The 111,933-nt window shown below is 71.7% G+C and carries 102 protein-coding genes and 6 pseudogenes (1 of these 108 cut by a window edge); 53 read left to right on the forward strand and 55 right to left on the reverse strand.

The window, feature by feature from the left end:
• Positions 1-226: 226 nt before the first annotated feature.
• Complete coding sequence (locus tag E6R60_RS07350) at positions 227-2,449, reverse strand: VCBS repeat-containing protein (RefSeq protein ID WP_240802437.1); 2,223 nt, start codon at positions 2,447-2,449, stop codon at positions 227-229.
• A gap of 435 nt (positions 2,450-2,884) precedes the next feature.
• Between E6R60_RS07350 and panD the strand changes: the two genes are divergently transcribed.
• The 3 genes and pseudogenes from panD to E6R60_RS07365 all read left to right on the forward strand — a co-directional run bounded on the left by panD (position 2,885) and on the right by E6R60_RS07365 (position 4,345).
• Positions 2,885-3,310, forward strand: coding sequence for an aspartate 1-decarboxylase (panD, locus tag E6R60_RS07355; protein ID WP_136325623.1), 426 nt, complete (start codon positions 2,885-2,887; stop codon positions 3,308-3,310).
• Positions 3,307-3,656: pseudogene (locus E6R60_RS07360) on the forward strand (GNAT family N-acetyltransferase). The gene panD and the pseudogene E6R60_RS07360 overlap by 4 nt, the downstream one beginning before the upstream one ends.
• Positions 3,657-3,706: 50 nt before the next feature.
• A complete protein-coding gene (locus E6R60_RS07365; protein WP_136325624.1) occupies positions 3,707-4,345 on the forward strand; it encodes an aspartate/glutamate racemase family protein in 639 nt (212 codons plus the stop codon).
• Positions 4,346-4,787: 442 nt separating this feature from the next.
• On the opposite strand, the gene E6R60_RS07375 is transcribed toward E6R60_RS07365, so the two are convergent.
• The 6 genes from E6R60_RS07375 to E6R60_RS07400 all read right to left on the reverse strand — a co-directional run bounded on the left by E6R60_RS07375 (position 4,788) and on the right by E6R60_RS07400 (position 10,411).
• A complete protein-coding gene (locus tag E6R60_RS07375; RefSeq protein ID WP_136325626.1) occupies positions 4,788-5,231 on the reverse strand; it encodes a hypothetical protein in 444 nt (147 codons plus the stop codon).
• Positions 5,228-5,713, reverse strand: coding sequence for a MarR family transcriptional regulator (locus E6R60_RS07380; RefSeq protein ID WP_136325627.1), 486 nt, complete (start codon positions 5,711-5,713; stop codon positions 5,228-5,230). Before E6R60_RS07380 ends, E6R60_RS07375 begins: the two co-directional genes overlap by 4 nt.
• Positions 5,714-5,792: 79 nt before the next feature.
• Positions 5,793-7,154, reverse strand: a complete 1,362-nt coding sequence (locus E6R60_RS07385; RefSeq protein ID WP_136325628.1) for a diaminopimelate decarboxylase — start codon at positions 7,152-7,154, stop codon at positions 5,793-5,795.
• Between the two features lie 182 nt (positions 7,155-7,336).
• Positions 7,337-8,134, reverse strand: coding sequence for a family 1 encapsulin nanocompartment shell protein (locus E6R60_RS07390; RefSeq protein ID WP_136325629.1), 798 nt, complete (start codon positions 8,132-8,134; stop codon positions 7,337-7,339).
• The gene (locus tag E6R60_RS07395) at positions 8,134-9,204 is read right to left on the reverse strand and encodes a Dyp-type peroxidase (RefSeq protein WP_136325630.1); all 1,071 of its coding nucleotides are present in this window, start codon (positions 9,202-9,204) and stop codon (positions 8,134-8,136) included. The genes E6R60_RS07390 and E6R60_RS07395 overlap by 1 nt, the downstream gene beginning before the upstream one ends.
• 247 nt (positions 9,205-9,451) lie before the next feature.
• Positions 9,452-10,411, reverse strand: coding sequence for a LysR family transcriptional regulator (locus E6R60_RS07400; protein ID WP_136325631.1), 960 nt, complete (start codon positions 10,409-10,411; stop codon positions 9,452-9,454).
• A 140-nt stretch (positions 10,412-10,551) separates the two neighbouring features.
• Here E6R60_RS07400 and E6R60_RS07405 point away from each other — a divergent pair, with 140 nt between their 5' ends.
• Complete coding sequence (locus tag E6R60_RS07405) at positions 10,552-11,247, forward strand: type 1 glutamine amidotransferase domain-containing protein (protein WP_136325632.1); 696 nt, start codon at positions 10,552-10,554, stop codon at positions 11,245-11,247.
• Positions 11,248-11,547: 300 nt separating this feature from the next.
• Here the strand turns inward: E6R60_RS07405 and E6R60_RS07410 are convergent, their stop codons facing one another.
• Positions 11,548-13,377, reverse strand: coding sequence for an alkyl sulfatase dimerization domain-containing protein (locus E6R60_RS07410; protein WP_136325633.1), 1,830 nt, complete (start codon positions 13,375-13,377; stop codon positions 11,548-11,550).
• 307 nt (positions 13,378-13,684) lie between these two features.
• Positions 13,685-14,620, reverse strand: a complete 936-nt coding sequence (locus E6R60_RS07415; RefSeq protein WP_136325634.1) for a helix-turn-helix domain-containing protein — start codon at positions 14,618-14,620, stop codon at positions 13,685-13,687.
• A 481-nt stretch (positions 14,621-15,101) separates the two neighbouring features.
• Here E6R60_RS07415 and E6R60_RS07420 point away from each other — a divergent pair, with 481 nt between their 5' ends.
• Complete coding sequence (locus E6R60_RS07420) at positions 15,102-15,932, forward strand: alpha/beta hydrolase (RefSeq protein WP_136325635.1); 831 nt, start codon at positions 15,102-15,104, stop codon at positions 15,930-15,932.
• Positions 15,933-16,261: 329 nt separating this feature from the next.
• Here the strand turns inward: E6R60_RS07420 and E6R60_RS07425 are convergent, their stop codons facing one another.
• Positions 16,262-17,023, reverse strand: a complete 762-nt coding sequence (locus E6R60_RS07425; RefSeq protein ID WP_136325636.1) for a winged helix-turn-helix domain-containing protein — start codon at positions 17,021-17,023, stop codon at positions 16,262-16,264.
• A 64-nt stretch (positions 17,024-17,087) separates the two neighbouring features.
• On the opposite strand from E6R60_RS07425, the gene E6R60_RS07430 reads away from it, so the two are divergent.
• Both E6R60_RS07430 and E6R60_RS07435 read left to right on the forward strand, forming a co-directional pair.
• Positions 17,088-18,593: an MFS transporter gene (locus E6R60_RS07430; protein ID WP_136325637.1), complete on the forward strand. Its 1,506-nt coding sequence runs from the start codon at positions 17,088-17,090 to the stop codon at positions 18,591-18,593.
• A gap of 66 nt (positions 18,594-18,659) precedes the next feature.
• A complete protein-coding gene (locus E6R60_RS07435; RefSeq protein WP_206309337.1) occupies positions 18,660-19,541 on the forward strand; it encodes a PhzF family phenazine biosynthesis isomerase in 882 nt (293 codons plus the stop codon).
• Positions 19,542-19,806: 265 nt separating this feature from the next.
• Here the strand turns inward: E6R60_RS07435 and E6R60_RS07440 are convergent, their stop codons facing one another.
• Entirely contained in the window at positions 19,807-20,439 is a 633-nt protein-coding gene (locus tag E6R60_RS07440; RefSeq protein ID WP_240802438.1) for a DUF2461 family protein, read from the reverse strand.
• Between the two features lie 89 nt (positions 20,440-20,528).
• The gene (gene gndA / locus E6R60_RS07445; RefSeq protein ID WP_136325638.1) at positions 20,529-21,968 is read right to left on the reverse strand and encodes an NADP-dependent phosphogluconate dehydrogenase; all 1,440 of its coding nucleotides are present in this window, start codon (positions 21,966-21,968) and stop codon (positions 20,529-20,531) included.
• 268 nt (positions 21,969-22,236) lie between these two features.
• On the opposite strand from gndA, the gene E6R60_RS07450 reads away from it, so the two are divergent.
• Together E6R60_RS07450 and E6R60_RS07455 are read left to right on the forward strand one after the other, a co-directional pair.
• Positions 22,237-22,830 (forward strand): TetR-like C-terminal domain-containing protein, encoded by a 594-nt coding sequence (locus E6R60_RS07450; protein WP_136325639.1) that lies wholly within the window; start codon positions 22,237-22,239, stop codon positions 22,828-22,830.
• 162 nt (positions 22,831-22,992) lie between these two features.
• Complete coding sequence (locus tag E6R60_RS07455; protein WP_136325640.1) at positions 22,993-24,366, forward strand: transglycosylase family protein; 1,374 nt, start codon at positions 22,993-22,995, stop codon at positions 24,364-24,366.
• Here E6R60_RS07455 and E6R60_RS07460 read toward each other — a convergent pair.
• Entirely contained in the window at positions 24,336-25,688 is a 1,353-nt protein-coding gene (locus tag E6R60_RS07460; RefSeq protein WP_136325641.1) for a DMT family transporter, read from the reverse strand. The genes E6R60_RS07455 and E6R60_RS07460 overlap by 31 nt on opposite strands.
• Positions 25,689-25,912: 224 nt before the next feature.
• On the opposite strand from E6R60_RS07460, the gene E6R60_RS07465 reads away from it, so the two are divergent.
• The 4 genes from E6R60_RS07465 to E6R60_RS07480 all read left to right on the forward strand — a co-directional run bounded on the left by E6R60_RS07465 (position 25,913) and on the right by E6R60_RS07480 (position 32,822).
• Positions 25,913-26,626 (forward strand): (2Fe-2S)-binding protein, encoded by a 714-nt coding sequence (locus E6R60_RS07465; RefSeq protein ID WP_136325642.1) that lies wholly within the window; start codon positions 25,913-25,915, stop codon positions 26,624-26,626.
• Positions 26,627-26,860: 234 nt separating this feature from the next.
• On the forward strand, positions 26,861-27,508 hold the full coding sequence (locus E6R60_RS07470; protein WP_136325643.1) for a GAP family protein: 648 nt from the start codon (positions 26,861-26,863) through the stop codon (positions 27,506-27,508).
• A 226-nt stretch (positions 27,509-27,734) separates the two neighbouring features.
• Positions 27,735-30,341 (forward strand): PA14 domain-containing protein, encoded by a 2,607-nt coding sequence (locus tag E6R60_RS07475; RefSeq protein WP_168713558.1) that lies wholly within the window; start codon positions 27,735-27,737, stop codon positions 30,339-30,341.
• Positions 30,342-30,470: 129 nt separating this feature from the next.
• Complete coding sequence (locus E6R60_RS07480; RefSeq protein ID WP_136325645.1) at positions 30,471-32,822, forward strand: GH92 family glycosyl hydrolase; 2,352 nt, start codon at positions 30,471-30,473, stop codon at positions 32,820-32,822.
• A gap of 71 nt (positions 32,823-32,893) precedes the next feature.
• Here E6R60_RS07480 and E6R60_RS07485 read toward each other — a convergent pair whose 3' ends face one another.
• Both E6R60_RS07485 and E6R60_RS07490 read right to left on the reverse strand, forming a co-directional pair.
• Positions 32,894-33,226 (reverse strand): STAS domain-containing protein, encoded by a 333-nt coding sequence (locus tag E6R60_RS07485; RefSeq protein ID WP_136325646.1) that lies wholly within the window; start codon positions 33,224-33,226, stop codon positions 32,894-32,896.
• A gap of 257 nt (positions 33,227-33,483) precedes the next feature.
• Positions 33,484-33,996 (reverse strand): MarR family transcriptional regulator, encoded by a 513-nt coding sequence (locus E6R60_RS07490; RefSeq protein ID WP_136325647.1) that lies wholly within the window; start codon positions 33,994-33,996, stop codon positions 33,484-33,486.
• An 80-nt stretch (positions 33,997-34,076) separates the two neighbouring features.
• Between E6R60_RS07490 and E6R60_RS07495 the strand changes: the two genes are divergently transcribed.
• Positions 34,077-35,252: a PP2C family protein-serine/threonine phosphatase gene (locus E6R60_RS07495; protein ID WP_206309338.1), complete on the forward strand. Its 1,176-nt coding sequence runs from the start codon at positions 34,077-34,079 to the stop codon at positions 35,250-35,252.
• A 29-nt stretch (positions 35,253-35,281) separates the two neighbouring features.
• Here E6R60_RS07495 and E6R60_RS07500 read toward each other — a convergent pair whose 3' ends face one another.
• The 6 genes from E6R60_RS07500 to E6R60_RS07525 form a co-directional block, all read right to left on the reverse strand.
• Positions 35,282-35,740, reverse strand: coding sequence for an ATP-binding protein (locus tag E6R60_RS07500; protein ID WP_136325648.1), 459 nt, complete (start codon positions 35,738-35,740; stop codon positions 35,282-35,284).
• A 103-nt stretch (positions 35,741-35,843) separates the two neighbouring features.
• Positions 35,844-36,287, reverse strand: a complete 444-nt coding sequence (locus E6R60_RS07505; protein ID WP_136325649.1) for a response regulator — start codon at positions 36,285-36,287, stop codon at positions 35,844-35,846.
• Complete coding sequence (locus E6R60_RS07510; RefSeq protein WP_136325650.1) at positions 36,284-37,906, reverse strand: sensor histidine kinase; 1,623 nt, start codon at positions 37,904-37,906, stop codon at positions 36,284-36,286. The genes E6R60_RS07505 and E6R60_RS07510 overlap by 4 nt, the downstream gene beginning before the upstream one ends.
• Positions 37,896-39,155, reverse strand: a complete 1,260-nt coding sequence (locus E6R60_RS07515; RefSeq protein ID WP_136326001.1) for a SpoIIE family protein phosphatase — start codon at positions 39,153-39,155, stop codon at positions 37,896-37,898. Before E6R60_RS07515 ends, E6R60_RS07510 begins: the two co-directional genes overlap by 11 nt.
• A gap of 132 nt (positions 39,156-39,287) precedes the next feature.
• Positions 39,288-39,494 carry a hypothetical protein gene (locus tag E6R60_RS07520; protein WP_136325651.1) on the reverse strand — a complete coding sequence of 69 codons (207 nt, stop codon included), beginning with the start codon at positions 39,492-39,494 and terminating at the stop codon, positions 39,288-39,290.
• A gap of 26 nt (positions 39,495-39,520) precedes the next feature.
• Positions 39,521-40,411, reverse strand: a complete 891-nt coding sequence (locus E6R60_RS07525; RefSeq protein ID WP_136325652.1) for an RNA polymerase sigma factor SigF — start codon at positions 40,409-40,411, stop codon at positions 39,521-39,523.
• Between the two features lie 325 nt (positions 40,412-40,736).
• Here E6R60_RS07525 and E6R60_RS07530 point away from each other — a divergent pair, with 325 nt between their 5' ends.
• Together E6R60_RS07530 and E6R60_RS36605 are read left to right on the forward strand one after the other, a co-directional pair.
• Positions 40,737-42,221 (forward strand): SDR family NAD(P)-dependent oxidoreductase, encoded by a 1,485-nt coding sequence (locus E6R60_RS07530; protein WP_136325653.1) that lies wholly within the window; start codon positions 40,737-40,739, stop codon positions 42,219-42,221.
• 369 nt (positions 42,222-42,590) lie between these two features.
• Positions 42,591-42,767 (forward strand): hypothetical protein, encoded by a 177-nt coding sequence (locus E6R60_RS36605; protein ID WP_168713559.1) that lies wholly within the window; start codon positions 42,591-42,593, stop codon positions 42,765-42,767.
• A 95-nt stretch (positions 42,768-42,862) separates the two neighbouring features.
• On the opposite strand, the gene E6R60_RS07535 is transcribed toward E6R60_RS36605, so the two are convergent.
• The 3 genes from E6R60_RS07535 to E6R60_RS07545 are packed head-to-tail and all read right to left on the reverse strand — an operon-like array spanning position 42,863 to position 45,717.
• Entirely contained in the window at positions 42,863-44,305 is a 1,443-nt protein-coding gene (locus E6R60_RS07535) for a lipase maturation factor family protein (RefSeq protein ID WP_136325654.1), read from the reverse strand.
• Between the two features lie 36 nt (positions 44,306-44,341).
• Positions 44,342-44,866, reverse strand: a complete 525-nt coding sequence (locus tag E6R60_RS07540) for a DUF1990 domain-containing protein (RefSeq protein ID WP_136325655.1) — start codon at positions 44,864-44,866, stop codon at positions 44,342-44,344.
• Positions 44,863-45,717: a YndJ family protein gene (locus E6R60_RS07545; RefSeq protein ID WP_136325656.1), complete on the reverse strand. Its 855-nt coding sequence runs from the start codon at positions 45,715-45,717 to the stop codon at positions 44,863-44,865. Before E6R60_RS07545 ends, E6R60_RS07540 begins: the two co-directional genes overlap by 4 nt.
• A 194-nt stretch (positions 45,718-45,911) precedes the next feature.
• Here E6R60_RS07545 and E6R60_RS07550 point away from each other — a divergent pair, with 194 nt between their 5' ends.
• On the forward strand, positions 45,912-47,126 hold the full coding sequence (locus tag E6R60_RS07550) for a DUF6777 domain-containing protein (protein ID WP_240802439.1): 1,215 nt from the start codon (positions 45,912-45,914) through the stop codon (positions 47,124-47,126).
• On the opposite strand, the gene E6R60_RS07555 is transcribed toward E6R60_RS07550, so the two are convergent.
• Positions 47,116-47,565, reverse strand: coding sequence for a VOC family protein (locus E6R60_RS07555; RefSeq protein ID WP_136325657.1), 450 nt, complete (start codon positions 47,563-47,565; stop codon positions 47,116-47,118). The genes E6R60_RS07550 and E6R60_RS07555 overlap by 11 nt on opposite strands.
• Before the next feature lie 119 nt (positions 47,566-47,684).
• Positions 47,685-48,617, reverse strand: a complete 933-nt coding sequence (sigJ, locus tag E6R60_RS07560; RefSeq protein WP_136325658.1) for an RNA polymerase sigma factor SigJ — start codon at positions 48,615-48,617, stop codon at positions 47,685-47,687.
• Between the two features lie 217 nt (positions 48,618-48,834).
• Between sigJ and E6R60_RS07565 the strand changes: the two genes are divergently transcribed.
• Together E6R60_RS07565 and E6R60_RS07570 are read left to right on the forward strand one after the other, a co-directional pair.
• Positions 48,835-49,413 carry an NAD(P)H-dependent oxidoreductase gene (locus E6R60_RS07565; protein WP_136325659.1) on the forward strand — a complete coding sequence of 193 codons (579 nt, stop codon included), beginning with the start codon at positions 48,835-48,837 and terminating at the stop codon, positions 49,411-49,413.
• Complete coding sequence (locus E6R60_RS07570) at positions 49,410-49,862, forward strand: nuclear transport factor 2 family protein (protein ID WP_136325660.1); 453 nt, start codon at positions 49,410-49,412, stop codon at positions 49,860-49,862. Before E6R60_RS07565 ends, E6R60_RS07570 begins: the two co-directional genes overlap by 4 nt.
• Before the next feature lie 2 nt (positions 49,863-49,864).
• On the opposite strand, the gene E6R60_RS07575 is transcribed toward E6R60_RS07570, so the two are convergent.
• Positions 49,865-51,298, reverse strand: coding sequence for a carotenoid oxygenase family protein (locus E6R60_RS07575; protein ID WP_136325661.1), 1,434 nt, complete (start codon positions 51,296-51,298; stop codon positions 49,865-49,867).
• 247 nt (positions 51,299-51,545) lie between these two features.
• Here E6R60_RS07575 and E6R60_RS07580 point away from each other — a divergent pair, with 247 nt between their 5' ends.
• A complete protein-coding gene (locus E6R60_RS07580) occupies positions 51,546-52,142 on the forward strand; it encodes a hypothetical protein (RefSeq protein ID WP_240802440.1) in 597 nt (198 codons plus the stop codon).
• A 61-nt stretch (positions 52,143-52,203) separates the two neighbouring features.
• Here E6R60_RS07580 and E6R60_RS07585 read toward each other — a convergent pair whose 3' ends face one another.
• A complete protein-coding gene (locus E6R60_RS07585) occupies positions 52,204-53,571 on the reverse strand; it encodes an FAD-dependent oxidoreductase (protein WP_136325663.1) in 1,368 nt (455 codons plus the stop codon).
• 285 nt (positions 53,572-53,856) lie between these two features.
• Between E6R60_RS07585 and E6R60_RS07590 the strand changes: the two genes are divergently transcribed.
• The 6 genes from E6R60_RS07590 to E6R60_RS07615 all read left to right on the forward strand — a co-directional run bounded on the left by E6R60_RS07590 (position 53,857) and on the right by E6R60_RS07615 (position 60,637).
• A complete protein-coding gene (locus E6R60_RS07590; protein ID WP_136325664.1) occupies positions 53,857-55,923 on the forward strand; it encodes a SpoIIE family protein phosphatase in 2,067 nt (688 codons plus the stop codon).
• 142 nt (positions 55,924-56,065) lie between these two features.
• Positions 56,066-57,457: a wax ester/triacylglycerol synthase family O-acyltransferase gene (locus E6R60_RS07595; RefSeq protein ID WP_136325665.1), complete on the forward strand. Its 1,392-nt coding sequence runs from the start codon at positions 56,066-56,068 to the stop codon at positions 57,455-57,457.
• A 130-nt stretch (positions 57,458-57,587) separates the two neighbouring features.
• On the forward strand, positions 57,588-58,571 hold the full coding sequence (locus E6R60_RS07600; RefSeq protein ID WP_136326002.1) for an aldo/keto reductase: 984 nt from the start codon (positions 57,588-57,590) through the stop codon (positions 58,569-58,571).
• 1 nt (position 58,572) lies between these two features.
• The gene (locus E6R60_RS07605) at positions 58,573-58,884 is read left to right on the forward strand and encodes an L-rhamnose mutarotase (RefSeq protein WP_136325666.1); all 312 of its coding nucleotides are present in this window, start codon (positions 58,573-58,575) and stop codon (positions 58,882-58,884) included.
• Position 58,885: 1 nt separating this feature from the next.
• Complete coding sequence (locus E6R60_RS07610) at positions 58,886-59,743, forward strand: amidohydrolase family protein (RefSeq protein ID WP_136325667.1); 858 nt, start codon at positions 58,886-58,888, stop codon at positions 59,741-59,743.
• A 33-nt stretch (positions 59,744-59,776) separates the two neighbouring features.
• Entirely contained in the window at positions 59,777-60,637 is an 861-nt protein-coding gene (locus E6R60_RS07615; RefSeq protein WP_136325668.1) for a DNA-formamidopyrimidine glycosylase family protein, read from the forward strand.
• Positions 60,638-60,669: 32 nt separating this feature from the next.
• Here the strand turns inward: E6R60_RS07615 and E6R60_RS07620 are convergent, their stop codons facing one another.
• The gene (locus E6R60_RS07620) at positions 60,670-61,350 is read right to left on the reverse strand and encodes a zf-HC2 domain-containing protein (RefSeq protein ID WP_240802441.1); all 681 of its coding nucleotides are present in this window, start codon (positions 61,348-61,350) and stop codon (positions 60,670-60,672) included.
• A 218-nt stretch (positions 61,351-61,568) separates the two neighbouring features.
• Between E6R60_RS07620 and E6R60_RS07625 the strand changes: the two genes are divergently transcribed.
• The 4 genes from E6R60_RS07625 to E6R60_RS07640 all read left to right on the forward strand — a co-directional run bounded on the left by E6R60_RS07625 (position 61,569) and on the right by E6R60_RS07640 (position 65,413).
• Positions 61,569-62,321: a LytTR family DNA-binding domain-containing protein gene (locus E6R60_RS07625; RefSeq protein WP_136325669.1), complete on the forward strand. Its 753-nt coding sequence runs from the start codon at positions 61,569-61,571 to the stop codon at positions 62,319-62,321.
• A 64-nt stretch (positions 62,322-62,385) separates the two neighbouring features.
• Positions 62,386-62,748: a hypothetical protein gene (locus E6R60_RS07630; RefSeq protein WP_136325670.1), complete on the forward strand. Its 363-nt coding sequence runs from the start codon at positions 62,386-62,388 to the stop codon at positions 62,746-62,748.
• Positions 62,745-64,226: a cation acetate symporter gene (locus E6R60_RS07635; RefSeq protein WP_136325671.1), complete on the forward strand. Its 1,482-nt coding sequence runs from the start codon at positions 62,745-62,747 to the stop codon at positions 64,224-64,226. Before E6R60_RS07630 ends, E6R60_RS07635 begins: the two co-directional genes overlap by 4 nt.
• On the forward strand, positions 64,223-65,413 hold the full coding sequence (locus E6R60_RS07640) for a histidine kinase (RefSeq protein WP_136325672.1): 1,191 nt from the start codon (positions 64,223-64,225) through the stop codon (positions 65,411-65,413). The genes E6R60_RS07635 and E6R60_RS07640 overlap by 4 nt, the downstream gene beginning before the upstream one ends.
• Positions 65,414-65,443: 30 nt before the next feature.
• Here E6R60_RS07640 and E6R60_RS07645 read toward each other — a convergent pair whose 3' ends face one another.
• Positions 65,444-65,974 (reverse strand): hypothetical protein, encoded by a 531-nt coding sequence (locus E6R60_RS07645; RefSeq protein ID WP_136325673.1) that lies wholly within the window; start codon positions 65,972-65,974, stop codon positions 65,444-65,446.
• A gap of 160 nt (positions 65,975-66,134) precedes the next feature.
• On the opposite strand from E6R60_RS07645, the gene E6R60_RS07650 reads away from it, so the two are divergent.
• The gene (locus tag E6R60_RS07650) at positions 66,135-66,332 is read left to right on the forward strand and encodes a zf-HC2 domain-containing protein (RefSeq protein WP_136325674.1); all 198 of its coding nucleotides are present in this window, start codon (positions 66,135-66,137) and stop codon (positions 66,330-66,332) included.
• On the opposite strand, the gene E6R60_RS07655 is transcribed toward E6R60_RS07650, so the two are convergent.
• Positions 66,266-66,835, reverse strand: coding sequence for a sigma-70 family RNA polymerase sigma factor (locus E6R60_RS07655; protein WP_136325675.1), 570 nt, complete (start codon positions 66,833-66,835; stop codon positions 66,266-66,268). The two genes, E6R60_RS07650 and E6R60_RS07655, sit on opposite strands and share 67 nt — an antisense overlap.
• A gap of 194 nt (positions 66,836-67,029) precedes the next feature.
• A complete protein-coding gene (locus tag E6R60_RS07660) occupies positions 67,030-67,491 on the reverse strand; it encodes a universal stress protein (RefSeq protein ID WP_136325676.1) in 462 nt (153 codons plus the stop codon).
• Between the two features lie 164 nt (positions 67,492-67,655).
• Here E6R60_RS07660 and E6R60_RS07665 point away from each other — a divergent pair, with 164 nt between their 5' ends.
• A complete protein-coding gene (locus tag E6R60_RS07665; RefSeq protein WP_136325677.1) occupies positions 67,656-68,501 on the forward strand; it encodes a polysaccharide deacetylase family protein in 846 nt (281 codons plus the stop codon).
• A gap of 86 nt (positions 68,502-68,587) precedes the next feature.
• Here E6R60_RS07665 and E6R60_RS07670 read toward each other — a convergent pair whose 3' ends face one another.
• On the reverse strand, positions 68,588-69,247 hold the full coding sequence (locus E6R60_RS07670; RefSeq protein ID WP_136325678.1) for a class F sortase: 660 nt from the start codon (positions 69,245-69,247) through the stop codon (positions 68,588-68,590).
• A 313-nt stretch (positions 69,248-69,560) separates the two neighbouring features.
• On the opposite strand from E6R60_RS07670, the gene E6R60_RS07675 reads away from it, so the two are divergent.
• Positions 69,561-70,277: a hypothetical protein gene (locus E6R60_RS07675; protein WP_136325679.1), complete on the forward strand. Its 717-nt coding sequence runs from the start codon at positions 69,561-69,563 to the stop codon at positions 70,275-70,277.
• Between the two features lie 94 nt (positions 70,278-70,371).
• Here the strand turns inward: E6R60_RS07675 and E6R60_RS07680 are convergent, their stop codons facing one another.
• Positions 70,372-70,926, reverse strand: coding sequence for a hypothetical protein (locus tag E6R60_RS07680; protein WP_136325680.1), 555 nt, complete (start codon positions 70,924-70,926; stop codon positions 70,372-70,374).
• Positions 70,927-71,099: 173 nt separating this feature from the next.
• Positions 71,100-71,867, reverse strand: coding sequence for a DUF4239 domain-containing protein (locus E6R60_RS07685; protein WP_136325681.1), 768 nt, complete (start codon positions 71,865-71,867; stop codon positions 71,100-71,102).
• Between the two features lie 170 nt (positions 71,868-72,037).
• On the opposite strand from E6R60_RS07685, the gene E6R60_RS36965 reads away from it, so the two are divergent.
• From E6R60_RS36965 to E6R60_RS07705, 4 genes and pseudogenes are all read left to right on the forward strand, one after another.
• Positions 72,038-72,325 (forward strand): hypothetical protein, encoded by a 288-nt coding sequence (locus tag E6R60_RS36965; protein WP_206309339.1) that lies wholly within the window; start codon positions 72,038-72,040, stop codon positions 72,323-72,325.
• Between the two features lie 339 nt (positions 72,326-72,664).
• Positions 72,665-73,621 carry an SCO0930 family lipoprotein gene (locus E6R60_RS07695; protein WP_136325682.1) on the forward strand — a complete coding sequence of 319 codons (957 nt, stop codon included), beginning with the start codon at positions 72,665-72,667 and terminating at the stop codon, positions 73,619-73,621.
• A 278-nt stretch (positions 73,622-73,899) separates the two neighbouring features.
• On the forward strand, positions 73,900-74,718 hold the full coding sequence (locus E6R60_RS07700; protein ID WP_136325683.1) for an SAM-dependent methyltransferase: 819 nt from the start codon (positions 73,900-73,902) through the stop codon (positions 74,716-74,718).
• Positions 74,715-76,877: pseudogene (locus E6R60_RS07705) on the forward strand (EAL domain-containing protein); the annotation flags it as partial. The gene E6R60_RS07700 and the pseudogene E6R60_RS07705, both read left to right, overlap by 4 nt.
• Here E6R60_RS07705 and E6R60_RS07710 read toward each other — a convergent pair.
• Complete coding sequence (locus E6R60_RS07710) at positions 76,829-77,749, reverse strand: LysR substrate-binding domain-containing protein (RefSeq protein ID WP_136326004.1); 921 nt, start codon at positions 77,747-77,749, stop codon at positions 76,829-76,831. The pseudogene E6R60_RS07705 and the gene E6R60_RS07710 sit on opposite strands and share 49 nt — an antisense overlap.
• Before the next feature lie 163 nt (positions 77,750-77,912).
• On the opposite strand from E6R60_RS07710, the pseudogene E6R60_RS07715 reads away from it, so the two are divergent.
• The 3 genes and pseudogenes from E6R60_RS07715 to E6R60_RS07725 form a co-directional block, all read left to right on the forward strand.
• Positions 77,913-78,551, forward strand: a pseudogene (locus E6R60_RS07715) (succinate dehydrogenase); the annotation flags it as partial.
• Position 78,552: 1 nt separating this feature from the next.
• Positions 78,553-80,502: a fumarate reductase/succinate dehydrogenase flavoprotein subunit gene (locus E6R60_RS07720; protein ID WP_136325684.1), complete on the forward strand. Its 1,950-nt coding sequence runs from the start codon at positions 78,553-78,555 to the stop codon at positions 80,500-80,502.
• Positions 80,499-81,245: a succinate dehydrogenase/fumarate reductase iron-sulfur subunit gene (locus E6R60_RS07725; RefSeq protein ID WP_136325685.1), complete on the forward strand. Its 747-nt coding sequence runs from the start codon at positions 80,499-80,501 to the stop codon at positions 81,243-81,245. Before E6R60_RS07720 ends, E6R60_RS07725 begins: the two co-directional genes overlap by 4 nt.
• A 67-nt stretch (positions 81,246-81,312) precedes the next feature.
• On the opposite strand, the gene E6R60_RS07730 is transcribed toward E6R60_RS07725, so the two are convergent.
• Both E6R60_RS07730 and E6R60_RS07735 read right to left on the reverse strand, forming a co-directional pair.
• A complete protein-coding gene (locus tag E6R60_RS07730; RefSeq protein WP_206309340.1) occupies positions 81,313-83,079 on the reverse strand; it encodes a glycosyl hydrolase family 18 protein in 1,767 nt (588 codons plus the stop codon).
• Between the two features lie 234 nt (positions 83,080-83,313).
• Complete coding sequence (locus tag E6R60_RS07735) at positions 83,314-85,728, reverse strand: excinuclease ABC subunit UvrA (RefSeq protein ID WP_136325686.1); 2,415 nt, start codon at positions 85,726-85,728, stop codon at positions 83,314-83,316.
• A 149-nt stretch (positions 85,729-85,877) separates the two neighbouring features.
• Between E6R60_RS07735 and E6R60_RS07740 the strand changes: the two genes are divergently transcribed.
• The gene (locus tag E6R60_RS07740) at positions 85,878-86,366 is read left to right on the forward strand and encodes a hypothetical protein (RefSeq protein ID WP_136325687.1); all 489 of its coding nucleotides are present in this window, start codon (positions 85,878-85,880) and stop codon (positions 86,364-86,366) included.
• 94 nt (positions 86,367-86,460) lie between these two features.
• Here the strand turns inward: E6R60_RS07740 and E6R60_RS07745 are convergent, their stop codons facing one another.
• On the reverse strand, positions 86,461-86,676 hold the full coding sequence (locus E6R60_RS07745) for a dodecin (protein WP_136325688.1): 216 nt from the start codon (positions 86,674-86,676) through the stop codon (positions 86,461-86,463).
• 201 nt (positions 86,677-86,877) lie between these two features.
• Here E6R60_RS07745 and E6R60_RS07750 point away from each other — a divergent pair, with 201 nt between their 5' ends.
• Positions 86,878-88,134: an extracellular solute-binding protein gene (locus E6R60_RS07750; RefSeq protein WP_136325689.1), complete on the forward strand. Its 1,257-nt coding sequence runs from the start codon at positions 86,878-86,880 to the stop codon at positions 88,132-88,134.
• A 57-nt stretch (positions 88,135-88,191) separates the two neighbouring features.
• Here E6R60_RS07750 and egtD read toward each other — a convergent pair whose 3' ends face one another.
• The 4 genes from egtD to egtA are packed head-to-tail and all read right to left on the reverse strand — an operon-like array spanning position 88,192 to position 92,565.
• On the reverse strand, positions 88,192-89,154 hold the full coding sequence (egtD, locus tag E6R60_RS07755; RefSeq protein ID WP_136325690.1) for an L-histidine N(alpha)-methyltransferase: 963 nt from the start codon (positions 89,152-89,154) through the stop codon (positions 88,192-88,194).
• Positions 89,151-89,906 carry an ergothioneine biosynthesis protein EgtC gene (egtC, locus tag E6R60_RS07760; RefSeq protein WP_136325691.1) on the reverse strand — a complete coding sequence of 252 codons (756 nt, stop codon included), beginning with the start codon at positions 89,904-89,906 and terminating at the stop codon, positions 89,151-89,153. The genes egtD and egtC overlap by 4 nt, the downstream gene beginning before the upstream one ends.
• Entirely contained in the window at positions 89,906-91,252 is a 1,347-nt protein-coding gene (gene egtB, locus E6R60_RS07765) for an ergothioneine biosynthesis protein EgtB (protein WP_136325692.1), read from the reverse strand. Before egtB ends, egtC begins: the two co-directional genes overlap by 1 nt.
• Positions 91,249-92,565: an ergothioneine biosynthesis glutamate--cysteine ligase EgtA gene (gene egtA, locus E6R60_RS07770; RefSeq protein ID WP_136325693.1), complete on the reverse strand. Its 1,317-nt coding sequence runs from the start codon at positions 92,563-92,565 to the stop codon at positions 91,249-91,251. Before egtA ends, egtB begins: the two co-directional genes overlap by 4 nt.
• A 147-nt stretch (positions 92,566-92,712) precedes the next feature.
• Here egtA and E6R60_RS07775 point away from each other — a divergent pair, with 147 nt between their 5' ends.
• Positions 92,713-93,555 carry a TIGR02452 family protein gene (locus E6R60_RS07775; RefSeq protein ID WP_136325694.1) on the forward strand — a complete coding sequence of 281 codons (843 nt, stop codon included), beginning with the start codon at positions 92,713-92,715 and terminating at the stop codon, positions 93,553-93,555.
• A gap of 116 nt (positions 93,556-93,671) precedes the next feature.
• Here E6R60_RS07775 and E6R60_RS07780 read toward each other — a convergent pair whose 3' ends face one another.
• Entirely contained in the window at positions 93,672-94,139 is a 468-nt protein-coding gene (locus E6R60_RS07780; protein ID WP_136325695.1) for a type II toxin-antitoxin system PemK/MazF family toxin, read from the reverse strand.
• A 154-nt stretch (positions 94,140-94,293) separates the two neighbouring features.
• Here E6R60_RS07780 and E6R60_RS07785 point away from each other — a divergent pair, with 154 nt between their 5' ends.
• Together E6R60_RS07785 and E6R60_RS37220 are read left to right on the forward strand one after the other, a co-directional pair.
• Positions 94,294-95,313 carry a LacI family DNA-binding transcriptional regulator gene (locus tag E6R60_RS07785; protein ID WP_136325696.1) on the forward strand — a complete coding sequence of 340 codons (1,020 nt, stop codon included), beginning with the start codon at positions 94,294-94,296 and terminating at the stop codon, positions 95,311-95,313.
• A 559-nt stretch (positions 95,314-95,872) separates the two neighbouring features.
• A pseudogene (locus E6R60_RS37220) lies at positions 95,873-96,079 on the forward strand (hypothetical protein); the annotation flags it as partial.
• 115 nt (positions 96,080-96,194) lie between these two features.
• Here E6R60_RS37220 and trxA read toward each other — a convergent pair.
• Positions 96,195-96,566 carry a thioredoxin gene (trxA, locus tag E6R60_RS07795; RefSeq protein WP_136325698.1) on the reverse strand — a complete coding sequence of 124 codons (372 nt, stop codon included), beginning with the start codon at positions 96,564-96,566 and terminating at the stop codon, positions 96,195-96,197.
• Between the two features lie 115 nt (positions 96,567-96,681).
• Between trxA and E6R60_RS07800 the strand changes: the two genes are divergently transcribed.
• Entirely contained in the window at positions 96,682-98,124 is a 1,443-nt protein-coding gene (locus E6R60_RS07800) for an NAD(P)/FAD-dependent oxidoreductase (RefSeq protein WP_206309341.1), read from the forward strand.
• Positions 98,125-98,452: 328 nt separating this feature from the next.
• Here the strand turns inward: E6R60_RS07800 and E6R60_RS07805 are convergent, their stop codons facing one another.
• Complete coding sequence (locus E6R60_RS07805) at positions 98,453-99,037, reverse strand: histidine phosphatase family protein (RefSeq protein WP_136325699.1); 585 nt, start codon at positions 99,035-99,037, stop codon at positions 98,453-98,455.
• A gap of 263 nt (positions 99,038-99,300) precedes the next feature.
• Here E6R60_RS07805 and E6R60_RS07810 point away from each other — a divergent pair, with 263 nt between their 5' ends.
• Together E6R60_RS07810 and E6R60_RS07815 are read left to right on the forward strand one after the other, a co-directional pair.
• Positions 99,301-99,516 (forward strand): CbtB domain-containing protein, encoded by a 216-nt coding sequence (locus E6R60_RS07810; protein ID WP_136325700.1) that lies wholly within the window; start codon positions 99,301-99,303, stop codon positions 99,514-99,516.
• 29 nt (positions 99,517-99,545) lie between these two features.
• A complete protein-coding gene (locus E6R60_RS07815; protein WP_136325701.1) occupies positions 99,546-100,319 on the forward strand; it encodes a CbtA family protein in 774 nt (257 codons plus the stop codon).
• Between the two features lie 220 nt (positions 100,320-100,539).
• Here the strand turns inward: E6R60_RS07815 and E6R60_RS07820 are convergent, their stop codons facing one another.
• Positions 100,540-101,049: a GNAT family N-acetyltransferase gene (locus tag E6R60_RS07820; protein WP_136325702.1), complete on the reverse strand. Its 510-nt coding sequence runs from the start codon at positions 101,047-101,049 to the stop codon at positions 100,540-100,542.
• Positions 101,050-101,147: 98 nt separating this feature from the next.
• Positions 101,148-101,504 (reverse strand): tetratricopeptide repeat protein, encoded by a 357-nt coding sequence (locus E6R60_RS07825; protein WP_136325703.1) that lies wholly within the window; start codon positions 101,502-101,504, stop codon positions 101,148-101,150.
• A 141-nt stretch (positions 101,505-101,645) separates the two neighbouring features.
• Here E6R60_RS07825 and E6R60_RS07830 point away from each other — a divergent pair, with 141 nt between their 5' ends.
• On the forward strand, positions 101,646-102,611 hold the full coding sequence (locus E6R60_RS07830; protein ID WP_136325704.1) for a pirin family protein: 966 nt from the start codon (positions 101,646-101,648) through the stop codon (positions 102,609-102,611).
• 330 nt (positions 102,612-102,941) lie between these two features.
• Positions 102,942-103,631 (forward strand): annotated as a pseudogene (locus tag E6R60_RS37925) (Tn3 family transposase); the annotation flags it as partial.
• 32 nt (positions 103,632-103,663) lie between these two features.
• On the opposite strand, the gene E6R60_RS07840 reads toward E6R60_RS37925, so the two are convergent.
• Entirely contained in the window at positions 103,664-104,422 is a 759-nt protein-coding gene (locus E6R60_RS07840) for an SDR family oxidoreductase (RefSeq protein ID WP_136325705.1), read from the reverse strand.
• A gap of 146 nt (positions 104,423-104,568) precedes the next feature.
• Between E6R60_RS07840 and E6R60_RS07845 the strand changes: the two genes are divergently transcribed.
• On the forward strand, positions 104,569-105,204 hold the full coding sequence (locus tag E6R60_RS07845) for a TetR/AcrR family transcriptional regulator (RefSeq protein WP_136325706.1): 636 nt from the start codon (positions 104,569-104,571) through the stop codon (positions 105,202-105,204).
• A 14-nt stretch (positions 105,205-105,218) separates the two neighbouring features.
• Here E6R60_RS07845 and E6R60_RS07850 read toward each other — a convergent pair whose 3' ends face one another.
• Positions 105,219-105,818 carry a TetR/AcrR family transcriptional regulator gene (locus E6R60_RS07850; protein ID WP_136325707.1) on the reverse strand — a complete coding sequence of 200 codons (600 nt, stop codon included), beginning with the start codon at positions 105,816-105,818 and terminating at the stop codon, positions 105,219-105,221.
• Positions 105,819-106,108: 290 nt separating this feature from the next.
• On the opposite strand from E6R60_RS07850, the pseudogene E6R60_RS07860 reads away from it, so the two are divergent.
• Positions 106,109-106,279: pseudogene (locus E6R60_RS07860) on the forward strand (NADP oxidoreductase); the annotation flags it as partial.
• Between the two features lie 65 nt (positions 106,280-106,344).
• A complete protein-coding gene (locus E6R60_RS07865; RefSeq protein WP_136325708.1) occupies positions 106,345-107,460 on the forward strand; it encodes an alkene reductase in 1,116 nt (371 codons plus the stop codon).
• Positions 107,461-107,585: 125 nt separating this feature from the next.
• Here the strand turns inward: E6R60_RS07865 and E6R60_RS07870 are convergent, their stop codons facing one another.
• The 5 genes in view from E6R60_RS07870 to malQ are tightly spaced (each overlapping or abutting the next) and all read right to left on the reverse strand, a layout consistent with a single transcriptional unit that may run on beyond the window.
• Complete coding sequence (locus E6R60_RS07870) at positions 107,586-108,575, reverse strand: sugar nucleotide-binding protein (RefSeq protein WP_136325709.1); 990 nt, start codon at positions 108,573-108,575, stop codon at positions 107,586-107,588.
• Positions 108,575-109,648, reverse strand: a complete 1,074-nt coding sequence (locus E6R60_RS07875) for an ROK family protein (protein WP_136325710.1) — start codon at positions 109,646-109,648, stop codon at positions 108,575-108,577. Before E6R60_RS07875 ends, E6R60_RS07870 begins: the two co-directional genes overlap by 1 nt.
• Positions 109,629-110,033: a cupin domain-containing protein gene (locus tag E6R60_RS07880; protein WP_240802444.1), complete on the reverse strand. Its 405-nt coding sequence runs from the start codon at positions 110,031-110,033 to the stop codon at positions 109,629-109,631. Before E6R60_RS07880 ends, E6R60_RS07875 begins: the two co-directional genes overlap by 20 nt.
• Entirely contained in the window at positions 110,030-111,232 is a 1,203-nt protein-coding gene (locus tag E6R60_RS07885; protein WP_136325711.1) for a sedoheptulose 7-phosphate cyclase, read from the reverse strand. The genes E6R60_RS07880 and E6R60_RS07885 overlap by 4 nt, the downstream gene beginning before the upstream one ends.
• Positions 111,210-111,933, reverse strand: the final stretch of a protein-coding gene (gene malQ / locus E6R60_RS07890; protein WP_136325712.1) for a 4-alpha-glucanotransferase. 1,355 nt of this gene lie beyond the right edge of the window; only the last 724 of its 2,079 coding nucleotides appear in the window; its start codon lies beyond the right edge, outside the window — the gene reads right to left on this strand; its stop codon occupies positions 111,210-111,212. The genes E6R60_RS07885 and malQ overlap by 23 nt, the downstream gene beginning before the upstream one ends.

A 111,933-nucleotide genomic window follows, 5' to 3' on the forward strand; every position in this document is an offset into this window, starting at 1 on the left:
CTGATGACCAAGCGGCCCCTCGGTGTCGTACCAGCCGCACCGCAGCGCCCGAGGCCGGGGAGCCGGCGAGAGCTTCGACGATTGCCTCGAATCGTCCCGCGGACCTGTGATCCCTGCTAGCCCCTCACAAGGGGCTGGCTGGGGCGGTGACGGGTTCTTGCAGGGGTGCGTTGGCCGACGCCGGCTCCCGGCGCTTCACCCATCGCCGGCTGGGCATCACCGGGTCTCAGACCACGTTGTTGAACTTGGTGCTCTCGCCCGAGTACAGCGATGTCGTCTGACGGCTGAAGGGGGCGGTGGCGGAACCCGTCGAGCGGTAGACGTACGTGCCGCCCGACCCGTACGCGATCAGGTCCGGGCGTCCGTCGCTGTCAAGGTCACCGGCGCCGACGAGCTGGGAGAAGGCGCCCCAACCGCCGCCGATCTTCACTCGGGCGGTGAAGCCGCCGGTGCCGTTGCCCTGGTACAGCCAGAGGACCCCGTGGGTGTCGCGGGCGACCAGGTCCCCGGCGGCCGTACCGGCGATGTTGCCGACGGCCGTGAGTTGGTTGTAGATCTGCCAGCCGCCGCCGACCTTCACCCGGGGCGCGTACGGCTTCGCGTAGTTGCCGGTGCCCTTGTAGAACCACAGGACTCCGGCGCCGTCCGTGGCCACCAGGTCGGGATGGCCGTCGCCGTCGAGGTCAGATCCGCCGGCGAGCTTCTTGTAGATCTGCCAGCCGGCACCGACCTGCACGCGCGGTGCGAACGTGCCGTCGCCCTTGGCCAGGTAGAGCCACTGAACGCCAGAGCCGTCGACGGCGATCACATCGCCGGGGGTGGCACCGCCGACGTTGCCGACGGCCTCGATCTGCTTGTAGGTACCCCAGCCCGCGCCGATCTTGGTGCGCTGGACGGATTTGACCTGACCGTTGACCGGACGGTCCCGCAGGTCGTCGCGCCACAGCACGCCGGAGGCGTCCCGGGCGAGGACGTCGGTGGAGCCGTTGTTGGTGTAGTCGTGCGGGTTGGCCGTGCGGACAAGGTTCATCAGCCAGCCCTGGTAGGCGGGATCGCCGACGCCGTCGAGCAGCGCCGCCTCGGCCTCCACCCCGTACATGCCGTTCGGCGCGTCCACCCCGCCGATGACACCGTCCCAGTCGAAGGAGAACCGGGTGCCGGACGCGGGCGCGGTCAAGCGCTTCGTGAACTTCTTGCCGGTGACGGTGTGCGTGAGCGTGACGTCCAGGTAGGCGTCGGCCCGCGACAGCGTCCAGCCCAGGGGTACCTTGCCGCCGGTCTTGTCGAGGTCCACCGTGCCGGGGACGTGTACCTGCTGAATCTCCAGCGGGGGCATCACCTGGCCCGTCTCGGCGACCTTGGTGACCGTCGGCATGCCGTCCGGACCGGGCGCGACGCGGAACAGCCCGTCGCCGTCGGCGTCCCGGCTGCCTCTCAGCACCGCTCTGCCGTCGGCCGAGGACTCCGAATCCGACGCCGTTATGCCGAGGTCGCGAATCTCGCCGCTGGTCAGGGAGACGGCCTTGGCATGTGTCCAGTAGGCGCCGTACACCAGCCAGTCGCCCACCAGCTCGTAACACCAATCGTCGACGACGTGGCCCAGAAGGGTCTTCCTCTCCTCGCCCGTCTTGCGGTCGACGGACGTGACGTAGACCTCTTCGTTTTCCGGCTCGTCGAGCCAGGCCACGTGCGAAGCGGAGAACGTCAGGTGGCCGGAGTCGTGGTTGTACCCGGACTGGGCCGAGGAGTAGGTCTCAGTCACCGTTCCAGCCGCCACGTCGACCAGGGCCCGGTGGCCGGTGCGCCCGTCCGGCGGGCCCGCCGCGTACCTGACGAGAACGGAGCCCCCGAGGAGCGTCGAGCCGCTGAACTCGGTGGCATCCTTCGGCAGGCCCGTAATCTTGCGGGTGGTCGTCGTGGCGCCGTCCTTGGTCACGACGTGCAATTCGGCCTGGCCGGCCTCGTTCATCACCTGGGCGAGCACGCTCGTCGGACTCAGCGTGGCCACGTAGCTGCCGTTCAGCGCGCCGAGGTTGATGTCCACGCCTGGGGCTGCCGGGTCGGCCATGTTCCACAAGGTGATCGACTGCATGAACACGGGCCGGCTGTCATCGCCGACGACGGCCACGTCGGTGCCCGCCAGGGCGTAGCCGCCGTCCTTGGGATGCCGGAGCCGCTTGGAGGCTCCTCCGTTGTACGGCGTCCAGACCAGGTCCGTGATGCGGTCGACGTCGTCGTAGTCGTACGTGAAGAACCCGCTGGTGCCCGCGCCCGCGAGGTAGAAACCGTCGGGGTAGACGGGAAGAGTGGCGTCGGACTGCTCGGACGAAGCCGATGTCGTCGCGAACGCGGCCGGGGCGGTTGTCAGCGTGCCGGCGCCGAGGGCACTGACCGCGAGGACGGCCGTGACGGCGGTGGCGAGGCGGCTGCGGGCGGTGCGGAGTTGCAAGGTGAGGCCCCCAACGAGTCTGGGTCGGACACGGAAATGCCGTGCCCGACCCAGACTCGCGAGCGGCTCGAATGGTTGTGTGGAAAGCCCGCGGCTATGTTGCCGCGCCACTTCGATCCCTCGGATGCCTGTATGCAGCCGGATCCCGGCGACCGCCCTCGCCGCTTGCCTCCCAGACTGCAAGAGTGACGGTGATCACGGACACCCTTCGGAGGGCGCTGCGTAGGCTTGTGCAGTCGTCGCGGTGGGGTCCAGGAGGGCGGGCGAAGCTCTCCTGCAATCACCTGACGGCACGTCAGGAAAGTCGGCAAGTGGTCAGCATGAGTCCTGGAAAACCTGGGCAATGCTGCCCGAACATGCGACTCGTTGTAGGGTAGGAAACCGCCTTTGACCTGCAAAAACGCAGGCAGGGAGCCTATGTCCAGGAGTACCTCGATGATGCGTACCATGTTCAAGTCCAAGATCCACCGCGCTACCGTCACCCAGGCCGATCTGCACTACGTCGGCTCCGTCACGGTCGACGCCGCGCTGATGGAAGCCGCCGACCTGCTGCCCGGTGAGCTGGTGCACATCGTGGACATCGACAACGGCGCCCGGCTCGAGACCTACGTGATCGAGGGCGAGCGCGGCTCCGGTGTCATCGGGATCAACGGCGCCGCCGCCCACCTCGTGCACCCCGGTGACCTGGTCATTCTGATCAGCTATGCGCAGGTCGACGATGCCGAGGCGCGCGGGCTGATTCCGCGTATCGTCCATGTCGACGCGGACAACCGGATCGTCGAGCTCGGCGCCGACGCCTCCGCGCCCGTGCCGGGATCCGACACCGAGCGCAGCCCGCACGCCGTGCCCGCGGCGCACTGACGCGCTCACCGAGCGACATCCGCGACGACCGGGCGGCGGGCAAGCTGCTCGCATACGTGGGCGGCGAGGCCGCCGGGGTCATCGTGTACTTCGTGCTGGACGGGACGCCCCCGGCCCTCATCGCCGTGCACACCGTCGTCGAGCGGGGGCACGAGGGCAAGGGCATCGGAGTTCTCTGGTGGGGGAGTTCTACGCCCTCGCCGCCCGCGAGGGCGTCCCGGTCGTCCCGCTCTGCCCGTACGCCGCGACATGGGCGTCGCGCCACCCCGGCCAGGCCCCCGAGGCCCCGGCGGAGCTGGTGGAGCGGGCCATGAGGGAGCTTGCCTTCCGTCCCGGACTGTACTGATCATCGGGCGGCCATAGGGGGCGGTCCGGGGCCCCGGTAGCGTGTCGCGGATGAGCCTCGCACTCCTGCACACCTCCCCGGTCCACGTCCCCGTCTTCGACGCCCTGCGTGATGCCCACCATCCGGGGCTCGTCGTGCGCCACCTGGTGTACGAGGACCTGCTCGGCCGGGCGGGTGCGCTCGGGCCGGAGGCGGTGGCGGGCGATGTCGAGGCACTGGTGAACCGTGCCGTCGCCGACGGGGCCGCCGCCGTGCTCTGCACCTGTTCGACGATCGGCGGGGTCGCCGAGGCCGCCGGGGTGCGGCTCGGCGTGCCGGTCCTGCGCGTCGACCGGCCGATGGCGGCCGCGGCCGTGCGTGCGGGGCGGGTCGCCGTCCTGGCGGCGCACCCCGCCACGCTGGAGCCGACCCGCGCGCTGCTCGCGCAGGAGGCCGAGCGGGCGGGGGAGCGGGCCGTGGACGTGCGCACCGTTCTGGTCGAGGGCGCGTGGGAGCGCTTCGAGGCCGGTGATCAGGACGGGTACCTGGATCTCGTGGCGGCCGCGGTCGACGCCGTGACCGACGCCGACGTGATCGTGCTGGCCCAGGCGTCGATGGCGGGCGCGGTCACCCGTTCGCAGACCCTGACCCCGGTGCTGTCCAGCCCCCGGCCCGGCCTGGATGCCGCGGTGGCCGCGGCCGCGCGCTGACGGGCCCCCTGCGGCCGGCGGGACTGCCGCGAGGACGTGTGGGCCGGCTGGAGCATCCGCAGTCCGTACGTGTGGACTCGCCGGGCGCGGGCAGCCGCTCCGGGAGACGGTGGAAGAGATCCACCCCGACCGTTCGGAGGCCCGAGATGACCCACCCGTTCCCCGATCCGGTACCGCCGGCGCCCACCCCCGGGCCGCTGCCCGGGCCGCCTCAGCCGCTGCCGGAGCCGACACCGCCTTCGCCCGGCCCCGGGCCGACACCGCCCAATCCGACACCGCCGGGCCCGGCGCCCGACCCGATTCCGCAGCCCCCCGCGCCGAACCCCGAGCCGGTGCCGCCGCCCGAGCCGGAGCCCTCACCGGTCGGCTGACCGGAGCCGGCGGGTCCGAGTCCTCACCGGTGGGGCGACCGGAACCGGCCCGGGCCTGCGTCATCCTCGGCTCAGCCCTCGGCCAGCACGGCGTTGGCCCGGGCGGTGACCTCCGTCAGGACCCGGGCGGCCGTCGCCAGGTCCTCGGCCGGCAGGTCCGCGTACAGACGAGTGGTGATCTCGGCGATGCCGGCCCGGTGCCTACGGTGCAGTGCGTCGCCCGCGGCCGTCTGGGCCAGCCGTGCGGCGTCTCCCGGCTGTTCCTCCAGCAGTCCCTGCGTGATCAGGCCGGCGAGGACCGCCTCCACGGTCAGGGTGTCGGTCTTCAGCGTGGAGGTCATGCGCTCGACGAGCCGGTGGCGCTCGATGCTCCCGCCGTTGTCCGCCGTGGCGTTCAGGGCGACGGACTCGTGGAAGGTGGTGCCGTCGGCCGCCAGCAGTCCCTCCAGGACGGCGCGGGTGGCGTAGTGGGCCTGGCCGATGACCTGGCCGTTGACGGTCGGTGCTGCGGTCACGATGACTCCTTGGTCGAAGGCTCGGTGAGTACGGGAACCGGCACGTCGAGCAGTGCCGTCAGTGCGTGGGTGAACGCCTCGGTGCCCGGCCCCTCCAGGCCCCCCAGAGGCGCGAGGAGCCCGTCGACGATCCGGCGGACCACCTCGACCGCGCGGCCTGACACCGCGAGGCCCTCATCGGTCAGGGACAGGCGGACGGCCCGCGTGTCGGCGGGGTCGGGTGCCCGTTCGACGAGTCCGGCGGCCTCGAGGCCGCGCGCCAGTTTCGAGACGTAGAGCGCTTCGAGCCCCGTGTGGTCGGCGAGTGCGCGCTGACTCGGCCGCAGCCCGGACCTTTGCATCCCCCACAGGGAACCCAGGAGCGAGTACTGGGCGTGCGTCAGCCCGAGGGGCGCGAGGGCCCGGTCGATGGCCACCCGCCATTTCATCGACAGTCGCCAGACGAGGAAGCCGGGGGTCGCACTCTCGGTCGTGTTGCTCATGGCCGATACAATACATAGCTACTATATCCATGGCTACTAAATATCGAAGCGGTCGTCGGGGAACTCCCCGGGGCCGGGTTCAGGCGTCCAGCTCCAGCAGGGCATCAGCGTGCGCGAGGCCGCTCTCGGCGGCGATCGAGTCCAGCGACTGTGCGTCACGCACCGGGGCGAACCGGACCGCGGGGCCGTCGGGCCCCGCCCCCGTCACCGCGCGGAACCCGTACACCGCGGGCCGCGGCAGGCTGTTGTAGGCCCACGGCGTGGAGAAGCAGTACGCGCCGGTGTCGTACAGCACCACGAAGTCGCCCGCCCGCAGTTCGGGCAGCTCCCGGGCGTGTGCGACGACATCCCCCGCGAAGCAGCAGGGCCCCGCGATGTCCTGGACGAGCGCCGGTCCGGCTTTCGGCAGACCTTCGGCGTCGAACGCGCCCACCCGCAGCGGCCGGGTCTCCGGCATGAAGACGGTACGGGTGGCGGTCTGCGCGCCGGCGTGGGTCAGGGCGATCCGCCGGCCCCCGGCGTCCTTCGTGGACTCCACCAGCGCGCCGATGAAGCCGTGCTGCGCCATCAGCGACCGGCCGAACCCGGTGACGAGTTCGTACCGCCCGTCGAGCAGCCCCGGCACCGCCCGGCGCAGGGCGGCCACGTAGCCGGCGAACGGGGGACCAGCCGTCTCGCCGGCGGAGCCGGCCGGCAGACCGCCGCCGATGCCGAGGCCGGTGACCTGTCTGCGCCCGAGCCGGGTGTTGATCTCCTCGGCCAGCAGATACGTCTCGCCGACGCCCGCCGCGATCAGCTCCAGGGAACACCCCTGGGCACCGGTATGCGTGTGCAGACGGGTCAGCCACGGGTGTGCCGCGAAGGACTCCACCACCCGGTCGCGCGCGCCGGGATCGCGCAGCGCCACGCCGGGCTTGGAGGTGGCCGCGGCCGTGCTCGTCGCGTCGATGGCCCCGCCCCCGACCTGGGGGTTGACGCGGAGACCGATGACGGAGGCCGCGTCGGAGGGCCGAAGGGAAGCGATCCGGCGCACCTCGTCGAGGCTGTCGGCGTTGAGCGCCACACCGAGCGCCAGCGCCCGGCGGATCTCGTCACGCGTCTTGACGGGGGAGTCGAGGACGATCTTCGCCGGTGCGAACCCGGCTTCGAGCGCGATCCGCAGTTCACCGGGGCTCGCGACCTCGCATCCCATGCCGCGATCCGCCAGGAGACGCAGCACCGGCACGAGGGAGGCGGCCTTCGCGGCGAAGGTGTGGAGCACCCCGGGCGCCTCGGCGAACGCCTCGTGGAGCGCGGCGACCGAGCCGCGTACGCCGTCCGTGTCGACGAATCCGGCGACGGGGCCGGCCTCGCCGAGCAGGCCGGCCGCGACGGCGTGGCGGACCGCCGCCGCGACACGCGCGGAGGAGGGCGAGGAGGCGGGCGAAGGGGAAAGGCTCATGGCATCGGATGCGGTGATCGGTCGGCCCCCAGTCTCCGTCCCACAGGACGACATCGGTGCGGACCCCCGGCCGGGCGGCCGGTGGACCGTACGGACCACGGCGAACCCGTCCGGTGAGGCGGACGGCGAACGGGACGAGCGGCGGATGCCGGGACCGTCCGGAGATCCCTCTCCGCCGCCGCTCAGGCGATGATCGGGACCACGGCCTCCGGCGTCAGCATCCGGAAGGTGAACGACTGATGGAAGTACAGCCTGATGTCGGTGGCGTCATGGTCCTGGTAGCCGATGGACAGGTCCTCGCCCAGGCACAGCTCGAAGTCGCCGCCCCGGGTGGACAGCAGCAGCCCGCCCGCGACGGCCGGCGCCCACAGGATCTGGTCGTCCAGCAGCCGCGCCAGGTGGGTGGAGACGGGATAGCCGTGGTCGGACGTTTCGGTCGCCTCCGTGAACGCGTCCGCGCCCAGCAGCAGCCGGTACGGGCCGTCCACGCCGGCGAGACGCAGCCGGGTCAGCGCCTGGCTGACCGTGGCGGGGTAGTCCCGCGCGTCGGCGGGCAACGGCAACGGGGTGTGCGAGGAGCCGTTGCGCAGACCGGCGATCCCGGCCGAGGCGTATCCGTCGATGATCGCCATGTCCTCGGCGAACGCACAGGTGCGCGCCGCGTCCTTGACGGGCTGCCAGTCGCTGTCGTCCGAGCCGCGCTCCACGTCGTCGACGGCCGCCCGCGTCACGGTGAACGGCACCCGCCACTCGATGACCGGCATCGACGTGCGGGCCCGGGCGATGACGTCGGGGGTGGGCGGATCGATGTCGCGCAGATGGCCGTCGCCGACCGCCGCCAGTCGTGGACCCTGGGGATCGCTGACGTCGACGACGCGGCGGCCGGCCAGATGGCGGGTGAAGGTGCGCCGGGCCTCCTCTTCGATCTGGTCCCAGGCGGCCTGGGTGACAGGGGCGAGTTCGCGGTGGAGGTTGTTCATCACTGGACGCTTTCTTGCAGGCTGCCGATGCGCAGCGAACCGTCCCGGACCGTCGGCGTGACCACGGCCCTCGGCGCCGGCGCGGACGCGGGCTCCGGCTGGGGCGTGGCCTCGGCGGAGGCGGGCAACGGCGGCGGGGCGTCGAGGAAGTCGGCGCCGGGGGCGTGGAAGAGCGTGCCGGTGACCGCGGTCGAGAAGTCGAGGATGCGGTCGTGGGTGACGTCCGGGTCGCCGAGGAACATGTTGCGGAGCATCCGCTCGGTGACCTCGGGGTCGGCGGCGAATCCGATGAAGTACGTGCCGAACTCGCCCTTCCCGAAGCTGCCGAACGGCATGTTGGCGCGCAGGATGTCGCGCTCGGTGCCGTCCGGATCCGTGAGGGTGGTCCGCGCGACATGCGAGTCGGCGGGTTTGACGTCGTCGGCCATCTCGATGTCGGTGAACTTCGTCCGCCCGATCACCCGCTCCTGCTCCTCGGTCGACAGGGCGTTCCACGAGGTCAGGTCGTGCAGGTACTTCTGTACGACGACATAGCTGCCGCCGGCGAAGGCGGGGTCCTCGTCCCCGACGAGAGCCGCCGACCGGGCGTCATCGCCCACCGGGTTCTCGGTGCCGTCGACGAACCCGAGCAGGTCCCGGTGGTCGAGGTAGCGAAACCCCTGCGTCTCGTCGACGACCCTCACCGAGCCGCCCAGCCGGTCCAGCAGTTGCGAAGCCCACTCCCAGCACACGTCCATCCGCTCGGCCCGCACATGGAACAGCAGGTCGCCCGGTGTCGCGGGGGCGTGATGGCGGGCGCCGCGCAGTTCCCTGAAGGGATGGAGCGAGGCGGGCCGGGGGCCCGAGAACAACCGGTCCCAGGCATCGGATCCGAACCCGGTCACGCAGACCAGCCCGGTGTCCGGGTAGCGGAATCCGATCGAGCGGGCGAACGCGGCCAGCTCCGGCAGCGCCTCGTGGACGACGGGCTCGCCCCCGGGCTCGATCGTGGCCACCAGGATCAGGGCCGCACTGCTCAGGGGCGCGACGACGGGCTGTGCCGCGGCCCGTCCCTCGGTGATCTCGGGCATGCGGCGGCTCCATGAGCTGACTCGGTGGTACGACGCGGTGGAACACGGCCCCCGTCTCAGGCGCGGCGAACGGGGACCCCCGCTGCCACTTACCCACATCCCGGGGCCCGCCGCACTCCGGGTCACCCGGCCGGGCGACGCGTACGACCGCTTGAGCCGCCGGGCACCCGGCACGCGGCGGTGAGGGGGGCGGAGCACCGACGGCACGGCACGCGGGCCGGAACACCACCCGACCGGGCCGGAGGGACTACCAGCCCCGGCCCGCCCGCACGAGGTGGTCGCGGACCAGGTCCACATGCGGGTTCGCGGCGGGGCCCGGCCGCTGCACCAGATAGGCCGTGTTGATCGGCGCGTCCTCCGGATCAGCGAGCAACGTCAGCGCGCCCGAGGCCAGTTCGGGCGCGCAGAGGTAACGGGGCAGCACCGAGAACCCCGCGCCCGCGGCGACCAGAGCGAGGACGCCGCGCAGGTCGGGGACGGTGACGGCGGCCGGGCAGACCAGCCGTGAGCCGAACACATGCCGCCAGTAGCGGCGGGCGATCGGCAGGTCTTCCGCGTACGTGATCAGCGGCACCCCGTGCAGCACCGCGGGCCCTTCGGCGGCGACCGCCCGCGGACCTCCGAGGCGCTCGGCGACGTCCGGTGCCGCGACCAGGACGAACTCCTCGTCCATCAGCGGGACGGCGCTGAGGGCGCGGCCCCGCGGACGGCTGGTCGCGATCAGCAAATCGTGCTGTCCCGACCGCATTTCGTCGAGCAGCGGGTCCGTCAGGCCGGCGCTGGTGCGCAACCGCACGCCCTGGGCCACGAGCGCCGCGAGCGCCGGGAGCACCCGCAGGCACAGCAGCTCGGCGGGTCCGGCCAGCCGGACAGGGCCGGTGGCCGGGGCGCCGACGGGGCTGTCGTCCCCGGTGATCACCGCCAGGTCGTCGAGGGGTGCGGCGACGCGGGCGGCGAGGGCGTCCGCGAAGGGCACCGCAACCACGCCACGTGCCTGCCGTTCGAACAGGTCGCGCCCCAGCCGGCGCTCCAGGGTCCGGATCTGGGTGGTCACCGTCGGCTGGGACAGGCCCAGCGCGCGGGCAGCGGCGGTGAAGGAACCGGAACGGTGCACGGCGAGGAAGGTGCGCAGCAGATTGAGGTCGGCCGGCCCGGGGGCGGCCGTCTGCCCCATTCCCGTCATCCCATTGGATTCCCTATCGCTCATGGCAGCGATCCTATTGGAACCCGGGGGGTCTCCCGCCGTAGCGTCGGATCCGTCGGCGTGACGGCGGCCCGAAGGAACGGGGCCGCCGGAGCGCACAGCCCACGGGGTGCAGGCCGCCCCGTCTCTCCGAAGGACATGACATGGCAGAGATCCTCTTCGTGGTGACCGGATCCGACCACTGGACCCTGGCCGACGGCACCGCACACCCGAGCGGCTTCTGGGCGGAGGAGGTCGTCGCCCCGTACGAGAGGTTCCGGGCCGCAGGACACGAGATCGTCGTCGCCACCCCCGGTGGAGTGGTGCCGACCGTGGACCGGGGCAGCCTGGCACCCGAGTTCAACGACGGCCAGGAGAACGCCGACAAGATGGCGGCGGCCGTATCCGCCATGGCCGAGCTCCAGCGTCCGCTGAAGCTGGAGGACGTGGACCCCGCCGACTACGCGGCGGTCTTCTACCCGGGCGGGCACGGGCCCATGGAGGACCTGGCGGTCAACGCCGACTCCGGCAGGCTGCTGACGCGCGCGCTGGACTCGGGGATGCCGCTCGGCATCGTCTGCCACGCCCCGGCCGCCGTCCTCGCGGCAACGAAGGACGACGGCGCCAACGCCTTCGCCGGCTACCGGCTCACCGGCTTCACCAATACCGAGGAGAGCCAGGCAGGCTTCGCCGACAAGGCCAAGTGGCTGCTCCAGGACCGTCTCGTGGAGGTCGGCACCGACTTCCAGGAGGGCGAGCCGTGGGCCCCGCACGTGGTCGTCGACCGCAACCTGGTCACCGGCCAGAACCCCGCATCGGCCGGCCCGCTCGCCGACGAACTGCTGAAGAGGATCGGCTGACGGTTCTCCCGGGTTCCGTGCCCCGCGCTCGTCGAGGCCACCACCGGCCCGGCTGCTCTGCTGCGGATCATGGCCGCGGCGGAGCCGGCCCTCCTCGTCGCGGGTCTCCCGGACCCGCACGCGTCGCGTCGGCAGCCCGGCGCGGCGGTGCCCGCCGCACCAGGAGGCGACACGGGTGGAACACGGCCACCGCCGGGCCCCGCTGGGCCTGCGCTCGCGTGAACCGGTGCCTCCTCCCCGCTTTCGCCCACGGTCTCCCGGTGCCGGGTGCGGCAGCCGGAGCGTGCCGGGCGCTGCTGCTCACGGCGTGACGATCGCGAAGTCGGGGTCGGGAGTGTCGAGCAGGCTCACGAGGGTCGCGAAGACCTCGGGGTCGCCTTGGGCCTGCACGTCGTCCAGGCCCTCGCCCGCCAGGACCGCGAGCAGTTGCGCCTTGGTCAGGGTCAGGGCCAGGTCGGCGGCCGGGGCCGGTGCGCCGGTCCTCGGGGCGGTATCGGTGCTGCGGTAGGTGAGGGCGCCGTTGGAGAGCAGGAGGTGCCAGGTGCGGCCCTCGTCGGTGACGTTCCAGGTCATGGTGAGCCGCTTGTCCCACGCGCTCGGACCGTCGATGCGGATGGCGAGCGAGTCGATGAGCATGTCGACGGTCAGAGCCATCGCCATCTCGGGGTTGGTCGTCTTCAGCGCGGTGTGCGCGACCTTGCCGCGCAGTTCCTGGGCGCCCATCAGGTAGAAGTTGCGCCAGGTGCCGTTCTCCGCACCGAAGCCGAGTTTCTCGTAGACCGAGGCCAGCGCCTGTTTGGCGAGCGAGTCGCCGGGCGCGGCGAAGACCGCGTGCCCCAGCAGCGTGGCCGCGAAGCGCAGGTCCCCCGACGCGGCGTACTCCTCGCCCTTGGCGATCAGCGCCGGCACACCGCCGTAGTCGGCGGCGAACCGCTGGGCCTGCTCGACGGGCGGGTGCTCCCACAGGTGGGCGGGGTTGCCGTCGAACCAGCCCATGTAGCGCTGGTAGATGGCCTTGACGTTGTGGCTGACGGAGCCGTAGTAACCGCGGTTGGCCCATCGGTTCGCGATCGCGGGCGGGAGTTCGATCCGTTCGGCGATCTCCGCGCCGGTCAGTCCCTGATTGGTCAGGCGCAGGGTCTGGTCGTGGAGGTAGGCCCACATGTCGCGCTGGCCGGCCAGATGCTCGATGATGCGGTCCCGGCCCCACGTGGGCCAGTGGTGGGAGGCGAAAGCGACCTCGGCCCGGTCGCCGAACAGTGTGATCGTCTCGCCCAGGTAGTGCGCCCAGATACGGGGGTCGCGGACCAGCGCCCCGCGCAGGGTCAGGATGTTGTGCATGGTGTGCGTCGCGTTCTCCGCCATGCACAGGGCCCGCCGGTCGGGGAAGTAGAAGTTCATCTCCGAGGGCGCCTCGGTGCCCGGCGTCATCTGGAAGACGATCCGCACCCCGTCGACGGTCTCCTCCTGACCGGTGCGCGTGATGTCCACGGTCGGCGGCACCAGGGTGATCGTGCCTTTGGACGTGGTCGTCCCCAGCCCGGCACCGATGTGCCCGGCAGGGCCCTTGCTCAGTTCCGCGCCGTACATGTACACCGCACGGCGGGTCATCGCGCCGCCCGCGTACACGTTCTCCGCGACCGCGTGCTCGAGGAACCCCGCCGGGGCGATCACCGGCACCGGGGGGTGGCCGTGCGGCAGGACGCCGCGCGAGCCGCCGAAGTGGTCGCCGTGCGAGTGGGTGTAGATCAGGCCGGTGACCGGGCGGTCGCCGCGGTGCTCGCGGTACAGCGCGAGCGCGGCGGCCGCGGTCTCCGCCGAGATCAACGGGTCGATGACGATGACCCCCTCGTCGCCCTCGACCAGTGTCATGTTCGACAGATCCAGGTTCCGGACCTGGTAGATCCCCGTCGTCACCTCGAACAGGCCCTGCTTGCCGCACAGCTGGCTCTGCCGCCACAGGCTCGGGTGCACGTTGGCCGGGCAGTCCCCGTCGAGAAACGCATACGCGTCCCCGTCCCAGACCACCCGCCCGTCGTCCGACCGGACGACCGCGGGCGAGAGCGCGGCGACGAAACCCCGGTCGGCGTCCTCGAAGTCGGACCTGTCGCTGTAATCGAGATCATTCATAGCCAAGGGATAGCCTAGAAAGCACCCATATGCGCGTAAATAGGTCACGCGCCTCTCGGTCACTTGCCTCCAGCTCTCGGTGCTTTCCGCGCTGTGGCCCAGCTCCGCGGTCTTCGACGTATCGGTCGTCCCCGCCCCCGTCTGCGCCGGCACGGTCGTCCACCGCCCCGGTTGTGTTCCGGTGGGTCGGGCTGACCACGAGCGCGGGTGGCTCGGAGGCCGGATCGACGAGGGTGGCGGGGCGGGCCCCGCGCGGCCCGGTGCCGGGCGGGACAGGCGGGGGAGCAGCCGGCCTTCCGATCACCGCTCAGGAGCGGAAGGTCCGGCGGTAGGTGTCGGGCGGGACCCCGACGCTGCGGTGGAAGTGGCGGCGCAGGGTGGTGGCCGTGCCCATGCCGGTGACCACGGCGATGCTGTCCACGGTGGCGTTGGTGGTCTCCAGCAGTTCCTGGGCATGGCGGATGCGCTGGGTGTGGAGCCACTGCAGCGGCGTCGTGCCGGTGAGGTGCTTGAAGTGCCGGCCGAGGTGGCGGGAGCTCATGCCTGCCTGGCGGGCCAGGTCCTCCACGCTGAGCGGTTGGTCCAGTCGCTCCAACGCCCAGGAGAAGAGCCCGCCCAGGGGGTGGCTGCCGGGGGCGGGGAGGGGGGTGGCGATGAACTGGGCCTGACCGCCGTCCCGGTGGGGCGGGATGACCAGGCGTCGGGCGATCCTGTTGGCGTTGGCCGAGCCGTGGTCGAGGCGGACCAGGTGGAGGCACAGGTCCATGGCGGCGGCCTTGCCCGCGGAGGTGAGGACGTCGCCGTTGTCGACGTAGAGGACGTCCGGATCGACGGTGGCCGCCGGGTGGCGCCGCGCCAATTCCCGGGTGTGGGCCCAGTGCGTGGTGGCACGCCTCCCGTCGAGCAGCCCGGCCGCGCCCAGCACGAAGGCGCCCGTGCACAGCGAGGCCACGCGGGCACCGGCCGCGTGAGCGGCGCGCACCGCCTCGACCAGTTCGGAGGACGGTTCGCGATCCGTGTCGGCCCAGCCGGGAACGATCACCGTGTCCGCCTCGGCGAGATGGTCGAGTCCGCGGTCGGGTTCGAGGCGGAAGCGGCCGACGCGCACCGGGTCGTTCCCGCAGAGGAGGAAGTCGTACCAGGGGTCCACGACGTGGGTCAGGTCGGACCCGAAGATCTCGACGGCGACGGACAGTTCGTAGTGGAGCATGCCGTCGGTGACGGCCAGCGCGACAGTGGGCATGTCCGGAACTGTATGTGACACGTCGTTTCCGACCCTCGTGTGCGGGCTGCCCCGTGGACAGGATGGGGGTCTCGGATGCGCAGGGGAACGGACTTCGCGGCGGTTCGACATCACCACGGAAGCGCGAGTGCTCGGGGGCGGTCTCATGGGGCAGGCGGGCCGGCGGTGGATGCCGCCCGCGCACGGCCCCACGGGACGGTTCGTGGTCGCCGGGCTCGCCGGACGGTTCGTCCCGGTGCGGCCGGGGGCAACGTACAGCTCCGCGCCCCTCGTTGCCGTGGTCGTCGAGCGCGTCCTGACCGCCCGCACCAGGGATATCGGCGTCGCCCGCCGGTGGGATGTTCGCCGCTCCGCAGGCCGATTCCCCGGCGCGGGAAGCCTGTTGGCCGTTCCCGCCATGACCTCGGTGGTAATGGCGGAGCCCATGGCACCGGGCGAGCATGGTGCCAACCCCGCAACCGCCTCATGAAGGGATCCCCTCATGCCGTACTTCGAGTCCACGACGGATCACACCCGCCTCCACTTCGTCGATTACGGTCCGGCGAGCGGGCCCGTCATCGTCTTCGTCAACAGCTCCTACTTCAGCACCGGGATGTGGGAGTACCAGATGCTGCCGCTGGCGGCCGAGGGCTTCCGGTGCGTGGGGCTCGACCGTCGAGGACACGGCAGGTCCGACGACGTCTGGGGCGGATTCGATCTCGATACGCTGGCCGGGGATCTGGGCGCTCTGCTCGACCACCTGGACCTGCTCGACGTCACACTGGTCGGGCACTCCTTCGGCACCGTCGAGGTCGTGCGCCACCTGACCCTCAACGGGGGTGACCGGGTGGCCCGGATCGCTCTCGTCAGCGGAGTGGCGCCGGGGCCGGCCCGGTCCGCGGATCACCCCGAGGGACTGGACCCAGAGCTCATCCGGGCGTTCAACGAGACGTTCCGGCAGGACCGGGCGAAGTTCTTCGCCGACGGGGCGGACGCCTTCTTCGCCCGCCACCTTCCGGGCCACCCGGTGTCGGACGCGTACGTGGCGCGCATGGTGGATCTCTGCCACGGGGCGACGGCACGGGCCGGGACGGCCCTCAACGATCACCTGATCACACTGAATCTCGTGCCGGAGCTGGCGAAGATCGACTGCCCGGTCCTCGTCGTGCACGGGTCCGCCGACGCTTCCGCCCCGCTCCACCTCACGGGCCGCCGCTCGGCCGCCCTGATCCCGGGTGCGACGCTCCGTGTGTACGAGAACGCGGGACACGGGCTGTTCGCGACCCACGCGGACCGACTCAACGAAGACCTGCGCGCCTTCGCCCGCAGCTGAGCCGACGGGCGACGTGTGCGTGCGGCGGTGGCGACGGGCTACTGCGGATGAAAGACCGTGCCGCTCCGACGGGTGCGGCACGGTGGCTCTCACCCGCGGCCGCACGTGCCCCCCACGTGCTGGGCGTTCCCCCCTCTGCTCGGCATGCCCACCAAACGGCCATGCGCCCCTCTGCTCGGCATGCCAGCCAACCGGCCAAGCTGCCCCCACCGGCTGGGTGCGCCCCCTCGTGCTCTGCGGCCCCCCACCGCTCAGCGCTTCGCGCGGATCGGGGGCTGCCCGGCCGGCGTCGGAAACGTCTCGATCGGGTGCCGTTCCATCCGTCCCTCCTACAGCACGAGTGTCAGCCCGAAGGAACGCCGCAGGCCCTCGGTTCCGCGTTCGGTGACGTGGACGAGCCGTGGAGCCGGTCCCCAGCGCACCCAGTCCAGGTCGAAGAGGCGGGTCGTGAGCGCGGCACCGAGGCCGCCGGCCAGGTGGTGGCGGTGTTCGCTCCAGTCGACGCAGTAGCGGATCGGAGGCCGGCGCGGGGGCAGCCGGTCCGCGTCGACGCCGAGCGCGGCCAAGCGCTCCCGGCCCGTATCGGTGAGTTCGTAGCGGACGTCGCGCCCGTAGGAGGCGGGCCGGTCGCGTACCGCGTCCTCGGCGCGGTGGCCGCCGTCGGGGCCGGTCAGGACCCGGTGTTCGAGCAGCGCGGCCATCAGGCCGACGCCGAGCCGGCCGGCGAGGTGGTCGTAGCACGTACGGGCGCGGTGCAGGGCGTTGGTGCGGTTGCTCTGCTTCAGCGAGGTGAGGGGCAGTGGTGGGGCGATCAGTGCCAGCGCCTCCAGTGCGGCGCTGATGTCCGGTCCGGCCAGCCGGTAGTAGCGGTGCCTGCCCTGCCGGGTGACCGTGACGAACTCGCCCTCCACCAGCTTGCCCAGGTGCACGCTGGCGGTGGCGGCACTGACGCCCGCCTCGCCCGCGAGCGCGCTCGCCGGCAGGGCCCGGCCGTCGGCCAAGGACTTGAGCATCCGGGCCCGCGAGGGATCCGCGATCAGGGCCGCGGCGCGGGCGATGTCGGTCTGCTGTTTGAGCGGTTCGCCGTCCATGACCGCAGCGTACGACAGCGACACTTTGACGGGCGACGAAGTGTCGGGCCCCGATGATCTCCTCATGACCGCATCGGATCTCGCTCACCGCACCACGACACCGCCACGGCAGGACGTCGGCGACCGGCTCCCGGCGAAGCTCGCACCGGCTCCACTGATCGCGCTCAGTCTCGGCTACTTCCTCGTCATGCTCGACGTGACGGTTGTGAACGTCGCCCTGCCCGACATCCGGACCCACCTGGGCACCGGCGCCGCCGCACTGCAGTGGACCGTGGACGGATACAGCACCGTCTTCGCCGGCCTGCTGCTGCTCGGTGGCTCGCTCGCCGACCGGCTCGGCCACCGCCGGATGTTCGTGACCGGGCTCGGTGTCTTCACCCTCGCCTCGCTCGCCTGTGCCCTTGCCGGGTCCGCGGGGGCGCTGATCGCGGGGCGGCTGGTGCAAGGTGGCGGGGCCGCACTGCTGGTGCCGGCGTCGCTCGGCCTGCTCCAGGCGACGTATCCCCACCGCGCGACGCGCGCTCGCGCCCTCGCCGTCTGGGGCGCGGTCGCCTCGGTGGCCTTCGGCGCAGGGCCGGTGGTCGGCGGGCTGATGATCGCCACGGCCGGGTGGCGTTCGGTGTTCTGGCTGAACGTGCCCGTCGCCGTTGCGGCGGTCGCGCTGAGCCTCAGGTGCCTGCCGGCCGGCGCACGCCCCGCCCGCACGCGCCGGATACCTCTCTCCCCGGGGTCTCGGCCGCGCTCGCGCAAGGGAGACCCCATGGGCCAGGTGCTCGCCGTCGTCGGTCTGGTCGCACTGGCCGGCGGCCTCAACGAGGCGGGGACGCGCGGCTGGACCTCACCGGTGGTGCTGTCGGCGTTCGGCCTCGGCGCCGTTGCCCTGACCGCCTTCGCCGCCGTGGAACGCGCCCTCGAAGCACGCGCCGCCGCCGACGGCCGGCGAGCGCCACTGCTCCCGCCCTCGCTCTTCCGCTCGCGCGCCTTCGCGGCCACCGCGGCTGTGGGCCTGCTGATCAGCCTCGGCTACTACGGCATGCTCTTCCTGACCACCCTGTACTTCCAGCAGGAGCGCGGCTTCAGCGCCCTGGCCACCGGTCTGGCGCTGCTGCCGTCGGTGGGCATGGGTCTGCCGGCGGCGCCGCTGTTCAGCCGGATCTCCGCGAGGACCGGCCCGTACGTGCCGATGGCCGCGGGGCTGCTCCTGGGCACGCTCGGCTTCCTCGGCTGGCTGCTCGCCGGGGACCGCACGCCGTATCCCGTCCTGCTGTTCGCCCTGATCGCCACCGGCCTCGGCCAGACCATGACGGCGCTGGCCGCCACCGCCGCCGTCATCGATGCCGCCCCGGCCTCCGGCGCGGGCATCGCCGCCGCCGTCTTCCACGTCTCCCGGCAGACCGGCAGTGCGGTGGGGGTGGCCCTTTTCGGGACCTTCGCCACCACGGCGGCCGGCTTCACCGCCGGCCTGCGACTGTCGGCGGGGGTCGCCGCAGCCGCCTTCGCCGCCGGCGCCCTGCTGGCCCTGACCGCCGGACGCGGTACCCGCGCCCGCCCTTCTGTTGACCCCAGGTGACCCGTGTCCGCTTCACTCCCGGCTTCACTTCCGACTTCACTTCCGACCAACCGATGGGACTTCGCGATGACGAACCTCGACACCACCACTCCGGAACCGAAGGCGATCTCGCAGGTGCTGCACTACACCGCCTTCGCCACCAGCCCGGCCGGCGGCAACCTCGCCGGCGTCGTCCTCGACGCCACGGCGCTCGGCGACGACGAGATGGTGGCGATCGCCGCCGGCCTGGACTATTCGGAGTCCGCCTTCGTCACCCCCGGGCCCGCCGCCGACGACCGCTCCTTCACCCTGAGGTTCTTCAGCCCCAAGGCGGAGGTCGGCTTCTGCGGCCACGCCACGGTGGCCACCGCGGTGGCGCTCGGCGAACGGCTCGGCACAGGTGACTTCGACTTCCACACCTCGGCGGGACTGGTGCCCGTCCGGGTCGTACGCGAGGACGGCATGCTCAAGGCCACCCTCACCAGCGTGGAACCGGCGGTGTACGAGGTGGAGCCGGCCGATGTCGCGGAGGCCCTGGCGGCGCTCGGCTGGGAGGCCGGCGAACTCGACGCCGCCCTCCCGGCGCGCATCGCCTTCGCGGGCGTGCGCCACCTGGTCCTGGCGGCCGCCACCCGCGAGCGACTGGCCGACCTCGACTACGACTTCGACCGGTTGCTGCGCCTGATGCACCGGCTCGACCTGACGACGGTGCAGCTGGTGTGGCGTGAATCCGCCACTGTCTTCCATGTCCGTGATCCGTTCCCCGTCGGCGGCGTGGTGGAGGACGCCGCCACCGGTGCCGCGGCCGCCGCCTTTGGCGCCTACGCCCGCGAACTCGGTCTGGTTCCGGCGGCCGCGCACCTCACCCTGCACCAGGGCCACGACATGGGCCGTCCGTCTCTGCTGGAGGTCGACCTGCGCGCCGGGGAGCCGCGGGTACGTGTCACCGGCGCTGCGATCGGCGTCTGACCCGCCCGGCACACTCGTGCGCCGTGGCCACCACGAAAGCCCCACTCTCGGGCCGGCCGTCAACCATCCGACGGCCGGTCCCGCAAGGAGCCCGGCGCGGCGCGCGCCGACGGGAGCCGGACGCTCTTCGACCGGCTGATCATGTCTCTGGTCGGCGGCCACCTCGTCATCCGCGGCACCGGACGCCTGCGTGGCCACCTCGTCATCCGCGGCACCGGACGCGTGCGTGCGGGCCCAGATGGTCAGTCCGCCGGCCGTGGGTATGTCAGGCGGTGCGCTTCACATGGCGGGCCAGCCACATCAGCAAGGCGTCCAGGTCGGTGGCGGCCGAGAGTACCCGCTCGACCGCTTCGGGAGTGTGCAGCCACTCCTCGCAGCCGAGAGAACGGGCGGCGATCAGCGAACGGTGGCGCAGCAGGTCCGCACGGGGGTGGTCTGCCGGACAGCCGCGCGGCGGGCGTCGCATCACGTCCCCGGAGAGGTCATAGCCCTTCTGCCGCAGGTCGTTGACGAGGGCCGACAGTTCGCGGCCGCTGCCCTCGGAGGCCACGGCCCTGCGGAACGCGTCCACCTGGCCCGGGTCGGGATACCACCAGGCGCCCTGGATCCGCAGGCCGTCCAGGGAGAACCGGAGACCGATCTCGACCTTGCGGCCGAGCCGGATCACCGCGCTCTGGTTCTGCCACCACCAGGAGCCGGTGCGGTAGTGCCAGACCGAGAAGTCCTCGTACCGGGGGTCGGTGTCCGCGACATCGTTGAGCAGGGCGATCATCGGCTGCCGGACCAGTCGCTCGCGGTCGGCGCGGCAGCGCTCCCTGGTCGCCCTGGCCGGTTCACCCTGGAGCTGCCACAACACGTCGATGGCCTGCTCCGGCCAGCCGGTGAACTGTCGCTCCATGCGCGGAGGATAGCCCAGCCCGCCGTTGGCGAGTCCCGCGTCCCCGGGCCGGCCGGCGGCTCCGTCACCGGCCCCGGTCGCGGAGCCGGTCAGCTTTCGACTTCGGACTTGTCGTCGCCCCAGAGGGTGTGGAAGGCGCCGTCGCGGTCGGTGCGGTGGTAGGTGTGTGCGCCGAAGTAGTCGCGTTGGCCCTGGGTGAGGGCGGCGGGGAGGCGTTCGGCGCGCAGGGAGTCGTAGTAGGCGAGGGTGGCGGCGAAGGCGGGGGTGGGGACGCCCTGGGTGACGGCGGTGGCGATCACCGTGCGCCAGTCGTCCTGTGCGGCGGCGATCTCCTCGGCGAAGCTCTTGTCGGACAGGAGGCTCGGCAGCTGCGGCTGCGCTTCGTAGGCGCTGGTGATGCGGTCGAGGAACGCGGCCCGGATGATGCATCCACCGCGCCAGATCGCGGCGATCCTGCCGAGGTCGATGTTCCAGTCGTACTGCTCGCTGCCGGCGGCGATCTCGTGGAAGCCCTGGGTGTAGGCGACGATCTTCGAGGCGTACAGCGCCTGCTCCACCTGGTCCGCGAAGGCCTTCGCCTCGTCCGCGCCGAGCTGGTGCGCGGTCGGTCCGGCGAGGTGGCGCGAGGCCTCGCGGAGGGCGGTGTGGCCGGAGACGGAGCGGGCGAAGACAGCCTCGGCGATGCCCGAGACCGGAACGCCCAGGTCGAGCGCGATCTGCACGGTCCAGCGGCCGGTGCCCTTCTGCTCCGCCTGGTCGAGCACGACGTCGACGAAGGGTTCGCCGGTCGCCGCGTCCACGTGTGAGAGCACCTCTGCGGTGATCTCGATGAGGTAGGAGTCCAGACGCCCGGTGTTCCAGGTGCGGAAGACGTCCGCGATCCGGGAGGGGGAGTATCCGGCCACGTCGCGCAGGAGCTGGTACGCCTCGCCGATGAGCTGCATGTCCGCGTACTCGATGCCGTTGTGCACCATCTTCACGAAGTGGCCGGCCCCGTCCGGCCCGATGTGGGTGGTGCAGGGCGTGCCGTCCTTCGCCTTCGCCGCGATCTTCTCCAGCATCGGTCCGAGCGACTCGTACGACTGGGCGGAGCCGCCCGGCATGATGCTCGGCCCGTTCAGCGCACCTTCCTCGCCGCCCGAGATGCCCGCGCCGACGAAGTGAACGCCCCGTTCCCGCAGCTCCTTCTCGCGGCGCCGGGTGTCCTCGAAGTGCGCGTTGCCGCCGTCGATGATGACGTCGCCCTCGTCCAGCAACGGGGCGAACTCCTGGATGACCGCGTCCGTGGCCTCTCCGGCCTTCACCATGACGACCAGGCGGCGTGGCCGTTCCAGCGCCGCGACGAACTCCTCGGGCGTGTGCGCGGGCACGAAGGCCCCCTCGCCGCCGAACTCCTTCACCAGGGAATCGGTCTTCGCCGTCGTGCGGTTGTGCACCGCGACCGTGTAGCCGTTGCGGGCGAAGTTACGGGCCAGATTGCGGCCCATCACCGCGAGTCCGGTGACGCCGATCTGCGCACTGCCGCTCATCTGTCTGCTCCTGCCGTCTGTGGGGAGGACCGGGGAAGGCCCGCGGCCGCGAGGGTGCCGGGCGTGGATCGCGGGCCGGCTCGCCCGCGGTGCCGCGATGTCCAGTATGGATACGGGGGTGGAGGACGGCCTGTTCAGCGCCCCGACGGCGTGCCGTGGCCCGGCCCGTCCGCCGGGCCGGTGTGCTCTCGGCCCGCCCCTCCGCCTGTGTATATTCGGAGAAAAGCTAAAGGTCCTAGGAAGCACGGCGGCACACGAGGGGGCGGGGATGGTTCGCGCAGGGCTCACGACCGACCGGGTCGTGGCGGCGGCTGCCGACCTGGCCGACTCGGACGGCTTCGACAAGGTCACCATCTCCGCGCTCGCCCGTGGCTTCGGCGTCAAGGACGCCAGCCTGTACTCCCACGTCAAGAACCTCCACGACCTGCGCACCCGGGTCGCGTTGCTGGCCGCCGGGGAGTTCATCGACCGGATCGAGGCGGCCGTGGCCGGGCGGGCCGGAAAGGACGCGCTGACCGCCTTCGCCGACGCCTACCGGTCCTTCGCCCTGGAGTGCCCGGGCCGGTACGAGGCGACGCGGATGCGGGTCGACCCCGCGATCGTCGCCGAAGCGCCCGCCTACCACCGGACCATCGAGACCACCTCGTCGATGCTGCGCGCCTACGGGCTCACCCAACCCGATCTCACGGATGCGGTACGGCTGCTGCGCAGCACCTTCCACGGGTTCACCGCGCTGGAGGCCGACGGCGGATTCGGTGCGCCGCGCGCCGTGCAGACGTCCTGGGAGCGGGCGGTCGAGGCCCTGCACTTCCTGCTGGCCAACTGGCCCTCGGCGACCGGCGGGGGCGGACGCGGCGCGTGATGCCGCGGGTGGGTGGCGGCCGGGAGCGGCCAGGCCGGCTGCCGCGCCGGAGAGACCCGGCCACGGGGTGGCCGGAACTCGCTGTGCTCTTGTCATCACCCGCTGTCTGCCCATACGTTGACCGCTTGCGACGTGTCCTACTGCCAGTGGGGGAGCCAAGTCATGGCCGCGAACGGACGGCACCGCAGATACCAGCCGAGCCGCATCAACCGTGCCTCGCTCACGGTCACGGCAGGCGGCGCGGGTCTTGCCCTGCCACTCATCACCGCGGCCTCGGCGGGCGCGGCGTCAGCCGATGTCTGGGACAAGGTCGCCGCGTGCGAATCCACCGGCAACTGGCACATCAACACGGGCAACGGGTACTTCGGCGGGCTTCAGTTCACCCGGTCGACCTGGGCGGCGTACGGCGGCACGGCCTACGCGCTGCGTGCGGACCTGGCCACCCGGGACGAGCAGATCGCCATCGCCGAGAAGGTCCTCGACGGCCAGGGCCCGGGAGCGTGGCCGGTCTGTTCCGGGAAGGCCGGCCTGACGCGGGGCGGTGACGGCCCCGACATCAGCACGCAGACCGAGCGGACCGCAGCGGTCGCGACGCCGAAGAAGGCCGAGCCCCGGGCCTCCACGCAGGCAAGGGCCGAGACGAGAGCGGTCTCGGCGCCGGCCACCCCGACCACCGTGCCGGGCATGCGCGATTCGTACACCGTGGCGCGTGGGGACTCGCTCTCCGGGATCGCGGCCGACCGGCGCCTCGAAGGCGGCTGGCAGCGGCTCTACTCGGCGAACCGCAAGGTCGTCGGTGACGACCCGGACCTGATCTTTCCCGGCCAGCGCCTGAGCCTCGACCTGGCGGGGCCTGCGAGGACGGGCGCCGGCACCGTTCCGAAGGCGGACGCCCCGGCCGAGCGGACGGCCGGGCGCAAGGCGGCGCCCGCAGCGAAGAAGACGGCGGAGCCGGAGCACGGTCGCCCGTCGCACCCCCCGAAGGCGGAGCCCAGGCCGACGGAGCGGCCGAAACACACCGAGCACCCGAAACACACGCAGCAGCCCAAGCACACCCAGCAGGCGAAGCCGAAGCCCAAGAAGGCCGAAAGCCACAGGACCGAGAGCCACAAGACCGAGCGGGCGGAGAAGCACTCGGGGCTCACCGCCCCGGTCGCGGCAGGCATCGGCACCCCGTACCACCAGGCAGGTTCCTGGTCCAGCGGCTACCACACGGGCGTCGACTTCCCTGTGCCCACCGGCACATCGGTGAAGGCGGTGCGGGCCGGCACGGTCGTCTCGGCGGGCTGGGGCGGGGCGTACGGCTACCAGATCGTCATCCGGCACAGCGACGGCAAGTACAGCCAGTACGCGCACCTGTCGTCGCTCCTCGTGCGCTCCGGCCAGCACGTCGGCGGGGGTCAGCGCATCGCCCGCTCCGGTTCCACCGGCAACGTCACGGGGCCGCACCTGCACTTCGAGATCCGGACGGGCCCCGACTACGGCTCCGACATCGACCCGCTGGCCTACCTCAGGGCGGGCGGCGTCAGGGTCTGAACGCCGGGGCGGTCACCGGCCGCGGCGGCGGAGGCGGCGGACCCCGCGGAGGACGCGTTCCTGCGCGCGGCGCCGCCGAGCCCGACGCCGCCCAGCGGCTGCGGGTCCGGTCCGAACGCGGACTGAGCCACCCGGCGTTCCAGTGGGCTCCGCACGGGCAGCAGCAGAGGGTCGGGAAACGTTTCGCCGGGCGTCACCGGCGACCTCGGCACCGCGGGCTCGCCCAAGGTCGCCACGGCCGGAGCCGTCGACCGGACCGGCCGCGGCAGACGACCCGGGTCGCCCGGTGCATCCGCCGGGCCGGCCGCTCCGCCCACCGGGTCCGGCGAGCCGGCGGGCCCGGTGAAATCCCCGGGGCCGTCGCCGGAGGTCCCCGTTCGCACGGACGCCGCCGAGGGCGCGGCGACAGCGGCGCCGCCCGCTGCCCTGCTCGCCCGGACGGCGGCCGGCGCGTGCCCGGCCCCGGCCTGCCCGACCTCGCGGCGCTCCGCGCTCATCCGTTCCGTGGTGAGCATGATCAGTCCGCCGGCCGCCACGGCCCCGCAGACCAGGGCGAGCATCGTGCCGGCCGTGCCGTGCCGGAACTGCTCACCGAACAGCGTGATGCCGACCGCCGCGGCCACCACCGGGTTCACCACGGTCACCGTGGCGAGCGGGGCCGTCAGACCCGCGCCGCGGTAGGCGGCCTGGGACAGCAGCAGTCCGGCTCCCGCGAGCGCGGCGATGACCAGCAGCGTGGGAAGGCCGGCGCCCACCGAGCCCGAGGTCCACTGCATGGCCACGGTCTTCGTGAACACCGACGCGATGCCGAAGGCGACCCCCGCCGCCCCGGCCAGGACCACGCTGCGTATCACCGGCCGGCGCATGGCCCTCGCGACCAGGATGAGAGCGGCCACCGCCCCGAACGTCACGGTGGCGAGCATCAGCTGCTCCGCCCCGCCCAGGGTGTGCGCGTCGGAACTCCCGGTCAGGGCCAGCAGTCCCGCGAGCCCCACCGTCGCCATGACGGCCCCGCGCCAGGCGGTGGCCCCGGCCTTGCGGTGTACGAAGAGAGCGGCCATGGGCAGGGCGAACACGATGGTCAGCGCGCCCAGCGGCTGGACGAGGCTGAGCGGGCCGTACGCCAGCGCCACCACGTGCAGGACGGCGCCCACGCCGTTCAGCGCCACCGCCGCCCACCAGACGCGGTCACGCAGCGGTGCGAGGGAGCGGCCGTCCGAGGCCGTGGCCACGCGCTCCTGCACGATCGCCCCGGCCGCGTAGGCGACCGCGGAGACCAGTGACAGCAGCACGGACAGCGCGAGGGAACTCATGTACACCACGATCTCCCTTCAAAGCCGCCGCGTCGTCGTCCCTGAGACTGCGATTCGGCCTACTGCTTTGGTAGTACGGGAGTGGTCCCGGTGTCCTCCTCCCGACGGTAGTCCTCCCTGCGGCCGACGTCAGAACGATCATCCCGCACGGATACGGTGAACCGCGAGCCGCGGCACTGCCGGTACCCGTGGCATCACCTCAGGTGGGCGGCGGGGCGGAGGGAGGAAGGCCGATGGAGGGGGACGACGCGAGCGGCCCGGGCGGGTTTTTCGCGCTGCGGACGGCCCCGGTACCGGACGGCGGGCACCTCGCGCTGGCGCGGCTGTACGCGGGGGAGGGCGCACCTCTCACGGCCCGGATCGATACGGTCGCGGAGCGGCTCGGGACGTCCGAACGCCGCGTCGCCGCCTCCGTGGCGCATCTGGGCCTCGCCGCGCGGCTGTGGTCCATCGCGCTGGGAGCGGCTGCCCTGACGGGAGGTGTCCCCGGCCTGCGGGCCGAGGACCTCCACTGGGATCCACGGCTGCCCGCACCGCAGGACCTCTGGTCGGGGGGCGGAGCCGCGCGTGCGGGCTCGGCCGCCCGGATCCGGGAGGCCGTCCAGTACGGCCATCTCGCACCGCTCGCCGAGGCGGTCCGAAGGGACACCCCCGTGCCGGTCCGGCTGCTGTGGGGGAACGCCGGATCCGCTCTGGCGGGAGCCGTGCGGCAGCTGATCGCCTGGGCGGGCGCCCACGCCAGGCCCGACGTCGCCGCGCGCGCCCGGGCCCTGGCCGCCGAACTCTTCGACCACCCGGATCTGCGCGGCACGGGCGCGCCCCACGGGCCGGGCTTCCGGAGGGGCACCTGCTGCCTCTACTACCGCGTCCCGGGCGGAGGCCTGTGCGGTGACTGCGTCTTCGACGAGGCCCCGCGCCGGCTCCGGGGCCGCTCCGGCGGGGGATGAGACGGGCGCCACGCCTTCGTACGGCAGAGCCTTTCGGGTTTCTCTCGTGAGCGGTTCGGCACGTAAGGGGGCCGGGGAGCGGCGAACGGGTTACGAAGTCGGAGTCGACGCGGAACGGTTCGTCTCCGCGCCACCCCGTCCCCGCCCCGAGGAGCCCGGACATGCAGCAGTCCACCGCGAGGACCACCGGTGCCGGGCTCCGTGCCCGTACCCCGAGGCCGATCGGTATCAGGCATGGTTCTTGACCTCGTCGTCATCGGCCTGGCCATCAACGCGGGGCCGTTGCACAACAGCGCGTTCATCCTGCTGCTGTCCGCACCCCGGGGTGTGCGCAAGGGACTGGCGTTCATCCTGGCCTGGCTCGGCTGCCTGGTCCTGGTGCTCGCCGCCGTGCTCCTGCTGACCGGTGGCAAGCCCCCGGCCCCGAGAAGCGCCCCTTCCACGCTCGCCCTGGCACTCAAACTGGTGCTGGGCATCGCGATGGTGGTCTACGCGGAGCGGAAGCGGAGCCGGGGCGGAGGCCGCCGGGCGCCCCGGACCCCCAAGTGGCTGGGAAGGCTGGACAGCGCCTCCGGCTGGACCGCCGCCGGACTGGGCGTTCTGCTGCAGCCCTGGGGTCTGGTCGCCGCGGGCGCCGCCACCGTCGTCCAGGCGCATCTGACCTCCCTCGCCTCCTACGCGGCTCTGGTGGTCTTCTGCCTGCTGGCGACCTCCGGGCTGATCGCGATGGAGCTGTACGCGACGTTCCGGCCCGAGAAGGCACGCACGGAGCTCGGTGCGCTGCGCGAGTGGACCGAGACTCATCAGGACCAGGTGATCGTCACGTTGTCCCTGCTCGCCGGAGTGTGGCTGGTCGCCAAGAGCATCTACCAGCTCGTCTGATCCGCGGTCCCGCCGGGCACACCGAAGGACGGCGCGACGAGCCGGTGCGCGCCGTCGTGCCGAGGCATCTGACGTGGGCTCTTCCTGAATTCCTCCGCTCCGCACCGGGGCTTGTCATGGACCTGGACAGCGCCGCATGCGGCGTGCTGTCATGCCAACGGTCAATCCTTCCAACGTTGTACATCGCGTGGCAGCGAGCCGCCACCCTTCCCCGCGAGGAGGTTCCGTGCGCATCGACAAGAGACTGATTCTGTTCCTGGCAGCCGCCGTGGGCGCCGCAGGACTGACCGCCGTACCCGCCGCGTCGGCGGTCGGCCAGGACCCCGGAGACTCCTCCGACGTGCGAGGGCTGAAGGGGGAGTACTACACGCAGTCCGCCCCGGGAGCCTTCGACTTCGGCGATCTCAAGGCCACCGGGTTCGATCCCTCCATCGACTTCCCGACCCTGGAGTCGCGGCTGACCTCGGCCACCGGACAGGCCGACGACGCCAGCATCCGGTGGACCGGGAAGATCGTGCCGGAGAAGTCCGGCGCCCATACGTTCTCCATGATCGGGGACAACGGCTTCCGTCTCTGGATCGACGGGAAGCCGGTCATCGACCACTGGGTCGACGACTGGGAGCGCGAACAGACCTCCCAGCCGGTCGAACTGAGCGCCGGGACCGCCTACGACTTCAAGGTGGAGTTCTTCGAGCATCAGGGAGGCTCCAACCTCCACCTCAAGTGGACGGAGCCGGGCGGCGCCAAGGTGACCGTCCCGCAGTCCGCTTTCCGGCTTCCGGACGACTTCGCGTACGACGGGGCCGTCGGCACCACCGTTCTCGCCGACGGACGCACCCTCAAGCTCGACTTCGCGCAGAAGCTCGGCGCCCTTCCGGCCGGACTCGTGAACCACCTGGACGCCGTGATCGGCGGTGCCGCATGGCCGCTCGGCGCGGTCGAGGCCGATCCGGCCGATCCGCGCAGCCTGACCGTGGCCCTCCGGGAACCCGTCGTCGGGAACAGGACCGGGGACGCCCCGGGCCTGGCCGACATCCGCTACGACGGGGACGGCGCACTGACCGGAGAGGACGGCAAGGCGGTCGGAGCCTTCTGGTCCAGTGGGCCCAACCGGTCGACGTACCAGCTCCGCACGGAGTGGGCCGACGAGGTGGGGCCGGGGAACGCCCTGCCCGAGTACCCGCGGCCCCAGCTCACCCGCGACAACTGGCAGAACCTCAACGGGTCCTGGGAGTTCGCCGCGGCGAAGGCGGGGGAGCAGCCGCCGGTCGGCAGGAAGCTCGGCGAGAAGATCCTCGTCCCCTACCCGGTCGAGTCGCAGCTCTCCGGGATCGAACGGCACGAGGACCGCATGTGGTACCGCCGGACCTTCGCCGTGCCGAAGAACTGGAAGGTCGGCTCGGCGAAGCGGCTCCAGCTGAACTTCGGCGCCGTGGACTGGCGGTCCGAGGTGTACGTCAACGGCCACAAGGTCACCGAACACAAGGGTGGCTACGACAAGTTCAGCGCCGACGTCACCGACGCGCTGAGGCCCGGGCGCAGCCAGGAGCTGATCGTCGGCGTCTACGACCCGACCGACGCCGCGGGGGGCGAGAACCCGCCGATGGGCAAGCAGCGCCTGGACCCGAGCGGCATCTGGTACACCCCGTCCTCCGGTATCTGGCAGACCGTCTGGATGGAACCGGTCGCGGCCGACCACGCGGACGCGCTGAAGCTCACCCCGGACGTCCCGGGCGAGAGCGTCACCGTCGAGGCGCGCGGCGTGCGTGACGGCGTTCCGGTGACGGCGATCGCGTACGACGGCAAGCGCAAGGTGGGCGCGGTCACCGGCCGGACCGGCTCGGCCCTGAAGGTGCCCGTACCAAACCCGCACCTGTGGTCCGCGGACGACCCGCACCTCTACCGGCTCGACGTCACGGTCGGGTCCGACCGGGTCGGCAGCTACTTCGGCATGCGGTCCATCGCCGTCGAGAAGGTGAACGGCACCCCCCGCACCGTGCTCAACGGCAAGCCGGTCTTCATGATGGCCACCCTCGACCAGGGCTTCTGGCCGGACGGGCTGCACACCGCGCCGACCGACGAGGCGCTCGCGTACGACCTGAGGATGCACAAGGCGCTGGGCTTCAACTCCGTCCGCAAGCACATCAAGGTCGAGCCCGACCGCTGGTTCTACTGGGCGGACAAGCTGGGCCTGATGGTCTGGCAGGACATGCCGGCGATGAACACCGTGAACCCGTCCGCCGCCGCGCGCGCCGAGTACGAGCACGAGATGAAGGAGATGATCGACGAACACGCGAACCACCCGTCCGTCGTCATGTGGGTCACGTTTAACGAGGGATGGGGCCAGTACGACGAGGCCCGGATCGCCGACCAGGCCAAGGCCTGGGACCCGACACGCCTGGTCAACAGCATGTCCGGGATCAACCTGGGCGTCGACGGCGGCACCGGGGACATCATCGACGAGCACGGCTACCCGAGCCCCGCGCTGCCGAGGCCGGACGGCCGACGGGCCCTGATGAGCGGCGAGTACGGCGGACTGGGACTCGCGGTGCCTGGCCACGCCTGGGCCGTGCAGCAGTCGTACATCGCGGTCGACCCGGCCACGTACACCGACGACTACCTGACCAAGCTCGACGAGGTGCACGCGCTGGCCTGCAAGGGCGGCAACGGCGCGGTGTACACGCAGATCTCCGACGTGGAGGGTGAGTTGAACGGCCTGCTCACCTATGACCGCAAGGTCGTCAAGCCCGACGTCGAGCGGGTCCACGACGCGCAGCGGGCGCTGATCCGCGACGCGTCGAAGGACGTCGTGGCGGGCTGCCCGACGGTCTGACCTTCCATGCCGCTGTGGTCCTGCCCTGTGGCGGGCGGACCACAGCGGCACCGTCCGACCCCTTGACGCAGATCAACGGGGAACCAAGAATGATCGCGCTCTGACAACGTTGTCCGAAGGAGTATCTCCATGCACCGGATCCCACGGCCGCGACTTCGCGGCCCGGCGGCCGCACTCGCCGCCGCCGCGCTTCTGGGCGGCGTCCTCACCGGCGGGGCCACGGCCGAGGCCGCGCCCCGGTCCGAAGGCCGGCTGACCGACCTGGTCAACCCGTTCATCGGCACCCAGAACGAGGGCAACACCTACCCCGGCGCCTCCGTTCCCTTCGGCATGGTGCAGCTCTCTCCGGACACCGGCCACAACACCGGCTACGACTACGGCGAGAACCACATCCGCGGCTTCTCCTCCGTCCACCTCTCCGGCGTCGGCTGCGGGCTGGGCGGCGACCTGCCGACCCTGCCCACCACCGGAGACGTCACCGAGACCGACTACGCGAAGTACGCGGCCGAGTTCAGTCACGACGACGAGAAGGCGAGCCCCGGCTACTACAGGGTCGGACTCGGCACCGGCATCGAGGCGGAGCTGACGGCGACGCAGCGCACCGGCGTCCAGCGCTACACCTTCCCGGCCACCGACAAGGCCAACGTCCTGCTCAACGCGGGCCAGTCGCTGCACCGGACGCTCTCCTCCGAGGTCGAAATCCTCGACAACCGCACCGTGCGGACCGCGATCAAGGGCAGCGGCTTCTGCCAGGACACCAAGGCGTACACGGTCTACACCGTGACGCACTTCGACCGACCGTTCACCACGTCCGGCACCTGGAACGGCGACACCGTCACCGAGGGTTCGAAGAAGTCGTCGGCCACCGGCGCCCGCAACGGCGCCTGGCTGCGCTTCGACACCACCACGGACCGCACCGTCGAGGCCACCACGGCCCTGAGTTACGTCGACGCCGAGGGTGCCGCGCTCAACCTCCGCGCGGAGGGCGGCCGCAGCTTCGACCGCGTCGAGCGCGCCGCGCAGCGCACCTGGGAGGACCGCCTCGAAGGCGTGAAGGCCCGAGGCGGCGGCGACGGACTGCGCCGCACCTTCTACTCCTCCCTCTACCGGTCCTTCCTCGCGCCCAACGTCGGCAGCGACGTCGACGGCCGCTACACCGGCTGGGACCAGAAGACCCACCGCGCGAAGGGCTTCACGTACTACCAGAACTGGTCCCTCTGGGACACCTACCGCACCCAGGCCCAGCTCCTCTCGCTCCTCGCCCCGCACGAGTCCCGGGACATGGCGCTGTCCGTCCTGCGGATCGACGCCGAAAGCGGCTGGCTGCCCAAGTGGGGCTACGGCACGGTCGAGACGAACATCATGACCGGTGACCCGGTCACCCCCTTCCTCACCAACGCCTACCAGCAGGGTCTGCTGAAGGGGTACGAGGAGGAGGCGTACCGCGCCCTGAAGAAGAACGCCGACGGAGTGCCGCCCGCGGACTCCGCCCCGGTCGGACGCGAGGCCAACACCGAGTACCTGAAGGACGGCTTCGCCCCGTACGTCAAGGGCCGTCCGCACGCCAAGCCCGGCGACTCCGACTACGACCACGGCGCCTCCGCCACCCTGGAGTACGCCCTGTCCGACGGCATGCTCGCCGAGATGGCCCGCGACCTCGGCCACGACGCCGACGCCGCGCGCTACGAGAGCCGGGCCCAGAACTACCGGAAGATCTTCGACCCCTCCACCGGCTTCTTCCGCTCCCGCGACGCCTCCGGCGCCTTCACCGGTCCCGCCGACCCGGCACAGAGCGAGGGCTTCCACGAGGGCACGTCCTGGCAGTACCAGTGGATGGTGCCGCAGGACATCCCCGGCATGGTCGGCCTGATCGGCGGCAAGGACGCCGCCAACCGGCGGCTCGACTCCTTCTTCGCCTACGACAAGCTGCTCGCCGACCCGGCGAAGACGGCGCGCGAGGTCTGGGTCAACGGCCCGTACGCGTACTACAACGCCGACAAGTACAACCCGCAGAACGAGCCCGACCTCATCGCCCCGTACGCCTATCTCTCCACCGGTCAGCCGTGGAAGACGACCGATGTGGTCCATGCCGCGCTGACGCTCTTCACCAACGGTCCGACCGGTATGACGGGCAACGACGACCTCGGCACCATGTCCGCCTGGATGGTGCTCTCCTCGATCGGTGTCTTCCCGGTCCAGCCGGGCACCGACACCTGGGGGCTGTCGACACCGGCCTTCGAGCGCGTCGACATCACGCTCGACCGCCGGTACTACCCGCGTGGTTCGCTCACCGTGAGCGCCCCCGGGGCCTCGGACACCGACCGCTACATCCAGTCGGCGCGGCTCGACGGTGCGCGGCAGTCGCGCACCTACCTCACCACGGACGACATCCGCTCGGCGCGTTCGCTGTCCTTCACGGTGGGCGGCTCGCCGTCGGCCTGGGGCACCTCGCCCGAGGACGCCCCGCCCGCACTGGGCTGAGGCGGACCCCGCACGTCACGCGAGCGCCCTTCCCCCGTCCGACGGGGGAAGGGCGCTCGCGTGCGCCGGCCTCAGGCGGGCAGCGGCGGGTCGATCGCCTCGGCGGCGGTCGGGAAGACCGGCAGGACGCTGTCGAGGCCCAGAACCCCGATCAGCCGTTCCATGAAGGGGGACGGCGCGGCGAGCCGCAGACGGGGGCCCAGCAGGGTCTGGCCCTGAAGAAGCACGTTCACCGTCGTCGAATCCGCGAAGTTCACCCCTGAGAGGTCGACGACCACCGGCCCCACGCCCTCCTGCGCCGCGCTCTCCAGCGCGCCGCCGAGAGGGCTGACGTTGTCGAGGTCGAGGTCACCTGTCACGGCGAGGACCAGCGCCCCGCCGTCCTGGCGTGGGACGATTCTCATGGCTTTGCCGGCGCTGGGGGATGGAAGCACGTTCACCTCATGATGCACTGGACAGCGGGGGGAAGAGAGAGAACGCCGGTTGATGTGGACGGTCCGACGCGGGTCCGTTCCTGCTCGCGGCGGGTGTCGGCCAACGATAGAAGTAACAGTTGCCATTTGACAACATTCTCCGTGGGGCAACAATGTGTACCCCGGTGATCAACGTACGCACCCTTTCGAGGAGTGCCCCGGTACGCGGAAGCAGGGGCTGGATGATGCTAGGCGCTGTCCGCAATGTCGTCGCGGAGCCGGTCGGCAGGACTCCGGCCGGCGGCGAGCCGCTGCGACGCGGCCGAGCGGAAGGCGGCGAGCCCCTCGGCGAGCGCCGCCACCTCGGCCGGCTGCATGCGTTCCAGTACGGCGGAGAGCTCGCGCGTACGGATCACCCGGCACTCCTCGAGAAGGGCGCGGCCCCGCCCGGTCAGCCGGAGCTCGACCTCACGGCGGCTCGTCGCGCTCGGGTCCCGCTGGATGAGGCCCATGGCCTCCATCCGGTCGCAGAGCCTGCTCACCGACGGGGCGCGCGAACCGAGCGCCTCACCGAGCGAGCGGAGATTGCTGCCCTCCTGCCGCTCGATCACGAGCAGGGCCCGCAGCTGCGAGGGCGAGACCGTGCCGGGAGGCGCCGCCTCCTGGCCACGGCCCCAGAGCACCTCCAGCAGTTCGGACGCCGCGCAGACGTCCTCGGAAACCCGCTCGAGGCGGTGAGGAAGGCCGGGGCGGTGGGGCATCCATCCACTCTGTCATCCGGAGCGTCCTCCTGTCAGCCCGGACCCATCCCTGTCACCCGACGAAGAATGAGCGGAAGACCGTGAACGCCCGTATCGAGATCGAACGAGCCATGCGCGCCGCCGCGCCGCACGCACTGGTGGAGACGGTGCGCGACGCACTGGTCGCCGCGTACGACGCCCGGTCCGTGCAGGTGTTGCTGGCGGACTACGGGATGACCGTGCTCAGGCCGGTGGGGGCCGCACCGGAGCAGGACCGCGTTCTGTCGATCCACAACAGCCCTCAGGGCCGCGCCTTCGGCAGCCAGCGGCCGCAGGAGGAGCCGGCCGGCGACGGCGGCCAGGTCGAGCGTCACTTTCCCGTGACGGTCCGCGGCGAGCGCCTCGGAATCCTCAGCGTGCGTCTCCCCGCCGACGCGGCCACCCCGCAGATCAGGGAGGAACTGGCTCACGTGGCCGATCTCCTGGGCCGCGAGATCCTCGTGGCGGACCGGGCCACCGACCACTACCGGCGGGCCCGCCGCACCAACCGGCTCACGCTCGCCGCCGAGATGCAGTGGCAACTGCTCCCCGCCCGGGCCTTCACCGCGGCCGAGTACGCCATCGGCGCGCAGCTGGAACCCGCCTACGCCATCCACGGGGACAACTTCGACTGGGCCTCGGACGGCGACCACCTGACCGTCTCCGTGACCAACGGCTGGGGCGAGGGCATCCAGGCCTCCCTGCTCACCAATCTCGCCGTGAACGCGTTGCGCAACGCCAGAAGGGCGGGGATCGGCATCGCGGACCAGGCGGCCCTCGCCGACCAGGCACTCTACGAGCAGCATCGCGGCCACGCCCATGTGTCAACCCTGCTGCTCCGCTTCGACCTCGCCACCGGAGAGGTCGGCGCGGTGGACGCGGGCTCGCCCCAGCTGTGGCGGCTGCGGGGCGGCGCGGTCACCCGGGTGGAGCTGGACGCCCAGCTGCCGCTCGGCATGTTCGAGGAGTCGCAGTACGTGACCCAGAGCCTCCAGGCGCTCCCGGGCGACCGGCTGCTGCTCGTCAGCGACGGGGTGTACGACGCCGTGTCGCCGCAGGGCGAGGCGTACGTGGAACGCGGACTGGCCCGGGTGATCCTCGGGACGCGGCTGCTGCCCGCGGCGTCGGTCCCGGGGGCCGTCCTGCGGGAACTCGCGGACTACCGCGCCGCGGAGACGCTCGATGACGCGCTGGTCGTCTGCATCGACTGGTTCGGCAGACAGGGGAGTGACGGCTGACGCAAAGGCCCGCGCGCTGCCCGGGCCGGTCAGCTACTGAGCATGAACTCGGCACGGATGCGCTTGCCGACCGGTACCCGCTCGGCCGTCAGACGGTCGCAGAGGGCCACGACGATCTCCATGCCGTGCCCCCCGAGCCGGCTCGGGTCGGGGGAGTAGAACACCGGGAGCGCGCTGCTGCTGTCGTACACCGTGACGCTGATGCGCTCGGCGTTGCCCTCCAGTTCCAGCAGGCAGGGACCGTGGCTGTAGCGCTCGGCGTTGGTGACCAGCTCGCTCACGGCGAGCATCAGGTCATTGCGGGTGTGCGCCCCGAGCACGGCCATCCACTCGGCGACGAGCCGCGACAGAAAACGATCGGCCAGGGCGCGCGCCTGAGCGATGCACCCGGGCTCGCCGTCGAACACCTCGGCGCTGTGCAATGTCTCCGTGGGCGGCCGACAACTCCCGGGGGAGTCGTCGGGCCGGGAGAGGGCCTGTTCGTTCATGTGCTCCAGCCAAGGCGCAGCGGGAGAGGCGGTGAAGCCTCTCTTCTCGCTGATCGTGTACCCGCGCCGGGAGATCCCACTCCCAGGTGATGTCAGCGGGATATTACGCCCGTCCGGGCAGCCGCACCACGGTGACGAAGAACTCGTCGATCTGGCGGACCGCCGCGATGAACTGGTCGAGGTCGACCGGCTTGGTGACGTAGGCGTTGGCGTGCAGTTTGTAACTGCGCAGGATGTCCTCCTCGGCGGAGGACGTGGTCAGCACGACCACGGGAATGAGCGAGAGCTCGGGGTCCTGCTTGATCTGCTCCAGCACCTGGCGCCCGTCGTACCTGGGCAGGTTCAGATCGAGCAGGATCAGGTCGGGGCGCGGGGCGTCACCGTACGCGCCGCGGCGGTAGAGGAAGTCGAGCGCCTCCTGCCCGTCGCGGACCACATGGAGCGTGTTGCGGATCTTGTTGTCCTCGAACGCCTCACGCGTCATGAGCTCGTCGCCGGGGTCGTCCTCGACGAGCAGGACCTCGATGGGTTGTACGGGGTTGGTCACGCGGTGACTCCGGAGATCTCGTGGGGACCGGCCGTCTCCCCGGCGGCTGCCGGGGAGGTCTCGGCGTCGGCGGGGAGGCAGAAATGAATGCGGGCGCCCTGACGGGGTTCGGGATCGAGCCAGATCCGGCCGCCGTGGAACTCGATGATCTTGCGGCACAGGGCGAGTCCGATGCCCGTGCCGTCGTATTCGTCGCGGGCGTGCAGACGCTGGAAGATGACGAAGACCTTGTCGGCGAACTCCGGGGCGATGCCGATCCCGTTGTCCGTCACGGTGAAGTGCCAGACGTCCTCCTCCCGGACACAGCCGACCGTGACGACGCACGGCTCGTCGGGCCGGCGGAACTTCACGGCGTTGCCGATCAGGTTCTGCCATATCATCGCGAGCGTCGTCGCGTCACCGTTCACCTCGGGGAGCGGGTCCGCACGCACGACCGTGGCTCCCGCCTCCTCGATGACCAGCGCCAGATTGGCCAGGCTCCGGTCCAGAGCGTGGCCGAGATCGACGGCTCGCCAGCTGTCGTGCACGCGGCCGACCCGGGAGAAGGTGAGCAGGTCGTTGATGAGCACCTGCATGCGCTTGGCGCCGTCGACCGCGAAGTCGATGTACTGCTTGCCGCGCGCGTCCAGCTCGGTCCCGTACCGCTTGTCCAGCAGCTGGCAGAACGACGCCACCTTCCGCAGCGGCTCCTGGAGGTCGTGCGAGGCGACGTAGGCGAACTGCTCCAGCTCGGAGTTGGAACGGCGGAGCTCCTCCGTCTGCTGTGCCAGCAGGTCTTCGCGCCCCTGGGAGGCGTCGAGCTCCTCGACCAGCCGGCACCGCATGTCCTCGACGGCGGCGGCCACGGCCCGTACGTCGGACGGCCCGCGCACCTCGATCCGTCGGCGGAAGGTGCCGGCCCGCACCTGGCGGGAGGCCTCGGCCAGGGCGTTGAGCGGCCGTCCCACCACCCGGTGCAGCAGCAGGCTGAGGGCCAGCACGCACAGGACGAAGCAGGCCACCAGGGCGATCAGCGCCTTGTCGCGCGTGCCGCGTGCGTCGCTGAGCTGTTCCCGCGCGTGGTCCCGGGCGGCGTCGAGGTGGGACTGCTGGGCGGTGAGGAGGCGCCGGAGCGTGTCGAAGGCCGCCTTGCTGCCGGCGGCCCTGGCGGACGACTGGTCCTGAGGGCCGTCGCGCCGGACGGAGGCGATCAGCGGTTCGGCATGCTCCTTGCGCCACTGCGCCGAGGCGGCGGTGATCCGGTCCAGATCGCGGTCGTACGGGTCGCCGGTGCCGAGGGCGTCGCGGACCCGCGCCAGGCGCCGCTGCTCGTCACGCTTGCCGTTCGCGTACGGCTGCAGGAAGGAGGGGTCGCCGGTGAGCGCGTAACCACGGACCCCGGTCTCCTGGTCGAGCAGCGCGTTCTGGAGCTGGAAGGAGGCCGCGCGGGCCGGCTGGATACGGTCGACGAGTTCGGTGGTCCGGTCGGATATTCGGGCCAGGACGAGCCCGCCGACCACCAGACAGCCGCACACGACCAGGACGAAGCAGCCCAGGATCAGATGGACCCAGTTCTGGACCGACAGCCGGGCCAGCCGCCCCGGCCGCTGCGGAGTGTCGTCCGGTGAGTCACTGCTCATGAGGTGTCCTTTTCCATGCGAGATGCAGCACGGCCACGTCGTCGGCGAGGCCGCCGTAAGGAGCGGCCCCCTCGGAGGCGCCGGCGACCAGCGCGTCGACGAAGGGCCGGGCGGGCAGTGCGGACCGGTCCCGGGCCATGGCCAGCAGGCCTTCCTCGCCCAGTCGGGTGTCCGGTCCGGTGCGGCCCTCGAACAGGCCGTCGGTGAAGAGTACGAGACCGGCGCCGGGTCCCAGCGGGTGCTCGGTCGAGACCCACTGGCCGTGGCCGGGCAGCAGCCCGAGCGCGATGCCGCCCTCGGGCTCGACCCACTCGATGTGGGTTCCCTGGCGCAGCAGAAGTCCTGGGTGTCCCGCCCTGACGATGGCGACGTGGTCCCCGCCGGGGGGCAGGACGAGCGAGGTGACGGTCGCGAAGACATGGGGGTCGGAGCGTTCCGCGACGAGGATCTCCTCGAGCAGCGCGAGTTGCTGGAGCTGGTCGGTGCCGCACAGGACCGCGGTGCGCCAGGCCACCCGCAGGCAGACCCCGAGCGCGGCCTCCGCAGCCCCGTGTCCGGACACGTCGCCGATCACGGCGTGGACCGTGCCGTCGGGTCTCTGGACCACGTCGTAGAAGTCGCCGCTGAGCAGTCCGTGGGCGCGACCGGGCTCGTAACGGGCGACGGCCTCGAAACCGTCGTCGTGCAACAGCGGGACGGGCAGCAGGCCGCGTTCGAGGCGCGCGTTCTCCTGGGCCATCTGCTGGGTGGCGCGCAGGGCGGCCGCCGCCTGCTCGACCTGCTTGCGCTGGAGGGCGTAGCGCACCGCGCGCGACAGCGCCTGCGGGTCGATCCGCCCCTTGACGAGATAGTCCTGCGCCCCGGCGGCCACCGCGTCGAGCCCCGCCTCGGCCTCCGCCAGGCCGGTCAGCACCACGATGGCGGCGTCCGGCGTGGTCTCCAGGATCCGGTTCACGGCACTCAGCCCGTGTACGTCGGGCAGGTGCAGGTCCAGCAGGACGCAGACGGGTGTCCGGCGGCCGTGCAGGAAGGTGAGGGCCTCGGTCAGGGTCTTGCACCAGGTGAGCGCGGAGTCCAGCTCGCCGTCGGCGAGCATCTCCTCGACGAGCAGGGCATCGCCGGCGTCGTCCTCGACGAGGAGGATGGCGGCGTTGAGGCCCCAGACGGAAGGCCGTTCGGCCGGTACGGATCCGGCCTGTACCGGAAACGCCGCCGCGACCGGGTGCAGGGAGCGGGCGCCGGTGCGCATCTCAGCCACGTTTCACCCTCTCGTCGCGCCCGAGCGGGCCGTTGTCATCGTCCCGCAGCATATGTGAACGGCGCCCCCCGCCGTGCCGTCGGGCGCTCCCCGGCCGCCGAGCGGGGGCCGGGCACCGGTGGTTCAGCCCGGAGGGATGTCGCCGGTGAGCTTCTCCAGCCTCAGCAGATCGTGCGGGGTGATGCCGCTGAGCCCGGACACATCGTCGATCCCGGCGCCCGCGCGGACCGCGAGCAGCGATTCCAGCTCGACGTCCGCGCGGGCGGCGTCGGCTGCCGCCTCGGCATCCCGGAGCCGGTGCACGGCCAGTTCAAGGGGGGAGAGGTCCATGGACGGGATGGTCTCACGCGGCGGGGTCACGCCTCGACGGACATCCCTGCCCGCAACTGCTTGACGATGCGCGTGATCAGCCGGGAGACGTGCATCTGCGAGATCCCGAGCTCGGCACCGATCTGGGCCTGCGTCATCTCCTGACCGAAGCGCATCTGCACGATCCTGCGCTCACGGTCGTCGAGCTGTTCCAGCAGGGGTGCCAGCGTGTGGAGGTTCTCGACGGTCTCCATCCCCGGATCGGCCTCGCCCATCACGTCGGCGAGGGACCGCTGGTCGTTGCCGGAGTCGCCCTCGGCCGAGGGCGTGTCCAGGGACCCCGCCGAATAGCCGTTGGCCGCGACGAGCCCCTCGATGATCTCCTCCTCGGGGAGGCCGAGGTGGCCGGCGAGTTCCTTGACCGTCGGGTCGCGGTCCAGGTCCGCGGCGAGCTGTTCCTTGGCCTTGGCGAGATCGACCCGCAGCTCCTGGAGCCGGCGCGGCACGTGCACCGCCCAGGTGGTGTCCCGGAAGAAGCGCTTGATCTCCCCGACGATGTAGGGGACGGCGAAGGTGGCGAACTCGACCTCGCGCGAGAGGTCGAACCGGTCGATGGCCTTGATCAGCCCGATGGTGCCCACCTGGATGATGTCCTCGGTGTCATCGCCCCCGCGGTTGCGGAACCGCGCGGCGGCGAACCGCACCAGCGTGAGGTTCATCTCGATGAGGGTGTTGCGCGCGTACTGGTATTCGTGGGTGCCCTCTTCGAGGACCTGGAGACGGTCGAGGAACACCTTCGACAGGGCGCGCGCGTCTTTCGGGGCCACCTTGCCGGTGTCCTCGATCCACGGCAGTTCCGAAGCTTCCGCACCGCCGTGCCCGGGCAGCGAGCGTGCGCTGCCGAGGGTGGTGCCTGTCTGCTCCGTCGTGCTGGTCATGGTGTCGCCCCTCCGTGTTGCCAAGTGCGGTGGGGCTCGTGTGCCCGGTAATGGCGAGGTCATGCCGAACACCGCACATCTTTTTTTTCGGCGGCCTCCGGGCGGAGGGCCGCCCCTCGGATACGGCGGCTCCCACGCCCGAAAGGAGTATCGCTCGGGGCATGGCAAACTTGACGGGGGCGTTCGGCCCGCAGTGCGGCGGCTTTGCGCAGAAGCCCGCGGCAGGGTCTCAGCCCGTGGATGTCAGTCCTCATGAGCCCGGCCCGGTGGCGCGCCACGGTCCGCCGAGAGAATCCGGCGGTACTCGAGCAACAGAGGAACGGCAATGACGGTGACAGAGGACGGCCCGGAGATCGCGCCCGGAATCGAGGAGTTCGGTCCGGGAATCGACCCGGAGCGGCTGGCCGTCTGCCTGAGCGTGCTCGACGAGCTCGACTCCATCGAGGTCGACCACCCGGACGCCATCGCCGTACGCCGCGCCACCGCCGGGATCTACCGCACGGTCAAGCAGCGCCGCCGCCAGGAGCGACGCGCCGCGAAGACCGCGCACGACAAGGCCGTGACCGAGGCGACCGCCACCGGGTCGGCCGAGCGCATCGACGACGAGACCCAGGGCGTCCTGCCGTCGTCCTCCGCCGCCTCCGAGATCGCCGGCGTCCTCCAGCGGCCGAGGTCCTGCTACATCTGCAAGACGCGGTACGTCGAGGTCGACGCCTTCTACCACCAGCTCTGCCAGGACTGCGCCCGCGAGAACCGCGCCCGGCGCGACGCGCGCACCGACCTCACCGGGCGCCGCGCGCTGCTCACCGGCGGCCGCGCCAAGATCGGCATGTACATCGCGCTGCGGCTGCTCCGTGACGGGGCGCACACCACCATCACCACCCGCTTCCCCAACGACGCGATCCGCCGCTTCAAGGCGATGCCGGACAGCGACGAGTGGATCCACCGCCTGAAGATCGTCGGCATCGACCTGCGCGACCCGGCGCAGGTCGTGGCCCTCGCCGACTCGGTGGCCGCCGAGGGGCCGCTGGACATCCTCATCAACAACGCCGCACAGACGGTCCGCCGCTCCCCGCAGGCGTACAGCGAGCTGCTCGGCGCCGAGTCCGCCCCGCTGCCCGCCGGGGAGCTGCCGGCCGCCGAGGTGATCGGCACCTTCGGCAGCGGCACCGTCGAGCGGGTGGCCGCGCTGCCCTCCGCCCGCAAGGAAGGGCTGAGCGCGCAGGACGTCACCGAGCTGGCCCTGGTGACCGGTTCGGCGTCGCTTGAGCGCATCGCCGCGGGCACCGCGATCGACGCCGGCGGGCTCGTCCCGGACCTGCACCACACCAACAGCTGGGTCCAGACGGTCGACGAGGTGGAACCGATCGAGCTGCTGGAAGTCCAGCTCTGCAACTCGACCGCGCCGTTCATCCTGATCAGCCGGCTCCGTCCGGCCATGGCCGCGACAGCCGCCAAGCACTCCTACGTGGTCAACGTCTCCGCGATGGAGGGCGTTTTCGGCCGTGGTTACAAGGGCGCCGGCCACCCGCACACCAACATGGCGAAGGCCGCGCTCAACATGCTGACCCGCACCAGCGCCCAGGAGATGTTCGAGAAGGACGGCATCCTGATGACCGCCGTGGACACCGGCTGGATCACCGACGAGCGCCCCCACCCCGACAAGATCCGTCTCGCCGAGGAGGGCTTCCACGCCCCGCTCGACCTGGTCGACGGCGCGGCGCGGGTCTACGACCCGATCGTCCGCGGTGAAGCGGGCGAGACGATGTACGGCTGCTTCCTCAAGGACTACGCCCCCGCGAACTGGTAGCACTCCGCGCCGCCGGTAGCTCTCCGGACCCGGGGCGTCGCGTTCGGTCGCCGACCCGGCCCGGGATACTTCCCGGGCCGGGTCTTTTCCATGCGCAGTGGCTGAAAGTGACCCAGGGCACACGTTCCATCGAGCATAGGCGCGCTCATTTGGTTACTCTGAGGGGAACGGACGCCACCAAGGGATCCAACGAAGCTTCCTCGGCCGTCCTGGGACAGGCTCGTCAACCGAGTCGCCGTCCCGTCCCGTACCCGGCGCCACCGCGACCGAACAGAACATGCCCTGCCCTGCACCACAGGCGGTCGACCACCGGCTATGACGCCGGTACGTCGGATACGCCGAGGGCTATGCGACACGAAGGAGTGCGCGGTGACGACACCAGAACTGACGAAGCACGAGCAGCGGACAGCCGATCGGCACGGAGAGCGGGCCCGCAGGCCCGAGAAGCTCCGGAACATCGAGGTCTGGGCGAGGTCCGCACCGATCCGGCTGGCCGGCTACGAGGACGATCTCGCCGAGCCGCACATCCTGCCCGGCATCGACTGAGTGCTTCACCACCCAGCTCCGGTCCGTACCCCGCACGGGGGCGGGCCGGAGCTCGGTCGTGCCGCGTCCAAGGGGCATGCCGCGCGCCGCGGAGGTCACGCCGCGTCCGCCCCGCGAGGGCGGCCGGGACCCGGCCCCGGCGGGACCGGGCGCAGGAACTCCCGCACGTAGGTGCGGTGCCACCAGCACCCGGTGGCCCGCAGCTCGCGCCACGTCGTGAACCGGTAGCGGTACACCCGGGCGCGGACGTGGGCCGGCGGCCGGGCGGGGAACGGGTTGTCGCGCAGCAGCCGCAGGGTGTCCCGGTCGTTCTCCAGCAGCCGGTCCACGAACGGCCCGAACCACGGCCGGGCGTACGCGGGCGAGAGCGCGGCGAACCACATCATCCAGTCGAGCCGCAGGTGATACGGGGCGAACTGGCGCGGCAGCCGTCGTGGATCGCCCGGCTTGCCCCGGAAGCCGTACTCCCGCCACACCGTCCCCGGGTGGATCACCTGCTCGTCGGTGCCCTCGACCACCACCTCCATCCGAACCCGGCTGATGCTGCCGAACGCGCCGTACGTGTTGACCAGGTGCAGCGGGTCGAAGGAGCGGTTCATCACCTGCCGGCGCGCGACCAGATTGCGGGCCGGGCGGTAGCTCAGGAACACGACCAGCGCGGTGACGGCGAAGACGGTCACCTCGTACCAGAGGGGCGCGGCGGCCTGCTCGGGCGGCTCGGCGGCCAGGGACCAGTCCATGGCCGGCAGGGCGAGGGCGATCGTCAGCCAGTTGAGCCAGGCGAAGTTGCCCGACAGCACCAGCCACAGCTGCGTGAGGACCATGAGCGCCGCCGCCGCGCTCGCCACCGGCTGCGGGGTGAAGAGCAGCACCGGCACGAGCAGCTGGGTCACATGGTTGGCCGCCACCTCCACCCGGTGCACGGGGCGGGGGAGGTGGTGGAAGAACCAGCTCAGCGGGCCCGGCATCGGCTGCGTCTCGTGGTGGAAGTCCAGGCACGTCAGCTTGCGCCAGCACGCGTCGCCCCGCATCTTGATCAGTCCGGCGCCGAACTCCACCCGGAACAGCACCCAGCGCAGCAGCCACAGCACGAGCACCGGTGGCGCCGTCTCCGCGTTGCCGAGGAAGACGGCGAGGAAACCCGTCTCGAGGAGCAGGGACTCCCAGCCGAAGCCGTACCACGTGCTGCCGATCTGCACGATCGACAGGTACAGCGCCCAGGGCAGGGCCCACAGGACCATGGCCCCCCACAGCGGCAGGAGACCGTCCGCGCCCGCGAGGAGTGCGACGGCCAGCGCACAGCCGCTCCAGGCGACCCCGGCGAAGAACCGGTCGGAGTAGTGGAGGCGGAAGAGGCCCGGTGCGGTGCGCCATCCCGTGCGCCGCAGGAGCGCGGGGGCGGGCAGCATGCCGCGCTCGCCGATCAGCGCCCGGAACTGGAGCGCGGCGGTGAGGAAGGCGGCGAGGTAGATGACGGCCAGCGTCTTCTGGAAGAGGAGCCGGCCGAGCCAGTAGCCGTCCGCGGTGAACCAGTCCATCGCTTCCAGTATCGGCCCGCCCCCGCTCCCGGCGCGTCAGGTCCGGTGGGCGCGTCCGTCCGTGACGATGCGGCGCAGGGTGTCGCCGAGCCGGCGTGCGTACCAGCGCTGCGCCACCGGCACGAGCGGCCCGGCGAGGCGCGTGTACCAGCGGGCGGGCCGGCTGAACGCCATCACCGTGAAGAAGACCGTGCCGTCGTCCGCGAGCTCGGCCACGAACGACTCCTCGCCGCACTCCGGGTGTCGGGCGAGCGTTCCATAGGCGAAGCCGATGCGTTCCGGGCCGTACTCCGCCCAGACGACCTGGCACGGCGCGCTGAACACGAAGGGCCCGGCCCCCAGCGCCACCCGGACGGACGCGCCGGGTTGGGCGCGGGGTGCGGAGGCGCTGACCCGGGCCCCGGAGAGGCGGTGCATGCGGAAGGCGGTGACGGCGGCGCCCGCGGCCTCGAAGTCCGCGCGGCCGTGTCCGACGCGGGTGCGGTGGTGCAGGTGGTGGTAGCCGTCGGGGAGCGGCCCGAGCCGGGTGGCGCCCGCCTCGGGGTACGTGAGGGTGTTCATGCGGTCCTTCCTTCATGGGCGGGGCGGAGGTTCAGACGCTGCCAGGCGAGCACCGAGCAGAGCGCGAAGCCCAGCGCGTTGCCCACGCCGTGCGTGGCGGCCATCCAGGCCAGGGTGGGGTGCGGGAGGCCGGTGGCCTCGCCCAGGGCCCAGCTCAGCGCGAGCACCATGGTCCCCGCGAGCACGGCGGCCGAGACGGTGAGCAGCACCCGGGTGGTCCGGTCGCGGGCCGCGGGGCGGACCGTGCGCCAGGTCAGGAAGGCGACGGTCCACATGCCCGCGGTGAGGACGACCGCCCCCGCCAGTTCGGCCCGGTCGCCGATGAAGTATCCGATCAGGACGAGCAGGGTGCCCAGCGGCACGCTCAGCGCCGCGAACCGCCCCGCCGGTCCGTCGGCGACGCGGGAGACCAGCCCCGCGACCAGGGCGGCCGCGAACCCGGCGAAGTGGAAGTGCGGCACGGTGAGCGCCAGGATCCCGAGGCCGAAGCCGAACAGCGGATGCCCCGACCGCTCGGCGACCAGCGCGGTGGCGGCGACGGCCGGGGCCAGCAGAGCGGTGAGCAGGGCGACCTCGGCGGGTGCGGTGCGCCACGACCGCAGGGGATCAGGGCGCCGGACGATGCGGGCGAGGGCGTGCAGGGCGAGGAGTGCGGCGCCGAGTCCGTAGCCGAGGGCCAGGGTGGTGGCGGCGGGGCCGCGTGGCAGCCAGAGGGCGACGGCCCCCGGCACGGCGAAGACCGGCCACAGCCGCCGTGTCCGGTCCAGCTCGGGGGCGTCCGCCAGTCGCAGACCGGTGGGCACGATGACCAGCATCCCCGCCATCACGATCAGATCCACCAGGACCGGCATGCCCCACCCCCGTCTTGAACACGTTCAACTGCGTCGGTGCCGACTCTAAAGGCTTACTTGAACGTGTTCAAGTCCTCGGTCGCCCCTGTCGCTCGCCGACGCCCACACCGTGCGGCTCCGGCTTGCGGGGGAGGGCGAACTGCGGCAGACATGAGAGGAGCACCGGGACCGGTGACCAGGCAGGAGACCCCTTCGTGCACGCACCGATACGCATGCGCCGCGCCGCACTCGCCGTACTGTCCGCCGGCATCCTCGTGACCGCCGGCTGTGCACGGGTGACGGCGGGCGGCGGCCAGGGCACCGGGGCGGCGTCCGAGGAGGTGCTCCTCCAGCCGGCCGCTTCCCGAGGGCCCGATCCCTTCACCCGGTCGACCGCGGAGGCGTCGGGCACCGCCCCCGCCGCGCCCCGTACGTCTGCGCCGGGCACCGCCACGCCCGGCGACGTCGCCCCCCGCACCCTTCCGGGATCGACCCCCGGCCTCTACGGAGCCACCCGTTCCGTGGCGTCCTGCGACGCCGGACAGCAGATACGCCTCCTCGCGGCCGACCCGGCCAGGGAAAAGGCCTTCGCGCGAGCGGCAGGCGTGCGCCGCGCGGGCGTCCCGGACTTCCTGAGGAGCCTGACCTCCGTCGTCCTGCGCGCCGACACCCTGGTGGACGGCCACGGCTTCCGCGCGGGCTCCGCCACCACGTTCCGCTCGGTGCTCCAGGCCGGAACCGCCGTGATGGTCGACGACCACGGCCTCCCACGCGTCCGCTGCGCCTGCGGCAACCCGCTGAGCCGGCCCAGCGGTGCGGCGGACGCCGGGGGCGGGAGGGGGGAGGAGTGGAGGGGGTACGACCCGGCGCGGATCGTCGTCGTCGCGCCCGCCGCGAAGGCCCTCACGGGTCTGGTCGTCGTCGACGCCGACCACGACAGCTGGATGGTGCGGCCGGCCGGCGACGAGGGCGCCAGGGATCGCACCCCCGAGGTGCCGCCGCCCTACGCCCCGGACACCGACATCACCGGGCCTCTTCCCCGCGTACCGCCGTCGAAGCCGAAGCCGAAGCCGTCGAAGAAGCCGAAGAAGTCGGTGGCGCCCACGCCGTCGCACTCGGCCCCGCTGCCCGGGGACTGCCTGACGCCGATCGCCCCGACCCCGCCCGGCGAGGCCGTCGCGGCGACGGAGGAGCCCTCCGGTGCGCCGGCGCCGACGGACTGCCCGACGCCGAGCGGTATGCCGTCGGACGGCGCCACGGACGAGCCCACCGACGCCCCGGCGGACCCCGAGGAGCCACCGGGTCTGGAGCCGCCGATGACGGACGAACCGCAGACGGCCATCGAGTTGCCGTGGCGGGAGGGCGAGGGCGAGGAGGGCGTCTTCGAGCCCGTCGGGGACAGCCCTCAGGGCCTTGCCGCTATGCGGTGAGACCGGCGAACGCCTCCGTCGTGAGCTCCTGGAGCTCGGTGAACGGCACGTCGCGGAGACGCTGCGTGAGCCCCCAGCGATGGCCGAAGGGGTCGAGCAGCTGGCCTTCTCGTTCGCCCCAGAAGGCGTCGCCCAACGGACGGACCACGGTGGCCCCGGCGCCGACGGCACGCTGCCAGGCGCCGTCCACATCGTCGGTCCGCAGGTAGACAGCGCCGTACGTGCCCCCGAAGTGCTGGGGCCCGAAGGACTCCATCTCGGGGAACTCGTCGGCCAGCATCAGGGTGAGCGGCCCGATGCGGACCTCGACGTGGATCAGCCGTCCGCCGGGCACCACCGGTCCGGGGAGCTCTGTGGCCCCGAAGGCCTGGCAGTACCAGGCGGATGCCTCCGCAGCGCCGCGAACGGTCAGGTGCAGGGTGCTGGAGCTGAACGACATGGGATTTCCTCCGGGATCGCGGTACGGCCGTTGGGGGCGGCGGCATCCGAGCGCGCCGACGTCCCCCTGTTCGACGGCGTTGCCGGCCGCGTTGTCAGGCCCCGGCCGAGGCGCGCCCGTCAGCTGCCCCACGGCCGGAGCTTGTCCGGGTTACGGACGGCCCAGATGCGTCGGATGCGGTCCTCGCCGATGTCGAACGCGTACACGGTCAGCACCTGGCTGCCGTCCACGGCGACGAGCCCCGGCTGGCCGTTGACGGTGCGCTCCAGCAGATCGAGCCGGCCGGCGAGATCCGCCAGGCGCACCAGGAACTCCGCAACCCGGAGGTGGCCCTGGACCGGTGCCGGCGAGGCCATCGCGCGACCCCCGCCGTCGCCCACGGCGACGACGGACGGGTCGAGCAGCCGTACCAGGGCGTCCACGTCCTTGGCCTGCCACGCCCGCCGGAACTCACCGACGACGGCGGAACGCCGCTGCGCCCCCACGTCGGGGGTGCGGGCGGCGGCCACGCGCCGACGACCCGACGAGGCGAGCTCGCGGCAGGCCCCCGGCGTGCGGCCGACGATCTCCGCGACCTCGTTGAACGGCACCCGGAACACGTCGTGCAGCATGAAGGCGACGCGTTCGGCGGGTGTCATCGCGTCGAGCACGACCAGGAACGCCATCTCGACGGACTCGTCCAGCGTGATGTGGTCGGCGGGGTCCGTCGCCGTCGATCCGTGGGAGAGCGCGCTCCATTCGGCCCGGGCCGGCAGAGGTTCCGGAATCCACTCACCGACATACCGCTCACGGCGGATACGCGCCGAGCGGAGCTGATCCATGCAGATCCGGCTCACCACCGTGGTCAGCCAGGCCGCCGGATTCGCGACGGCGGCCCGGCGCTCGGCAGGCTGGGCGAACCAACGGGCGTACGCCTCCTGGACGGCGTCCTCCGCCTCGGTCAGTGAGCCGAGCAGCCGGTAGGCGAGATTGGCCAGGTTGCGCCGCTCCGACAGGGGCGGCACCTCCCCGGGACGTGCCGGAGCGTTCTCGGTCCCGCCTGTGATGTCCATCCGGTCCATTCGTTCAGGCCCTTCGCTCGCCGCGTACGCATCTTCCCCCCGGTACGACGGATCAGGCGGCGCCGATGTCAGACGGCGACGGATGTGGCCGCCGCCCTGACGATCGAGGCCGCTGCCGCGTCGATGGGGTGTCGGCACAGTGGCCGGATCACACAGGTGACCGCGTGCCGGCCGTACGCCTCAGGACATCGCGGCAGGAGAACGCATCATGACCAGGATCGGCATCATCATCGGCAGTACCCGGCCGCGACGGATCGGCCCGCAGGTGGCCGGGTGGGTCCACGAAGTCGCGGCGCGGAGGTCCGACGCCGCGTTCGAGCTCGTCGATCTCGCCGAGTTCCGGCTTCCGCTCTTCGATCAGGAGGTTCCTCCCGCCATGGGCGGAACCGGCGGCCCCGGCGCACAGGCCTGGGTCCGCACCGTCGACGCCCTCGACGGGTTCGTGTTCGTCACGCCGGAGTACAACACCCAACTGCCCGGCGCGCTCAAGAACGCCATCGACTTCGTCCACGCCGGCTGGGCCGACAAGGCCGCCGGAATCGTCTCCTACGGGGTCGTCGGCGGCACCGGGTCCGCGGCCCAGCTGCGGCAGCTCTGCGGCCCGCTCGGACTCGCCGACGTGCCGGCCCAGGTCTCCCTCCATCTGGCCACGGACTTCCAGGACTTCACGGTGTTCACTCCGGGCGAGTCCGGGGCGCGCTCGCTGGACGCCTTGCTCGACCGCCTCGTCGCCTGGACCACGGCGCTCGAGCCGGTACGGAGCTCCCGTGCGGCGGTCGTGTCATGAGCGAGTCGGTGACGGGGGAATCGGCCGAGCTGAGGGACCGGGTCGGGATCGAGGCGCTCCGCGCGGAGTTCACGGACGCGGCGATGATGAACGACCACGACCGGCTCGCCTCGCTCTTCGTGCCGGACGGCGTGGTCCGCATCCCGGACGCCGGCATCGAGGCCGTCGGCCGCGAGGGCATCCGGGCCCTCGGGCGGCAACGCGAGGCGGGCTTCGAGGTCTTCGTCCAGACGGTCCACCCCGGGGTCGTCCTCCTCTCGGGAGACACCGCGACCGGCCGTGCCTGTCTCTGCGAAGTCATCCGGATCCGGGGTGGCGCCTCGCACGTCAACTACGGGATCTACCACGATCGTTACCGGCGAACCCCGGATGGCTGGCGCTTCACCGAACGTACGTACGAGATTCGCTACAGCGATACGACGCCACTCGCCGGGACTCCTGGCGGATGACCTCACTCCTGGGTGGGCAACCAGTTCCCATGGAGCCCGAGCGGGACCCGCACCGGGATCCGCACCCGGGCCACCGGGCCGGATGCGGGATCATCGGCGGGGATCACGAGGAGCCAGCTGCTGTCGTCGGTGCGGTCGGTGGCGTACGTCATCCAGTGGCCGCCCTCGCCGGGCGCGGTGCCCGGCGAGGGGGCGAAGACCGGCTCGCCGACGGACAGATCCCCGGCCCGCCACACCGCACTCGACCCCGACGCGTCCCTGCCGTCGTACCAGCGCAGTGCGTCGAACTCGCCCGGGAGGAGATCCGGGTTCCCGGAGTCCGCCGCCACCGCCAGCTGTCGGTGCCGTCGGCCGATCAAACGGTCGTCCGTGCGCGGGAGTTCCATCCTGGCGTCGTCCAGCATGGTCCGGTGCATCGTGCCCGCCACGGGATCGATGACCGCGCGTACCAGACCGGAGTCGTTGGGGCCCCGCGAAGCGTCGGGCGCGCCCAGGGAGAGGCGGGACCACTGCACGTAGTCCAGCACCACGTCACCGCCGTCCGGCTCGGTGTCGTACGCGTTGACCGTGTGCCACAGCCAGAAGGCCTCGTCGGACGCCCATCGCACCGGCCCTCCGTCGCGGGGGACCAGAGCCACGCGGGTGCCGCGCTCCGGCCGCCAGTCGATCATGGATCCACCCCTCATCGCGGCGGCGAAGTCGAAGAACACCGGCGCCAGCACGATCACGAGGTACCGGGCGGTGAGCGCCATGTCGTGGATCATCATCGGTTCACCGACGCCGTCTATCACCGTGGGGCCGCGGACGACGGAGCCGCGGGGATCGATGGCCGCCCAGGTGAGGTAGGGCGGTTCGAGGCCGTAGCAGAAGACCAGCATCTCGCCGGTGACCGGATCGATCTTCGGGTGTGCGGTGATGCCGGCCGGCAGCGCTCCGCCGAACGTCTCCTTCCCGGCCGTCTCCAGCTCCGGCGTGATCAGGAAGGGGCAGTCGGATTCGGCGAGTGCCAGCAGACGTCCGGCGTGGCGCACCACGTTGATGTCGGGAAGATCCCGGAGCGTACCGGCCAGCTCCGGTGCCACGTCGGGCACCTGAGGCATGATCATGGACTCGATTCCGCCCCACAGCGCCCGTCCCGCGCGCTCCTCGGCCAGCACGGCGGGTGTGCGGACGAAGCGATTGCGGTAACGGGCCTGCCCGCCGGAGATCCACACCCCGTGCAGCATGCCGTCCCCGTCGACCGGATAGAGGAACGAACCGATCGGGCTGAAGCGGGGATTGGGCCCGTTGCGCAGGAACAACCCGTCGAGTTCGTCCGGAAGTTCGCCCACCACCTGCAGTCCGGCCTCGTCGACCTCTTCGGTCACCGGGGCGAAGCGGCCGGACAGATGGACGACGCGGGCCGGGTCGAATGCGTGCTGGGCCTGTGCGGTCATGGTGGCCTCCCTCACCGGGCGTGTGACCACTGCACCTGGAACGTGCCGATCCTTCATTCAATCCCCGGCCGGGGTCCGCCGCAAAGCGGGCCGGGGCCGCGTGGATCTGGCTGCACGGCGGGCCCGGCCGGGGGCGCGGAGATCCCGCTGCACGGCGGGCCGGGGACGCAGAGATGCGCCGGTCCGCGGTCGGCTTCACCATGGAGGAAGCGGCAGGGTGCCGTGGGACATGCCCCGGAGGTGTCCGGTGGCTCAAACCAATTCCGGGCGGCGGACCGGGAATCTGTTCTACGCGTTCGCCCCGTGGATCATCTTCGATGTGATCGCGGCCCCCAGTACCTGGGAGTTCGCCGCACTGGCGGGCCTCGTGGCCTCGGTGGTGCTCAATCTCCCCGACCTACGCCGGGGTTCCTTCAAGGTGCTGGAGGTCGCCGGCATCGCGTTCTTCGCCGTGCTGAGCCTCCTGGCGCTCTTCCTGGACCGCCAGGATCTCCTCTGGCTGGAGAGGTACGCCCAGGTCCTGTCGAGCTCCGTGATCGCGGTGGTGGCGCTGGGCTCGCTGGCGTTCGTTCCGTTCACCGAGCAGTACGCGCGCGAGACCACGCCTCGCGAGGTGTGGGGATCGCCGGCCTTCCGGCATGCGAACCGGGTGCTGACCCTGCTCTGGGGAGGGGTCTTCGTCGCCACCGCGCTGCTGGGCCTGCTCGCGGTGCACACCTCGTCCGGCGCGGACTGGTTCAACTGGGTCATCCCCGCCGCGCTGTTGGTCCTCGCGGTCCGGTTCACGGAGCGCTATCCGGACCGGGTGCGCGAGCGGTCCCGGAGCATGTCCGCCGGACCGTGACGACGAGGCCCCCGGGTCTCCCGTTCAAGGGAGACCCGGGGGCCTCGTCGTCACGGAGTCGTCAGTTGCCGGGCTCCGAGGCGTCCAGCATGGCGTCGCGCTCCACGACCTTCACCCGTTCGCGGCCCTGGGCCTCGCCGAGCGCCCGCTCGTGTGCGTCCAGGCGGTACCACCCCTCGCGGGTGGTGTAGCGGACGCCTCGGGACTCCAGGAACTCGGTCACGGCCGCCGGATCGGGCTGAGCCGGGGCGGGCAGCCTGCCGGTGGTGTGGTCCTCCAGCAGGCAGGCGACCGTCTCGTTGGCGTCGCCCTTCGTGTGCCCGATCAGGCCGATGGGGCCGCGCTTGATCCAGCCCGTGACGTACACCGACTCCATCGGCTCGCCGCCGGCGAGCACCCGCCCCGCGGCGTGCGGAACCGTGCCGGACGCGACGTCGAACGGAAGCTTGGGCAGCTCCTGCGAGTAGTAGCCGACCGCTCGGTAGACGCTCTGCACGTCCCAGTCGTGGAAGCGGCCGGTGCCCTTCACGTTTCCGGTGCCGTCCAGCTCGGTGCGCTCGGTGCGCAGGCCGACGACCCTGCCGTCCTCGCCGAGGATCTCCACGGGGGACTCGAAGAAGTGCAGGAAGAGCTTGTGCGGGCGGTCGCCGACGTCGCGGATGGCCCAGTTCTCCAGCGTGGAGGCCACCATGTTGGCCTGCTTGTTCCCGCGGCGGGTCTCGATCGAGCCCGCGTCGTAGTCGATGTCCTCGGGGTTGACGATGACCTCGATGTTCGGGGAGTGGTCGAGCTCCCGCAGCTCCATCGGGCTGAACTTGGCCTGGGCGGGGCCGCGGCGCCCGAAGACGTGCACCTCCAGCGCCTTGTTGGCTTTCAGGCCCTCGTAGACGTTGGCGGGGATCTCGGTCGGCAGCAGTTCGTCGGCGGTCTTGGCGAGGATGCGGGCGACGTCCAGAGCCACGTTGCCGACACCCAGCACGGCGACCTTCTCGGCCTCCAGCGGCCAGGTGCGCGCCACGTCCGGGTGCCCGTCGTACCAGGAGACGAACTCGGCGGCGCCGTGCGAGCCGTCCAGGTCGCTGCCCGGTATGTCGAGGGCGCGGTCGGCGTCGGCGCCGGTGGAGAAGATCACGGCGTCGTAGAAGGTCCGCAGCTCGTCCAGACCGATGTCGTTCGGGTAGTCGACGTTGCCGAAGAGCCGGATCTGGGGCTTGTCCAGGACCTGGTGAAGGGCCTGCACGATGCCCTTGATCCGCGGGTGGTCGGGGGCTACGCCGTAACGGATCAGGCCGAAGGGCGCGGGCATCCGCTCGAACAGGTCGATGGAGACGCCCGGGGCGGCGGCGGCCTCGGATTTGAGCAGCGCGTCCGCTGCGTAGATCCCGGCGGGGCCGGCTCCGACTATGGCTACGCGGACGGGGCGTGTCATGGAGGGCTGTTCCTTAGGACGGGCGAGCAGGGGCGGGGCGGGCCGTGGTAAGGCTTGGCTTACTCCGCCCCGACGCACACGTTAGCCGCTGTCCCTGCCCGCTTTCGGAGCGGGTCGGCGTTCTGCGGCGATATCCGGTGCCCCGCACCTTTGCCCGCCCCGGGAATCCCGCGGAATCACCGGGGAAACGCCCACGCCGAGCAGCTCGGAAATGTGTTCCATCGCACGTTCACCTGGTGGACGGCTCGCTCGAAGAATCGGACAAATGATGGCAGAGTTACCCGCATGGATGATCGGGTAACGCGTGCCCTGTCACTCCCGGACGACTGGCCGGCCCACCCGGACCTCAGTCTCGCCCTGAACCGCATGGGCAGCTTCGACTGGGATCTCGACAGCGGCCTCATGCACATGGACCAGGCGGCCCTCGACGTGTTCGACATGCGGGCCGACGAGTACGACGACAAGCCGACGACGCTCGCGGCGCGGGTCCCGCCGGACGAGAGCATGCGTCTCGACGCCATGGTCACCCAGGCGCTCAAGTCCGGCCGGAGCAACTACGGGGCCTACTTCCGCATGGTCCGGCGTGACGGCACCCCGCAGTGGACGCACACCCAGGGCTTCGTCCGCCGCGACGCCACCGGGCGCCCGCGCCGCATCATCGGCATCATCCGGGACGCCACCCAGGAACTGGCCGAGTCCACCGCCCGGCGCGAGCTGGACGAGGAGCGGAGGCGGCAGACCAGTCTGGTGGACGCCACGACGGCCGCGCTGGCCCACGCCCGTACCGTCAAGGACGTCATCGACGTGCTCAAGAACTCCCAGGGGCTGGCGCACCTGGGGGCCACCAGCCTGGTCATGGGACTGATCGAGGCCGGGCGCATCCACCTCGTGGCCGACGGGCCCGAGGGAGCCTTCGTGCCCGGCACCCGGTACACGCGGACGGACGAGCAGTACCCCATGAGCGAGGTCGTGCGCACGCTCGGCCCACGCTTCATCGAGTCCGCCGAGGACTTCGCCGCTTCGTATCCGGTCCTGTGGCCCCATATCAGCCACCTCGGCATCACCTGCGCGGCCTACCTGCCGCTGATCGCCCAGGCGCGCCCGATCGGCGCACTCGGGCTGCTCTACAGCGACAAGAACGGGTTCACCGGCGACGAGCGCAATCTGCTGCTCGCCCTCGGCAGCTCCATCGCCCAGAGCCTCCAGCGCGCCATGCTGTACGAGCAGGAGCACGACCTCGCCGAGGGGCTCCAGCAGGCCATGCTGCCGCGCCGCGTCCCCGAGGTTCCGGGCGCGGAGATCGCCGTGCGCTACCGGTCGGCGAGGCTCGGCCGGGACATCGGCGGCGACTGGTACGACGTCATCCCGCTGCCCGGCGGCCGGGTCGGCGCCGTCATCGGGGACGTCCAGGGCCACGACACGCACGCCGCCGCCGTCATGGGACAGCTCCGCATCGTGCTGCGCGCGTACGCGGCCGAGGGCCACAGCCCCGCGACCGTCATGGCGCGGGCCTCCGTCTTCCTGCACGAGCTGGACACCGACCGCTTCGCGACCTGCATCTACGCCGAGACCGACCTGACCACCGGGGTGGTCCAGATGGTCAGGGCGGGCCACGTCGACCCCCTGGTGCGCGACGCCGACGGCAGCAGCCGCAAGGTCCTGGTCGAAGGAGGGCTGCCGCTGGGGCTCTCCGCCGAGTTCGGGCGGCTGGAGTATCCCGTCAGCACGGTCGAGCTGGACCCCGGGCAGACCATGGTGCTGTTCACCGACGGCCTGGTGGAGCTGCCGGGAGCCGACCTCGACGAGGGCGTGCACCTGCTCACCGCCATGATCGGGAACGGCCCCCAGGACCTCCAGCGGCTGGCCGACCGGCTCTGCGCGTCGGTCGACGAACGCGGCGGGGAGGACGACGTGGCCGTGCTGCTGCTGCGCCGCAAGGCCGCCCATGCGCCGCAGCCCGGCGGCCGCCTCCAGCAGCACGTGGCGCAGAACGACCCGGAGGCGCTCAGCTCGGCGAGACACATGATCCGCGCGGCGGTGCGCGCCTGGGGCGCGAAGGGCCGGGCCGACGAGGTGGAACTCGCCGCCGACGAGCTGACGACCAACGCCCTGATGCACACCGACGGCGGTGCGATCGTCACCATCCGGGTGCTCACCGGGCCGGAGCGCCGTCTGCGCGTCGACGTCGAGGACCGCTCCAGCGCACTGCCCCGCCGCCGGGACGCGGGCGACGCGGGGGTCTCGGGCCGAGGTCTGATGCTCGTCGACCGGCTGGCGGACGCCTGGGGCGTCGAGTCCCGCGGCACGGGCAAGTGCGTCTGGTGCGAATTCGTCATCCCGCCACGCGACTGATCCGGTGAAGGGGGCCTGCGTCGGCGGGGAGAGAGCACTACCCGCTAGTAACAGAACGTAACATGTCTGTCCTTGACCGTAACCGACCGCGAGAGATTGACTGCGATCTGTCAGTCTTCGTCTTCCATGACATGAGGACCCGTTGGGCACTGAGCTACTGGCACCTCTCGATCTGGCCTTCTGGCACCTCGAGTCCGACGCGCACCCCATGCACCTGGGCGCGCTCGCCGTCTTCGCGCCGGGCGGTGACCCGGCGCCCGGCCCCGACGGACTTCTCGAGTTGCTCGGCACTCGGGCCGCCGCGATCCCCCGCCTGCGGATGAGGGTGCGCGACGTGCTCCTGCCCGTCGGGGGAGCGGCGTGGTCGGTGGACAAGGACTTCGACGTCCACCGGCACGTCAAGCGGGTGCGCCTGTCCGAGGCGGCGACCGCCGGTGAGGGCGAGGCCGGTTTCATGACGGCGGCCACCCTGCTGGCGGGCGAGCTGATGGAGCAGCCGCTGCGCCGCGGCCTGCCGCCCTGGCAGATGTACCTCATCGACGGCGCCCCGGACGGCCCCTTCGCCGTGCTCGTCAAGCTCCACCACGCGCTCGCCGACGGCATGCGCGCGGTCGCCATCGGAGCCGGGATCTTCGACGAGATCGCCTCGGTCACGGGCCGGAGCCGGCCGGGACCGGCGGCCGGGCGGGTCCGCCCCGTGCCACCGCGCTCCTGGATGCCCGGCCCCCGCCAGGTCGCCGGAATCGCCCTCGGCCGGATCGAGGACCTCGGCCGGGCCTTCGGCGTCGGCGCGTCACTGGTACGCGCGAGCCGCCTCGACCTGCGCGGCGCACCGGCCCTCAGCGCCAGCTCCTCCGGCACCCGGCGCCTGGCCACGGCCGACCTCGACCTCGAAGCCGTGCGGCGCATCCGCCGGGCGGTCGGCGGCACGAGCAACGACGTGCTGCTCGCGGTCGTCGCGGGCGCGCTGCGCCGCTGGATGCTGGAGCGCGGCGAACCCCTGCCCGGTTCCGACCCGCGCGCGCTGGTCCCCGTCTCCCGGCGCCGCCCGGTCGGCGCGGCCGCGGCCCACGGCAACCGGCTCTCCGCCTATCTGCTGGGCCTCCCCGTCTCCGAACCCGACCCCTGGGAACGGCTGCGGGCCGTCCGCGGGGCCATGGACCGCAACAAGTCCGCCGGTCCGCTGCGCGGGGCCGGCGCGGTCGCGGTCCTCGCCGACCAGCTGCCGTCGCTGGCCCACCGCTTCGGCGCGCCCCTCGCCGGGAACGCCGCCCGGATGCTCTTCGACGTGCTGGTCACCAGCGTGCCGCTGCCGCGCTCGGCCCTCTCCCTCGGCGGCTGCCCGCTGCGCGCCCTCTACCCGATGGCACCGCTGGCCCGCGGCCAGTCCCTGGCCGTCGCGCTGACCACGTACGGCTCAACGGTGCAGATCGGGCTGGTGGCCGACGGCAAGGCACTGCCCGATCTGGAGCGGCTCGGGCGGTGCGCCGAGGAGGAGGTGGCCGGTCTGCTCGCGCTGCTCCCCCTGGGCTGACCCGGTTATAGATCGGACGGATAACCGGAATGTTCCGAGCCTTCTCCTTTCGCAGGTGTTGACGCACCCAAGTGATCCGATGAATATTCGCTGTGTGCAGGAAGCGATCTTCGGGGAGGGCGGCGGCCACATGCGGCGCAACAGGCTGGGAAACAGCACGGTCGAGGTCACCCAGCTGGCGTTCGGGGCGGCCGCCATCGGCAATCTCTTCAGCGCCGTGGAGCCCGCGCAGGCCGCCGCCGCCGTCGATGCCGCCTGGGACGAGGGCGTCCGCTACTTCGACACCGCGCCGCACTACGGACTCGGGCTCTCCGAACGACGGCTCGGCGAAGCCCTGCGCGGCCGGCCCCGCGACGCGTACGTCGTGTCCACGAAGGCGGGCCGCGTGCTCGACCCGCTGCCCGATGCCGGGGACGCCCCGGCCGCAGCGCTCTCCGAGGGCTTCGCCGTCCCCGCCACGCACCGCAGGCGCTGGGACTTCAGCGCCGCCGGTGTCCGCCGCAGCATCGAGGACAGCCTGGAACGCCTCGGCCTCGACCGCATCGACATCGTCTACCTCCACGACCCGGACGACCACGCGGAAGCCGCATTCGGTGAGGCCTACCCCGAGCTGGAGAAGTTGCGGGCCGAAGGGGTGATCGGGGCCATCGGCGCCGGCATGAACCAGACCGCGATGCTCACCCGCTTCGTCGTCGAGACCGACGCCGACGTGGTGCTGTGCGCCGGCCGCCACACCCTCCTCGACCAGTCCGCGCTGAACGATCTGCTGCCCGCGGCGGCTGCCCGCGGCCGCAGCGTCGTCGTCGGCGGTGTCTTCAACTCCGGCCTCCTCGCCGACCCGCGCCCCGGCGCCCCGTACGACTACGCCGCCGCACCGCCGCACCTCCTCGACCGGGCCCTGCGCCTGAAGGCCGTCGCCGAGGGCCACGGCGTGCCCCTGCGCGCCGCCGCCCTGCACTACCCGCTCGCCCACCCCGCGGTCGCCTGCGTGCTCGTCGGCACGCGGTCACCCGACGAGGTGCGCGACGCCGCCGCCCTCCTCCGCCGGGAGATCCCCGACGCCCTCTGGGACGACCTGCGCGCCGAGGGCCTGCTGACCGAGAACGGACACTGACATGCGTATCGCCCTGCACACCAAGGTCCGTGCGGACCGCATAGCCGAGTACGAGGCCGCGCACCGCGAGGTCCCCGCCGAACTCACCCGGGCGATCCGCGCGGCAGGCGCCACCTCCTGGACGATCTGGCGCAGCGGCACCGACCTGTTCCACGTCATCGAGTGCGACGACTACGCCCGGCTCCTGGCCGAACTCGAGCAGCTCCCCGTCAACGTCGCCTGGCAGGCCGGAATGGACGAACTCCTCGACGTCTCGCACGACTACTCCTCCCACGGCGCCGAAGCGGGCCTCCCGGTCGCCTGGGAGCTGTGAGATGACCGGCCGCCCCCGCATCGTCGACGCCCATCACCACGTATGGGACTTGTCGGTACGTGACCAGGACTGGATCACCGGGGAGGAACTGGCTCCCCTGCGACGCGACTTCACCCTCGCCGACCTGGAGCCGGAGGCCCGCGCCAACGGGGTGTGCGCGACCGTGCTCGTCCAGACCGTCACCGTCCCGGAAGAAACCCCCGAGTTCCTCGCGCTCGCCCACGACAGCGACCTGGTCGCCGGCGTCGTGGGCTGGACCGACCTCACCGCCCCGGACACAGCCGACACCCTGGCCGCCCTGCGCGAGCTCCCCGGCGGCGACCGGCTCGTCTCCCTGCGCCACCAGGTCCAGGGCGAGGCCGACCCCCGCTGGCTGCTGCGCCCGGACGTCCAGCGCTCGCTGGCCGCCGTGGCCGGTGCCGGACTCGTCTACGACCTGGTGGTCCAGCCCCACCAGCTGCCCGCCGCCGTCCGGGCGGCCGAACTGCTGCCCGGCCTCACCTTCGTACTGGACCATGCGGGAAAGCCTCCCGTCGCCGCCGGGCGGACACACCCCTGGGCCGTTCACCTGCGGGCGCTCGCCGCCCTGCCCAACACCGTGTGCAAACTCTCCGGCCTGGTCACCGAGGCCGACCCGCACGACTGGACCGTCGAAGACCTGCGCCCGTACGCCGCCACCGTCCTCGACGCCTTCGGGCCCGGCCGGCTGATGTTCGGCTCGGACTGGCCGGTGTGCCGGCTCGCGGCGACGTACACCGAGGTCGTCGAGACGGCGCTGCTGCTCCTGGACGGCCTCGCCGACGACGAGAGGGACGCCGTCCTCGCCACCACCGCCGAGCGCGTGTACGGCCTTCGGTAGGCGCCGGGGCGAGGGCTGCGGCAGGCTGGAACCATGCCCGAACTGCCGGAAGTCGAAGCCCTGCGGGTCTTCCTCGACGACCACCTGGTCGGCAGGGAGATCGACCGCGTGCTGCCGCTCGCCATCAGCGTCCTGAAGACGTACGACCCCCCGCTCACCGCCCTGCACGGCGGCACGGTCACCGGCGTCCGGCGGCACGGGAAGTTCCTCGACATCGCCGTCGGCCCGCTGCACCTGGTCACCCACCTCGCCCGGGCGGGATGGCTCCGCTGGCAGGACGGCTTCCCCGCCGCTCCGCCACGCCCGGGCAAGGGCCCCCTGGCCCTGCGTACCGTCCTCACCACCGGCGACGGCTTCGACCTGACCGAGGCCGGGACCACCAAGCGCCTCGCCGTCTACCTGGTCCACGACCCGGCCGAGATCCCCGGCGTGGCCCGCCTCGGGCCCGACCCGCTCGACCCGTCCTTCGACCGGGACGCGTTCGCCTCCCTACTGGAGGGCGAACGGCGTCAGATCAAGGGCGCCCTGCGCGACCAGTCGCTGATCGCCGGCATCGGCAACGCGTACAGCGACGAGATCCTGCACGTCGCGAAGATGTCCCCGTTCAAACTCACCGCGCACCTCACCGACGAGGAGATCACCACGCTCCACACGGCGCTGCGCACCACGCTGAACGACGCCGTCGCCCGCTCCAGCGGCCTGGCCGCGGGACGGCTCAAGGCGGAGAAGAAGAGCGGCATGCGCGTCCACGGGCGCACCGGCGAGGCGTGCCCGGTCTGCGGGGACACCATCCGCGAGGTGTCCTTCAGCGACTCCTCGCTCCAGTACTGCCCGACCTGTCAGACGGGCGGCAGAACACTCGCCGACCGCAGACTCTCCAAGCTGCTCAAATAGGGCGCTCGGCCCCTCGTCCTCGGCCGCCCCGCTCAGCGGGTGAGCCGCAGGAGCGGTTGCCGCCCCGACGCCGTGCGCACCTCGAACCGGTCGATGGCCCCGGGCCGCAGGGCCGCGCCGCCGCTCACCCGCAGCGGTTCACCGCCCGGGCCGGCCGACGACCAGGTCGCGACGGTCTCCTCCTCCCCGTCCCGACCCACCGCGACCAGCGCGCACACCCCCCGCTCCGGCGCCCCCGACACCTCCAGGCCCACGTCGGCGCCCCACTCGCGCGCCCCCGCGATCACGACGGCCGTCATCCCCGAGCCCCGGTCCGTGGCCGTCCACCGCTCGGCGCCCGGGCCCCCGCCGGGAAGGGCGAACGGCGCCCCGACCGCGAGCACCACGGCAGCCGCTCCCAGGGCGCTCCGCCGTCGCCGTGCTCTGACCCGCCCGGCCGCGACCGCCCCCACGGCCCGCCGCACCAGCTCCGGACCGGCGGCCACCACGGGGTCGACGCCCGGCGGTGTCAGCCGGGCGTACCGTCCGAGGACGGCCGCCACCCCGCCGAACTCCACCATCCCGCCCGCACACAGGGGACAGCCCTCCAGATGCTCCTCGAAACGGAAGGCGTCGGCGGGGCCGAGGACGCCCAGGGCATAGGCGCCGACATCGCGGCGGTGCTGCGGGCTGCACATGCCCTCCCGTACGGAAACAGCCCGTGAATCACTCACCACCGCCCCTCCGCGTCGGCTCGCGCAGCCCTCGGGCCGGCCGGCTCCCGGGGGCGGCGTCGCGGGGCCGGGCGCGCGCTCCCCCAACCTTCGGCTTCGCTCGCGCAGGGGAGGACGCCCCCACCGCCCTGCCTCGATCCTCCGCCTTGCAGCCGCACGCACCCAGCCCCGCTCCTTCACCCACCCCCCATGAGACGGCCGGTCTAAACTCCGGCCTCATGCTCCGCGTACTCGCCGTCGACGACGAAGAACCCGCCCTGGAGGAACTCCTGTACCTCCTGCGCGCCGATCCCCGGATCCGCAGCGCCGAGGGAGCCACCGGCGCCACCGAGGCGCTGCGGCGCATCGGCAGTGCCGTCGACGCCGGTCCCGACGACCCCGCCGCCATCGACGTCGTCTTCCTCGACATCCACATGGCGGGCCTCACCGGACTCGACGTCGCCCAGCTGCTGGCCGGGTTCGCCGCGCCCCCGCTCATCGTCTTCGTCACCGCCCACGAGGGCTTCGCCGTGCACGCCTTCGACCTCAAGGCCGTCGACTACGTCCTCAAGCCCGTGCGCCGCGAACGCCTCGCCGAGGCGGTGCGCCGCGTCGCCGAACAGGTCGGCGGCCGCTCCGCGCCCGTCCACGACACCAACCACGACCAGATCCCCGTCGAACTCGGCGGCGTCATCCGCTTCATCCCGATCGACGACATCGCGTACGCCGAGGCCCAGGGCGACTACGCCCGGCTGCACACCGACACCGGCAGCCACCTCGTCCGCGTCCCCCTGACCACCCTGGAGGAACGCTGGCGCACCCGCGGATTCGTGCGCATCCACCGCCGCCACCTCGTGGCCCTCGGCCGGATCGACGAACTGCGCCTGGACGCGGGCAGCATGAGCGTGCGCATCGGCACCGCCTCGCTGGCCGTCAGCCGCCGCCACACCCGCGCGCTGCGGGATCTGCTGATGCGGCAGACCGGCCGCTGACCAGCGTCTACCCGCGCCCGGACCCCTTCCCAGCGAGGACGGGTGCTGCGTACACTCCGGCCCCATGTCCGCAGAGCCAACGCCCCGGCGTGAAGTGGTGACGGGGGAGCCCCGCCGGGTGCGTCCGCTGCCGCGCTACCGCACCCAGTCGGAGATCGACGAACAGACCGCACTCGGCGGCGCCTACGTCCGCTCCCTGATGCGCAGCCAGCTGCGTGCCGGACTCACCGCCTTCGCCGTCCTCGCCGTCGTCGTCGGCACCCTGCCCCTGGTCTTCGAGGCCCTGCACAGTTCCGCCGTCGTCTGGGCCGTCCTCGGCTTCGCCGCCTACCCGCCGCTGACGCTGCTCGCCTGGTGGTACGTGCGCCGGGCCGAGCGCAACGAGCGCGACTTCGCCCGGCTCGTGGAAGGCCGCCCCGCACAGTGAGCCGCACGTACGCGGTGGCGGCCGTCGCCGCCGTCGTTCTCGCCACCCTCCTCGTCGGCGGGTTCGGGCTGCGCATCTCGCGCACCACCTCCGACTTCTACGTCGCCTCGCGCACCGTACGGCCCCGCCTCAACGCGGCCGCGATCAGCGGCGAGTACCTCTCCGCCGCGTCCTTCCTCGGCATCGCCGGCCTGGTGCTCGTCCACGGCCCGGACATGCTCTGGTACCCGGTCGGATACACCGCCGGATATCTGGTGCTGCTGGTCTTCGTCGCCGCGCCGCTGCGCCGCTCGGGGGCGTACACCCTGCCGGACTTCGCCGAGGGCCGGCTCGAATCCCGGCAGGTGCGCGGAGTCGTCAGCATCCTCGTCGTCGGCGCCGGCTGGCTCTACCTCGTCCCGCAGCTCCAGGGCGCCGGACTCACCCTCAAGATCCTGACGGGCGCGCCCGGCTGGCTCGGCGACGTCCTGGTCGCCTCCGTCGTCGTCCTCGCCGTCGCCGCGGGCGGCATGCGCTCCATCACCTTCGTCCAGGTCTTCCAGTACTGGCTGAAGCTGACCGCGCTCCTCGTCCCCGCCGTCTTCCTGGTGCTCGCCTGGCAGGGCGACGGACGGCCCCGCGTCACCTTCGACGAACAGCTCTCCGTCTTCCGCGCCGACCACCCGCTGTACGCCACGTACGGCCTCATCGTCGCGACGTTCCTCGGAACCATGGGCCTGCCGCACGTCGTCGTCCGCTTCTACACCAGTCCCAACGGCCGCGACGCCCGCCGCACCACCGTCGCCGTCCTCGCCCTGATCGGCGTCTTCTACCTGCTGCCACCCGTCTACGGAGCCCTCGGCCGGCTGTACGCACCCGAGCTCATCCGGGGCGGCGACGCGGACGCCGCCGTGCTGCTGCTCCCCGGCCGGGTCATCGGGGGACTCGGCGGTGATCTGCTCGGCGCGCTCATCGCCGGCGGAGCCTTCGCCGCGTTCCTGTCGACCGCCTCCGGACTGACCATGGCCGTCGCCGGTGTCCTCACCCAGGACGTCCTGCCCTCGCGCGGCGTACGGCACTTCCGGCTGGCCACCGTTCTCGCCATCTCCGTCCCGCTCGCCGGTTCGCTGGTCGTCAGCCGGGTGCCGGTCGCCGACTCGGTCGGGATGGCGTTCGCCGTGTCGGCGTCCTCCTTCTGCCCGTTGCTGGTCCTCGGCATCTGGTGGCGCCGGCTCACCCCGCCGGGGGCCGTGGCGGGGCTCGTCCTCGGCGGCGGCTCCGCCCTGCTGTCCGTCGCCATCACCGTCAGCGGGGCGGTGCGCCCGCCCGGCTGGCCGCACGCCCTGCTGGCCTGGCCCGCCGTCTGGTCCGTCCCCGTCGGCTTCCTCGCCATGATCCTGGTCTCGCTCGCCACCCCGGGCCGGATACCCGCCGGCACGAACGCCGCGATGACCCGTTTCCATCTGCCCGAGGCGCTGACCGCGGGGAGGCACCGGTGACCGGGGCCGGATACGCCGTCATCGTGCTCCTCGCGCTGCTGCTCTTCGGGGGCGGCCTGCTGGCCGGCCGGCGCACCGCGCGCCCCGTCCGTACCAGCGACGTCGGCACACCGGTCGAACACGCCACCTTCGAGACCCTGCACACCGCCTCGCTCGCCGCACCCCCGCTGCGCGCCGGACTGACCGAGGAGAGCGCCCGCAGGTCGGCCCGCCGGCTCCGGTCGCTGCTCGGCACCGACGCCCTGTGCCTCACCGACCGCGACCGGGTCCTGGTCTGGGACGGTGAGGGCGACCACCACGGCCGGCACGTCATGGACCAGGTGCGGGGCGTCCTCGCCGGCGGGCGGGACACCGCCTTCCGCAGCGAGTGCGACGACCTCGACTGCCCGTTGCGCTGGGCCGTCGCCGTGCCGCTCACCGTCGACCACCGGGTCCTCGGCACGCTGATCGCGTACGCCCCGCGCGAGTCCGCGGTCCTGGCGAGGGCCGCGGGCGAGGTCGCCCGCTGGGTCTGCGTGCAACTGGAACTCGCCGAACTCGACCGCTCGCGCACCCAGCTCATCGAGGCCGAGATCAGGGCCCTGCGCGCGCAGATCTCCCCGCACTTCATCTTCAACTCACTGGCGGCCATCGCCTCGTTCGTCCGCACCGACCCCGAGCAGGCCCGCGAGCTCCTCCTGGAGTTCGCCGACTTCACCCGCTACTCCTTCCGCAGCCACGGAGACTTCACCACCCTCGCCGACGAGCTGCACTCCATCGACCAGTACCTGGCGCTCGTCCGCGCCCGCTTCGGTGAACGCCTCTCGGTGACCCTCCAGGTCGCACCCGAGGTGCTGCCCGTCGCCCTGCCGTTCCTCTGCCTCCAGCCGCTGGTCGAGAACGCCGTCAAACACGGACTCGAAGGGGCCGTCACCTCCAGCCGCATCACCATCAGCGCCCTGGACGCGGGCTCCGAGGCCGAGGTCGTCATCGAGGACGACGGGACGGGCATGGATCCCGAGCGCCTGCGCCACATCCTGCGCGGCGAAGGCGGAAAGTCCACCGGCATCGGACTGCTCAACGTCGACGAGCGGCTCCGCCAGGTGTACGGGGACGACTACGGACTCGTCATCGAGACGGGCATCGGCGCCGGTATGCGCATCACCGTGCGCCTGCCGAAGTACCGGGCCGGGGTGCACGGTTCCTGAGCGGGGCGTGGCCCGCGAGCCGGCGCGGACTCAGTACAGGTGGATCGCGAGATGCCCCAGCGGCAGTCCCAGCTGCCAGGCCGGCGTCCACACCTGGACGGCGTCCCGGCCTTCCGGCTCCTCCCGCCCTTCCGCCTCCTCACGGCCGGCGGGGGTCTCCCAGGGCGGCGGGCCGATGGCGTCGAGGTCGGCCGCCAGCAGCTCGGTCTCCTCCAGCCACCGCCAGGCGGCCCGAGCCAGCGTCAGGTCGGGGCCCGCGCCGCCGGGCGCCGCCGCCAGGGCGTCGAGCCGCTCGCACACCCACCGCCGCCAGGGCGTCCCGTACGCCGTCAGCAGCCGCAGCTCGTCCACCCGGGTGGCGGGCAGCGCCCCGGCCACCGCACCGTCGGAGAGGAACACGGTCAGGGCGAGCGCGTCGCGCCCCGCCCGGAACTCCAGCGTGGCCGGCTCCATCAGGTCGCCGGTACGCAGGAGCTCGTCGGCGATGTACTCCGCGTACATCCAGGCCATCGGGACCAGCAGCCCGTTCCCGCCGCCACCGTCATGACGTTCCGGACGCATCCCGTCTCGCCTCTTTCCGTTCTCGGGGCCGCGCCGGGGGCTGCCCGGCGGACCGGGGCCCGACCGGCCCCACACGCAGCATTGAACCGGGGGAGCGCGCCGCGCGTGGCCAGAAGCACAGGATCCGTCGGACCCGGTCCGTCACAGACACGAGGATGCGATGACCGCCGACCCAGGGGAGGGACCGCACATGCGGCAGTTGCTCGGCGCCTACGTCCTGGACGCGCTTCCGGCCGCGGAGGCGCACACCGTCGCCCGCCATCTGCAGAGCTGCGACCGGTGCGCGGCCGACTACGTGGAGGTGGCGGCGGCGGCGGCCCTGCTGCCGCTGCTCAGCGAGGAGGACCTGCGGGAGTAGCCGGGCAGGTGGCGGGAGAGCACGCGCAGCGCGTAGTAGGAGCGGGACTTCACCGTGCCGGCGGGTATCCCGAGCACCTCCGCGGTCTCGCTCACGCTCAGCCCCCGGAAGTAGATCTGGACGAGCACGGCCCGGTGCTCCGGGCTCAGGGTGCGGACCGCCCTGCGCACATCCAGTGCGGCGACCGCGGAATCCGCGGTGTCCTCACGGCCGGGGGCGCTCTCCAGCACCGCGTCGCTGACCTCGGCCGGCCGGGCCAGCCGTGCCCTGCGGGCGTCGATCGCCAGCCGGCGCCCGACCGTGAACAGCCAGGGACGCATCGACTCGTACGGGCCGTCGAACGCCTCCGGGTGCTGCCAGGCCCGCACCAGCGTCTCCTGGAGGAGGTCCTCCGCGCGCTGCCGGTCGCCGAACGTCAGACCGAGCAGGAAGTGGAACAGGGCGGGCCCATGGTCACGCTGCAGATCCGCGAGGGCCCGCTCATCGGTCGTCGTCGTGGTCATGGTGAACGCCCTTCCCCGCGGAGATTTCTGCCGCCTCGCTGCCGACTGGCGTATACGAACGCATTCACGGCGCGGGGAACAGGACAAACCCGGCCCCGTGCGACGAGCGGTCGCACGGAGCGGCGAATGGTGCGGTGAACGGTCGGGCGGGGGTGACTCGGGGCCGCTGCGAGCAGGGGGAAGCGGCGGAGGGGTCAGGGAACCACGGTGACGGGCCACCGCCCGGCCTTCACCAGCCGGACGGCCACCGAACCGATGAACCGGTGCCCCGCCGACTCGGAGGCGCCCACCACGACGGCGTCCGCCTTCAGCTCGTCCGCAGCCGTCACCAGGCCGTTGTAGGGGTCACCGCGGAAGGTGTGGAACTCCCAGCGCACATCCCATATGTCCTTCATCCGCTCCGTGGACGCCCGGATCTCGCTCACCAGGCCCTCCGCGACGTCCCCCGTGGCATCACCGACCGGCGCACCGAGTGCGGCACCCGCCGTCAGCACGGGCTGGACGTAGACGAGGGCGAGCATCGCCCGCTGCCGACGGGCGAGGCCTGCGGCATACGCCGCGGCGCGCATGGAGGATTCGGAGCCGTCGATGCCGGCGACGATCACTTTCGGGCCGTCTGTGCCACGTTCGAACTGGTGGGACTGCTGGTCTGTCACGGCAGTGAGGTTATCGGTTCCTCCGGCCGGCCCCCTTCCGGGCTCCCGAGTGCCCCGGTGCGCTGCTGCCGGATGCGCCGACGCGCTCCCTCCATCGGGTGCAAAACCCGCCCTGAACGGTGTCGTGAGGAAGGGCGGCAGAGCGGACGTGCGAGCAGTGGGTCATGAAGAACGATCAGATGCCGCCGACGCGCAGAACGCTGCTGAGGCTGGCCGCCGGGCTGGGCGCCGCCACTGTCGTGCGCCTGGTCGCGGCGGACTCCGCCGGTGCCCCGTTCCGGCGTCCCGCTCAGCCGACGGCCGCCGCGGCCGGTCCGCAGGCGGCCGCCCTGCGGACCCAGCCGCTCTCCTACCGGCTGCGGCCCATGACCGCGGGCAGCCCGCCCCGCTACCGTCCGGCGGCGCCACCGGTCCGCACCCGGCCCATCGAGGAACTGCCCGACATCGGCCGGGCCATGGTGCTGAGCTTCGACGACGGGCCCGATCCGCTGTACACCCCGCACATCCTGGACACGCTGCGCCGGCACGACGTACGGGCCATGTTCTTCCTCTGCGGGGAGATGGCCCACGACAACCAGGACCTGGTCCGCAGGATCGCCGACGAGGGGCACACGGTGGGCAACCACTCGTGGACCCACCCGCTGGTGACCAGGCTTTCCCGGGCCGGTGTCACCGATGAGCTGGGCCGTACCAGCGACGTGATCGAGAAGGTGACCGGCGCTCCGCCGCTCTGGTACCGGGCGCCCTACGGGGCCTGGAACCGGAACTCGTTCGAGATCGGGGCCGCCCTGGGCATGGAGCCGATGGCCTGGTCGGTGGACACCCTGGACTGGACCGAGCCGGGCGCCGACACCATCGTCCGCCGGGTCGCGCAGGGCGCGGGACCGGGAGTCGTGGTGCTCTCGCACGACGCGGGCGGCGACCGCTCGCAGAGCGTGGCGGCGCTGCGCCGCTATCTGCCGGAGCTGCTCGACGAGGGGTACCGGATCACGGTGCCGCAGCGCCGCTGAGGTGTGCGGCGGTCGCTGCCTGGGGCGGGCCGGGGGCCGGGAGGCGCGGGGCCCGGAGCGGGACCGCGGCTTCCCGGCAGCAGCCGTCAGCGCGTGTCGATCAAGCGGGCGAACGCCACCACGTTGCCGTCGTAGCCGTTGGCCTTCGTGTACCCGCCGCCGCAGGTGATGACCCGCAGTTCCGCCTGTCCCGTGTCGCCGTACACCCGGGCGCCGGGGAAGTCGTTCTTGGAGAACACCTCGACGCCGTAGACCTCGAACACCGCGACCCGGTCGTCGCTGCGAGTGACCTCGACGCGGTTGCCCTTCTTCAGGGAGCCCAGCCCGTAGAAGACGGCGGGCCCCGCCTGGTTGTCGACGTGGCCGACGATGACGGAGGTGCCGAGCTGGCCCGGGGCGATGCCGTTCTGGTACCAGCCGGCCAGGTTGGGGTCCTGCGGGGGCGGCGTCTCGATCCAGCCGTTCGCGTCGAGATTCACATCGATGACCGGTGCGTCGACCCCGATGGAGGGGATGGACAGGCGTTCCACGGGCGCGTACGCCAGCGGCTTCACGGCCGGGCCGGCCACCGGGGCTCCGGGGGCGACCTTCTGGTGGCCCACCGAGGCGGCGGCCACCGGCTGCGGCGGTCCGGGCGAGAGGTCCGCACCGTTCCGCATCATGGCGAGACCGGTGAGCATCGCCAGCGCGAGCGCGCCCCACGGCGAGTGTCTGATCCGTTCGGGGCGCCAGTTGTCCCGGCCCATGGTTCTCCCTTCGTCGCGACGAAGGGAACGCTAGGCCCGGGGCGGTCGCACGGCATTCACAGACGTGCGAACGGGTGGCGGCGATCCGACGGACTGCTCATCGGAGTAGTAACAGGACAAATATTCTGACGGCCGGTGACCTGCGAGTCCGTCAGGTGCGCGGCTGTCCGCGCGGCGTGTCGGATCACCGGGGTGGAGCAGTCCCGAAATGCGGCGGATCAAGGAACTGGTGATGGTTCGTCATGGGAGGCGTTCTCGTCGAACCATCCCGGTGCACAGAGCTCCGGGGCGCTTCCCGCTGGAGGTTCGAACGATGCGTGCTACACGCGCTCTCGTTGTCGCCGCGACCGCCGTCGCCGCTCTCGGGCTCGGTGCTCCGATGGCGGCTGCCGGCGGAGACGTCGGGAACGGCCAGAACAACGGCAACAGCCAGAACGACTGGAACGACCCCGGCGACTGGGACAACGGAGGCGGCAACGGCAACGGCAACGGGAACGGCAACGGCAACGGGAACGGCAACGGCAACGGGAACGGCAACGGGAACGGCAACGGGAACGGGAACGGGAACGGGAACGGGAACGGCAACGGGAACGGCAACGGGAACGGGAACGGGAACGGCAACGGCCGCAACAACGGGCCGAACAACGTGACCGTCGACCCCGAGCGCGTGCACCAGGGCGCTGCCATGCAGGTCAGCGCCGAGGGCTGCGGGCGCGGTGGCAGTGTCTCGTCCAACGCGTTCCGGACCACGAGGCTCTCGGCCGGCCGGGTCGGCCACGCCAGGGTCCGGATCTTCAACGACGCGACGCCCGGCACCTACAACCTGACGGTGCGCTGCGACGGCACCGACCGGACGGCCGGCCACCGCTTCACCGTGCTCAACAGCCGTGGCGCGCAGGGCGGTTTCGGCGGTTCGATGGCCGCGAGCCCCACGGAGATGGGCGTCGGCGCCGGACTGGTCGCCTCGGCGGCCCTCGGCGGAGGCATGTACGTCGTGCGCCGCCGGAGGACCAGCAATGGGGCGGTCTGACGGTAGCGACGCACCCACCGGACCGATAACCGAAGTCGCCCCGGGTCCTCCACGAGGACCCGGGGCGACTTCGGTTATCGGTCTGCGGCGCCGGTCAGTGCGAGCGGCTCTCCTTGCGCCGCCGCACCACGAAGACGGTGCCGGCGGCGGCAGCCACGGCCAGCGCGGTGCCGGCCACGATCTCGCCGGAGTTCATGCTGTCGATGCTGCCGCCGAGACCACCCTGCACACCGGCCGGGGAGGCCGTGGACACCGCGGAGCTCGTCGAGCTGGTGGTGGGCGTGCTCGTGGCAGCGCTGATCGTGAGGTTCACGTGCGCCGTGGAGCTCGGCGACGTGTTGCAGGTGAACGTCACCTGATAGACGGCGCCCGGCTTGGCGTCCGAGTCGACCGTCGCCCTGCCCGTACCGCCCCGGGGGATGGTGACGGTGTCGAACACCCCGGAGGTCGCCGTGGCCGTGGTGGAGCAGGCTCTGGCCGCCAGGGTGACCTGGCCGCCGGGCGCGACCACCGAAGGCGTGACGGTGTATCCGCTCCCGGGGTCGGACGGACCGCCCGCGATAGCGGCATGCGCGGTCACGGCCGGAGCGGTCAGGGCGAGTGCGGCGGCGCCGAGCAGAGCGACGGGGGTGACACGTATTGCGCGCATGGTGAATCCTCCGGGTCCCCGAGGAGCAGCTGCGGAACGGATTTCCACAAAGCGTCAGAAATGCACCTCGATGGGCGCAACGCTAGAAGTGGTGTATTACGCCCGCGATCGGGGTCCGGCGAATGGGGCACCGGTGTCCCCCGGGCGGCGCACCTCCGGGGGACCGGGTGCTCCTATTTCCCCGCCGCGCCGGGGAACAGATCGAGGAACGGTGCGGCGGTGGCGGAGATGCCTCGCCCGAAGGGCGCGTCGAAGTCCCAGATCAGGAAGAGGAGGAAGGCGATCAGCACACTGAAGAGACCGGCCAGCAGGAGTTCCCGGAACGTGCGGCGAATCTGCAGGGTGAAGATCAGCCCCACCGTCACCAGCGCTCCCGTGATCAGCCCGAACCAGACGACGCCCGGCATCGTGGCGCCGGCGCTCTGCCCCCTGGCGTGGCGGGCGTCGTCGGCCGCGGCGACCTGGTCGACGAGCGGCTGGTAGGCCTGCCCCTCGTGGTCCGTCTTCGGCCGGTAGTCCGTGACGTCGGCGCGCACTCGGCCGAGGAGCTCTGCGCCCCGGTCGCCGAGCGTCCCGTGCTCGCTCATGGTCCGCCACTCGTCGTGCACCACATAGCTGACATAGGCGTCGACATCCGCGCGGATCCGGGTGCGGACCTCGGCCGGGTAGACGGAGGAGCGCGCGCTGACCTCGTGCAGCGCCTGCGCCTCCTGGCGTACGTACTCCTGGGCGGCGCCGCGTCCCTCCCAGACGCCCGCGATGGCGAGGCCCAGCACGATCGCGTACACCACTCCGATCATCATCGTCATGTACTCGATGACGTCAGGTGTCTCGGACGGGTCGTCGTCCTCGGGCAGCCGGCGGTTGTTGAGTACGGCGATGGTCAGCACGACGGTGCTGGCCGCGGCCATGGCGAGGGTGAGAACCAGCCATTCCGACATGGGTGCCTCCGGAGGTCATCGGGAAGAACGGGGCCGCAGTACGGCGACGGCGAACACTGCGGGGGCGGTGATCATCAAAGTGAGCGTGACCAGGGAGGTGTGGCGTTCCGGTTCCTTCCTCACGGGTCTGCGGTACGAGGGAAGCGCCACGGGGGCGAGGGGTGACGGGCGTGCTGAGGGCGTGGGCGACGGGGTCGGAGCAGGCGGAGACGGACGGGGAGGCGGTGGCGGTGCGGGCGCCGGCTCCACGGGCGCGGCAGGGGGCGGTGGGGGCGGTGGGGGCGTCGGGGGCGGAGGAGGTGGTGGAGGTGGCGGAGGTGGCGGAGGTGGCGGAGGTGGCGGAGGTGGCGGAGGTGGCGGAGGTGGCGGGGGTGGCGGTGGCGGGGGTTTCGGCTTCGGGGTGGGCGGGGGAGCGGGCTCCGGTGCCGGCCCGGCCCGGCAGTCGCCGTCGCCGCTGACGGCCACCGCCACCCCGCCCTCGTCGTCACCGATCGAGGCGTACGAGCAGTTGTCCGCCAGCGCGGGCGTCGGGGCGGTCAGCAGCCAGGTGAGTGCGACGGCCGCGGTGAGCCGGCCGATGAGTGATCCGTACACGACGGGAGCATGTTCCGGGCCGCGGCCGGACACGCCCGGAACGCCGCGGATTCGCCTGATGGGGCGGATCTTGGGCATCGGGTGTTTGCGGCTCCGGAAGAATCTGAGTACGCATTGAACAAAGAGTGGCCCGGCGCCCGTATCTAGGGCCATGAACGGCGCGAACCCGCGTCGCAACTGGCAGAAGTACTACGGGAGTTGACATGAACACCTGGCGGAACGCCTCGCTCGCGGTGACTGCGGTGACCCTGTTGGCGCTGACGACGGCGTGCGGTCAGGACAAGGCCACGGAGTCCCCCGGCCAGAATGTGGGCAACGCGAGCCCGGCCGGGCAGGCCGCGGACAGCTACGGGGCGGACAGCGGATACGGCTCCGGCACGACGACGGAGACCGGCTCGGCGAAGCAGGCCGGTCAGCTCGCGGTGTGGGACAGCAAGAAGCTCGGCAAAGTGCTGACGGACAGCGAGGGATTCACGCTCTACCGCTTCGACAAGGACACCGCGAGCCCGCCCCGGTCGAATTGCGAAGGCGACTGCGCGAAAGCCTGGCCGCCGGTGCCGGCGGGCAATGTCACGGCCGCGGCCGGGACCGATGGGTCACTCGTCGGCAAGGTCACGCGGGCCGACGGCAGTCAGCAACTCACCCTGGCGGGCTGGCCGATGTACCGGTTCGCCAAGGACGCCGCGCCGGGTGACGCCCTGGGGCAGGGGGTGGGCGGCACCTGGTTCGCCTCGGCGCCCGACGGCAAGAAGGCGGCGCTGAACGCAGACGGCCCTTCCGGCGCCGAGCCGGCGGACCTCGCGGGACTCTCGGTGCGCAAGGATCCGAAACTCGGCGATATCGTCGTGGACAAGCGCGGCATGACGGTCTACCGCTTCAAGAAGGACGTGGCGTGGCCGATGAAGTCGGCCTGCACGGGGGCGTGTCTTTCGAAGTGGCCGGTTGTCGCCCCGGGCGAGAAGAATGACGTGAAGGGTGTCACCACGAAGGGATTCGTCACCTTCGACCGGCCGGACGGACTCAAGCAGCAGGCCATCGACTGCTGGCCCATCTATACCTTCTCCGGGGACGTGAAACCCGGTGACACCAAGGGGCAGGGCGTCGGCGGAACCTGGTACGCGGTGTCCCCCCAGGCGAAGTTGGTCGGCGCGTCGAAGTAGGAACGGCCGACGCGGGGCGGGCGGCTTCGCGGGACCGGCGACGCGAAGCCGCCCGCCCCGCGCCGGCCGTTCCGAGTTCCACGTGGATCCCTCCACGCCCTTCCGCCGCCGAATGTCACCCGCAGCGACGGGACGGTTGCACATGCCACTGGTGTGTGACCAATAACGGACCGCTAATTTCCGTTTCCTCTCGCCCTCCTGGTGGTGGGTCAGTAGCCTCTGGTCAATACTGACCATGAACATGGCCGGATCACCGAGGCGACTTGTTGGAGACATCGATGGAGCGTCCCGCCTGGGCACCGCACGGCATTGACATTTCTGTGCCGAGCGTGTCCCGAATGTACGACTTCTATCTGGGCGGCTCGCACAATTTCGAGGTGGACCGGGAAGCGGCCCGCAAGGCCATGGAGTTCATGCCGGGACTTCCCAAGATCATGCAGGCGAACCGGGCCTTTATGCGCCGCGCCGTGCGCTTCGCGCTGGATGAGGGCGTCACGCAGTTCCTGGACATCGGCTCCGGGATACCGACCTTCGGGAACGTGCACGAGGTCGCGCAGGCGATCGACCCCCGGGCCAAGGTCGCCTACGTCGACCACGACCCGGTCGCGGTCGCCCACAGCCAGGCTGTGCTCGAAGGCAACGACCGTGCGGTGATCGCCGCCGCCGACCTGCGGCGGCCCGACGAGATCCGCGACAATCCCGACGTCTCCAAGCTCCTCGACTTCGACCGTCCGGTGGCGCTGCTGCTCGTAGCCGTACTCCACTTCATCGAGGACGCCGACGAGCCGCACGCGGCCGTCGCCGCCCTCCGCGACATCCTGGCCCCCGGAAGCCTCCTCATCGTCACCCACGCCTCGTACGAGGGGATCCCGCTGACGAGGGAAGAGGCCGGCGGCGCGGTGGGGGTGTACAAGGACATCCGCAACCCGCTGGTCATGCGCTCCCGCGACGAGGTCGGCCGGTTCTTCGACGGCTACGAGATGGTCGAGCCCGGACTCGTGGCGATGCCGGACTGGCGTCCCGAGACGCCCGTCGTGCAGGAGAACGAGGACCCGTACGCCTTCTCGGGCTTCGCTGGAGTGGGACGCAAGGCGTGACCATTCCCGCCCAGGCGTCCGGAGCCCCGGACGCGGAACCGGACGGTCCCGAGGACCGGCTCCGAAGATTCGCCACGATCTGGAGCCGGGCGATCTTTCCGTCGACGGCCACCTCCATGACCCGGCCGGAGTTCGAGCAGCACCTGCTCCCCCTGGCTCGGACGCTCAGCGACACCTTGCACGCCCGCCCCTTCGACCCGGCGGCCGCGAGCGGTGTGGGCACCGCCCTCGTCGCGGCGCACTGCACGGACCCGGACGCGCTCAGCTCCACACTCGGCGTCGTCGACTCGTACCTGGTGCTCTACTGCGGCAGCAACGGCCCGGCCGCGCTGTCGACGGAGGACAGCCGGTCCCGCTGCGCGCGGATCCAGCACGCGGTCGCGGGCGGCTTCTCGCAGGCCCTGCGCGAGCGGACGCTCACCGAGCAGGAGGCGATCGCCCGCTCCGCGCTCACGGCGCGCTCCCAGGCCGAACAGGCACTCCACGCGACGGAGGCGCGCTTCAGGGCCGTGTTCAAGGACGCGGCCATCGGCATCGGCATAGCCGACCTGGACGGCAACGTACTGGAGGTCAACGACACCCTCACCCGGATGTTCGGCGGCCTCGAGAACCACGTCCTCAGCCACCGCGTGAACGAGTGGGTCCACCCCGAGGACTCCCCGCAGGTCTGGAAGTACTACAACGAGCTGGTATGCGGCGAACGCGAGCACTACCGGGTCGAGAAGCCGTACTACCGAAACGACGGCACCGTCCTGTGGACCAATCTGACGGTGTCGCTGCTGCGCGACTCCGAGGGCCGGCCGGAGTACCAGCTGGCCCTCATGGAGGACACCACCGAGCGGCGGCTGCTCAATCTGCGGCTGCGGTACGAGGCCACGCACGACGCGCTCACCGGCCTGCCGAACCGGACGCTCTTCTTCGAGCGCCTGGAGAAGGCGCTCTCGGCGGGTGACGGGAACCGGTTCGGTCTCTGCTATCTGGACCTGGACGGCTTCAAGGCGATCAACGACAGCCTGGGCCACGCCTCGGGCGACCGGCTGCTGGTCGAGGTCGCCGACCGGCTGCAGAGCTGCGCGACCGCGCCCGGCGAGATGGTGGCACGCCTCGGCGGCGACGAGTTCGTGGCACTGACCACGGGCCCCGACACCGCGCAGGAGGTCGACGAGCTCGCCTGCCGGATCCTCAGCGCGCTCGCCGCGCCGATCCGCCTCGACGGGCGCGAGCTCACCGTCCGCGGGTCCATCGGAGTCGTCGAGGGGCCGGCCGGCGAACGCAGCGCCGCGGAGGTGCTGCGCAGCGCCGACATCACGATGTACCGGGCCAAGTCCGCGGGCGGCAACCGGTTCGAGCTCGCCGACGCCGAGGCGGACGCGCGCGCCATCACCCGGCACGGACTGACCACGGCGCTGCCGGCGGCGCTGGAGCGCGGTGAGTTCTTCATCGAGTACCAGCCGCTGGTGCACCTGGACGACGGCTCGGTGCACGGCGCCGAGGCGCTGGTGCGCTGGTGCCACCCGCAGCACGGGGTGCTCGGGCCCGACCGGTTCATCGCCCTCGCCGAGCACACCGGGCTGATCGTGCCGCTGGGGCGCTGGGTGCTGGAGGAGTCCGTACGGCAGGCCAACTTCTGGCAGGAGCGGCACACCGACGGCGGTCCGTTGCGGATCAACGTCAACCTCTCACCGGCCCAGCTGCACCATCCGCGGCTGGTCGCGGAGACCGTCGACGTCCTGGAGCGTTCGGGACTCGAAGCCGGGGCGCTGTGCCTGGAGGTCACCGAGTCGGCGCTCATCGGGGCGGACGAGGACCTGCTCAAGCCGCTGAGGCAACTGGCCGAGATGGGCGTCGACATCGCCCTCGACGACTTCGGAACCGGCTACTCCAACCTGGCGAACCTGCGGCGGCTGCCGGTGAGCGTGCTGAAGCTGGACCGTTCCTTCACCCAGGGGATGCAGCACCATCCGGCCGACCCGGTGGACCTGAAGATAGTCGAGGGGATCGTCTCCCTCGCGCACAGTCTGGACCTGGCCGTGACCGTGGAAGGCGTGGAGACGGCGGCCCAGGCGGAGCAGCTAAGGAAGCTGGGCTGCGACACGGCCCAGGGCTGGTATTACGCGCGCCCCGGTGCGCCGGACCGGATCCACTCCCTGCGGCTGGCCAGGAGCACCCGCTGCAGCTCCCGCGCCGCCCGGGGCGGGGCCACGTCGCTGCGGTGCGCCAGCGCGATCGTGCGGCGCAGCCCCGGCCGGGCCAGCGGTGTCGTCCGCAGGTCCCGGCCCGCCCGGGTGGCGACCATGCTCGGTACGACCGCGATACCCAGGCCGGCGCGGACGAAGCCGAGCACGGCGTCCATCTCGCCGCCCTCCACCGTGAACGAGGGCTCGAAGCCCTCGGCGCGGCAGGCGGCGACCGTCAGCTCCCGCAGGTCGTATCCGTGCCGGAACATCACCAGCGGCTCGCCCTGGAGATCGGCGATCCGGACCGTGCCGCCCCGGCCGGGCCGGGGGCCGTCCGCCGACGAGACCACCACCAGGTCCTCCCGCAGCAGCTCGACGGTGGTCAGCGCCGGTGAGGCCGCGGGCAGCGGCAGCACCAGCAGGGCGAGGTCGAGTGCGCCCCGCGCCAGTTCCCTCACGAGGTCGTGCGAGCCGCCCTCCTCCAGCAGCAGCTGGATCCCGGGATGCAGGTCGTGGAAAGCGCGCAGCACATCAGGCAGCAGACCGGTGCAGACGCTGGGCGTCGCCCCCAGTCTGACCCGGCCGCGGCGCAGCTGGGCCAGCTCCTGGACCTCGTGGCGTGCGGTGTCGGCGTCGGCCAGGATGCGCCGGGCGAGCGGCAGCAGGGCCTCGCCCGCGTCCGTCAGCGTGATGTTCCCCCGGGCCCGGCTGAACAGCTCGGCGCCCAGTTCCTTCTCCAGGGCCCTGATCTGCTGCGAGAGCGAGGGCTGCGAGACGTGCACCTCCTCCGCGGCGCGGGTGAAGTGCCGGGCCTCGGCGACGGCGACGAAGTACATGAGCTGCTGGAACTGCATACGCCATCCTACCGCTCTCGATAGAGGGATCCTATGGACATCAGGCGTTCCATGTCTTGGACCGATCGGGCCCTCGGGCCCTAGCGTCGTGTCCATGGCACTGGCAACCCGGACGGACCGACGGCCCTCCATGACGCGCACGCTCTGGGACTCGACCGTCGGCAAGAAGACGATCATGGCCGTGAGCGGTCTGATCATGCTCCTGTACCTGGTCGTCCACATGGTCGGCAATCTGAAGATCTTCTTCGGTTCCGACGAGTTCAACGGCTACGCGCACTGGCTGCGGGTGATGGGCGAGCCGTTCCTCCACCACGAGTGGGCGCTGTGGATCGTCCGTGTCGTGCTGGTGGCCGCGGTGGTCCTGCACGTGGTCTCCGCGTACCAGCTCAGCAGGCGTGACCTCAGGGCCCGCCCCGTCACGTACGTGCACAAGAAGCCGCGCGCGAGCTACGCGACCCGCACGATGCGCTACGGCGGCATCATCATGGCGCTGTTCATCGTCTGGCACATCCTCGACCTCACGACCGGCACCGTGCACTCGGGCGGCTTCCAGTCCGGGCATCCGTACCAGAACGTCATCGACACCTTCTCCACCTGGTACGGCAACGTCGTCTACATCGTCGCCATGCTCGCCATGGGGCTGCACGTCCAGCACGGGTTCTGGAGCGCGGCGCAGACCCTCGGGGCGGGCCGCGCGACCCGCGACCGCTTCCTGAAGACCCTCGCCAACGTCCTCGCGCTCGCGCTGACGGTGGGCTTCGTCTCCGTACCCGTCGCCGTCATGACCGGAGTGGTGAGCTGACATGAACGACTACACGGACTACGCGACCGGGGCGCCGGTCGCCGACACCAAGGCCCCCGGCGGCCCCGTCGCCGAACGCTGGGACACCCGCCGCTTCGAGGCCAGACTGGTCAACCCGGCCAACCGCCGCAAGCACACCGTCATCGTCGTGGGCACGGGTCTGGCGGGCGGCTCGGCAGGGGCGACACTGGCCGAACAGGGCTACCACGTCGTGCAGTTCTGTTTCCAGGACTCGCCCCGCCGGGCCCACTCGGTCGCCGCCCAGGGCGGCATCAACGCGGCGAAGAACTACCGCAACGACGGCGACTCGGTCCACCGGCTCTTCTACGACACCGTCAAGGGCGGCGACTTCCGCGCCCGCGAGTCCAACGTCCACCGTCTCGCCCAGATCTCCGTCGAGATCATCGACCAGTGCGTGGCGCAGGGCGTCCCGTTCGCCCGCGAGTACGGCGGCCTCCTCGACAACCGGTCCTTCGGCGGCGTCCAGGTCTCCCGCACCTTCTACGCACGCGGCCAGACCGGGCAGCAGCTGCTCCTCGGCGCCTACCAGGCACTGTCCCGCCAGATCGCCGCGGGCAACGTCGAACTGCACCCCCGTACCGAGATGCTCGACCTGATCGTCGTCGACGGCAGGGCCCGCGGCATCGTCGCCCGCGATCTGGTCACCGGGAAGATCGACACCTACTTCGCCGACGCGGTCGTGCTGGCCAGCGGCGGCTACGGCAACGTCTTCTACCTGTCGACCAACGCCATGAACTCCAACGCCACCGCCATCTGGCGCGCCCACCGGCGCGGCGCCTACTTCGCCAACCCCTGCTTCACCCAGATCCACCCCACCTGCATCCCGCGCACCGGCGACCACCAGTCCAAGCTGACGCTGATGAGCGAGTCGCTCCGCAACGACGGGCGCATCTGGGTGCCGAAGGCCAAGGGGGACACCCGCCCCGCGAACGAGATCCCCGAGGACGAGCGCGACTACTACCTGGAGCGCATCTACCCCGCCTTCGGCAACCTGGTACCGCGTGACATCGCCTCCCGCGCCGCGAAGAACGTCTGCGACGAGGGCCGCGGCGTCGGACCCGGGGGCCAGGGTGTCTACCTGGACTTCGCCGAGGCCATCGCACGGATGGGGCGCGCGAAGGTCGAGGAGAAGTACGGCAACCTCTTCGACATGTACGCGCAGATCACCGCGGAGAACCCGTACGAGACCCCCATGCGGATCTATCCGGCCGTGCACTACACGATGGGCGGACTCTGGGTCGACTACGACCTCCAGACCACGGTCCCCGGTCTGTTCGCGATCGGTGAGGCCAACTTCTCCGACCACGGCGCCAACCGGCTCGGCGCGTCCGCGCTCATGCAGGGGCTCGCCGACGGCTACTTCGTCCTGCCCTCGACGATCAACGACTACCTGGCACGCCATCCGCACCACGAGGAGGTCGACGCCTCCCACCCCGCCGTGGAGGAGGCCGTCGCCGAGACCGAGGACCGGCTCAACCTGCTGCTGGCCGTCGACGGCGACCGCACCCCGGACTCGTTCCACCGGGAGATCGGCGAACTCATGTGGGAGTACTGCGGGATGGCCCGCACCGAGGAGGGACTGCGCAAGGCCCTCGGCCGGATCCCGCAGATCCGGGATGAGTTCTGGCGCCGCATCAAGGTCCCGGGGACCGGCGCCGAGTTCAACCAGTCGCTGGAGAAGGCCAACCGCATCGTCGACTACCTGGAGCTCGCCGAGCTCATGTGCCTTGACGCCCTGCACCGCGCGGAGTCCTGCGGAGGCCACTTCCGCGAGGAGTCGCAGACCGCGGACGGTGAGGCCGCCCGCCGCGACGAGGAGTTCTCGTATGCGGCGGCCTGGGAGTTCGCCGCCACCGGCGAGCCGCCCGTCCTGCACAAGGAATACCTCGTCTTCGAGTACGTCCACCCCACTCAGCGGAGCTACGCATGAAGCTCACCCTGCGCGTCTGGCGCCAGAAGAACACCGACGCCCCCGGCGCCATGTCCACGTACGAGGTGGACGGCATCTCGCAGGACATGTCGTTCCTGGAGATGCTCGACACCCTCAACGAGGAGCTGATCCTCGCCGGCGACGACCCCGTCGCCTTCGACCACGACTGCCGCGAGGGCATCTGCGGCGCGTGCAGCCTCGTCATCAACGGCGACGCCCACGGCCCGGAGCGCACCACGACCTGCCAGCTCCACATGCGCTCGTTCCGCGACGGCGACACGATCGACATCGAGCCGTGGCGCGCCTCGGCCTTCCCGGTCGTCAAGGACCTGGTCGTGGACCGTTCGGCCTTCGACCGGATCATCCAGGCCGGCGGCTACATCTCCGCCCCGACCGGTACGGCGCCCGACGCCCATGCGACCCCCGTGCCCAAGCCGGACGCGGACTTCGCCTTCGAGCACGCCGAGTGCATCGGCTGCGGCGCCTGCGTCGCGGCCTGCCCCAACGGCTCCGCGATGCTGTTCACCTCGGCGAAGGTCAACCACCTCAACGTGCTTCCGCAGGGCGCTCCCGAGCGCGAGACCCGGGTCCTGGACATGGTGGGCCAGATGGACAGCGAGGGATTCGGCGGGTGCACGCTCACCGGTGAGTGCGCCACCGCCTGCCCGAAGGGCATTCCGCTGCCGTCGATCTCCGCCATGAACAAGGAGTGGCTGCGGGCGGCCCGCAAGGTTCACCGCTGAGCACCGGAATCCCGGGCCCGGAGGCCGCTCGCCTCCGGGACCGGGAAGTCCCGCACCTCCGGGCGGGTCAGGAGGTCACGGAGAGGTCGTCCCCGTAGACCGTGCCCTGCCCGTACCAGCCGTGCAGATAGACGGTCACCGTGCCGTTCGCCCCGGTGGTGAAGGCGACCGACTGCTTGGTGTAGCCGCTCGACGTGCCCCAGGTACTCGCCGTGGCTCCGCCCCGGACACCGAGGTAGCCGTAGTTCCCCTGCACCCAGCCACTCAGCGTGTACTTGGTGTGGGGGGACAGGGTCAGCGTCTGGGTGCACTCGCCGGTCTGCGACGAGGTGGGGGCCACGGCGAGCGCGTGCGTGCCGCCGTGCACGGGCGAGGAGACGACCGTCGCGCCGGACTCACAGGTCCAGGGACCGAGCGACCCTGTCTCGAAGCCGCCGTTGACCAGCGATCCGGTGCCGCCGCCCGGTCCGGAGACCGTCAGGGTGAAGGACGCCGTGTGGCTGAGCGTGCCCGCCGTACCGGTCACGGAGACCGTGTACGTGCCGGGCGCGGCCGACGCGGACGCGTTCACGCTCAGCGTCGACGAACCCCCGGCCGTGACCGACGCCGGGCTGAGCGCCGCCGTCACTCCGGCCGGCGCCCCGCTCGTCGTCAGCGCGACCGTCTTGGCGCTGCCCGAGGTGACCGCCGTCTTCACGGTGGCCGTGGCCGAGCCACCCGGTGCGACCGTCGCCGAACCGGGCGACACGGCCACCGAGTAGTCGTCCGTCACCGGACCGCCGCCACCGCTCGTGAACGGGGCGAAGGTGTGGCTGAAGTACCAGGTGTCCTGTGCGATTCCGGAGCAGCTGTCGCTGCCGCCGGTGCCGGGGCATCCGCCGTTGTCACGCTGGAGCGCCCAGAACGACAGGGTGCTGACGCCCTTGGAGACGGCCCAGTTGTAGACCTGGGTGGCATGGGCCGTGGTGAACGTCTCGGCCGGGCCGTAGTCGTCGATGCCCGGCATCTCGATGATGCCGGTCATGCCCCAGAGCTGCGCGTCGGTCTTCGACGGGTAGAGATCGGCCAGTTGGCCCTTGAGCCCGGTGATGGCCGTCTGGGTGTCCTGCGCCATGTTGTGCGCGGCGCCGTCGTAGTAGTCGAACGTCATGAGGTTCACGACGTCGACCTCGGCGCCGTTGGACACGGCGTTCTCCAGCACCGCGAGACCGCTGTCGGCCAGACCGCTCGTGGTGGTGGGCAGGGTGTACGAGATCTGCACCGAGCGCCCGTTGGCGGCGGCCCAGTCCTGGACCTTCTTGATCGCCTTGTTGCGGCGGTCGATCCCGGCGCTGTTCTCCAGCGAGTTGTCCTCGATGTCCATGTCGAGGCGCGACACGTCGTAGGTCGTGATGACCTTCTCGTACGCCGCCGCTATGGAGTCGACGCTGGTACAGCTGTCGGCGATCTCCGTGCCGCCGTTGTCGGCCGCGTAGCCGCCGAACGACGGGATCACATCGCCGCCGCGCGACCGGATGGTGGTGAAGTCGGCACCGAACTCGGAAGAGGCGATGGGAGTTTGCGCATCGCCGTTCCAGTAGGGCGTGCAGGAGCCGCGCGCCTCCGTCTGGATGAAGGCCATGGTCAGGTACTTCGCGCCGGACGCCTGGGAGAGCGCGGCAGGGCTGTCGCCGTTCCACGCCTCGAAGTACGGGGCGAAGACGTGCGCGGGCAGGGGAGTGGCGGCGGTGGCGGCGGCCTGTGCGCCGGCGCCTGATCCGAGGACCAGGCCGGCGGACGCGATGGCGGTGGCCAAGGCGCCGAGGAGGGCGCCGGCTGTTCTTGGACGTCTCATGGGGCAGCTCCCAGCGGGGTGGGACGACGGGGGATCGCACGGCTCGACCGCGCCCGGTGGGGGCGCGGCCCGTTCCTGTGAGGCCCGGCCGGGGTCACATGCCACACGGCAAGGAGCGACCGTGAGGCATGCCCATGATTGGTCTGGACCAGCTAACTGTCAACGTTCTTTACTGTTTCATTTCCCTACGCTTGCCGGTGGCGGCAACTCGACGCACTCAAAAGGGAGTTGTGGTCAGGTGAGGGAGAGCGCGGCCCGGAGGTACGAGGCCGTCCGGCTCTCCTGTGCGCGGGCCACGTCCACCGGCGGTCCCGCGGCCACGATCCGGCCGCCCCGGTCGCCGCCGCCCGGGCCGAGGTCGATCACCCAGTCGGAACCCGCCACCACGGCCATGTCGTGCTCCACCACCACGACGGTGCTCCCCGCGTCGACCAGCCCGTGCAACTGCCGCATCAGCACCTCGACATCGGCCGGATGCAGCCCCGTCGTCGGTTCGTCGAGCAGGTACAGGGTGTGGCCCCGGCGAGCGCGCTGCAGTTCCGCCGCCAGCTTGATCCGCTGAGCCTCGCCGCCGGACAGCTCGGTCGCCGGCTGCCCGAGCCGGAGATAGCCGAGGCCCACGTCGAGCAGGGTCCGCAGACTGCGTCCGGCGGCGGGCGTGTCCGCGAAGAACCCGGCCGCCGACTCCACGGTGAGGTCCAGCACTTGGGCGATGTTCAGCCCGCGCAGCGTGACGCCGAGTGTCTCCGGTTTGTACCGCGCGCCGTGGCAGTCGGGGCAGGGCGCGTACGTACTGGGCAGGAAGAGAAGCTCCACCGAGACGAAGCCCTCGCCCTGGCAGGTCTCGCACCGCCCGCCCGCCACATTGAACGAGAACCGGCCGGCCCGGTAGCCCCGCTCGCGAGCGACGTCCGTGGCGGCGAACAGTCTGCGCACGACGTCGAAGAGTCCCGTGTACGTGGCCAGGTTGGAGCGGGGGGTACGCCCGATGGGACGCTGGTCGACCTGGACCAGGCGGTCCACCGCCTCCAGCCCCTCCGCCGAGGCGCAGCCGGGCGCGGCCTGCTCCTGGGGAGCGTCGGCGGTCTGCCGGTCGGCCAGCACACCGGCCAGCACCTGGCCCACCAGCGTCGACTTCCCCGAGCCCGACACCCCCGTGACGGCGGTGAACACCCCGAGCGGGAAGGCGGCGTCCACCCCGCGCACGTTGTGCCGGTCCACCCCGCGCAGCCGCAACCACCCCGAAGGTGTGCGCACCTCACGCAAGGGGGCGGGGGCGTCGTCGAAGAGGAAGCGCCGTGTCGCCGACTCCGCGACGTCGGCGAGCCCCGCGGGCGGACCGCTGTGCAGCACCCGGCCCCCGTGCTCCCCGGCCAGCGGCCCGACGTCGACCAGCCAGTCCGCCTGCCGCACGACGTCCATCTGGTGCTCCACGACGAAGACGGTGTTCCCGGCCTCCTTGAGCCGGCCGAGCACCGCGAGCAGCGCCTCCGTGTCCGCCGGGTGCAGCCCGGCCGACGGCTCGTCCAGGACGTAGACGACGCCGAAGAGCCCCGAGCGCAGCTGGGTGGCGAGCCGCAGCCGCTGGAGTTCACCGGAGGAGAGCGTCGGAGCCGTACGGTCGAGGCTGAGATAGCCGAGCCCCAGTTCGGTGACCGTCCCGATCCGGGCGAGCAGATCCCCCGTCAGCACCCGGGCGGTGTCGCCCCCGCCCGCGGCCGACAGCACGTCGGCGAGGTCCGTGAGGGGGAGGCCCGCCAGCTCCGCGATCGTACGGCCCGCGAAGGTCACGGCCATAGCCTCGGGCCGCAGCCGGGTGCCGCCGCAGACCGGGCAGGGCGCACTGGTCAGGAAACGCTCGGCCTTGGCGCGCAGCGTACGGCTGCGGGAGTCGGCGAACGTGTGCATCACATAGCGCCGCGCGCTCATGTACGTGCCCTGGTAGGGGCGTTGGATCCGGCCCGCGTCGCGCACCGGATGGACCGTGACCACCGGCTGCTCGTCGGTGAACAGGATCCACTCGCGGTCCGCCGGATCGAGCTCACGCCACGGCCGGTCGATGTCGTAGCCGAGCGCGTCCAGCACGTCGCGCAGGTTCTTGCCCTGCCACGCCCCCGGCCAGGCGGCGATCGCCCCGGCCCTGATGGACAGCCCGGGGTCGGGGACCAGGAGGTCTTCGGTGGTGCGGTGGATGCGGCCGAGGCCGTGGCACTCGAGGCAGGCGCCGGCTGCGGTGTTCGGCGAGAAGGCGTCCGAGTCCAGCCGTTCCGCCCCCTGCGGATAGTCACCGGCCCGGGAGAAGAGCATCCGCAGGGAGTTGGAGAGGGTGGTCACCGTGCCGACGGACGACCTGGCCCCGGGTGCGGAGCGGCGCTGTTCGAGCGAGACGGCGGGCGGCAGCCCCGTGATCTCGCCGACCTTCGGTGCGCCCACCTGGTGGATGAGCCTGCGCGCGTAGGGGGCGACGGACTCGAAGTAGCGTCGCTGAGCCTCCGCGTAGATCGTTCCGAAGGCCAGCGAGGACTTGCCGGAGCCGGAGACGCCGGTGAAGACGGTGAGGGTGTCGCGCGGGATGTCGACCCGGACGTCCCGCAGATTGTGCTCGCGTGCGCCGCGGACCCTGACGTACGGGTCGTGGGGGGTGGGCATGGGGGGCGGGGCTCCGTACGGTTCGGGGCGGGCTGACCGGGACAAACGGTTCGATCCTAGGCGGCGGAAGGGCCGGCCGCCGGGGACGGGCCGGGCGCGCGCGCCGTGCCGGATCGCCGGACGCGTGCGCTCCTTGGTTTGCTGGGTCCATGAGACACGACGCCCGGCCGCTGGCCGTATTCGATCTGGACGGCACGCTCGCGGACACCGCCCACCGCCAGCACTACCTGGAGGGTCCCCGGCGCGACTGGGACGCCTTCTTCTCCGCCGCCCCCGACGACCCGCCGCTGTCCGAAGGTGTACGGCTCGTCGTGAGCAGCGCCGAGGAGTGCGAGGTCGTCTACCTCACCGGCAGGCCGGAGCGCTGCCGTGAGGACACCGTGGCCTGGCTGGCCCGGCAGGGGCTTCCCGAGGGGCGGCTTCACATGCGGCGCGACGACGACCGGCGGCCGGCCCGCAGGACCAAGCTGGAGCTCCTGAAGCGGATGGGCCGGGACCGCGTGGTGCGGATGCTGGTGGACGACGACGAACTGGTCTGCGACGACGCCGAACGGGCCGGGTTCGCGGTGGTGCGCGCCCGCTGGACGCACGCGTCGCCCGCCTTGAAGGACGCGCAGGAGCGCGAGGGACGTACCTGATCAGCGCACGGAACGGCACTTGATCGGCGCCGCGGCACCGGACCGGGCCCGCGGCGCCGGACAGGGGCGGCAGTGCCTGATCACCCGCGTCCGGTCACTCGGGGTCGTCGAGCCGGAAGCCCACCTTCAGGCCGACCTGGTAGTGCGCGATCCGGCCGTCCTCGATCTGCCCGCGCACCTGGGTGATCTCGAACCAGTCGAGATTGTGCAACGTTTCGGAAGCTCTTGCGACGCCGTTACGGATCGCCGCATCGACGCCGTCATGGGAGGTTCCTACGATCTCCGTGACGCGATACGTGTGGTTTGACATGGTGTATCTCCTTTCGCCCTTACCAAGGTGCCCCACCCGGGCGAGGTTCGCGAGAGGTCGCGGACCGGCGGTCTGTCCGTAACCGCCCTTGACCGGAGCATTGGTCCATACCAAAATCCAGCCACGCCCGTGCGAGCGCAGCCCGCAGTCCCCCACACCGGGTCCACACATCCGTCCTGCCCTTTCGCAGAAGGTGACCCCGTGAAGAACCGCATGCTCGCCGGAGCCATTGCCCTGATCTCCTCCGTTGCGCTGGGCGGGTGCGCAATGGTGCCCGGCTCCGGCGGTTCGGGTGACGAGAAGGTCACCATCTGGCTGATGAAGGACAGTGTCACCGCCGACTTCCTCGACCGCTTCAAGAAGTCGTACGAGGACGAGCACTCCTCGGTGGAGCTGGAGTTCAGAATCCAGAACTGGAGCGGAATCGGGCCGAAGGTTCTCGCGGCGCTGGGCGGCAAGGACACCCCGGACGTCATCGAGGTCGGGAACACCCAGGTCGCCCAGTACGCCGAGAGCGGCAACCTGCGCGATCTCACCCTGGAGTCCATGCGTGACCTGGGCAGCGAGGACTGGATCCCCGGCCTCGCCGAACCGGGCAGCATCGGCGGCGTTCAGTACGGAATCCCCTGGTACGCGGCCAACCGGGTGGTGATCTACAACAAGGACCTCTTCGAACAGGCGGGAATCAAGAGCCTGCCGAAGACGCGCGAACAGTGGATCGCGGACAGCGAGAAGCTGAACCGGAACGGCAATCAGGGCATGTATCTGCCCGGCCAGAACTGGTACGTCCTCGCCGGATTCATCTGGGACGAGGGCGGTGAACTCGCCGACCACACGGATGGCGACTGGCAGGGCGCACTCGACAGCCCCGCCGCGCTGCGGGGCATGGACTTCTATTCCGAACTCCAGGCGCTGGGGGAGGGCCCCAAGGACGCGGACGAGGAAATGCCCCCGCAGAGCGGCGTGTTCGCCAAGGGAGACGTCGCGCAGATCATCTCCACCCCCAGTACCGCGACCCTCATCGAGAAGGCGAACCCGGAACTCAAGGGAAAGCTGGGCTACTTCCCCATACCGGGCAAGAGCGCGAAGGCGCCGGGTTCCGTGTTCACCGGCGGCTCCGACCTGATCATTCCGCAGAAGGCGGACCAGCGCAGCGCGGGGTTCGAGGTCATCAAGGCGCTGGCCGGGGCCAAGTGGCAGGAGGAGCTCGCCAAGACCATGAGCTACGTGCCCAACAAGACCTCCCTCGCCCATGTCATCGAGGGCGAGGAGAGCACCGCCGCGATGGCCGCAGGGGCCGCGCGGGGCCACGCCACCCCCAACTCGCCGCAGTGGGCGGCCGTCGAAGCCGCCAACCCGATCAAGCCCTACATGACGGCGGTCCTCCAGGGCGGGGACCCCGCGACCGCGGCCAGGACCGCGTCCGAGAAGATCACCGCACTCCTCGCGGGCAGCTGACCCGCCGAGGGCCCCGACGGGCAGTGCGCGCGGACGCCGCGCACTGCCCGGGCCAGCTCAGTCCACGGTCGCGAGGGACAGCGCGAACCTGCCGCCGGAGTCCGTCCACCACCGGCTCAGCCGAAGGCCGGCCGCGGCGAGTTCACCGCGCACCCCGTCCTTGCGGAACTTCGCCGACACCTCCGTCCGCAACTCCTCGCCGGCTTCGAACGACACCACCAGATCGAGTTCCGGGACCTTCACCGTGAGCGCCCGGCGGGCCCGCAGCCGCATCTCGATCCACTCCTCCCGCGGGTTCCACCGGGCCACGTGCTCGAAGTCGTCCAGTGCGAAGTCGGCGCCCAGTTCCCGGTCGACGACCGACAGGACGTTCCGGTTGAACGCGGCCGTCACCCCGGCCGCGTCGTCGTACGCCGCGACCAGCACCTCCTCGTCCTTCACCAGGTCCGTCCCGAGCAGCAACGTGTCACCGGGGGACAGCAGCGAGCGCACCGACGCCAGGAAAGCGGCCCGTTCGTCCGGCAGGAGATTGCCGATGGTGCCGCCGAGGAACGCCACGAGCCGTGGACCCGGAGTGTCCGGCAGCGACAGCTCCGCGGTGAAGTCGGCGATCAGCGCGTGCACCGACAGCGCCGGCCGCTCCTCCAGCAGCGCTTCCGCCGCGCCGCGCAGCGCGCTCTCGCTCACATCGACCGGCACGTAACTGTGCAGCTCCGGCAGCGCGTCCAGCACGTGCCGGGTCTTCTCCGAGGACCCCGAGCCCAGCTCCACGAGCGTCCGGGCACCGGAGGCGGCCGCGATCTCGGCCGCCCTGTCGATCAGGATCTCCCGCTCCGCGCGCGTCGGGTAGTACTCGGGCAGCCGGGTGATCTCCTCGAACAGCTCACTGCCGCGGGCGTCGTAGAACCACTTCGGCGGCAGCGTCTTCGGCTGCCGGGTCAGACCGTGCAGTACATCGGCGCGCAGCGCCGCGTCCGTCGCGTCCGCCGGCAGGGTACGGGTCAGCAGAAAGGGACTCACTCGGTCGGCTCCTTGAGCGGGGTCAGCAGAACGTCGGCGCGGGTCGCGGTCACCAGGGTGCGGTCGGGGACCTCGCGCCAGTGCGGATCGTCGTCGTACGGCTCGGAGGCGACGACCGTGTGCCGGCCGGGCTCGGCCAGGTACCACAAGGTGTCCCCCCAGGCCGTCGCCACGATGGTGAGGCCGTCGGTGAGCAGCAGATTGAGCCGGGATCCGGGCGCCGCCCCGGCGACCTCGCGCACGGTGTCGGCGACCGCCTCCGGGAGCGCGTCGCCCAGCGCCAGCCGGTGCCGCACGAGCGCCCACACGAACGCGGAGTCGGAGCGGGCGGTGAGCCCGAGCAGCTCGGCCGGGGGGAGCTTCGCCGCCGGGCGCGCCATCGAGCCGGGCCAGCCCTTCAGCGCGCCGTTGTGGCTGAAGAGCACACCGCCGCCGACGAAGGGCGCGGCCGCCGCCTCACCGTCCGGGTCCGCCTCGGTGGCGTCCCGGACCGCCGCCAGCAGGGCGGGGCTGCGCACCACTCTGGCGAGATCGGCGAAGGTCTGGTCGCCCCAGACGGGGCCCCGCCGGCGGTACCGTCCCGGCACCGGATCCCCGTCCGCGTACCACCCCACACCGAAACCGTCCGCGTTGACGGTCCCGTACCGCTGCCGGCGTGGTTCCCACGACTGCCGAACCAGCGAGTGCTCGGGCTTGTTCAGCACCACGCCCAGGGGTATCGGTGACCCCACATAAGCGATATGACGGCACATCAGGCGTCCCGGGCGGTGCGGAATCCGGAGAAGATCTGGCGCCGTACCGGCAGGTCCCAGTTGCGGAACGTCCCCCGGCAGGCCACCGCGTCCACCGCGAAGGAGCCGCCGCGCAGCACCTTGTGCTCCGGGCCGAAGAAGACCTCCGAGTACTCGCGGTAGGGGAACGGCGCAAAGCCCGGATAGGGAAGGAAATCGCTGGACGTCCACTCCCACACGTCGCCGATCAGCTGCCCGGCACCGGACGGTGCGCGCCCGGCGGCGTACGCTCCCGCCGGTGCGGGACGCAGATGGCGCTGCCCGAGGTTGGCGTGCTCCGGCGTCGGGTCCTCGTCGCCCCACGGGTACCGGCGGGAGCGCCCGGAGCCGGGATCGTGGCGGGCCGCCTTCTCCCACTCGGCCTCGGTGGGCAGCCTGCGGCCGGCCCAGCGGGCGTACGCGTCCGCCTCGTACCAGCTCACGTGCAGCACCGGCTCGTCCGCCGGGACCGGCTCGGTCACCCCGAAGCGCCGGCGCAGCCACTGCCCGGCGTCCCGGTGCCAGAACAGCGGCGCGGAGAGCCCGTGCTCACGGACCATGGCCCAGCCCTCGCCCGTCCACCAGCGCCGCTCGTCGTAGCCGCCGTCCTCGATGAACGCCCGGTAGGCGCCGCAGGTCACCGGGGCGGTGTCGACGAAGAAGCCGGGGACCTCGCGCCGGTGTGCGGGGCGCTCGTTGTCGAGCGCCCAGGGCTCCGTGGACGTCCCCATGGTGAACGGTCCGCCGGGCACCAGGACTTCCGTGGGCAGGGCGGCGCCGGTGGCCCGCGGCGGCTCCGGCGCGGTCAGCACGGCGGGGCCCGAGCGCAGTTGATGGGTGATCAGCATGGTCTCGTCGTGCTGCTGTTCATGCTGGGCGATCATCCCGAAGACGAACCCGGACCGTACCAGCGGGCGGTCGCCCAGCGGCGTGGACTCCAGTACGTCCAGTGCCCGTCCCCGCACCTCCGCGGCATAGGAGCGGGCCTCGGCGGGCGCCAGCAACGGCAGGGAGGGGCGGGTGGCCCGGGGATGTTCGAACGCGTCGTAGAGGCCGTCGATCTCCGGGCGCATGGCCTCGCGGCCGGCGACGCCGCGCAGCAGCCACAGCTCCTCCTGGTTGCCGATGTGCGCGAGGTCCCACACCAGCGGCGACATCAAGGGGGAGTGCTGGGCGGTGAGTTCGTGGTCGTCCACGCTGTCGGTCAGCAGCCCGGTGCGCTCGCGGGCGGTGAGCAGCGCGGCGAGCGCGCGCTCCCGGAGCGCTTCGGGGTCCTGGACGTCGGTACGGTGCCGGCCGTACGGCGAGGGAGCGGGGGAGTCGGTCATGAGAGGGTCCCCTTCGGGTGTTCCGATCCGTGGTGCCGGTCCGTCATGAGCCGCTCCCGCAGGTCGTCGGCCGGACATCGGCCCCGGGCGACATAGCGGTCCCGGAAGCCGGCCACCGCGTCCTGCACGGCCCTCGTCGCGCCCCTGCGCGGCAGCGCCTCCAGGGCCAGGTCGAAGCAGGCCGCCGCCGCGGCCCGCAGTTCCGGATCGGTCAGCCCGTCGCGGGCGGCCCCCGTCCAGAGCGGATTGCGGGGCGGGGCCAGGGGGCCCGCCGTCTCGGCCAGGGGTTTGACGGTGCGGTACACGGTCTCGGCGGCCTCCGGATCGTCGAACAGGGCAGTGGTGACGGCGAGCGGCACGAGCCAGCCGTCGTCACCGGGCTGCGCGTCGATCATGCGCAGCTCCAGGTGTCCCCGCGGGCGCACCGGCGGGAACAGCGTGGTGATGTGGTAATCGAGGTCGGCCCGCACCGGCCGGCGCGGCTCCCCGCGGCGGATCCAGTCCCGGAAGGTGAGCCCTTCGGGCACCGGCCAGGGCCCCTCGCCCTCCTGGATGCACAGGACGGGCGTGTCGAGCACGTAGGCCGTCCAGGCGTCACGCGGCGGGAGCTGCCCGGCCGGGGCGAGTGTGCGCAGCGGATCGAGGTCGGCCCACAGCGACTGGCGCGTCGACCGCCAGGGCGTCGGCCTCCCCAGCCGGAACGGCGAGTGGGCGAACGCGGCCACCAGCACGGCGCCGAGCAGATGGGCCAGCTGCCAGCGCCGCCCGTAGCCGAGCGGTCCCGGCTCCTCCTCTCCCGCGTCCAGACAGACCTGGACGGACGCGGTCGTGCACATCATGGCCCGGCCCGCGGGACCCGACCGGTCGAGCACGGTCTCCATGGCCTCGTAGCGCGGCCGGCGCAGGATCCGGCGCGGGGGGTGCCAGGGGTCGACGCCGAACCCGGCCGGAGCCAGGCCGAGTCGGCCGAGGGTCTCGCGCACGGCGACGAGATCGGCGGCCGTGTCGTTGATGCAGGCCATGAGCGAGTCGGCGGGACGCGAGCTGAGTTCGAGCTGGCCGCCGGGTTCGAACGTGAGCGCCGCGTTCAGCGGGAGCGCCCCGACGGCCGACGCGGCCGCGTCGAGGCGGTCGGGGGCCACGGGAACGCGGGGCCGGTCGCGGTCGTGCAGGAGCCACTCGAGTTCGACTCCCACGAGGCGGGGCGGTCCGTTCTTGAAGCAGATGCAGCGCAGTAAATCCTCGGCCTCGCCCTCACCGATGGGCGTGGTGCGTCCGGGCGGACCGTGTGCGCCAGGTGTGTCGGATGACATCTCGGGCCTCCTGTTCCGGTTCGACCGTCCTACCCAAACCCCTGCCGGGAGATCGCACAAGAGTGCCCCTGTGCGTCGGAAATTCACTTGCGCCCATGCCGCGGAGGCGTCGATCATGCCCCGTATGCACCATAAGGGGGAGCGCCGGTGAGCGCCCGGCTGCGCGGCATCGCGCGAGAGACCGAATCCATCGTCGAGGCGGGTCACTACCGCACACCGCAGGGCCGCGAGATCAGCATCGAGCGCGCGCTGTCCGCCGCCCTTTCGGGCACCAGGCTGTACGGCCCCGATCCCGTGCACGTCGCCGCACTGGACGGGAACCGGACACCGCGCATCGAGGTCACCGGCGAGAGCAGCCTTCAGGCGGCCGCCCGGATGACCGGCGAGCAACCCGGCAAGGTCGCCGTCCTGAACTACGCCTCCGCCCGCAACCCCGGCGGCGGCTACCTCAACGGGGCACAGGCGCAGGAGGAAGCACTCTGCCGCGGCTCGGCGCTGTACGCGACGCTGCTGCGCGCCCCGGAGTTCTACGCCCACCACCGGGCCGAGCGCAGCGCCTTCTACACCGACCGGGTGATCCACTCCCCGGGCGTGCCCGTCTTCCGCGACGACCGCGGCCGGCTGCTCGACACCCCGTACACGGCGGGATTCCTCACCTCGCCCGCGCCCAACGCCGGAGTGATCCGCAGCCGGACCCCCGAGTCGGCCCACCTCATCCCCGCCGCGCTCGCCTCACGCGCCGCGAGGGTCCTGGAGGTCGCCGCGGTCCGGGGCTACCGCAGGCTGGTCCTGGGCGCCTGGGGATGCGGCGTGTTCCAGAACGACCCGGCCGAAGTGGCGGGGGCCTTCCGCGCGCTGCTCACCGGCGGCGGTCGTTTCGCGGGCCACTTCGAACAGATCGTCTTCGGCATTCTCGGCCGCGATGCCGATTCGCCCACCAGGGCGGCCTTCGACCACGCGTTCGCCGGCGAGGCTCACGTCTCAGGCTGAGGTCGAGCCACAGGGTTCGACGGCGTTCCGACCACCGCGCGGGGGCTGTTCGGGCCGGCGGCCCGCCGCGGCGGCGGAAGCCCGCGGGCCGGGGCCGTGGCGGGTGCCGCGTGCGGTCACTTCCAGCCGTAGAGCTCCCGCAGGCGCACGACGACCAGATCGAACCTGTCCCGGTCCAGCGCGCAGGCCTCGCGCCGCATCCCGTCCTCGTGGACCCGCAGCACCCGGTCGAGATCGACCCACGAGGCCCGGCCCGAACTGTCCCAGGGCCCCGCTCCCAGCGCCACCCACTCCCGGTCCCGGTCGTGCTGCTTGCTGGACAGCTGTACGGCGAGCAGGGTGCCCGTCGCCTCGCGTGCGACGACGAGAACCGGACGGTCCTTGCCGCGCCCGTCGTTCTCCTCGAACGGCACCCAGGTCCAGACGATCTCGCCCGGATCGGGGTCGCCGTCGCGGTCGGGGGCGTAGGAGGTGCGGACCGGACCCACGTCGTGCGGGTCGGCCTGGGCGGTGGCGGTGGGACCGGCCTGGCCGGGGAAGGCGGACGGACCGCCCCTGTCGGCGCTGCGGTTCTGGATGGTCATCGCTCCACCGTAGGACCTGCGCGGCCCCGCGCGGGGAGCGGGTCCGCCGTAAGGGGCCCGATCCCGACGACGGGCGTACCTCAACCCGGGCCGTTACCGGGCCCGGCCCCGGCGCGGCCCCGCGCCGCACGGGTCTGTAAGACTGCCGGACGCGATGAGTCAGTTACCCCAGCAGCCCGCCGAAGGTCCCGTCCCGACCAGCGCCGACGTGGCGCGGCTCGCCGGCGTCTCGCGGGCCACCGTGTCCTATGTACTGAACAACAACACGGCCGTACGCATCAGCGATCCGACCCGCCGCCGGGTACGGGAGGCCGCCACCGAACTCGGCTACGTACCGCATGCGGCCGCCCGGAGCCTGCGCGCCGGGCACTCCCGCATGGTGCTCCTGCCGACCGCGAACCTTCCCTCCGCGCCGCTCCACCGCCGCTTCCTGCACGGGCTGGAGTCCGGTCTGCGGCATCTCGACTACACCGTCGTCCAATACGGCTCCCTCGGCCTGGACCCGGACGACGCCGCCCGCGCGTGGGCCGAACTGCGGCCCGTCGCCGTCATCGTGCCGGGGTCGGTCCCGCTCGCTCCGCAGGGCATCGCCGTTCTCCGGCGCTCCGGCGCCAAGGCCGTCATCACCCTGGGACCGCAGCCGGTGCCGGGCGCGCACGCGCTGATCACGGATCAGCGGGCGGTGGGACGCAGCGCCGTCCGTCATCTCCTGGAGCGCGGCCGGCGCCGGATCGGCGTGGTGATGCCCGCCGAACCCGGTCTCGCCCTGTTCGCCGGCGCCAGACTCGCCGGCGCCCGGCAGGCGGCCGACGGCGAGGCCCTGATCGACGAACTCCCGCTGCGGTACACCGAGGAGTCGGCCGCCGCACTCGCCGCCCGCTGGCGCACCCTCCGTCTCGACGCCGTCTTCGCGTACGACGACAGCTACGCGATGCTGCTCATGCGGGCCCTCCAGGACGCCGGAATCGAGGTGCCGGCGGAGACCGCGGTGATCGGCGCGGACGACTCCCTGCCGGCCAGGCTGCTCCGTCCCAGGCTCAGCAGCGTACGGATGGAACTGGCCACCGTGGAGCCGCTGGCCGACCTCGTCGACCGCCTGGTGCGGCACCCCGGGGCGGAGCCGGAACGGCACGACCTGCTGCGGGTCCGGACCGTCCACCGCGAGTCCAGCTGAACCGGACGCCGGCGCGACGACATGCGCGCGGAGCGCCCTTGCCCGAGGGCTGTCCCGTGATCCCTGGCGGGCGCACGACGACGGCTCCGGCACCTCGCCGCATGGTCGGACCGCCCGCATACGTCCAGCCCGAATACATCCCGTATGCGGGCGCCTCTCCGCCTTGCGATGCACCCCGTCCGACGCCGCGCGCTAATCCACCAGGAATCGCGGGACAGCCCTTAGCGTCATGACCATGAGCCATCCGCAGAGTTACGAGATCCTGCTCGTCCCCGCGTTCACCGACGGCAAGGGCGCGGCGGACAAGGGAGCCGGCACCGGCACGGAGGATCCCGAAGCGAAGGAATCCGATGTCCAGGATCCCGGTACGGGGGACGCCGGTGCCGGGGGTCCGGCTGCCGACGGGACCGGCGACGAGGGGCCGGACACCGAGGACCCGGGCGGCGAGAGGCCGGACACCGAGGACGCCGAGGTTGCTGAAGCCGCTGAAGGTGCCGAGGAGGTCGGGGGTGCTGAGGACCGCGAGGGTGCCGAGGTCACCGGCAGCCGGGTCGCGGGCAGCGGCGGCCCCGGCGCACCGATCCGCTCGGCGGTCGTGGCCGCCACCGGGGAGACGGGCGAGTCGGGTTATCCGCGCTACGAAGGCGACGGGATGGTCGCGGACATCGACCCGGCCACGCACACCGTCGAGGCGCTGCTCATCGACGGATCCGAGCTCGACTACGGACTCACGGTCCGCATCTCCCAGCGGAACGTGGACGGCTGACCTCCCCGCGGAACGTGGAAGGCTGACCTCGCCGGGGTCCAGCACGAGCGGCACAGCCGTCAGGGCCCGGCCGTCACCGGCCGGGCCCTGGGCGTCCGCGTGGTGCCGGCAGTGCCTACTTCTGTTCGTTCTGCTGTTCCGCGACGGACTTGCGCACCTCGTCCATGTCCAGCTTCCTGGCCTGGCCGATCACGTCCTCCAAGGCCGCCTCGGGCAGCGCGCCCGGCTGCGAGAAGACCGCCACGTTGTCCCGGACGATCATCAGTGTCGGGATGGACCGGATCTCGAAGGCCGCCGCCAGCTCCTGCTGCGCCTCCGTGTCGACCTTGGCGAAGACCAGGTCCGCGTGACGCTCGGACGCCGCGTCGTAGACGGGCGCGAACTGCCGGCACGGGCCGCACCAGGAAGCCCAGAAGTCGATCAGGACGAACTCGTTGTCACTGACGACCTGATCGAAGTTTTCCTTGGTGAGCTCTACGGTGCTCATGCTCTGCTACCTCTTCCTGTGCCCGTATCCACGTGTCGGGGACAACGGTGCCCGTGCTTGCGCTATTCCGCCTGCCCATGTGGCCGCGGCCCACACCCATGACCAGAATGGGCCCATGACACATGCTGTGGAGTCCGTCGCATACGACGTCGTGGTCATCGGTGCTGGTCCGGTGGGTGAGAACGTGGCCGACCGCGCCCGGGCCGCCGGGCTGAGCACCGCCATCGTGGAGTCGGAGCTCATCGGCGGCGAGTGTTCCTACTGGGCCTGCATGCCGAGCAAGGCCCTGCTGCGCCCCGTCGTCGCCCGGGCCGACGCCCGCCGCGTCCCGGGCCTCGCCGCCGCCGTCCAGGGCCCGCTCGACACCGCCGCCGTGCTCGCGCACCGCGATACCTACGCCTCGCACTGGAAGGACGACGGCCAGGTCGCCTGGCTGGAGGGGATCGGAGCCGACATCTTCCGCGGCCGGGGGCGGCTGACGGGCCCGAAGGCGGTCACCGTCACCGCGCCCGACGGTACGGAGCACCGGCTCACGGCCCGCCACGCGGTGGCCGTGTGCACGGGGAGCCGGGCCGTCGTCCCCGACCTGCCGGGCATGGAGAGCGCCCGGCCCTGGACCAGCCGGGAGGCGACGAGCGCGAAGGAGGTGCCCGGACGTCTCGTCGTCGTCGGCGGGGGAGTGGTCGGCGTGGAGATGGCCACGGTGTGGGGCGCCCTGGGCGCCGAGGTCACCATGCTGGTCCGCGGAAAGGGCCTGCTGCCCCGCATGGAGCCCTTTGCCGGCGAGCTGGTCGCCGAAGCGCTGACCGAGGCGGGGGCCGACATCCGTACGGGGGTCTCGGCCACCTCCGTCGAGCGCCCCGAGCCGGAGGGGCCGGTCACCGTCGGACTCGACAACGGTGAACGGATCGAGGCCGACGAGATCCTCTTCGCCACCGGCCGAGCGCCGCGCACCGACGACCTGGGCCTGGAGACGGTCGGCCTGAAGCCGGGGTCCTGGCTCACCGTCGACGACAGCTGCCAGGTCGAAGGCGTCCCGTGGCTCTATGCGGTCGGCGACGTGAACCACCGGGCGCTCCTGACGCACCAGGGCAAATACCAGGCCCGCATAGCGGGTGCGGCGATCGCCGCCCGCGCCCAGGGTGTCCCGCTCCTGGAAACGGACCGCTGGGGCGCCCACGCTGCCACCGCCGATCACGCGGCCGTCCCGCAGGTCGTCTTCACCGACCCGGAGGCGGCATCGGTGGGCCTCACCCTCGCCGAGGCGGAGCGGGCCGGCCACCGGGTCAGGGCCGTCGACCACGACCTCGCCGCCGTTGCCGGCTCCGGCCTGTACGCGGACGGCTACCGGGGCCGGGCCCGCATGATCGTCGACCTGGACCGGGAGATCCTGCTGGGGGTCACCTTCGTCGGACCCGGCATCGGCGAGCTCCTCCACTCGGCGACGATCGCGGTCGCCGGCGAGGTGCCCCTCGACCGCCTCTGGCACGCGGTTCCCGCCTACCCGACGATCAGCGAGATCTGGCTCCGGCTGCTGGAGACATACCGGGGCAACTAGGGCGTGTTTCGAAAGTAGCGCCGTCCGCCCGAAGGGCGGGCCCCGCGGCGTCTGGTGCGTGCGATCGCAAGGCGTGGACATGGTCTCGTAGCGGAGCTACCAGGGCATTTCCACAACGCGGCGAGCGTGCGTGCCAGGCGTCGCGGGGCAGGCGGGACTTTCAAAACACGCCCTAGGGCCTACCGGCTCGGGCTCATCGCTCGGGCTCATGCGGCAGTCCGGCCAGTCCGGACGGATGAGTCCGAGCCGTTCGGGCGGGGGCACAGCGGCGCCCCCGCCCGCAGGGCTCGGCCGTATCCCCGCCCGCACGGCTCCCGGCCCGCGCGACTCAGCGCCCGGTCGCCGGTGCCAGTGGCCGGCCGCAGCGCAGGTTCCACCGGCCCGCCCGGCCGCTGAGTTCCGTCAGCGCGAGCGGGGCGACGTCGATCCGCCAGAACGCCTGCGGCGGAAGCTCCAGCGCACCGACGACCGCTGCCCTGACCACCGCAGGCTCCACCACCGCCAGTACCCGCCCGGGACCGCCGCCGTCCAGCGAGTCGAGCCACGCCCCCACCCGGGCGCACAGGTCCAGCAGGGACTCGCCGCCGTGCGGGGACGCGGAGGGATCCGTGAGCCAGGCAGCCACGGCCTCTGGCTCGCTGGTGCTCACCTCATCCAGCCGGGAGCCGGCCCAGCGGCCCAACTCCCAGTCGCGGGCCTCCGGTTCGGCGGTGGCCTGCATGCCCAGGGCATCGGCGGTCAGGGCGCAGCGTCGGGACGGCCCGCGCACCGCGCGGTCCGCGGACGGCAACGTGGCCCCCGCGGCCCGGGCCTCCCGGAGCCCGGAGGCGTCAAGGGGTGCGTCACCGGCGAACCGGGCCTCGCGCAGCGCGGCGTTCATCGCCGGTGAGACCAACATCACCCGTACCGCCATACCCGTTCTCCACTCCCTGAACTGTGGTCACTTGGCCAAGCACACCATGGCATCCGGGGGCCTCCGCCCCGCCCGCAGGCACCATGGCGGCTCTCGCGCCCAGGCGGTATGGTCGCGACGACATGACGAAGGTGTGACGGAAGCCCGGTGAGAATCCGGCACGGTCGCGCCACTGTGAACCCGTCCCTGTGCGGGAAGTCAGACCCAGCACCTTCGTCTCAGGCACCACGATCGGGACGCGTGTTCCCTCAGGAGGTTCTGCCATGGCACAGACTGCTGCCCCCGCCGCCGTCACACCCGCCATCACCCCCATCTCGCTGAAGTCCCTTGCCCCTTGGGCGGTCTTCTTCGGCATCCTCATGCTGGTCCTGTTGTACTTCGTCGGCGCCGAGCAGGGCGCCACCGCGCTCATCTCGGGCGAGGGCGTGCACGAGTGGGTCCACGACGGCCGCCATCTCCTCGGTTTCCCCTGCCACTGATCCATCCGGCTCGTCCAGGGGAACCCCTCATGAACTCCATATCCGTCAGAGCCCTGTTGGTCCGGGGCATGCTGGCCGGCCTCGTCGCGGGCGCGTTCGCGCTTCTCGTCGCCTACTTTCTCGGCGAGTCCCGTGTCGACGCGGCCATCGCCCTCGAAGAGACGCACAGTCATGACCACGGCGGTGGCGAGGAACTCGTCAGCCGCACCATGCAGTCCACCGGCGGCCTCGCCACCGGGGTACTCGTCTTCGGCGTCGCCGTCGGCGGTATCGCCGCACTCGTGTTCTGTTACGCCCTCGGCCGGATGGGGCGCTTCGGCCCCAGGGCCACGGCGGCGCTGATCGCGGGAGCGGCCCTGTTGAGCGTGTACATCGTGCCGTTCCTGAAGTACCCGGCGAATCCGCCCGCGGTCGGTGACCCGGACACCATCGGGCGGCGCACCGCGCTGTTCTTCCTGATGGTCGCGCTCAGCGTCCTGCTGGCCGTGGCCGCCGTCATCCTCGGCAGGCGGCTGGCCCCGCGCCTGGGCAACTGGAACGCCACGATCGCCGCGGCCGCCGGTTATGTGCTCGTCATCGGCCTCGCCTACGCCTTCCTGCCCTCGTTCAACGAGGTCGGGCATGACTTCCCGGCCACACTGCTCTGGGAGTTCAGGCTGGCCACGCTCGCGGTGCAGATCACGCTCTGGACCACCTTCGGGCTGGTCTTCGGCTATCTCACCGAACGGCTGCTGGTGCCGAAGCCGGATGCGGTCACGGCCAAGGACGGCAGGACGAACCGGCCGGCCGCCGTCGGGGGCTGAGTCCGGGAGCAGCCACGCGCCCCGGAACGGCACGGCGTCGGCGGCAGAGCAGGAACACGGCGTCGACATCGCGCCGCCCCGGAACGGCGCGCCGGGGCGGCGTGCCGGGCGCACGGCACCGACATGCGCGCAGAGACCGCCGGGACCTCCCGGCGGTCTCTGCCGTGTACGGCGTCGGGCTTGCTGCTGCCCGGCGGTCTCTGCCGTGTACGGCGCCCGCTCACTCCTGCCCGGCGGGCCCGTCCCAGTCGATGCGGTAGTACTTCAGCCGGGCGTCCTCCTTCACGAGGCGCATGCCCGCTGCGGACATGACGCGCTGCGAGCCGGTGTTGTCGAGATCGGTGTCGCCGTGCACGCAGGCGACGCCCTGGTCACGGGCCAGCCGCAGCAGCGCGCGAAGCGCCTCGGAGGCGTATCCCCTGCCGCGCATCGACGGCACGAGCCCGTAGCCGATCGTGACGTGCCCCCTCGCGTCCGGCGCCCCGTGAAACCCGGCTCCGCCGATCACCAGCCCGTCCTCGCGGAGCCGTATCCCGTACGGGACGTACGGACTCGGATCGCCGCTCTCCGCGCAGGCGCCGAGGAACCGCGCGGCCGCCCCCCTCTCGCCGGGCCAGGGGTACCCCGGCGCCCATCGAACGCCCTCGCCCGGCCGGCCCGCCGCCACCTGCTCGGCATCGGCGACGGTCATCGGACGGAGGAGCAGGCGCGGTGTGACGAGGTCGGTCATGCCCCAGGAAGTACCACGCGGCCCGGCCGGGCCGCACCGGAATATCCGGCGGGGCCCGGCGGTCGAGGCGGCTGGAGGGGTGCCCGGCGGTGCGGGCGTCAGGCGCCGCCGGTCGGGGTGAACTCCCCGGACAGGGCGGACGCCAGCCGCAACTGCGTGTCCGCCTCGGCCTGGCGGCCCTGACGCTCCAGCGTGCGGCCGAGCATCAGCCGCGCGTACTGCTCGACCGGGTCGAGCTCCAGCACCGCACGCAACTCCGTCTCGGCGCGGACGAGCCGGGCCGAGTGGTAGTAGGCCCGCGCCAGCAGCAGCCGCGGGGCGACCTGCTCCGGCGTCTCCTCGACGAGGCCGGCCAGAATCCGGGCCGCGGTCGTGTACTCCTTCGACTCGAAGAAGAACTGCGCGCGGTCCCAGCGCTCGGCGGCGGTACCGAACTCGTAGTAGGTGTCGCTCATGTGACCTCCTCGGTCAAGGGCGCCGCCGGGTCCTTCCCGTACGATCCACCCGCGTCAACACGGAGAGGTGGTTTAACATTCCACTAAATATTCGGCGTGGGTGCCGCCCGCCCGGAGTCGCACGGGAATAGGTTGACCGCCATGAGCAATCTCGATCGCCAGGCCGCACTCTCCGTCTGCGGGGGCCGGGGTTTCGTCGTCGCCGAACCCGTACGTGAACTCCTCAGCCCGCGCCACGTCCGGCTCGGCGAGTCCACCGAGGTCCGCAGACTGCTGCCCAATCTCGGCCGGCGCATGGTGGGGGCCTGGGCCTTCGTCGACCACTACGGCCCCGACGACATCGCCGACGAGCCCGGGATGCAGGTCCCGCCCCACCCCCACATGGGCCTGCAGACCGTCAGTTGGCTGCACGAGGGGGAGGTCCTGCACCGCGACAGCCTGGGCAGCCTCGCGACGATCCGTCCGCGCGAACTCGGCCTCATGACCTCCGGCCGCGCCATCAGCCACTCCGAGGAGAGCCCCCGGCCGCACGCCGCGCTCCTGCACGGCGCCCAGCTGTGGGTCGCCCTCCCCGAGGCCCACCGCAACGTCGAGCCGCACTTCCAGCACCACGCGGAGCTGCCGACCGTCACCGCCCCCGGCCTCACGGCCACGGTGATCCTCGGCTCGCTCGACGGCGCCGCCTCCCCCGGTACCGCGTACACCCCGATCGTCGGCGCCGACCTCGCCCTGAGCGGAGGGGCGCAAGCGCGGCTCCCGCTGGACCCCGACTTCGAGTACGCCGTGCTGTCGATGTCCGGCGAGGTGGACGTCGACGGAGTCCCGGTCCTCCCCGGCTCGATGCTCTACCTCGGCTGCGGACGCACCGAACTGCCCCTGCGCGCGGAGTCCGACGCCGGTCTGATGCTCCTGGGCGGTGAGCCGTTCGAGGAGGAGATCGTGATGTGGTGGAACTTCGTGGGAAGAACCCAGGACGATATCGCCAAGGCCCGCGAGGACTGGATGAACGGTGATCGGTTCGGGGCCGTACGCGGCTATGACGGCGCCCCGCTCCCTGCGCCGGCCTTGCCCCCTGTGCCATTGAAGCCCCGGGGTCGTGTGCGCTGACCTGTCCGATCGGCGCCGAAGGGCCCCTCCTCGTTCGCTGCCGCTCGGTGCGATCGTGGCCGAGTTGCCCTGGGCCACTGCCGAGGAGGGGCCATGATCAGTGACTTTCCCGGTCCTCCGACTCGGGGCCGTGGTCGTCGGCATAGACGCATCCCCGCAAGCACGGGCAGCCGCCCTGGGCGCGGTGGCGGAAGCGGACCGTAGGGAGCGGCCCTTGCACCTCGTCGATGCCACCGATACCGGGCGGCCCGCCATCCTCTCGTCAGCCGACACCATCCAGGCGTTGCGCGAGACGGCACGCGATCTGCCGGCCGGTACAGCCCGTTCCCCGTCGACCCGTACTACCTGCAGGCCGGCACCATCGCCGCGGCGAACGCCGCGCTGATCGCCGCCCAAGCCCCGAAGCACTTCGGCTTCAAGCGCGGCATGACCTGGCTCAACGCCGTAAACGACCAGGTCGCGGGCATCGGGCAGATGGTCGTCCCCGGCCCCCCGCGCGACTCCCTGCACATCCTGGACGCCCTGCTGAACCTCGACGGCCGGGTGAAGCCGGAGAGGGTGGCGACCGGCAACGCCTCGTACTCCGACATGGTGTTCGGCCTGTTCAAGATCCTCGGCTACAACTTCAGCCCCCGCTTCCGCGACCTGGACGACCAGCGGTTCTGGCGGGCCACCAGGCCCGGCGTCGAGACCGGCACCTAGGGCCCGGTGGATGACCTGGGCCGCAGCCGGGTCATCCTGAAGAAGGTGATCACGCACCGGCCCGACATGCTGAAGGTCGCCGGCTCGCTGGTCACTAACCAGGTCCGCGCCTGCGACCTGCTGCGCACCTGAGGGTCACGAACTCCGTGAGGAGGACATCGCCCGGCTCTCCCCTCGCTCCAGCACCGCAACCTGAACATGCTCGACCGATACGGCTTCACCGCCGGCACCCCAGCCGCAGGCGCCCTGCGCCCACTGCGCGACACGAACGCGCCCGAGCGGGACGAGGACGACGACGAGTCGGTCGGCTCGGAGTGAGTGGGGCTGTCACTACCGGCCGTCGCCCGGCGTCACAGGAGGGCGCCGCCGGAGACCTCGATGCGCTGGGCGGTGACCCAGCGCATTCCCTCGGAGGCCAGCGTGGCAATGGCGTCGCCGATCTCCTCAGGTTCGCCGACGCGGCCGAGCGCGGTCTGTCCGGCCAGAACCTGGCGCATTCCGGCGTCGTCCCGCATCGCTCCGCCGTTGAAGTCGGTGGCGGTCGGCCCCGGGGCGATGGAGTTGACCCGGATGCCGCGAGGTCCGAGTTCCGCGGCGAGGGTGCGGCTCAGAGCTTCGACGGCGGCCTTCGAGGCGGAGTAGACCGAGGTGGCGGGGCTGGCGTGGCGGGTCAGTGATGTCGAGACGTTAATGACCTGGCCGCCCTGGGCCAGCAGCGGCACGAGCGACTGGATGAGGAAGAACGTGCCCCGGACGTTGGTGCCCATCACCGTGTCGAAGTCGTCGATCGTGACAGTCTCCAGCGGCCCGAAGACTCCCACCCCCGCGTTGTTGACCAGGATGTCGAACCGCGAAGTGCCCCAGCGCTCCAGCTGCGCGCCCAGTTCGGAGGTGAAGGACGCGAAAGAGGAGACGTCGCTGATGTCGAGCCGGAGAGCAGCGGCTGTCCCGCCCATGGCCTGCACCTGTTCCACCGTCGTGTCAGCCCCGGCCGCATCACCGCGGTGGGTGACCACGACCCGCACCCCACGTGTGGCCAGGGCGAGGGCCGCGCTGCGCCCGAGGCCGCGATTCGCACCGGTCACCAAAGCGATCTTGTCGACTGTCATGAACGTCCTCCACTGTGCGACAACCAGGATGTGCCGAGGTGCCGCAGCTCAGATGCGAGTCACTCGACTCGCCTTACTGCTGCACCGTAAACGGGCCCCCGAGGCGAGTCAAGTGACTCGCCTCGGGGGTGCGGCATACTCTCCGCATGGCAGCAGAACTCAGCGCGCATCACCGCAGGCTCGCCCAGCAGAAGCGCGAGGCGATCACTACCGCGGCCACAGAACTGTTCTTGGACCGTGGCTACGACGGCACCTCCCTCGCACGGATCGCCGAAGCGGCCGGGGTCTCGAAGTCCACCCTGTTCAAGCAGTTCCCCACCAAGGCGGCCCTCTTCGAGGCCATCGTCACCGAGTCCTGGCAGCGCGACGCCGGCGATACCGCCGCGCGGCCCCAGGCGGGAGATCTGCGCTCCGGGCTGACGGTCATCGGCCACCGCTACGCCGATCTGATCAGCCAGCCCCGCATGACGGGCCTGTTCCGGATCGTCATCGCCGAACTGCCTCGTTTCCCCGAGCTGGGACGGATGCAGTTCCAGCTCGGCAAACTGCCCTACTTCGCCTCCGTCCAGCACTACTTGGAATCCGAGCATGAGGCGGGCAACGCCGATGTGCCCGACGCTGAGAGCGCCGCGAACCAGTTCCTGGGCATGATCGCCAACTACGTCCTGTGGCCCCGCATGCTTCTGACCGGCTGGAACCCCGCAGCCTCCGACATCCACAACGCCGTCGAAGAGGCCGTCCAGACCATGCTCGCCCGATACACCCCCAACCCGCCGGCCTGACCCGGCGAAGCCGGTCAGCCGAGAGGGCGGGCGCGGCAGGTCCGCAGAATCTCGTCGGACAGTTCGGGCTGGACGTGGCTCACGGCGCGGGCGAGGACCATCGCCCCCACGAGCCGGCTGAGCAGCAGCACCGCGCGCTCCCGCGCCTCCTGTGAGGTGATCTCCCCTTCGTGCTCGCGGGCGAACTCCTCGGCGAAACCGGTGAGGTACCCCTCCACGCCGGCCGCGTAGACGCTCTGGATAGTGTCGCTGTGCCGTCCGGCGTCGATGACCAGGGAGGCGGAGGGGCAGCCGCCGTCCGAGGCGTCGCGGTGGGCGGCCGAAAGATAGCTGTCCACCACTCGGTTCAGCGGTGGGCCGGTGAGATCGGCGCCTTCCTCGAGGAGCTGCTCCAGGGAGCCCAGGGAGGCTTTGAACGAGGCGCCGCACGCCTCGGCGGCCAGATCGTCCTTGGACGCGAAGTGGTTGTAGAAGCCGCCGTGGGTCAGGCCCGCTTCCTTCATCAGTTCGGCGATGCCTACGGCATCGACGCCCTTCGAGCGGAACATGCGCCCGGCCGCCTCGACGATGTTCTGCCGGTTCCTGGCCTTGTCTTCCCTGGTGATCCGCGGCATGGCCGCCCTCCTGTCGGCAGTGCTTGACGTTTTCGATGTTACTCCTCATCATTCTTTTTGATGATGAGCATCATCAAAGAGTGAGTGGAGGCGCCCATGCGCACCGTGGAGTACACGCGGCAAGGGGAAGCCGCCCAGGTACTGACGCTGAGGGAGGAGGCCCGCCGGCCGACTCCCGGCAGCGGAGAGGTTCTGGTCCGCATGCTGGTCCGGCCCATCCATCCGGGGGACCTGATCGGTGTGGAGGGTCTGCCGGGGCAGCCCGAACAGCAGTCGGGGGCCCGGACTCCCGTCAGGTGCTGTTCCTCGCCGGCGACGACGCCGATGCCAAGAACACCGTGAGAGACCTGACCTCTGAGTTCGGCTTCGCCCCCGTCGACCTCGGAAGGCTGCGCGAGGGAGGACGCCTCATCCAGCTCGGCGGTCCCCTGTCCGCCCTTCACGCCCTCAAGCAGGACTGATCCCACCCACCCGCTCGTGCTCCTCGTGTCCGCGCGGAGCGCCTCCCCTCACGAAAGAGACGTTCATGTCCGACCTGACCTCAGTACCCGGCACCCAGCCCCTCCTGCAGCCTGTTCAACTGGGCGCGCTCAAGCTGCCCAACCGCGTCGTCATGGCTCCCATGACGCGCTCCCGAGCCGACAACGAGGACCTGGCCCCCACCGCCCTGCACGCCACCTACTACACGCAGCGCGCCGGCGCCGGCCTGATCATCAGCGAAGGGACCTGGGTCAGCACGGACGCGATCGGCTTCATCAACGTCCCAGGCATCTACACCGACGCCCAGACCGCCGGCTGGGCCAAGGTCACCGAAGCTGTGCACTCCGCTGGAGGCAGGATCGTCTCGCAACTCGGCCACGCCGGCGCCGCCTCCCACCCGGATCACCACGGCGGCAGGCTCCCCGCCGGCCCTTCAGCGATCAATCCCCACGAGATGACCTACACCCCCGACGGCCCGAAGGACTCCCTCACCCCACGCGCCCTGAGCGCCGCAGAGATCGCCACCACGATCGGCACCTACCGGCAGGCAGCCGCCAACGCCCTGCACGCCGGGTTCGACGGCCTCGAGATCCACGCACAGGTGTCCCACCTCGTGGCCCAGTTCCTCAACCCACGGCTCAACCAGCGCACCGACGCCTACGGCGGCACCAGTGAAAAGCGGGCCCAGTTCCTCCTCGACATCGTGGACGCCGTCACCAGCGTGTGGGGCAGCGACCGCATCGGAATCAAACTCTCGCCCTACTGGAATCACGGACCTGCCTTCACCGCGGACGCCGAGACGCTGGACGAGTACGACCAGCTCCTCAAGCGCCTCAACGACAGCAACCTGGCCTACCTCCACCTCCTCGGCCCGGAACCCGACACAGGAACCGACACCCTCACCGCATTCACCCGCTACCGCGCCCACTACCACGGCGCCGTCATCGCCAACCTCGGCTTCACGCAAGCGCGCGGCAACGCGCTGCTCGAACGGCAACTGGCCGACGCGGTTTCCTTCGGCGCCCCCTTCATCGCCAATCCAGACCTCGTCGATCGATTCACCCACGGCCACCCCCTCGCCACCGACAACCGCGACACGCACTTCGCGGGTGGAGCGGAGGGATACACGGACTACCCCACAGGGATCGGCTCCTACCAGTAGTTGTGCCCGCGCGTCAGACGCGTCAGTCGGTGAAGGCTTCACCCGGTGCGCGACCGAGCCGGGCGGCACCGTCACCGGGGTCGCGCCGCTCCGCGCCCCCGCCGTGTCCGACGGGGGCGCGGAGGTCACGTCTCCGTCGTGGCTCCGCGACGGAGGAACAGCGGCGCCAGGGCCTCGGCGGCCGCCGCCACGTTCCGCGGGGGAACGCCGTTCATCCCGGGCACGGCCGGGAGCAGCGTGCTGGACAGGCACGTGTTCTGCGGACGGGAGGCGTAACGGCCGGCGGCCCTGGGGACCGGCTGCACCCGGTCCGCCGGTACGCCCAGTGCGCGGGCGATCTCACGGGCCCAGGCAGCACGGGAGACGCGCTCAGGGCCGCCCAGGTGCAGCACGGGCGGAAGGCCACCCCCGTGTGCGAGGAGGCGGGCGACCACCATGGCGACATCGTCCACGAGGACCGGGGTGGTCCACTGGTCGGCCGGTGCCTCCACCGTCTCGCCCCGGGCCAGGCCGTGAGCGCACGACGCGAAGAAGTTCAGCCACTTCCCGCCGTCAGCGGGCTCGTGGCCGTAGACGAGACTGACGCGCAGGGCCGTCGCCGGGGAGACCGCCCGGGACAGCAGCACCTCCTCGGCGGCGCGCTTCGCCGTCCCATAGGCGTTGGCGGGTGCGACCGGGGTGGACTCGAGGTTCTCGGCCGACCTGCCGTCGAACACGTTGTCCGTCGAGATCATCACGATGCGGTCCAGGTCCGGTAGCGCGGCGAAGTTGGCCGTCGCCGCCCGGTGCGCCGCGACCGCCTCCTCGGGGTGCGACTCGCACCAGGTGACGTCGGACGGCCCGTGGACCAGGACGATCGTGCGGGGCGACACCGCCGCCACGACCCGGGCACAGGACCCCGCGTCGGTGGCGTCCAGTGTCCGCCACCGCGCCCCGTAGGCCTCGGGTGCGACCGGGGGCCGTCCTCGTGAACCGAGTGTCACCTCGTGGCCCTCGAGGACGAGCCGGCGGGCGATCTCGGAGCCGACGAACCCGCTGCCGACCACGAGCGCACGGCGAGCCGTGCCGGCCGGGGCGAGCGTGGCGGACGTGGAGTCCTCCGTACGCGCGGGCATCAGAGGGTCACCTTCTCCCGGTGGACCGCGAGACGCCGGCCCATGAGCCGGCCCACGCCGATCAGGCCGTGGTCGTCGTCGTCCTCGCCCAGCACGACCATCGCGTCGACCTCGGCCGCCGTCAGCCCGAAGCACCCCTGCCGTATGAGCTCTTCCACCAGCAACTCCCGGTAGCGCTCGCCGATCGCGAGGGCGAAGCCCCCCATCAGGACGTACCGGCGGATCCCGATCGAGGCGAACACCCCGCCCACCGCTGCCGCCAGGTGAACGAGGGTGGAGCGCAGCACGGACGTCGTGAACGGGTCCCCGTTCCGTACGGCCCGCGCGATCTCCGGATTGCCGACGAACCGCGGGTCGGCGGCCCCGGCGCGTGCCGGGGCCGACCGGGCGTAGCCCGCGGGGTCGCGCGCCGCCGCCCGGCGCACCGCGGCGAGGACGCCCCGGCCCGAGGCGATCGCCCCCAGGTGCCCACGCCCCCCGCAGTCGCACAGCGGGGCGTCGGGGGAGCGGTCACAGGTCCAGTGGCCCAGCTCCCCGCCGTACCCCCCGGGGTCGAGGAGCACGTCTCCGCCGCGGAACACCTTGTTACCTATGCCGGAGCTGATGGTCAGCAGACAGAACGGGACCGAGCTCTCCGTCCCGTACCGCCAGGCGGCCGCAGTGAGGTCGTTGACGACGAGCACGGGCACGGACAGCCGGGCGCTCAGGATCTCCCGGAGCGGAAGGGATTCGCCGCCCGCCCCCCATACCGTCGGGGCACCCAGGACGGTCCCGTCCCGGCCGACCGGGCCGGCGAAGGCGACGGCCAGAGCGGTCGGATCAGTGCCGGAACGCGTCCCGGCCCGCCGCTCGGCCTCCCGCACGATCTGGTCGACCACGTGCCGCTGGAGCACCGGCACGGGAGCACCCGGGTGGCGTGCCATGCCGTCCACCTGCGTCCGGCGCACGTCGGAGAGGCGCCCGCTGCCCCGGGCGTCGAAGGTGCCGACGCGCAGCGTCGTCCCCCCGACGTCCATCACGGTCACGGGTTCGCCGGTCTCCGTCCCCGTCGGGTCACCGGGCGGGATCGACATCGGCTTCCTCTCTCTCGTGCGCCTCCACCTCGAAGACGAGCAGCGCCAGTTCGGTGTCGGTGTCGTTGCGCAGACCGTGCTCGCCGAAGGGCTCGTTGGGGATGACGTCCCCGGCCTCCACCCGGAAGGTGTTGCCGTCCCGGTACATCACGCCGCTCCCGCTGAGTACGACGTACGTCTCGCGGTCGTCACCGTGCCGGTGCCGTCCTATGGACGTTCCCGGCGGCAGGACGGCCAGATCGATGAAGTCGGCGCCGGCCCCGCCGCCCCGGGCGAAGACCCGGTGGGCGAGGATCGTCCCCGCCCCGCCGTGGTCGTGCGGTTTCGGGGACAGCAGGCGCCGCAGATTCGCGAGGGGCCGTGTGATCTCGGTTCCGCGGGTCACAGCCTGGCCTCCCGGGCGATTCCCCCGGCTCTCAGGGTGAGTTCCTCCAGGGCGAGGCCGAGCACGTCGCGGGGGATGTCGTTGAGGTCGTCGACGAACGTCGCCTTGCCCGCGGCGATGGGGACCACCAGGTGCAGCCGGCGGCCGCGGCGTTCCCAGGACTCCTCGAGCGCCCGGGTCATCAGCTCCGGTGTGCACGTCTCCGCGTCGAAGACGGGCAGCCCTATGCGACTCAGGAGACCGATGATCCGGTCGCACTCCCGCTCGTCGACCAGACCGAGCCGCAGCGCCAGGCAGGACGAGAGCGCCATGTCGACGGCGACGGCCTCGCCGTGCTCGAGACGGTGGTCGCCGGCCGTCTCGATCACGGGGCTGAAGGTATGGCCGAAGTCCACCAGGCGGGCGAGCTGGTGCTCCCGCAAGTTCGGGCACAGCTCTTCCATCATCAGCCGCATCGAGGTGCGCAGGATGTACCTCTCGACCTCGGGCGGTGTCGGGGCTCCGGTCCGCCGGAACGCGTCTGGGTACCGCTCCAGCGTGCGGAACAGCTCCTCGTCCAGGATCACGGCCATCTTCACGATCTCGGCGAGACCACAGCGGATCTCGCGAAGCGGCAGGGTGGAGAGGAACGCGGGATCGCTCAGCGAGGCGTGCGCGGGGTGGTAGGCGCCGAACATGTTCTTCGTACGGAGGGCGTTGACACCCGTCTTGACGCCGACGCCCACGTCCACCTGGCCGACGAGGGTGGTGTTGATCCGGACGTAGCGGATCCCCCGGGAGTACATCGAGGCGGCGAAGCCCACGACATCCGAGACGATGCCCCCGCCGAGGGCCAGCATCACCCCGTGCCGGTCGAGTCCGTGCGCCTTGGCGAGCGCGCAGACCCGCTCCGCCATGGCCAGCGTCTTGTTCTTCTCCCCGGTGGGAATCGTGTGCAGCGTCCATGTCCCCGGGGCCAGGTTCGCCTCCAGGTAGTCGCGCAGCGCCTGCCCGTACAGGCGGTCGACGGTCGGCCCCGTGAAGGCGACGACCCGGCGTCCGCCCACCGCGCGGGCGAGTGCGGGATTCCCGGGCGACAGCACCCCCGGGACGAGGTCCGACCGGTACCCGGTGCCGTCCGGCGCGAGCAGGCTGAATCCGCTGGCGTCCTCCCACACCCCCGACAGACGTTCCTCGTCAACTAGAACCCGGCTTGACATGCCTCTCCTCGTTAGTCACTCGGTGTGCTTGCGGCCGGCGTGCGTACACCCCGGCCAGGTGGCGGAGGAGCGGAGCCTCGGACAGCTCCTCCAGGGAGACCGGACGACCCTGGCCGTCGGCGATCGGCAGGCACCAGTTGGGGTGGAGCCCTGCCGTGCCGGGCAGGTTCTGCGGCCGCCGGTCGCCGGTCGTGTCCGGGAGCCAGACGCCGATCATCCGGGCCGGCGTCAGACTCAGGTACGTGTGCAGTGCCGCGACCTCGCCCGCGGGGTCGGGCAGGAGCCCGAGCCGGACCAACTCGTTGATCCAGCCGTCCCGTTCGCCGGCGGCTTCGGCTTTCTCCTCCTCCGGCGGCCGGGTGAGCAGCCCCAGAGAGGCCCGCAGGTCGACGTGTTCGCCGCTGAGCCAGGCCGCTGTGCTGGGCAGGTCGTGCGTGGTCAGGGTGGCGAGACAGTGCTCGCGCCACTGGTCCGGCGGCAGAGGGCCCACCCGGCCCTCGGAACCGCCCTCGTATTCGAAGCGCTGCACGGCCGTCCCCAGTACGCCCCGGGCCGAGAGCTCCTCGCGCACCTCCGGTTCGACCGTGCCCAGGTCCTCGCCGATGACGAACGCCCCGGCGGCCTCCGCCTCGGCGCCCAGCACGGCCAGCATCGCCGTGCCGTCGTACCGGACGTAGGTGCCGTCGGCCGGGGGACGTCCC

The organism is Streptomyces sp. A0642, assembly GCF_004795105.1.
Lineage (GTDB): Bacteria > Actinomycetota > Actinomycetes > Streptomycetales > Streptomycetaceae > Streptomyces.

Excerpts from the sequence above, each read along its gene's own strand:
- panD (WP_136325623.1), top strand. The coding sequence starts at position 2,885 with ATGATGCGTACCATGTTCAAGTCCAAGATCCACCGCGCTACCGTCACC.
- E6R60_RS07365 (WP_136325624.1), top strand. The coding sequence starts at position 3,707 with ATGAGCCTCGCACTCCTGCACACCTCCCCGGTCCACGTCCCCGTCTTC.
- E6R60_RS07380 (WP_136325627.1), bottom strand. The coding sequence starts at position 5,713 with ATGAGCAACACGACCGAGAGTGCGACCCCCGGCTTCCTCGTCTGGCGA.
- E6R60_RS07385 (WP_136325628.1), bottom strand. The coding sequence starts at position 7,154 with ATGAGCCTTTCCCCTTCGCCCGCCTCCTCGCCCTCCTCCGCGCGTGTC.
- E6R60_RS07390 (WP_136325629.1), bottom strand. The coding sequence starts at position 8,134 with ATGAACAACCTCCACCGCGAACTCGCCCCTGTCACCCAGGCCGCCTGG.
- E6R60_RS07395 (WP_136325630.1), bottom strand. The coding sequence starts at position 9,204 with ATGCCCGAGATCACCGAGGGACGGGCCGCGGCACAGCCCGTCGTCGCG.
- E6R60_RS07400 (WP_136325631.1), bottom strand. The coding sequence starts at position 10,411 with ATGAGCGATAGGGAATCCAATGGGATGACGGGAATGGGGCAGACGGCC.
- E6R60_RS07405 (WP_136325632.1), top strand. The coding sequence starts at position 10,552 with ATGGCAGAGATCCTCTTCGTGGTGACCGGATCCGACCACTGGACCCTG.
- E6R60_RS07410 (WP_136325633.1), bottom strand. The coding sequence starts at position 13,377 with ATGAATGATCTCGATTACAGCGACAGGTCCGACTTCGAGGACGCCGAC.
- E6R60_RS07415 (WP_136325634.1), bottom strand. The coding sequence starts at position 14,620 with ATGCCCACTGTCGCGCTGGCCGTCACCGACGGCATGCTCCACTACGAA.
- E6R60_RS07420 (WP_136325635.1), top strand. The coding sequence starts at position 15,102 with ATGCCGTACTTCGAGTCCACGACGGATCACACCCGCCTCCACTTCGTC.
- E6R60_RS07425 (WP_136325636.1), bottom strand. The coding sequence starts at position 17,023 with ATGGACGGCGAACCGCTCAAACAGCAGACCGACATCGCCCGCGCCGCG.
- E6R60_RS07430 (WP_136325637.1), top strand. The coding sequence starts at position 17,088 with ATGACCGCATCGGATCTCGCTCACCGCACCACGACACCGCCACGGCAG.
- E6R60_RS07435 (WP_206309337.1), top strand. The coding sequence starts at position 18,660 with ATGACGAACCTCGACACCACCACTCCGGAACCGAAGGCGATCTCGCAG.
- E6R60_RS07440 (WP_240802438.1), bottom strand. The coding sequence starts at position 20,439 with ATGGAGCGACAGTTCACCGGCTGGCCGGAGCAGGCCATCGACGTGTTG.
- gndA (WP_136325638.1), bottom strand. The coding sequence starts at position 21,968 with ATGAGCGGCAGTGCGCAGATCGGCGTCACCGGACTCGCGGTGATGGGC.
- E6R60_RS07450 (WP_136325639.1), top strand. The coding sequence starts at position 22,237 with ATGGTTCGCGCAGGGCTCACGACCGACCGGGTCGTGGCGGCGGCTGCC.
- E6R60_RS07455 (WP_136325640.1), top strand. The coding sequence starts at position 22,993 with ATGGCCGCGAACGGACGGCACCGCAGATACCAGCCGAGCCGCATCAAC.
- E6R60_RS07465 (WP_136325642.1), top strand. The coding sequence starts at position 25,913 with ATGGAGGGGGACGACGCGAGCGGCCCGGGCGGGTTTTTCGCGCTGCGG.
- E6R60_RS07470 (WP_136325643.1), top strand. The coding sequence starts at position 26,861 with ATGGTTCTTGACCTCGTCGTCATCGGCCTGGCCATCAACGCGGGGCCG.
- E6R60_RS07480 (WP_136325645.1), top strand. The coding sequence starts at position 30,471 with ATGCACCGGATCCCACGGCCGCGACTTCGCGGCCCGGCGGCCGCACTC.
- E6R60_RS07485 (WP_136325646.1), bottom strand. The coding sequence starts at position 33,226 with ATGAGAATCGTCCCACGCCAGGACGGCGGGGCGCTGGTCCTCGCCGTG.
- E6R60_RS07490 (WP_136325647.1), bottom strand. The coding sequence starts at position 33,996 with ATGCCCCACCGCCCCGGCCTTCCTCACCGCCTCGAGCGGGTTTCCGAG.
- E6R60_RS07500 (WP_136325648.1), bottom strand. The coding sequence starts at position 35,740 with ATGAACGAACAGGCCCTCTCCCGGCCCGACGACTCCCCCGGGAGTTGT.
- E6R60_RS07510 (WP_136325650.1), bottom strand. The coding sequence starts at position 37,906 with ATGAGCAGTGACTCACCGGACGACACTCCGCAGCGGCCGGGGCGGCTG.
- E6R60_RS07515 (WP_136326001.1), bottom strand. The coding sequence starts at position 39,155 with ATGCGCACCGGCGCCCGCTCCCTGCACCCGGTCGCGGCGGCGTTTCCG.
- E6R60_RS07520 (WP_136325651.1), bottom strand. The coding sequence starts at position 39,494 with ATGGACCTCTCCCCCCTTGAACTGGCCGTGCACCGGCTCCGGGATGCC.
- E6R60_RS07525 (WP_136325652.1), bottom strand. The coding sequence starts at position 40,411 with ATGACCAGCACGACGGAGCAGACAGGCACCACCCTCGGCAGCGCACGC.
- E6R60_RS07530 (WP_136325653.1), top strand. The coding sequence starts at position 40,737 with ATGACGGTGACAGAGGACGGCCCGGAGATCGCGCCCGGAATCGAGGAG.
- E6R60_RS07535 (WP_136325654.1), bottom strand. The coding sequence starts at position 44,305 with ATGGACTGGTTCACCGCGGACGGCTACTGGCTCGGCCGGCTCCTCTTC.
- E6R60_RS07540 (WP_136325655.1), bottom strand. The coding sequence starts at position 44,866 with ATGAACACCCTCACGTACCCCGAGGCGGGCGCCACCCGGCTCGGGCCG.
- E6R60_RS07545 (WP_136325656.1), bottom strand. The coding sequence starts at position 45,717 with ATGCCGGTCCTGGTGGATCTGATCGTGATGGCGGGGATGCTGGTCATC.
- E6R60_RS07555 (WP_136325657.1), bottom strand. The coding sequence starts at position 47,565 with ATGTCGTTCAGCTCCAGCACCCTGCACCTGACCGTTCGCGGCGCTGCG.
- sigJ (WP_136325658.1), bottom strand. The coding sequence starts at position 48,617 with ATGGACATCACAGGCGGGACCGAGAACGCTCCGGCACGTCCCGGGGAG.
- E6R60_RS07565 (WP_136325659.1), top strand. The coding sequence starts at position 48,835 with ATGACCAGGATCGGCATCATCATCGGCAGTACCCGGCCGCGACGGATC.
- E6R60_RS07570 (WP_136325660.1), top strand. The coding sequence starts at position 49,410 with ATGAGCGAGTCGGTGACGGGGGAATCGGCCGAGCTGAGGGACCGGGTC.
- E6R60_RS07575 (WP_136325661.1), bottom strand. The coding sequence starts at position 51,298 with ATGACCGCACAGGCCCAGCACGCATTCGACCCGGCCCGCGTCGTCCAT.
- E6R60_RS07585 (WP_136325663.1), bottom strand. The coding sequence starts at position 53,571 with ATGACACGCCCCGTCCGCGTAGCCATAGTCGGAGCCGGCCCCGCCGGG.
- E6R60_RS07590 (WP_136325664.1), top strand. The coding sequence starts at position 53,857 with ATGGATGATCGGGTAACGCGTGCCCTGTCACTCCCGGACGACTGGCCG.
- E6R60_RS07600 (WP_136326002.1), top strand. The coding sequence starts at position 57,588 with ATGCGGCGCAACAGGCTGGGAAACAGCACGGTCGAGGTCACCCAGCTG.
- E6R60_RS07605 (WP_136325666.1), top strand. The coding sequence starts at position 58,573 with ATGCGTATCGCCCTGCACACCAAGGTCCGTGCGGACCGCATAGCCGAG.
- E6R60_RS07610 (WP_136325667.1), top strand. The coding sequence starts at position 58,886 with ATGACCGGCCGCCCCCGCATCGTCGACGCCCATCACCACGTATGGGAC.
- E6R60_RS07615 (WP_136325668.1), top strand. The coding sequence starts at position 59,777 with ATGCCCGAACTGCCGGAAGTCGAAGCCCTGCGGGTCTTCCTCGACGAC.
- E6R60_RS07625 (WP_136325669.1), top strand. The coding sequence starts at position 61,569 with ATGCTCCGCGTACTCGCCGTCGACGACGAAGAACCCGCCCTGGAGGAA.
- E6R60_RS07630 (WP_136325670.1), top strand. The coding sequence starts at position 62,386 with ATGTCCGCAGAGCCAACGCCCCGGCGTGAAGTGGTGACGGGGGAGCCC.
- E6R60_RS07645 (WP_136325673.1), bottom strand. The coding sequence starts at position 65,974 with ATGCGTCCGGAACGTCATGACGGTGGCGGCGGGAACGGGCTGCTGGTC.
- E6R60_RS07650 (WP_136325674.1), top strand. The coding sequence starts at position 66,135 with ATGACCGCCGACCCAGGGGAGGGACCGCACATGCGGCAGTTGCTCGGC.
- E6R60_RS07655 (WP_136325675.1), bottom strand. The coding sequence starts at position 66,835 with ATGACCACGACGACGACCGATGAGCGGGCCCTCGCGGATCTGCAGCGT.
- E6R60_RS07665 (WP_136325677.1), top strand. The coding sequence starts at position 67,656 with ATGAAGAACGATCAGATGCCGCCGACGCGCAGAACGCTGCTGAGGCTG.
- E6R60_RS07670 (WP_136325678.1), bottom strand. The coding sequence starts at position 69,247 with ATGGGCCGGGACAACTGGCGCCCCGAACGGATCAGACACTCGCCGTGG.
- E6R60_RS07675 (WP_136325679.1), top strand. The coding sequence starts at position 69,561 with ATGCGTGCTACACGCGCTCTCGTTGTCGCCGCGACCGCCGTCGCCGCT.
- E6R60_RS07680 (WP_136325680.1), bottom strand. The coding sequence starts at position 70,926 with ATGCGCGCAATACGTGTCACCCCCGTCGCTCTGCTCGGCGCCGCCGCA.
- E6R60_RS07685 (WP_136325681.1), bottom strand. The coding sequence starts at position 71,867 with ATGTCGGAATGGCTGGTTCTCACCCTCGCCATGGCCGCGGCCAGCACC.
- E6R60_RS07695 (WP_136325682.1), top strand. The coding sequence starts at position 72,665 with ATGAACACCTGGCGGAACGCCTCGCTCGCGGTGACTGCGGTGACCCTG.
- E6R60_RS07700 (WP_136325683.1), top strand. The coding sequence starts at position 73,900 with ATGGAGCGTCCCGCCTGGGCACCGCACGGCATTGACATTTCTGTGCCG.
- E6R60_RS07710 (WP_136326004.1), bottom strand. The coding sequence starts at position 77,749 with ATGCAGTTCCAGCAGCTCATGTACTTCGTCGCCGTCGCCGAGGCCCGG.
- E6R60_RS07720 (WP_136325684.1), top strand. The coding sequence starts at position 78,553 with ATGAACGACTACACGGACTACGCGACCGGGGCGCCGGTCGCCGACACC.
- E6R60_RS07725 (WP_136325685.1), top strand. The coding sequence starts at position 80,499 with ATGAAGCTCACCCTGCGCGTCTGGCGCCAGAAGAACACCGACGCCCCC.
- E6R60_RS07730 (WP_206309340.1), bottom strand. The coding sequence starts at position 83,079 with ATGAGACGTCCAAGAACAGCCGGCGCCCTCCTCGGCGCCTTGGCCACC.
- E6R60_RS07735 (WP_136325686.1), bottom strand. The coding sequence starts at position 85,728 with ATGCCCACCCCCCACGACCCGTACGTCAGGGTCCGCGGCGCACGCGAG.
- E6R60_RS07740 (WP_136325687.1), top strand. The coding sequence starts at position 85,878 with ATGAGACACGACGCCCGGCCGCTGGCCGTATTCGATCTGGACGGCACG.
- E6R60_RS07745 (WP_136325688.1), bottom strand. The coding sequence starts at position 86,676 with ATGTCAAACCACACGTATCGCGTCACGGAGATCGTAGGAACCTCCCAT.
- egtC (WP_136325691.1), bottom strand. The coding sequence starts at position 89,906 with ATGTGCCGTCATATCGCTTATGTGGGGTCACCGATACCCCTGGGCGTG.
- egtB (WP_136325692.1), bottom strand. The coding sequence starts at position 91,252 with ATGACCGACTCCCCCGCTCCCTCGCCGTACGGCCGGCACCGTACCGAC.
- egtA (WP_136325693.1), bottom strand. The coding sequence starts at position 92,565 with ATGTCATCCGACACACCTGGCGCACACGGTCCGCCCGGACGCACCACG.
- E6R60_RS07780 (WP_136325695.1), bottom strand. The coding sequence starts at position 94,139 with ATGACCATCCAGAACCGCAGCGCCGACAGGGGCGGTCCGTCCGCCTTC.
- E6R60_RS07785 (WP_136325696.1), top strand. The coding sequence starts at position 94,294 with ATGAGTCAGTTACCCCAGCAGCCCGCCGAAGGTCCCGTCCCGACCAGC.
- trxA (WP_136325698.1), bottom strand. The coding sequence starts at position 96,566 with ATGAGCACCGTAGAGCTCACCAAGGAAAACTTCGATCAGGTCGTCAGT.
- E6R60_RS07800 (WP_206309341.1), top strand. The coding sequence starts at position 96,682 with ATGACACATGCTGTGGAGTCCGTCGCATACGACGTCGTGGTCATCGGT.
- E6R60_RS07805 (WP_136325699.1), bottom strand. The coding sequence starts at position 99,037 with ATGGCGGTACGGGTGATGTTGGTCTCACCGGCGATGAACGCCGCGCTG.
- E6R60_RS07810 (WP_136325700.1), top strand. The coding sequence starts at position 99,301 with ATGGCACAGACTGCTGCCCCCGCCGCCGTCACACCCGCCATCACCCCC.
- E6R60_RS07815 (WP_136325701.1), top strand. The coding sequence starts at position 99,546 with ATGAACTCCATATCCGTCAGAGCCCTGTTGGTCCGGGGCATGCTGGCC.
- E6R60_RS07820 (WP_136325702.1), bottom strand. The coding sequence starts at position 101,049 with ATGACCGACCTCGTCACACCGCGCCTGCTCCTCCGTCCGATGACCGTC.
- E6R60_RS07825 (WP_136325703.1), bottom strand. The coding sequence starts at position 101,504 with ATGAGCGACACCTACTACGAGTTCGGTACCGCCGCCGAGCGCTGGGAC.
- E6R60_RS07830 (WP_136325704.1), top strand. The coding sequence starts at position 101,646 with ATGAGCAATCTCGATCGCCAGGCCGCACTCTCCGTCTGCGGGGGCCGG.
- E6R60_RS07840 (WP_136325705.1), bottom strand. The coding sequence starts at position 104,422 with ATGACAGTCGACAAGATCGCTTTGGTGACCGGTGCGAATCGCGGCCTC.
- E6R60_RS07845 (WP_136325706.1), top strand. The coding sequence starts at position 104,569 with ATGGCAGCAGAACTCAGCGCGCATCACCGCAGGCTCGCCCAGCAGAAG.
- E6R60_RS07850 (WP_136325707.1), bottom strand. The coding sequence starts at position 105,818 with ATGCCGCGGATCACCAGGGAAGACAAGGCCAGGAACCGGCAGAACATC.
- E6R60_RS07865 (WP_136325708.1), top strand. The coding sequence starts at position 106,345 with ATGTCCGACCTGACCTCAGTACCCGGCACCCAGCCCCTCCTGCAGCCT.
- E6R60_RS07870 (WP_136325709.1), bottom strand. The coding sequence starts at position 108,575 with ATGCCCGCGCGTACGGAGGACTCCACGTCCGCCACGCTCGCCCCGGCC.
- E6R60_RS07875 (WP_136325710.1), bottom strand. The coding sequence starts at position 109,648 with ATGTCGATCCCGCCCGGTGACCCGACGGGGACGGAGACCGGCGAACCC.
- E6R60_RS07885 (WP_136325711.1), bottom strand. The coding sequence starts at position 111,232 with ATGTCAAGCCGGGTTCTAGTTGACGAGGAACGTCTGTCGGGGGTGTGG.